Annotated in this window: 116 protein-coding genes, 1 tRNA gene and 3 pseudogenes (1 of these 120 only partly in view); 57 read left to right on the forward strand and 63 right to left on the reverse strand. The window is 62.9% G+C overall.

Going from position 1 to position 108,915, the window contains the following annotated elements; genetic code table 11:
- Nucleotides 1-218, forward strand: a 218-nt coding sequence (locus NKJ80_RS24585; RefSeq protein ID WP_023690563.1) for an IS256 family transposase, incomplete at its 5' end; no start/stop codon positions are given.
- Between the two features lie 104 nt (nt 219-322).
- On the opposite strand, the gene NKJ80_RS24590 is transcribed toward NKJ80_RS24585, so the two are convergent.
- The 3 genes from NKJ80_RS24590 to NKJ80_RS24600 all read right to left on the reverse strand — a co-directional run bounded on the left by NKJ80_RS24590 (nt 323) and on the right by NKJ80_RS24600 (nt 3,971).
- The gene (locus tag NKJ80_RS24590; RefSeq protein ID WP_352498458.1) at nt 323-2,104 is read right to left on the reverse strand and encodes a tyrosine-type recombinase/integrase; all 1,782 of its coding nucleotides are present in this window, start codon (nt 2,102-2,104) and stop codon (nt 323-325) included.
- A gap of 97 nt (nt 2,105-2,201) precedes the next feature.
- Nucleotides 2,202-2,278: transfer RNA gene (locus tag NKJ80_RS24595), tRNA-Arg, on the reverse strand.
- A gap of 160 nt (nt 2,279-2,438) precedes the next feature.
- Complete coding sequence (locus tag NKJ80_RS24600) at nt 2,439-3,971, reverse strand: ATP-binding protein (protein ID WP_352498459.1); 1,533 nt, start codon at nt 3,969-3,971, stop codon at nt 2,439-2,441.
- Nucleotides 3,972-4,316: 345 nt separating this feature from the next.
- On the opposite strand from NKJ80_RS24600, the gene rpmH reads away from it, so the two are divergent.
- The 6 genes from rpmH to yihA all read left to right on the forward strand — a co-directional run bounded on the left by rpmH (nt 4,317) and on the right by yihA (nt 9,188).
- Nucleotides 4,317-4,451, forward strand: a complete 135-nt coding sequence (gene rpmH, locus NKJ80_RS24605) for a 50S ribosomal protein L34 (protein ID WP_008833937.1) — start codon at nt 4,317-4,319, stop codon at nt 4,449-4,451.
- 16 nt (nt 4,452-4,467) lie between these two features.
- Complete coding sequence (rnpA, locus tag NKJ80_RS24610; RefSeq protein ID WP_023672264.1) at nt 4,468-4,821, forward strand: ribonuclease P protein component; 354 nt, start codon at nt 4,468-4,470, stop codon at nt 4,819-4,821.
- A 14-nt stretch (nt 4,822-4,835) separates the two neighbouring features.
- Complete coding sequence (gene yidC, locus NKJ80_RS24615; RefSeq protein WP_352498460.1) at nt 4,836-6,662, forward strand: membrane protein insertase YidC; 1,827 nt, start codon at nt 4,836-4,838, stop codon at nt 6,660-6,662.
- Between the two features lie 345 nt (nt 6,663-7,007).
- Complete coding sequence (locus tag NKJ80_RS24620) at nt 7,008-7,574, forward strand: fasciclin domain-containing protein (protein WP_023825799.1); 567 nt, start codon at nt 7,008-7,010, stop codon at nt 7,572-7,574.
- A gap of 319 nt (nt 7,575-7,893) precedes the next feature.
- On the forward strand, nt 7,894-8,532 hold the full coding sequence (locus NKJ80_RS24625) for a CatB-related O-acetyltransferase (RefSeq protein WP_352498461.1): 639 nt from the start codon (nt 7,894-7,896) through the stop codon (nt 8,530-8,532).
- Nucleotides 8,529-9,188, forward strand: coding sequence for a ribosome biogenesis GTP-binding protein YihA/YsxC (yihA, locus tag NKJ80_RS24630; RefSeq protein WP_352498462.1), 660 nt, complete (start codon nt 8,529-8,531; stop codon nt 9,186-9,188). The genes NKJ80_RS24625 and yihA overlap by 4 nt, the downstream gene beginning before the upstream one ends.
- Before the next feature lie 65 nt (nt 9,189-9,253).
- On the opposite strand, the gene NKJ80_RS24635 is transcribed toward yihA, so the two are convergent.
- A complete protein-coding gene (locus NKJ80_RS24635) occupies nt 9,254-9,997 on the reverse strand; it encodes a TetR/AcrR family transcriptional regulator (protein ID WP_352498463.1) in 744 nt (247 codons plus the stop codon).
- 147 nt (nt 9,998-10,144) lie between these two features.
- Between NKJ80_RS24635 and NKJ80_RS24640 the strand changes: the two genes are divergently transcribed.
- On the forward strand, nt 10,145-11,326 hold the full coding sequence (locus tag NKJ80_RS24640) for an HlyD family secretion protein (RefSeq protein ID WP_352498464.1): 1,182 nt from the start codon (nt 10,145-10,147) through the stop codon (nt 11,324-11,326).
- A 21-nt stretch (nt 11,327-11,347) separates the two neighbouring features.
- Nucleotides 11,348-12,949, forward strand: coding sequence for a DHA2 family efflux MFS transporter permease subunit (locus tag NKJ80_RS24645; RefSeq protein WP_352498465.1), 1,602 nt, complete (start codon nt 11,348-11,350; stop codon nt 12,947-12,949).
- Between the two features lie 71 nt (nt 12,950-13,020).
- Here NKJ80_RS24645 and NKJ80_RS24650 read toward each other — a convergent pair whose 3' ends face one another.
- The 6 genes from NKJ80_RS24650 to NKJ80_RS24675 form a co-directional block, all read right to left on the reverse strand.
- Nucleotides 13,021-14,589: an FAD-dependent monooxygenase gene (locus NKJ80_RS24650; protein ID WP_352498466.1), complete on the reverse strand. Its 1,569-nt coding sequence runs from the start codon at nt 14,587-14,589 to the stop codon at nt 13,021-13,023.
- Nucleotides 14,590-14,742: 153 nt separating this feature from the next.
- A complete protein-coding gene (gene msrB / locus NKJ80_RS24655; RefSeq protein WP_023736961.1) occupies nt 14,743-15,243 on the reverse strand; it encodes a peptide-methionine (R)-S-oxide reductase MsrB in 501 nt (166 codons plus the stop codon).
- A gap of 211 nt (nt 15,244-15,454) precedes the next feature.
- Nucleotides 15,455-16,012 (reverse strand): fasciclin domain-containing protein, encoded by a 558-nt coding sequence (locus NKJ80_RS24660; protein ID WP_023752344.1) that lies wholly within the window; start codon nt 16,010-16,012, stop codon nt 15,455-15,457.
- 220 nt (nt 16,013-16,232) lie between these two features.
- Nucleotides 16,233-16,955, reverse strand: coding sequence for an anti-sigma factor (locus NKJ80_RS24665; RefSeq protein ID WP_023736962.1), 723 nt, complete (start codon nt 16,953-16,955; stop codon nt 16,233-16,235).
- Nucleotides 16,952-17,491 carry a sigma-70 family RNA polymerase sigma factor gene (locus NKJ80_RS24670; protein ID WP_023673234.1) on the reverse strand — a complete coding sequence of 180 codons (540 nt, stop codon included), beginning with the start codon at nt 17,489-17,491 and terminating at the stop codon, nt 16,952-16,954. The genes NKJ80_RS24665 and NKJ80_RS24670 overlap by 4 nt, the downstream gene beginning before the upstream one ends.
- 120 nt (nt 17,492-17,611) lie before the next feature.
- Nucleotides 17,612-17,848, reverse strand: coding sequence for a hypothetical protein (locus NKJ80_RS24675; protein WP_023696029.1), 237 nt, complete (start codon nt 17,846-17,848; stop codon nt 17,612-17,614).
- A 56-nt stretch (nt 17,849-17,904) separates the two neighbouring features.
- On the opposite strand from NKJ80_RS24675, the gene NKJ80_RS24680 reads away from it, so the two are divergent.
- Together NKJ80_RS24680 and argB are read left to right on the forward strand one after the other, a co-directional pair.
- Nucleotides 17,905-18,135, forward strand: a complete 231-nt coding sequence (locus NKJ80_RS24680) for an amidase family protein (RefSeq protein WP_023696030.1) — start codon at nt 17,905-17,907, stop codon at nt 18,133-18,135.
- 77 nt (nt 18,136-18,212) lie between these two features.
- Nucleotides 18,213-19,106, forward strand: coding sequence for an acetylglutamate kinase (gene argB, locus NKJ80_RS24685; RefSeq protein WP_013528489.1), 894 nt, complete (start codon nt 18,213-18,215; stop codon nt 19,104-19,106).
- A 42-nt stretch (nt 19,107-19,148) separates the two neighbouring features.
- On the opposite strand, the gene NKJ80_RS24690 is transcribed toward argB, so the two are convergent.
- From NKJ80_RS24690 to NKJ80_RS24700, 3 genes are all read right to left on the reverse strand, one after another.
- The gene (locus NKJ80_RS24690; RefSeq protein ID WP_352498467.1) at nt 19,149-19,547 is read right to left on the reverse strand and encodes a RidA family protein; all 399 of its coding nucleotides are present in this window, start codon (nt 19,545-19,547) and stop codon (nt 19,149-19,151) included.
- A 112-nt stretch (nt 19,548-19,659) separates the two neighbouring features.
- The gene (gene bchE / locus NKJ80_RS24695) at nt 19,660-21,207 is read right to left on the reverse strand and encodes a magnesium-protoporphyrin IX monomethyl ester anaerobic oxidative cyclase (RefSeq protein WP_023703792.1); all 1,548 of its coding nucleotides are present in this window, start codon (nt 21,205-21,207) and stop codon (nt 19,660-19,662) included.
- A 111-nt stretch (nt 21,208-21,318) separates the two neighbouring features.
- The gene (locus NKJ80_RS24700) at nt 21,319-21,795 is read right to left on the reverse strand and encodes an Lrp/AsnC family transcriptional regulator (RefSeq protein ID WP_023687465.1); all 477 of its coding nucleotides are present in this window, start codon (nt 21,793-21,795) and stop codon (nt 21,319-21,321) included.
- Between the two features lie 139 nt (nt 21,796-21,934).
- On the opposite strand from NKJ80_RS24700, the gene phhA reads away from it, so the two are divergent.
- Entirely contained in the window at nt 21,935-22,771 is an 837-nt protein-coding gene (gene phhA, locus NKJ80_RS24705; protein WP_023687466.1) for a phenylalanine 4-monooxygenase, read from the forward strand.
- 193 nt (nt 22,772-22,964) lie between these two features.
- Here the strand turns inward: phhA and NKJ80_RS24710 are convergent, their stop codons facing one another.
- The 3 genes from NKJ80_RS24710 to NKJ80_RS24720 all read right to left on the reverse strand — a co-directional run bounded on the left by NKJ80_RS24710 (nt 22,965) and on the right by NKJ80_RS24720 (nt 25,511).
- On the reverse strand, nt 22,965-24,404 hold the full coding sequence (locus NKJ80_RS24710; protein WP_023703794.1) for a GMC oxidoreductase: 1,440 nt from the start codon (nt 24,402-24,404) through the stop codon (nt 22,965-22,967).
- Nucleotides 24,401-24,571 (reverse strand): hypothetical protein, encoded by a 171-nt coding sequence (locus NKJ80_RS24715; protein WP_023687468.1) that lies wholly within the window; start codon nt 24,569-24,571, stop codon nt 24,401-24,403. The genes NKJ80_RS24710 and NKJ80_RS24715 overlap by 4 nt, the downstream gene beginning before the upstream one ends.
- Before the next feature lie 178 nt (nt 24,572-24,749).
- Nucleotides 24,750-25,511, reverse strand: a complete 762-nt coding sequence (locus NKJ80_RS24720) for a GGDEF domain-containing protein (protein ID WP_023681345.1) — start codon at nt 25,509-25,511, stop codon at nt 24,750-24,752.
- Between the two features lie 176 nt (nt 25,512-25,687).
- On the opposite strand from NKJ80_RS24720, the gene NKJ80_RS24725 reads away from it, so the two are divergent.
- On the forward strand, nt 25,688-26,407 hold the full coding sequence (locus tag NKJ80_RS24725; protein WP_352498468.1) for a pyrimidine 5'-nucleotidase: 720 nt from the start codon (nt 25,688-25,690) through the stop codon (nt 26,405-26,407).
- Between the two features lie 80 nt (nt 26,408-26,487).
- Here the strand turns inward: NKJ80_RS24725 and NKJ80_RS24730 are convergent, their stop codons facing one another.
- Complete coding sequence (locus tag NKJ80_RS24730; RefSeq protein WP_023681343.1) at nt 26,488-27,333, reverse strand: LOG family protein; 846 nt, start codon at nt 27,331-27,333, stop codon at nt 26,488-26,490.
- Between the two features lie 148 nt (nt 27,334-27,481).
- Here NKJ80_RS24730 and dapD point away from each other — a divergent pair, with 148 nt between their 5' ends.
- Genes dapD through NKJ80_RS24745 form a run of 3 tightly spaced genes read left to right on the forward strand, consistent with a single transcriptional unit; the run spans nt 27,482 to nt 29,529 of the window.
- A complete protein-coding gene (dapD, locus tag NKJ80_RS24735) occupies nt 27,482-28,336 on the forward strand; it encodes a 2,3,4,5-tetrahydropyridine-2,6-dicarboxylate N-succinyltransferase (RefSeq protein ID WP_023673222.1) in 855 nt (284 codons plus the stop codon).
- A complete protein-coding gene (locus tag NKJ80_RS24740) occupies nt 28,333-28,737 on the forward strand; it encodes a DUF805 domain-containing protein (protein ID WP_084013651.1) in 405 nt (134 codons plus the stop codon). Before dapD ends, NKJ80_RS24740 begins: the two co-directional genes overlap by 4 nt.
- Nucleotides 28,738-28,758: 21 nt before the next feature.
- On the forward strand, nt 28,759-29,529 hold the full coding sequence (locus NKJ80_RS24745; protein WP_023703796.1) for a hypothetical protein: 771 nt from the start codon (nt 28,759-28,761) through the stop codon (nt 29,527-29,529).
- Between the two features lie 66 nt (nt 29,530-29,595).
- Here NKJ80_RS24745 and NKJ80_RS24750 read toward each other — a convergent pair whose 3' ends face one another.
- Nucleotides 29,596-30,609: a 2-dehydropantoate 2-reductase gene (locus NKJ80_RS24750; RefSeq protein WP_023703797.1), complete on the reverse strand. Its 1,014-nt coding sequence runs from the start codon at nt 30,607-30,609 to the stop codon at nt 29,596-29,598.
- 115 nt (nt 30,610-30,724) lie between these two features.
- Between NKJ80_RS24750 and dapE the strand changes: the two genes are divergently transcribed.
- Together dapE and NKJ80_RS24760 are read left to right on the forward strand one after the other, a co-directional pair.
- Nucleotides 30,725-31,915 (forward strand): succinyl-diaminopimelate desuccinylase, encoded by a 1,191-nt coding sequence (gene dapE, locus NKJ80_RS24755; protein WP_352498469.1) that lies wholly within the window; start codon nt 30,725-30,727, stop codon nt 31,913-31,915.
- Between the two features lie 2 nt (nt 31,916-31,917).
- On the forward strand, nt 31,918-32,523 hold the full coding sequence (locus NKJ80_RS24760) for a transporter (RefSeq protein ID WP_352498470.1): 606 nt from the start codon (nt 31,918-31,920) through the stop codon (nt 32,521-32,523).
- Here the strand turns inward: NKJ80_RS24760 and truA are convergent.
- From truA to def, 6 genes are all read right to left on the reverse strand, one after another.
- Nucleotides 32,520-33,275 (reverse strand): tRNA pseudouridine(38-40) synthase TruA, encoded by a 756-nt coding sequence (gene truA, locus NKJ80_RS24765; RefSeq protein ID WP_352498471.1) that lies wholly within the window; start codon nt 33,273-33,275, stop codon nt 32,520-32,522. The genes NKJ80_RS24760 and truA overlap by 4 nt on opposite strands.
- A gap of 11 nt (nt 33,276-33,286) precedes the next feature.
- Entirely contained in the window at nt 33,287-33,793 is a 507-nt protein-coding gene (locus NKJ80_RS24770) for a GNAT family N-acetyltransferase (protein ID WP_352498472.1), read from the reverse strand.
- Nucleotides 33,790-34,740, reverse strand: a complete 951-nt coding sequence (gene fmt / locus NKJ80_RS24775) for a methionyl-tRNA formyltransferase (protein ID WP_023703799.1) — start codon at nt 34,738-34,740, stop codon at nt 33,790-33,792. The genes NKJ80_RS24770 and fmt overlap by 4 nt, the downstream gene beginning before the upstream one ends.
- Nucleotides 34,741-34,778: 38 nt before the next feature.
- Nucleotides 34,779-35,204: a type II toxin-antitoxin system VapC family toxin gene (locus NKJ80_RS24780; protein WP_352498473.1), complete on the reverse strand. Its 426-nt coding sequence runs from the start codon at nt 35,202-35,204 to the stop codon at nt 34,779-34,781.
- Nucleotides 35,201-35,488: a plasmid stabilization protein gene (locus NKJ80_RS24785; protein WP_352498474.1), complete on the reverse strand. Its 288-nt coding sequence runs from the start codon at nt 35,486-35,488 to the stop codon at nt 35,201-35,203. The genes NKJ80_RS24780 and NKJ80_RS24785 overlap by 4 nt, the downstream gene beginning before the upstream one ends.
- 99 nt (nt 35,489-35,587) lie before the next feature.
- On the reverse strand, nt 35,588-36,118 hold the full coding sequence (def, locus tag NKJ80_RS24790) for a peptide deformylase (RefSeq protein ID WP_352498475.1): 531 nt from the start codon (nt 36,116-36,118) through the stop codon (nt 35,588-35,590).
- Between the two features lie 101 nt (nt 36,119-36,219).
- Between def and NKJ80_RS24795 the strand changes: the two genes are divergently transcribed.
- Nucleotides 36,220-37,473, forward strand: coding sequence for a DNA recombination protein RmuC (locus NKJ80_RS24795; protein ID WP_023692996.1), 1,254 nt, complete (start codon nt 36,220-36,222; stop codon nt 37,471-37,473).
- A 61-nt stretch (nt 37,474-37,534) separates the two neighbouring features.
- On the opposite strand, the gene NKJ80_RS24800 is transcribed toward NKJ80_RS24795, so the two are convergent.
- The 4 genes from NKJ80_RS24800 to NKJ80_RS24815 all read right to left on the reverse strand — a co-directional run bounded on the left by NKJ80_RS24800 (nt 37,535) and on the right by NKJ80_RS24815 (nt 40,778).
- Entirely contained in the window at nt 37,535-38,341 is an 807-nt protein-coding gene (locus tag NKJ80_RS24800) for a class I SAM-dependent methyltransferase (protein ID WP_352498476.1), read from the reverse strand.
- A gap of 81 nt (nt 38,342-38,422) precedes the next feature.
- Nucleotides 38,423-38,827 (reverse strand): GFA family protein, encoded by a 405-nt coding sequence (locus NKJ80_RS24805; RefSeq protein ID WP_352498477.1) that lies wholly within the window; start codon nt 38,825-38,827, stop codon nt 38,423-38,425.
- A gap of 77 nt (nt 38,828-38,904) precedes the next feature.
- Nucleotides 38,905-39,858, reverse strand: a complete 954-nt coding sequence (locus tag NKJ80_RS24810; RefSeq protein WP_352498478.1) for a cation diffusion facilitator family transporter — start codon at nt 39,856-39,858, stop codon at nt 38,905-38,907.
- A 110-nt stretch (nt 39,859-39,968) separates the two neighbouring features.
- The gene (locus NKJ80_RS24815; protein WP_023687480.1) at nt 39,969-40,778 is read right to left on the reverse strand and encodes a transglutaminase-like domain-containing protein; all 810 of its coding nucleotides are present in this window, start codon (nt 40,776-40,778) and stop codon (nt 39,969-39,971) included.
- Nucleotides 40,779-40,991: 213 nt separating this feature from the next.
- Between NKJ80_RS24815 and NKJ80_RS24820 the strand changes: the two genes are divergently transcribed.
- Nucleotides 40,992-41,117 carry a hypothetical protein gene (locus NKJ80_RS24820; RefSeq protein ID WP_006200611.1) on the forward strand — a complete coding sequence of 42 codons (126 nt, stop codon included), beginning with the start codon at nt 40,992-40,994 and terminating at the stop codon, nt 41,115-41,117.
- Between the two features lie 206 nt (nt 41,118-41,323).
- A complete protein-coding gene (sugE, locus tag NKJ80_RS24825) occupies nt 41,324-41,638 on the forward strand; it encodes a quaternary ammonium compound efflux SMR transporter SugE (protein ID WP_352498479.1) in 315 nt (104 codons plus the stop codon).
- Between the two features lie 88 nt (nt 41,639-41,726).
- On the opposite strand, the gene NKJ80_RS24830 is transcribed toward sugE, so the two are convergent.
- Nucleotides 41,727-42,155, reverse strand: coding sequence for a DUF6481 family protein (locus tag NKJ80_RS24830; protein WP_023673205.1), 429 nt, complete (start codon nt 42,153-42,155; stop codon nt 41,727-41,729).
- Nucleotides 42,156-42,389: 234 nt separating this feature from the next.
- On the opposite strand from NKJ80_RS24830, the gene NKJ80_RS24835 reads away from it, so the two are divergent.
- The 7 genes from NKJ80_RS24835 to pmtA all read left to right on the forward strand — a co-directional run bounded on the left by NKJ80_RS24835 (nt 42,390) and on the right by pmtA (nt 50,399).
- Entirely contained in the window at nt 42,390-43,451 is a 1,062-nt protein-coding gene (locus NKJ80_RS24835) for an LLM class flavin-dependent oxidoreductase (protein WP_352498480.1), read from the forward strand.
- Between the two features lie 110 nt (nt 43,452-43,561).
- Complete coding sequence (locus tag NKJ80_RS24840; protein WP_023681324.1) at nt 43,562-44,731, forward strand: AI-2E family transporter; 1,170 nt, start codon at nt 43,562-43,564, stop codon at nt 44,729-44,731.
- A gap of 82 nt (nt 44,732-44,813) precedes the next feature.
- Nucleotides 44,814-45,017 (forward strand): arylamine N-acetyltransferase, encoded by a 204-nt coding sequence (locus tag NKJ80_RS24845; protein ID WP_023681323.1) that lies wholly within the window; start codon nt 44,814-44,816, stop codon nt 45,015-45,017.
- A 22-nt stretch (nt 45,018-45,039) separates the two neighbouring features.
- Nucleotides 45,040-46,038 (forward strand): LLM class flavin-dependent oxidoreductase, encoded by a 999-nt coding sequence (locus NKJ80_RS24850; RefSeq protein WP_023673201.1) that lies wholly within the window; start codon nt 45,040-45,042, stop codon nt 46,036-46,038.
- A 371-nt stretch (nt 46,039-46,409) separates the two neighbouring features.
- A complete protein-coding gene (dnaK, locus tag NKJ80_RS24855) occupies nt 46,410-48,326 on the forward strand; it encodes a molecular chaperone DnaK (RefSeq protein WP_023673200.1) in 1,917 nt (638 codons plus the stop codon).
- A 219-nt stretch (nt 48,327-48,545) separates the two neighbouring features.
- Entirely contained in the window at nt 48,546-49,676 is a 1,131-nt protein-coding gene (gene dnaJ, locus NKJ80_RS24860; RefSeq protein ID WP_023681322.1) for a molecular chaperone DnaJ, read from the forward strand.
- Nucleotides 49,677-49,793: 117 nt separating this feature from the next.
- Nucleotides 49,794-50,399 carry a phospholipid N-methyltransferase PmtA gene (gene pmtA, locus NKJ80_RS24865; RefSeq protein ID WP_023681321.1) on the forward strand — a complete coding sequence of 202 codons (606 nt, stop codon included), beginning with the start codon at nt 49,794-49,796 and terminating at the stop codon, nt 50,397-50,399.
- A 95-nt stretch (nt 50,400-50,494) separates the two neighbouring features.
- Here the strand turns inward: pmtA and NKJ80_RS24870 are convergent, their stop codons facing one another.
- Complete coding sequence (locus NKJ80_RS24870; RefSeq protein WP_023752354.1) at nt 50,495-51,403, reverse strand: LysR family transcriptional regulator; 909 nt, start codon at nt 51,401-51,403, stop codon at nt 50,495-50,497.
- 123 nt (nt 51,404-51,526) lie between these two features.
- Here NKJ80_RS24870 and NKJ80_RS24875 point away from each other — a divergent pair, with 123 nt between their 5' ends.
- From NKJ80_RS24875 to NKJ80_RS24890, 4 genes are all read left to right on the forward strand, one after another.
- Nucleotides 51,527-52,138 carry a LysE family translocator gene (locus NKJ80_RS24875; RefSeq protein ID WP_023828846.1) on the forward strand — a complete coding sequence of 204 codons (612 nt, stop codon included), beginning with the start codon at nt 51,527-51,529 and terminating at the stop codon, nt 52,136-52,138.
- Nucleotides 52,139-52,258: 120 nt separating this feature from the next.
- A complete protein-coding gene (locus tag NKJ80_RS24880; RefSeq protein ID WP_023701964.1) occupies nt 52,259-52,855 on the forward strand; it encodes an NADPH-dependent FMN reductase in 597 nt (198 codons plus the stop codon).
- Entirely contained in the window at nt 52,852-53,565 is a 714-nt protein-coding gene (gene pyrF / locus NKJ80_RS24885; protein WP_023725308.1) for an orotidine-5'-phosphate decarboxylase, read from the forward strand. Before NKJ80_RS24880 ends, pyrF begins: the two co-directional genes overlap by 4 nt.
- Nucleotides 53,566-53,578: 13 nt before the next feature.
- Nucleotides 53,579-53,866 (forward strand): DUF1330 domain-containing protein, encoded by a 288-nt coding sequence (locus NKJ80_RS24890; RefSeq protein ID WP_023681317.1) that lies wholly within the window; start codon nt 53,579-53,581, stop codon nt 53,864-53,866.
- 18 nt (nt 53,867-53,884) lie between these two features.
- Here the strand turns inward: NKJ80_RS24890 and NKJ80_RS24895 are convergent, their stop codons facing one another.
- The 8 genes from NKJ80_RS24895 to NKJ80_RS24930 form a co-directional block, all read right to left on the reverse strand.
- Nucleotides 53,885-55,138 carry a low temperature requirement protein A gene (locus NKJ80_RS24895; RefSeq protein ID WP_352498481.1) on the reverse strand — a complete coding sequence of 418 codons (1,254 nt, stop codon included), beginning with the start codon at nt 55,136-55,138 and terminating at the stop codon, nt 53,885-53,887.
- 90 nt (nt 55,139-55,228) lie between these two features.
- A complete protein-coding gene (locus NKJ80_RS24900; protein ID WP_023703813.1) occupies nt 55,229-56,290 on the reverse strand; it encodes a D-alanine--D-alanine ligase family protein in 1,062 nt (353 codons plus the stop codon).
- A gap of 103 nt (nt 56,291-56,393) precedes the next feature.
- Nucleotides 56,394-57,269 carry an SMP-30/gluconolactonase/LRE family protein gene (locus NKJ80_RS24905; protein ID WP_023703814.1) on the reverse strand — a complete coding sequence of 292 codons (876 nt, stop codon included), beginning with the start codon at nt 57,267-57,269 and terminating at the stop codon, nt 56,394-56,396.
- Nucleotides 57,269-57,910 carry a 2-dehydro-3-deoxy-6-phosphogalactonate aldolase gene (locus NKJ80_RS24910; protein ID WP_352498482.1) on the reverse strand — a complete coding sequence of 214 codons (642 nt, stop codon included), beginning with the start codon at nt 57,908-57,910 and terminating at the stop codon, nt 57,269-57,271. Before NKJ80_RS24910 ends, NKJ80_RS24905 begins: the two co-directional genes overlap by 1 nt.
- A 22-nt stretch (nt 57,911-57,932) precedes the next feature.
- Entirely contained in the window at nt 57,933-58,877 is a 945-nt protein-coding gene (locus tag NKJ80_RS24915; RefSeq protein WP_023707745.1) for a 2-dehydro-3-deoxygalactonokinase, read from the reverse strand.
- Nucleotides 58,878-58,882: 5 nt separating this feature from the next.
- A complete protein-coding gene (locus tag NKJ80_RS24920) occupies nt 58,883-59,650 on the reverse strand; it encodes an SDR family NAD(P)-dependent oxidoreductase (RefSeq protein WP_023703817.1) in 768 nt (255 codons plus the stop codon).
- A gap of 169 nt (nt 59,651-59,819) precedes the next feature.
- Nucleotides 59,820-61,169 (reverse strand): putative bifunctional diguanylate cyclase/phosphodiesterase, encoded by a 1,350-nt coding sequence (locus tag NKJ80_RS24925; RefSeq protein WP_023681311.1) that lies wholly within the window; start codon nt 61,167-61,169, stop codon nt 59,820-59,822.
- A 100-nt stretch (nt 61,170-61,269) separates the two neighbouring features.
- A complete protein-coding gene (locus NKJ80_RS24930) occupies nt 61,270-63,069 on the reverse strand; it encodes a GtrA family protein (protein WP_352498483.1) in 1,800 nt (599 codons plus the stop codon).
- A gap of 124 nt (nt 63,070-63,193) precedes the next feature.
- On the opposite strand from NKJ80_RS24930, the gene NKJ80_RS24935 reads away from it, so the two are divergent.
- The 3 genes from NKJ80_RS24935 (at nt 63,194) to gshB (ending at nt 65,610) form a co-directional block, all read left to right on the forward strand.
- Nucleotides 63,194-64,198, forward strand: coding sequence for a glycosyltransferase (locus NKJ80_RS24935; RefSeq protein WP_352498484.1), 1,005 nt, complete (start codon nt 63,194-63,196; stop codon nt 64,196-64,198).
- A 3-nt stretch (nt 64,199-64,201) separates the two neighbouring features.
- A complete protein-coding gene (locus NKJ80_RS24940; protein ID WP_023710381.1) occupies nt 64,202-64,576 on the forward strand; it encodes a GtrA family protein in 375 nt (124 codons plus the stop codon).
- 80 nt (nt 64,577-64,656) lie between these two features.
- Nucleotides 64,657-65,610 (forward strand): glutathione synthase, encoded by a 954-nt coding sequence (gene gshB / locus NKJ80_RS24945; protein ID WP_352498485.1) that lies wholly within the window; start codon nt 64,657-64,659, stop codon nt 65,608-65,610.
- Nucleotides 65,611-65,702: 92 nt separating this feature from the next.
- Here gshB and NKJ80_RS24950 read toward each other — a convergent pair whose 3' ends face one another.
- Nucleotides 65,703-66,776 carry a glycosyltransferase family 2 protein gene (locus tag NKJ80_RS24950; RefSeq protein ID WP_023673180.1) on the reverse strand — a complete coding sequence of 358 codons (1,074 nt, stop codon included), beginning with the start codon at nt 66,774-66,776 and terminating at the stop codon, nt 65,703-65,705.
- Between the two features lie 184 nt (nt 66,777-66,960).
- On the opposite strand from NKJ80_RS24950, the gene NKJ80_RS24955 reads away from it, so the two are divergent.
- On the forward strand, nt 66,961-68,025 hold the full coding sequence (locus NKJ80_RS24955) for a glycosyltransferase (RefSeq protein WP_352498486.1): 1,065 nt from the start codon (nt 66,961-66,963) through the stop codon (nt 68,023-68,025).
- Nucleotides 68,026-68,273: 248 nt separating this feature from the next.
- Nucleotides 68,274-68,921, forward strand: a pseudogene (locus NKJ80_RS24960) (magnesium chelatase domain-containing protein); the annotation flags it as partial.
- 101 nt (nt 68,922-69,022) lie between these two features.
- On the opposite strand, the gene NKJ80_RS24965 reads toward NKJ80_RS24960, so the two are convergent.
- A complete protein-coding gene (locus tag NKJ80_RS24965) occupies nt 69,023-69,973 on the reverse strand; it encodes a ParB N-terminal domain-containing protein (protein ID WP_352498487.1) in 951 nt (316 codons plus the stop codon).
- Between the two features lie 1,011 nt (nt 69,974-70,984).
- Here NKJ80_RS24965 and NKJ80_RS24970 point away from each other — a divergent pair.
- The gene (locus NKJ80_RS24970; RefSeq protein WP_352498488.1) at nt 70,985-72,049 is read left to right on the forward strand and encodes a hypothetical protein; all 1,065 of its coding nucleotides are present in this window, start codon (nt 70,985-70,987) and stop codon (nt 72,047-72,049) included.
- Between the two features lie 55 nt (nt 72,050-72,104).
- On the opposite strand, the gene NKJ80_RS24975 is transcribed toward NKJ80_RS24970, so the two are convergent.
- Together NKJ80_RS24975 and NKJ80_RS24980 are read right to left on the reverse strand one after the other, a co-directional pair.
- Nucleotides 72,105-72,422, reverse strand: coding sequence for a Rap1a family protein (locus tag NKJ80_RS24975; protein ID WP_352498489.1), 318 nt, complete (start codon nt 72,420-72,422; stop codon nt 72,105-72,107).
- 212 nt (nt 72,423-72,634) lie between these two features.
- Nucleotides 72,635-73,267, reverse strand: coding sequence for a recombinase family protein (locus NKJ80_RS24980; protein ID WP_352498490.1), 633 nt, complete (start codon nt 73,265-73,267; stop codon nt 72,635-72,637).
- A 381-nt stretch (nt 73,268-73,648) separates the two neighbouring features.
- On the opposite strand from NKJ80_RS24980, the gene NKJ80_RS24985 reads away from it, so the two are divergent.
- The 8 genes from NKJ80_RS24985 (at nt 73,649) to NKJ80_RS25020 (ending at nt 79,666) form a co-directional block, all read left to right on the forward strand.
- Nucleotides 73,649-73,813 carry a hypothetical protein gene (locus NKJ80_RS24985; protein ID WP_352498552.1) on the forward strand — a complete coding sequence of 55 codons (165 nt, stop codon included), beginning with the start codon at nt 73,649-73,651 and terminating at the stop codon, nt 73,811-73,813.
- Between the two features lie 873 nt (nt 73,814-74,686).
- A complete protein-coding gene (locus tag NKJ80_RS24990; protein WP_352498491.1) occupies nt 74,687-75,070 on the forward strand; it encodes a response regulator in 384 nt (127 codons plus the stop codon).
- An 82-nt stretch (nt 75,071-75,152) separates the two neighbouring features.
- Nucleotides 75,153-75,485, forward strand: a complete 333-nt coding sequence (locus NKJ80_RS24995; protein WP_352498492.1) for an ArsR/SmtB family transcription factor — start codon at nt 75,153-75,155, stop codon at nt 75,483-75,485.
- A 30-nt stretch (nt 75,486-75,515) separates the two neighbouring features.
- Nucleotides 75,516-76,205, forward strand: a complete 690-nt coding sequence (locus tag NKJ80_RS25000; RefSeq protein ID WP_352498493.1) for an aquaporin — start codon at nt 75,516-75,518, stop codon at nt 76,203-76,205.
- The gene (gene arsC / locus NKJ80_RS25005) at nt 76,202-76,624 is read left to right on the forward strand and encodes an arsenate reductase (glutaredoxin) (protein ID WP_352498494.1); all 423 of its coding nucleotides are present in this window, start codon (nt 76,202-76,204) and stop codon (nt 76,622-76,624) included. The genes NKJ80_RS25000 and arsC overlap by 4 nt, the downstream gene beginning before the upstream one ends.
- Before the next feature lie 64 nt (nt 76,625-76,688).
- A complete protein-coding gene (locus NKJ80_RS25010) occupies nt 76,689-77,009 on the forward strand; it encodes an ArsR/SmtB family transcription factor (RefSeq protein WP_023804550.1) in 321 nt (106 codons plus the stop codon).
- A 45-nt stretch (nt 77,010-77,054) separates the two neighbouring features.
- The gene (locus NKJ80_RS25015) at nt 77,055-78,449 is read left to right on the forward strand and encodes an NAD(P)-binding protein (protein WP_352498495.1); all 1,395 of its coding nucleotides are present in this window, start codon (nt 77,055-77,057) and stop codon (nt 78,447-78,449) included.
- Nucleotides 78,446-79,666, forward strand: coding sequence for an MFS transporter (locus NKJ80_RS25020; RefSeq protein WP_352498496.1), 1,221 nt, complete (start codon nt 78,446-78,448; stop codon nt 79,664-79,666). Before NKJ80_RS25015 ends, NKJ80_RS25020 begins: the two co-directional genes overlap by 4 nt.
- Before the next feature lie 13 nt (nt 79,667-79,679).
- Here the strand turns inward: NKJ80_RS25020 and NKJ80_RS25025 are convergent, their stop codons facing one another.
- The 3 genes and pseudogenes from NKJ80_RS25025 to NKJ80_RS25035 form a co-directional block, all read right to left on the reverse strand.
- Nucleotides 79,680-79,904: a site-specific integrase gene (locus tag NKJ80_RS25025; RefSeq protein WP_352498553.1), complete on the reverse strand. Its 225-nt coding sequence runs from the start codon at nt 79,902-79,904 to the stop codon at nt 79,680-79,682.
- A 92-nt stretch (nt 79,905-79,996) separates the two neighbouring features.
- Nucleotides 79,997-80,454 (reverse strand): annotated as a pseudogene (locus NKJ80_RS25030) (TSUP family transporter); the annotation flags it as partial.
- 116 nt (nt 80,455-80,570) lie between these two features.
- On the reverse strand, nt 80,571-82,190 hold the full coding sequence (locus tag NKJ80_RS25035; RefSeq protein WP_352498497.1) for a recombinase family protein: 1,620 nt from the start codon (nt 82,188-82,190) through the stop codon (nt 80,571-80,573).
- Between the two features lie 34 nt (nt 82,191-82,224).
- On the opposite strand from NKJ80_RS25035, the pseudogene NKJ80_RS25040 reads away from it, so the two are divergent.
- Nucleotides 82,225-83,127: pseudogene (locus NKJ80_RS25040) on the forward strand (YifB family Mg chelatase-like AAA ATPase); the annotation flags it as partial.
- 205 nt (nt 83,128-83,332) lie between these two features.
- On the opposite strand, the gene NKJ80_RS25045 reads toward NKJ80_RS25040, so the two are convergent.
- Nucleotides 83,333-85,504 (reverse strand): malate synthase G, encoded by a 2,172-nt coding sequence (locus NKJ80_RS25045; protein ID WP_352498498.1) that lies wholly within the window; start codon nt 85,502-85,504, stop codon nt 83,333-83,335.
- Nucleotides 85,505-85,627: 123 nt separating this feature from the next.
- Entirely contained in the window at nt 85,628-87,649 is a 2,022-nt protein-coding gene (locus NKJ80_RS25050) for a hydantoinase/oxoprolinase N-terminal domain-containing protein (RefSeq protein WP_352498499.1), read from the reverse strand.
- Between the two features lie 197 nt (nt 87,650-87,846).
- On the opposite strand from NKJ80_RS25050, the gene NKJ80_RS25055 reads away from it, so the two are divergent.
- Genes NKJ80_RS25055 through NKJ80_RS25065 form a run of 3 tightly spaced genes read left to right on the forward strand, consistent with a single transcriptional unit; the run spans nt 87,847 to nt 89,830 of the window.
- Nucleotides 87,847-88,824 carry a threonine ammonia-lyase gene (locus NKJ80_RS25055; protein ID WP_023673293.1) on the forward strand — a complete coding sequence of 326 codons (978 nt, stop codon included), beginning with the start codon at nt 87,847-87,849 and terminating at the stop codon, nt 88,822-88,824.
- 8 nt (nt 88,825-88,832) lie between these two features.
- On the forward strand, nt 88,833-89,213 hold the full coding sequence (locus tag NKJ80_RS25060; RefSeq protein ID WP_023681284.1) for a nuclear transport factor 2 family protein: 381 nt from the start codon (nt 88,833-88,835) through the stop codon (nt 89,211-89,213).
- Nucleotides 89,214-89,230: 17 nt separating this feature from the next.
- Nucleotides 89,231-89,830 carry a DNA-3-methyladenine glycosylase gene (locus tag NKJ80_RS25065; protein ID WP_023692979.1) on the forward strand — a complete coding sequence of 200 codons (600 nt, stop codon included), beginning with the start codon at nt 89,231-89,233 and terminating at the stop codon, nt 89,828-89,830.
- A 4-nt stretch (nt 89,831-89,834) separates the two neighbouring features.
- Here the strand turns inward: NKJ80_RS25065 and NKJ80_RS25070 are convergent, their stop codons facing one another.
- The 4 genes from NKJ80_RS25070 to NKJ80_RS25085 are packed head-to-tail and all read right to left on the reverse strand — an operon-like array spanning nt 89,835 to nt 93,536.
- Entirely contained in the window at nt 89,835-90,971 is a 1,137-nt protein-coding gene (locus tag NKJ80_RS25070; RefSeq protein WP_023681282.1) for an ABC transporter permease, read from the reverse strand.
- Nucleotides 90,968-91,888 carry an ABC transporter ATP-binding protein gene (locus NKJ80_RS25075; RefSeq protein ID WP_023673289.1) on the reverse strand — a complete coding sequence of 307 codons (921 nt, stop codon included), beginning with the start codon at nt 91,886-91,888 and terminating at the stop codon, nt 90,968-90,970. The genes NKJ80_RS25070 and NKJ80_RS25075 overlap by 4 nt, the downstream gene beginning before the upstream one ends.
- Nucleotides 91,885-92,835, reverse strand: a complete 951-nt coding sequence (locus tag NKJ80_RS25080) for an HlyD family secretion protein (protein ID WP_023828853.1) — start codon at nt 92,833-92,835, stop codon at nt 91,885-91,887. The genes NKJ80_RS25075 and NKJ80_RS25080 overlap by 4 nt, the downstream gene beginning before the upstream one ends.
- Nucleotides 92,832-93,536 (reverse strand): CerR family C-terminal domain-containing protein, encoded by a 705-nt coding sequence (locus NKJ80_RS25085; RefSeq protein ID WP_023728788.1) that lies wholly within the window; start codon nt 93,534-93,536, stop codon nt 92,832-92,834. Before NKJ80_RS25085 ends, NKJ80_RS25080 begins: the two co-directional genes overlap by 4 nt.
- 91 nt (nt 93,537-93,627) lie before the next feature.
- Here NKJ80_RS25085 and NKJ80_RS25090 point away from each other — a divergent pair, with 91 nt between their 5' ends.
- The 3 genes from NKJ80_RS25090 to NKJ80_RS25100 all read left to right on the forward strand — a co-directional run bounded on the left by NKJ80_RS25090 (nt 93,628) and on the right by NKJ80_RS25100 (nt 96,019).
- Nucleotides 93,628-94,125 carry a CYTH domain-containing protein gene (locus NKJ80_RS25090; RefSeq protein ID WP_023728787.1) on the forward strand — a complete coding sequence of 166 codons (498 nt, stop codon included), beginning with the start codon at nt 93,628-93,630 and terminating at the stop codon, nt 94,123-94,125.
- Nucleotides 94,126-94,211: 86 nt separating this feature from the next.
- On the forward strand, nt 94,212-95,150 hold the full coding sequence (locus NKJ80_RS25095; RefSeq protein WP_352498500.1) for a CHAD domain-containing protein: 939 nt from the start codon (nt 94,212-94,214) through the stop codon (nt 95,148-95,150).
- A gap of 41 nt (nt 95,151-95,191) precedes the next feature.
- Nucleotides 95,192-96,019 carry a C40 family peptidase gene (locus NKJ80_RS25100; RefSeq protein ID WP_023687509.1) on the forward strand — a complete coding sequence of 276 codons (828 nt, stop codon included), beginning with the start codon at nt 95,192-95,194 and terminating at the stop codon, nt 96,017-96,019.
- A 50-nt stretch (nt 96,020-96,069) separates the two neighbouring features.
- Here NKJ80_RS25100 and NKJ80_RS25105 read toward each other — a convergent pair whose 3' ends face one another.
- The 3 genes from NKJ80_RS25105 to NKJ80_RS25115 all read right to left on the reverse strand — a co-directional run bounded on the left by NKJ80_RS25105 (nt 96,070) and on the right by NKJ80_RS25115 (nt 98,362).
- The gene (locus NKJ80_RS25105) at nt 96,070-96,438 is read right to left on the reverse strand and encodes an adenylate/guanylate cyclase domain-containing protein (RefSeq protein WP_352498501.1); all 369 of its coding nucleotides are present in this window, start codon (nt 96,436-96,438) and stop codon (nt 96,070-96,072) included.
- Nucleotides 96,435-97,445 carry an adenylate/guanylate cyclase domain-containing protein gene (locus NKJ80_RS25110; RefSeq protein ID WP_352498502.1) on the reverse strand — a complete coding sequence of 337 codons (1,011 nt, stop codon included), beginning with the start codon at nt 97,443-97,445 and terminating at the stop codon, nt 96,435-96,437. Before NKJ80_RS25110 ends, NKJ80_RS25105 begins: the two co-directional genes overlap by 4 nt.
- A gap of 116 nt (nt 97,446-97,561) precedes the next feature.
- A complete protein-coding gene (locus tag NKJ80_RS25115) occupies nt 97,562-98,362 on the reverse strand; it encodes a helix-turn-helix domain-containing protein (protein ID WP_023739823.1) in 801 nt (266 codons plus the stop codon).
- Nucleotides 98,363-98,477: 115 nt separating this feature from the next.
- Here NKJ80_RS25115 and NKJ80_RS25120 point away from each other — a divergent pair, with 115 nt between their 5' ends.
- A complete protein-coding gene (locus NKJ80_RS25120; protein ID WP_352498503.1) occupies nt 98,478-99,332 on the forward strand; it encodes an NHL repeat-containing protein in 855 nt (284 codons plus the stop codon).
- 18 nt (nt 99,333-99,350) lie between these two features.
- On the opposite strand, the gene NKJ80_RS25125 is transcribed toward NKJ80_RS25120, so the two are convergent.
- Together NKJ80_RS25125 and NKJ80_RS25130 are read right to left on the reverse strand one after the other, a co-directional pair.
- Nucleotides 99,351-101,072 (reverse strand): SulP family inorganic anion transporter, encoded by a 1,722-nt coding sequence (locus tag NKJ80_RS25125; protein WP_352498504.1) that lies wholly within the window; start codon nt 101,070-101,072, stop codon nt 99,351-99,353.
- 79 nt (nt 101,073-101,151) lie between these two features.
- Nucleotides 101,152-101,421, reverse strand: coding sequence for a helix-turn-helix domain-containing protein (locus tag NKJ80_RS25130; protein ID WP_023673276.1), 270 nt, complete (start codon nt 101,419-101,421; stop codon nt 101,152-101,154).
- 79 nt (nt 101,422-101,500) lie between these two features.
- Here NKJ80_RS25130 and NKJ80_RS25135 point away from each other — a divergent pair, with 79 nt between their 5' ends.
- Nucleotides 101,501-101,692, forward strand: coding sequence for a hypothetical protein (locus NKJ80_RS25135; protein WP_155923589.1), 192 nt, complete (start codon nt 101,501-101,503; stop codon nt 101,690-101,692).
- Between the two features lie 16 nt (nt 101,693-101,708).
- On the opposite strand, the gene NKJ80_RS25140 is transcribed toward NKJ80_RS25135, so the two are convergent.
- Complete coding sequence (locus NKJ80_RS25140; RefSeq protein WP_023692974.1) at nt 101,709-102,419, reverse strand: phosphatase PAP2 family protein; 711 nt, start codon at nt 102,417-102,419, stop codon at nt 101,709-101,711.
- Between the two features lie 4 nt (nt 102,420-102,423).
- Nucleotides 102,424-102,765 carry a hypothetical protein gene (locus NKJ80_RS25145; RefSeq protein ID WP_023681268.1) on the reverse strand — a complete coding sequence of 114 codons (342 nt, stop codon included), beginning with the start codon at nt 102,763-102,765 and terminating at the stop codon, nt 102,424-102,426.
- Nucleotides 102,766-103,005: 240 nt separating this feature from the next.
- On the opposite strand from NKJ80_RS25145, the gene NKJ80_RS25150 reads away from it, so the two are divergent.
- Nucleotides 103,006-103,230, forward strand: a complete 225-nt coding sequence (locus NKJ80_RS25150; RefSeq protein ID WP_023687518.1) for a hypothetical protein — start codon at nt 103,006-103,008, stop codon at nt 103,228-103,230.
- 79 nt (nt 103,231-103,309) lie between these two features.
- On the opposite strand, the gene NKJ80_RS25155 is transcribed toward NKJ80_RS25150, so the two are convergent.
- The 3 genes from NKJ80_RS25155 to NKJ80_RS25165 all read right to left on the reverse strand — a co-directional run bounded on the left by NKJ80_RS25155 (nt 103,310) and on the right by NKJ80_RS25165 (nt 106,016).
- Nucleotides 103,310-103,990 carry a GNAT family N-acetyltransferase gene (locus NKJ80_RS25155; protein ID WP_352498505.1) on the reverse strand — a complete coding sequence of 227 codons (681 nt, stop codon included), beginning with the start codon at nt 103,988-103,990 and terminating at the stop codon, nt 103,310-103,312.
- The gene (locus tag NKJ80_RS25160) at nt 103,987-104,472 is read right to left on the reverse strand and encodes a MarR family winged helix-turn-helix transcriptional regulator (protein ID WP_023687520.1); all 486 of its coding nucleotides are present in this window, start codon (nt 104,470-104,472) and stop codon (nt 103,987-103,989) included. The genes NKJ80_RS25155 and NKJ80_RS25160 overlap by 4 nt, the downstream gene beginning before the upstream one ends.
- A 395-nt stretch (nt 104,473-104,867) precedes the next feature.
- Nucleotides 104,868-106,016, reverse strand: a complete 1,149-nt coding sequence (locus NKJ80_RS25165; protein WP_352498506.1) for a flavin-containing monooxygenase — start codon at nt 106,014-106,016, stop codon at nt 104,868-104,870.
- A gap of 187 nt (nt 106,017-106,203) precedes the next feature.
- On the opposite strand from NKJ80_RS25165, the gene NKJ80_RS25170 reads away from it, so the two are divergent.
- Nucleotides 106,204-107,235 carry a phosphatidylglycerol lysyltransferase domain-containing protein gene (locus NKJ80_RS25170; protein WP_352498507.1) on the forward strand — a complete coding sequence of 344 codons (1,032 nt, stop codon included), beginning with the start codon at nt 106,204-106,206 and terminating at the stop codon, nt 107,233-107,235.
- Nucleotides 107,236-107,423: 188 nt separating this feature from the next.
- On the opposite strand, the gene NKJ80_RS25175 is transcribed toward NKJ80_RS25170, so the two are convergent.
- Nucleotides 107,424-108,185, reverse strand: a complete 762-nt coding sequence (locus NKJ80_RS25175; protein ID WP_023681263.1) for an ABC transporter permease — start codon at nt 108,183-108,185, stop codon at nt 107,424-107,426.
- On the reverse strand, nt 108,182-108,915 hold the 3' portion of the coding sequence (locus NKJ80_RS25180; RefSeq protein ID WP_352498550.1) for an ABC transporter ATP-binding protein. 193 nt of this gene lie beyond the right edge of the window; 734 of the gene's 927 nt are visible here — the last part of the coding sequence; its start codon lies beyond the right edge, outside the window; its stop codon occupies nt 108,182-108,184. Before NKJ80_RS25180 ends, NKJ80_RS25175 begins: the two co-directional genes overlap by 4 nt.

The raw sequence follows: 108,915 nt of genomic DNA on the forward strand, positions 1-108,915 counted from the left end.
ACAAGCATCTCAAATCCACCAACATGCTGGAGCGGCTCAACGAGGAAATCCGCCGGCGCACCTATGTCGTGCGCATCTTCCCCAATACCGAAAGCTGCCTGCGCCTGGTCAGGGCGTTGGCCGTCGAGACCAATGAAAACTGGATGGAGGCCAACCGATACATCAACATGGACGACCTGCGCGAGCACAAGAAGCTCGCTCTGCGCCAAGCCGCATGACCAGCATCATGGCCGCCCCATTTTGCAGAACTTGACGCACACAACCACCGGCCCCATTGCTGCCAGCCCGTAGAGCAGGCATCTGTGGCCAATTGGTACATTCGTCACGAGTGGCTTTTCCACGGCGGCAACACCAGTCCATCATAGGTAACCCGATCGACCTCAGCATGCAGCCGCTCAAGCGAAATGCCACGATCCATAACTCCATCGCTCCGGCGCATTCGTCCATAGCTGCGGCCGACGCCACCACCAGCATGGCCAGTGAAAGCATGATGAACTTCCTCGGAAATTCCGGCCTCCCGGCAAGCTCGTTTGAAGGTATGCCGGAACGAGTGAAATGTTTTCGACGGGCTGTCGACGGCGTACTCACCCAAGTAGCGGCCAAACCACTTCGACCACAACTTTGCTTTTGGTCCAATTGGCGAACTGAATTCGGGCCAAAGTGGATCGTCTGCCTTTGCCTTCTTTGCTCGCTCAGCGACATAGTCGAGTAAACCAGCGGCGATGAGGTCGCGATGGATCGGCACTGACCGAGCCGAGCTCGTAGTCTTCAGGTTCTGGTCATCGCCGTCGTCATTGAAGTCGATGAAAGCAATGCCGGCGCCACCAGTACGAATGTCACCGAGCCTGAGCTGCGCAATCTCAGATCGCCGCGCGCCAGCGTAAAGGGCAATGACCGGGAACCAAAAGGCGGCTTCGCCTTTGCCGCCGAGTTGACGCTTCCCTTCGACGAAGACCGGTGAAGCAAATAGCTTGTTCAACTCGTCGACGCTGAATGGCTCGTAATGGCCCTTTTCCATCGCTGATACATCGAAGGTTACATAGAACGGATTGGACCACCCCGAGGCTGCATCGAAGTGTCCGTCCTTCTCAGCCTTGGTCAGAACGCCGGCGAGGAGATTCAGGCTCTTGTTGATGGTCTGAGCGTCCCTTGGCTCGTAGGCGCTGAGATCATTCTTCAGCAATTCGGGCAACAGCATCTTCGCCAGCTTGTGTGGCAGTCGCTTCGGCACGCGAGCGAGCGCGTCGCGAAATTCACGAGTGTGCGTTTTGGTGATCTTGCCGACGTCGATGTCACCATGCAGCTCGACGAACCTCTGCACGGCCCGCGTCGCTTCGTTGATCGACTCCTGACGTGGCTTCCGAGCCGACCGACTGTTCGACTGTGACCAGTTCGCTAAAGCGGTCGTTAGTGGCAGAGCTTTCGTCGTGGGGAGGTCAGGGGATGCGATCTCCTCTCCGTTTAGCCGTGCCGTAATAGCTTGCACGGCCTTCCTCTGGGCCTTGATGAACGCTAGCTCAAGCTGCCGCCAGGCGGGGTCATCCGGGTGGAGGACGATCCCGGCATCCTCGACCGACTTGTTGATGATCCCGTGGATCGCTTCACTGCCGCGCATTTTTGCAACTTCATCACGCGACAACTTGTCGAGCGAGGATACGATTGCCCGATACGCAGCAATGTCACCGTCAGTCATCCCGCCTCCATCTGGCGAAAAGGTACCGGTGTCGAGGTCGAGTCCAAGACCCGTCCTGCGCAATGCCTCGTCGTTTCTCATCAGCCTAGCGGTGTGAGCAGCTGCAAGCGTATCGATCGTAGCTGGCGCGATCTCTGTCGGCGGCCCGTCTGTAAGTGATTTCCTGGCAAGATCGACCAGACGGTGGGCTTCTTCGATCAAAGGAAGGGCGGCCCGTTCGGCAGTTCGCTGATCGTTGGTTCGCAACGATTTGACCAGCTCATTCTTAAACTGACCAGATTTGCGGTTCACGCACCATTCGATCGCTTCCGGCCAAGGTATCGGAAACGGCTGGCCGGCTATGTCGTCAGGCAGAGCGAACCGAAATTCGAACCGGTTCGCGCGACGTTGGATGTATTTCATGCGCGCCATTTTACACCCCGAATGTAGCACGCGAAAGTAGCACGCGTGCGGATCAGATAGCAGTAAAATCAACGCCTTAAGCGATTTCAAGCACTTGCTTGAAGAGTGGCGCGCCCGAAGAGATTCGAACTCCTGACCCCCAGATTCGTAGTCTGGTGCTCTATCCAGCTGAGCTACGGGCGCGCAACAGGCCATGACTTGCATAGCCCCGCGATCCGGTCCTGGCGACCGGCCGCGACGAGACGTGTTCCCTAACGACTGAATTTCCGAAAAGCAAGCCGATCCGGCAAAAGTTTTGTCGCAGGCGCTTTTGCCAGCAGATCGAGGTGTGTCGAGATTCAGCTCAGGCCGGGCGGCGCAGGCCGTTGCGGGCCTGGTCGAGGCGGACCGGCTGGTCGGGGATGGTGACGGCGAAGGTGGTGCGTCCGCCGATCGATTCGACCAGCTCCACCGTGCCGCCATGGGCGCGGATCAGTTCGTGCGCGATGGCCAGGCCAAGGCCGGTGCCGCCGCTGCGGGCCGAGCCTCGAAACGCCGCGAACAGGTTTTCTCGCGCCTTCGCCGGCAGGCCGGGACCGGTGTCGGTGACAATGATGCGGCTTACGCTGCCTATGCGCTCGGCCGATACGGCGAGCCGGCGCACCAGCGCGCTCTCGGCGTCGGCCGCCATCGCCTGCACCGCGTTTCGGCACAGATTGGTGAGCACGCGAAACAGCTGGTCGGAATCGGCATCGACCTCGAAGGCGAGCTCGACGGCATTGACGAATTCGATGCCGTCCTCGATGTCGAGCAGGCCGTGGACGTCGTCGACCAGCTGGCGCAACCGCAAGCGGCGGCGTGAGGGCGCCGGCTCCTGTGTGCGGCCATAGTGGAGCACGCCTTCGGAATAGGAGACGGCTCGGTCGAGCGCGCGCAACAGCTTTGGCGCGAAGGCCTGCACCGTCGGGTCCTTGACCAGGCGCAAGCGGTCCGACATCAGCTGCGCCGAGGCCAGGATGTTGCGCATGTCGTGGTTGATCTTGGAGACGGCGAGGCCAAGGTCGGCAAGGTGCTTCTGCTCCGACAGCATCTTTTGCAGCCGTTCCTGCATCTGCGACAGTTCGCGCTCGGCAACGCCGATCTCGTCGGCGCGGGCGGCCGGGTGGATGATGCGCCCTGGATCGTCGGGCGCCTCGGAGAAGGACAGCATCGACCGCGTCATGGTGCGGATCGGGCCGATCATGATCAGGTCGATCGCGGCATAGACCAGCATGGCGGTGAACAGCGAGATCAGCAGCGAGACGAAGGCGACGTTGCGCGAATAGCGCAGCATGGCGTTGCGCAGGGAATAGTCGGGCATGATCAGCTCGAATTCCTTGTCGCTGTCGCCGACCGGGCCGAACACCCTGAGCATGCGCTTGCCGCCGAAGAACAGCGTATCCAGCGCCCCGGTCATGCCCTTGATCATGCCGACATTGGCGATGTCGATATGCTCGTCGACCTGCGGCGGCATCTCGGCCACCACCAGCAGGCGCGAGACGCCCCCGTCGCGCACCGCGATCGCCTTGGCGCCGATTGCCATCAGCACGTCGTTCTGGGCGGCGCGGGAGAGCGAATTCGGCTCGCCCTGCACCAGCACGATCGACACCGCGGCAGCGGTGCTTAGCCGCTCCTTCAGCCAGGCCAGGCGGTAGCTGGCGATCCAGGGCAGGAAAATGAGGACTTCGGCCAGGAGCACGAAGACAATGGTGAGCAAGAGCAGCTTGGTCGACAGGCCGCGCGCCAAGGGCACTGAACGATTGGGCACCGAACGGCTCGCAACCGCGCGAACGGTCGCCGGGCTGGCATCGGCTGTCGCCGGGCCGCTCCCTTCATCCGATGATGCAACTTCGCTCATTAAGGCCTGTCTTCACAAACGCTTGATCGGTTGAGATTAGGTGATTGCGGCTTTTTTGCCAATTTCATCCTTCGTTGGACGATGGTGCCAGCAATAAAAGACCGCCTCGAACTGGGTGTTCGCGCTGCGACGAACTGACGTTCGCGCTGCGACGAACTGACGTTCGCGCTGCGACGAACTCATAGTTCGCGCTGGATTGACTCCCAAAACCCTTCTTTCTATAAGCCGCTCACGCTCGGGCCATTCGTCCCGGCGCGGTTTCGATCGCGCCAATGCCGGCCCGGCAAAGCTCCTGTTACACAGTGACAGAATCAAGAAGGGCCGCACCCCGCGGTATTAAAACAAATGAAGCGTACCTACCAACCGTCCAAACTCGTCCGCAAACGCCGGCACGGTTTCCGTGCTCGCATGGCCACCAAGGGTGGTCGCGGCGTCGTCGCAGCTCGCCGCAACCGCGGCCGCAAGCGGCTCAGCGCCTGAACGGAAGACGAGATCGTTGCCCGCAACCGGCAAGCCAGTGGGACCAAACCCCAAGCGGCTTCTGAAACGTGCGGAATTCCTGGCCGTCCGCCGCGGTGAAAAGCGGCGCGGGCGGCTTTTTCTCGTTGAAGTTCTCGACCGCAACGACGGTCTGCCGCCGCGCGTCGGCTTCACCGTCACCAAGAAGGTCGGCAATGCGGTTGTGCGCAACCGCGTCAGGCGGCGGCTGAAAGAAGCCGTGCGCACCCATGCCGCAAGTGACATGGCGCCCGGCAATGACTATGTCATCGTCGGGCGTGAAGACGTGCTCACCATTCCGTTCGGCCAGTTGAAGGCCGAACTCTCCCGCCGTCTCAGCGGAACACGATAGGCCAAGGGCTTTCGATGGAAAACAACCGGAACTTCTACATCACCATCGTCTTGTCGGTGCTGATCCTCGGGCTATGGCAATATTTCTATGTGCTGCCGCGCAGCGAACAGCAGCGCGAGGCGGCCCGCATCGAAGAGCAGCGGGCGGCGGAGCAGAAGAAGGCGGCCGAGGCCAACCCCGGCGGCACGCCGGCGCCCGCAGCGCCCGGCGCCATTCCAAACGCGCCCGGCGGCGTGGTGACGGCGGCCAGCCGTGAACAGGCGCTTGCGGCGACAGCCCGCGTCAAGATCGACACGCCGAGCCTTTCGGGCTCGATCAACCTGACCGGCGCGCGTCTCGATGACCTGAAGCTCAAGCACTATACCGAGACCGTCGACAAGGACTCGCCTGAGATCAGCCTGCTCAACCCGTCGGCCTTGTCCAACGGCTACTTTGCCGAAATCGGCTACAGCGCCGCCAATGTCGACCAGACCGGCACCGTGCCGGGAGCAGACACCATCTGGACCGCGACAGGTAATCCGACGCTGACACCGGCAACCCCGGTGACGCTGACCTATGTCAACGACAAGGGCCTGACCTTCGAGCGCACCTTCTCGGTCGACAATGACTATTTGTTCACCGTCTCCGATACCGTGAAGAACTCCGGGGCAGCGTCGGTATCGCTCTATAATTATGGCCGCGTCACCCGCTTCGACAAGCCAGCCGTTGCCAGCACCTATGTGCTGCATGAGGGCCTGATCGGCTTCACCGGCACGGAAGGCCTGCAGGAACACAAATACGCGGCGATCGAGAAGGACAGGCAGATCAGGCCAGGCAAGTCGACTGACGGTTGGCTCGGCATTACCGACAAATACTGGGCTGTGACCCTGGTTCCGACCGAAAAGCAGCCATTCCAGCCCAACTACTCCTATTTCGAATTCCCTAGTGGGCCTCATGCGCACAGCTACCAGGCGGATTTCCTGTCCGACGCGATCACCGTTGCACCCGGACAATCCACGACGATTGAATCGGAAATCTTCGCCGGCGCCAAGGAAGTCGGCAAGATCAACGCCTATGCCGAGGATCGCCATATCAAGCGGTTCGACCTGCTGATCGACTGGGGCTGGTTCCACTTCATCACCAAGCCGATGTTCTGGCTGATCGACACGCTCTACAAATTCTTCGGCAATTTCGGCCTGGCCATCCTGGCCACCACCGTCGTGGTCAAAGGGCTGTTCTTCCCGCTCGCCAACAAGTCCTACTCATCGATGGCGAACATGAAGAAGGTGCAGCCCAAGATGCTCGAGATCCGCGAGAAATACGCGGACGACAAGATGAAGCAGCAACAGGCGATGATGGAGCTGTACAAGACCGAGAAGATCAATCCGCTCGCCGGCTGCTGGCCGGTGGCGCTACAGATCCCGGTGTTCTTCTCGCTCTACAAGGTGCTCTACATCACCATCGAGATGCGGCACGCGCCGTTCTTCGGCTGGATCCAGGATCTGGCCGCGCCCGATCCGACCTCGGTCTTCAACCTGTTCGGCCTGCTGCCCTTCGCGCCGCCGGCATTCCTGCCGCATATGGGCGCCTGGGCGGTGGTCATGGGCATCACCATGTTCCTCCAGATGCGCATGAACCCGACGCCGCCGGATCCGACGCAGGCGCAGATCTTTACCTGGATGCCGGTGATCTTCACCTTCATGATGGGCAGCTTCCCGGCCGGCCTCGTCATCTACTGGGCCTGGAACAACACGCTGTCGATCCTGCAGCAGGGCGTGATCATGAAGCGCCAGGGCGCCAAGATCGAATTGTGGGACAATCTGACGGCATTGTTCCGAAAGAAACCCTCGCCGGCTGAATAGAAGGCGCTATTCCGGCAATCAAAGCCCCGGCTCGTCCGGGGTTTTTGTGGACGAGGCGCGCATCACGTTCCCGTGAGGCGCGAAACTTGCGGCGTGCAACCGGCGTGGCTGCTGCTTGTACCGCCAAGGCCGATCAACACCGATCAGCCCTAATCCGAAGACCGCTGTTTTTGATCCGTGACCCCGTCATGTCCATCGCGGGGATGCGGCTCGTGGGATGGGCATTCGCCTTTAAGCATCTGTTATTATTATTGTTTTTTACTCTGCATCGAAACTTTCCCGCAATCGCCGCGTAACTCTTCCCGACAATCGAATCAACAATTGTCGCACCAGAAGGGTTCTCCAATGGCAAAGTCCATCCTCAAGGCATTCTGCTTTTCCGCCGGCCTGGCTCTATCGGGCCTCGCAGCGACGACGGCCTATACGCTCGCCAATCCCGCCGTTGGCGGCGCTGCGATGCTGACCTCCAAGAACATCGTCGAGAACGCCCTCAACTCGCCGATCCACAAGACGCTGGTTGCCGCCGTCAAGGCCGCCGGCCTGGTCGACACGCTGGAAAGCGCGGGACCCTTCACGGTGTTTGCGCCGACCGATTCCGCCTTCAAGAAACTGCCGGCCGGCACCGTCGCCACGCTGGTGAAGCCCGAAAACAAGGACAAGCTGACCAAGATCCTGACGGCCCATGTCGTGGCCGGAAAGATCTCGGCCAAGGAGATGATGACCAAGGCCAAGGCGATGGGCGGCAAGTATGAGATGAAGACCGTTAGCGGCGACACGCTGATCGCCGAGGTCAAGGGCGGCTCGCTCTACATCGTCGACGAGTCCGGCGGCGCCGCCAAGGTGACGGTCGCCGACGTCAACCAGTCGAACGGCGTCATCCACGTCGTCAACAAGGTGCTGTTGCCGAAGTAACGGCTTTAGGCAACGGGGCATGACGGCGGGCTGCGACGGGCTTTCTCGGTCTGCCTTCCCCACCTCACGAGGAGGTGCCATTCTTTTGAAGCCGTCTTCGACACCACCGGGGTCCTGCTTGTCCTTCGCAGGGCCCCGTTTTTTTGGGTTTCAGGGCGCCTTAGCCGACGGCGGCGGTCGACCTGATCGTGATCTGCCGCGGCACGAACTGAACATCGAAGCCCAGCAGGGCTCGCTCATCGGGCGATTGGTGCTATAGGGCGGATCACGCCATCTTGAATGGCGGCTTTAATTTGCGCCACTCTCGACGGATCTCGCCATGGACGGACCCAACCCAGACATCAAGCACCCGATCCCGATGCACACCCGCGTCGGCTTCCTCAAGCCCCTGGTCACCGCGCCGAATATCGAGATCGGCGACTTCACCTATTATGACGATCCGGACGGACCGGACAAATTCGCCGAGCGATGCGTGCTGCATCATTATCCCTTCATCGGCGACAAGCTGATCATCGGCAAGTTCTGCGCCATCGCGGAGGGCGCGCGCTTCATCATGAACGGCGCCAACCATGCCATGTCCGGCTTTTCCACCTATCCGTTCAACATTTTCGGCCATGGCTGGGAGCAAGGCTTCGACCCGAAGACGTGGTCACAGGAAGTGCGCGGCGACACGGTGGTCGGCAATGATGTATGGATCGGCATGGATGCGGTGATCATGCCCGGCGTGTCGGTCGGCAATGGCGCCATCGTGGCGGCGAAATCGGTGGTGACGCATGACGTGCCGGCCTATGCGATCGTCGCCGGCAATGCGGCAAAGGTGGTGAAGATGCGTTTCGACGACAGGACGGTGCGGCGGTTGCTGGCTGTGGCGTGGTGGAATTGGCCGGTGGACAAGATCGGCCGCAACCTCAACGCCATCCGGGGCGCCGATATTTCGAGGCTGGAGGCAGCAATTTGAACGCGCTGGGCAAAACCGTCATCGGCACCGACCTGTTCACCAAGGGGTGGATCTTCATCCGCGGCGTGCCGGCGATGAAGTTCCTGCCGCCGGAGGGGCCGCCGGAGATCGCCTTTGCCGGCCGCTCCAATGTCGGCAAGTCGTCGCTGATCAATGCGCTGGTCGGCCATAACGGGCTGGCGCGCACCTCCAACACGCCGGGGCGCACGCAGGAGCTCAACTATTTCGTGCCGGGCGGGTTTTCCGGCGAAGGCACCGACCTGCCGCCAATGGCGCTGGTCGACATGCCGGGCTACGGCTATGCCAGCGCGCCGAAGGAAAAGGTGGACGATTGGACCAAGCTGGTCTTCGACTATCTCAAGGGCCGCGTGACGCTGAAGCGGGTCTATGTGCTGATCGATTCCCGCCATGGCATCAAAGCCAAGGACGACGAAGTGCTGTCGCTGCTCGACAAGGCGGCGGTGTCCTACCAGATGGTGCTGACCAAGACCGACAAGATCAAGGCCGCCGGCGTGCCGCGGCTGATCGAAGAGACATTACTGAAGATCAAGAAGCGACCGGCGGCGTTTCCGTTCGTGCTCGCCACGTCGTCGGAAAAGGGCGAGGGTCTGGACGAACTGCGCGCGGCGATCGTGCTGGCGGCCAATGGCGGTTAAAAGCAACTCCAGGAAAAGTGTGAAGCGGTTTTCCGTCCGAAGTTGCAAAAAAGACCTTTGGCTAACTAGGCCTTTGCCTTTGGCTTCGCCTCCCCGGCGATCATCTGGTGGCTTTCTTCCTCGGCAAGCTTTTCGGTGCCGTAGGACTTCAGGAACAGGCTGACGCCCGACCGCACGATGTGGTCGATTTCATCCTGGCTCGGCGCCTTGGTGCGGTAGGCGAAGATGCACTGGCGAAACAGGCCGGCGAGGCACAGTTCGGTGAATTGATAGGCGGCAAGATCGACATCATCGATCTTGAGCAGGCCGCGTTCGATGGCTGCATTGAGGAACTTGACCACCTTGTCGTGGCCGCGTTTGGGGCCGCGTTCGTAAAACCGCGCGCCCATGTCGGGTATCCTGTCGGAAGCGCCGATCACGGTGCGTTGCGCCTGGATGACCTTGGCCGAGGTGATCTTCATCGACAGCACCTTGCCGAATTTCACCAGCGTCTGGCGCAGATCGTCAGCTCGGTCGAGCATGTCGTACATGTTCTTGAAGATGGTGCCGCGCTCTTCCTCGATCAGCGCCTCGAACAGCTCTTCCTTGTTGGCGAAGTAGACATAGATCGTGCCCTTGGAGACGCCGGCCTCGCGGGTAATGTCGTTCATCGACGCCGCTTCGAAGCCCTTGTCGATGAACACGCGCCGCGCGCCCTCGATAATCTGGCTGCGCTTGACCGGATCCTGGCCCGCCGCCGGGCGGCCGCGACGCGCACTATCCAGCACATCGCACCGATCATTTTCGACGTCGGGTAACGTGTCGGCCATTAAAGTCACACCTCGCGAAAATAATTCGAACCGAGCGGTTCGATTGCTCTTGATATGGGCCTGCTTTAGCGCTATGTCAACGTTCACATCGAACCGAACGGTTCAGTATAACACATTTCCCTTATATAGCTACGGTAGCGAGATATCATGTCCTCGAACACGCCAACCACCGCCGAAGTCCGCCCCTTTCCCAACGCCAAGGTCTCGCCGGTTATCGAAGCGCCGGAAGCGCCCATCAAGCCTGCCGCCGAAGTTTTGGCCGAGGTGCCGGCCAAGAAGAAGCGGTCGGCTCGCTCGTTGATGCTGCCGATCATCGGCCTCGCTCTGCTCAGCGCCGGCGCCTGGTATGGCTATAATTACTGGACCGACGGCCGGTTCCTGATTTCGACCGACGATGCCTATGTCCAGGCCGACATGTCGTTCGTCTCGCCGAAGATTTCCGGCTATGTCGATCAAGTCAAGGTCTCGGAGAACCAGCAGGTCAAGGCCGGCGATCCGCTGCTGACGATCGACGACGGCGACTACAGAATAGCCGTTGCCCAGGCGGAGGCGCAGATCGCCACGCTGGCCAAGACGCTCGACCGTATCGACGCGCAGACCAAGGCGGCGCAAGCTTCGCTGCAACAGGCGCAGGCGCAGAAGGTCGCCGACCAGGCGGCAGCCGACAACGCCGCTCGCGCCCAGCAGCGCGCCGCGCAACTGGTCAAGACGCATGTCGGCACACAGGCGCAACTGGACGATGCCCAGACCGCTCTCGACCAGGCCAATGCAGCCCTCGTCGGCGCCGACGCGCAGATTGCAGCCGCACAGGCCAATATCGGCGTGTTCGAAGCGCAGCGCGCCGAATCGGCCAGCACGCTGGCTTCGCTGCGGCTGAACCGCGACAAGGCCGCGCGCGATCTGTCCTTCACCGTGCTCAAGGCGCCTTATGACGGCGTCGTCGGCAACCGCTCGGTCGAGCAGGGCGACCTCGTCAGCCCCGGCCAGAGGCTCGCCGTCGTGGTGCCGCTGGACAAGCTCTACATCGTTGCCAACTTCAAGGAGACGCAGCTGGCCAAGCTGGTGCCCGGCGAGAAGGTGCGGGTCTCGGTCGACGCCACGGACGGCCATGATTTCGAAGGCACGGTGTCGTCGCTGGCGCCGGCTTCGGGTGCGGTGTTCTCGCTGCTGCCGCCGGAAAATGCCACCGGCAACTTCACCAAGGTGGTGCAGCGCATCCCGGTTCGCATCGACGTGCCGGCCGATGTGTTGAAGGCAGGCAGGCTGCGCGCCGGCCTGAGCGTCGTTGTCGCCGTCGACAGCCGCACGGCTCCGGCCGCGGCGAACTGAGCGAAAGCCGGGAGCAATGCCATGGCAACCGCAACCATAACAGCAGGAGCGGCGCCGGTGCCTGCCATGCCGGCGGTACCGACGACCATCTCGACGCGCCGCCTCATCGCCTTCCTGGCGATGGTGTTCGGCATGTTCATGGCGATCCTCGACATCCAGATCGTCTCAGCCTCGCTGGCCGAGATCCAGGCCGGCCTCAGCGCCAGTTCCGATGAAATCCCATGGGTGCAGACCGCCTATCTGATCGCCGAAGTGGTGATGATCCCGCTGTCGGGCTTCCTCAGCCGGATGCTGTCGACGCGCGTGCTGTTTGCAGGCGCCGCGGCCGGCTTCACGGCGGCCAGCGCGCTGGCCGCGACCGCCACCAACATCGACCAGATGATCGTCTACCGCGCCATCCAGGGCTTTATCGGCGGCGGCATGATCCCGAGCGTTTTCGCCGCCGCCTTCACCATCTTCCCGCCGTCGCGCCGCGGCATGGTGTCGCCGATGATCGGCCTGGTGGCGACGCTGGCGCCGACCATCGGCCCGACCGTCGGCGGCTATATCAGCCATGCCATGTCGTGGCACTGGCTGTTCCTCATCAATGTCATTCCAGGCATTCTGGTGACGGTCACGACCTGGACCCTGATCGATTTCGACAAGCCCAATCTCGGCCTGTTCAGCAAGTTCGACTGGTGGGGCCTTGCCGGCATGGCGGCGTTTCTCGGCTGCATGGAATATGTGCTCGAGGAAGGTCCGAACCATGACTGGCTGCAGGAACAGGCCGTGTTCATCTGCGCCATCATCATGGTTGCCGGTGCGGCGCTGTTCTTCTGGCGTGCCTTCACCGCCGAGGAGCCTATCGTCGATCTCAGGGCCTTCACCAACGTCAATTTCGCCTTCGGTTCGCTGTTCTCCTTCGTCATCGGCATCGGCCTGTACGGTCTGACCTATCTCTACCCAGTGTTCCTCGGACGCATCCGCGGCTACGATTCCTTGATGATCGGCGAAGCCCTGTTCGTCAGCGGCCTGGCGATGTTCGTCACCGCGCCGATTTCCGGCATCCTGTCGAGCAAGATGGACTTGCGCATCATGATGATGATCGGGCTGTTCGGTTTCGCTGCCGGCACATGGTGGATGACGCATCTGACCGCCGACTGGGATTTCTGGGAATTGCTGATCCCGCAGATTCTGCGCGGCAGCTCGATGATGCTGTGCATGGTGCCGATCAACAACATTGCGCTCGGCACCTTGCCGCCGGACCGGCTGAAGAACGCGTCGGGCCTGTTCAACCTGACCCGCAACCTCGGCGGTGCGGTCGGCCTTGCCGTCATCAACACAGTGCTGATCGATCGCAGCGCCTTCCACTACGCCAGGCTGGCCGAGCATGTGGAATGGGGCAGTGCGGCGGCGCAGACCAAGCTGCAGAACATGACGCTCGACTTCCAGCAGACTCCCGGCCTCGACGCCACCAAGGCGGCGATCTCCAAACTGTCGGGCATGGTCCAGCAGCAGGCGTCGCTGCTGTCGTTCATGGATGTGTTCACCATGCTGACCGTGCTGTTCGCGACCATGGCGGTCTTCACCCTGGTCATCGCCAAGCCGGCGCCGCCCGCGGGCAGCGGTGGCGGAGGCCATTGAGCGCGCCGGATCCCCCGCCTGGCGCCCTCATGTGTGACCCCGGAAATCACCCCCGATTTCCGGGGTCACGCTTAAGCATCGATCGTTGTCAAGCTCCTTGGTCGAGGCGGCCCAAACCATTTGGTCAGCGAGTCGGTTAGCCCGGCTGCTTCAGGGCCGCCGACCCAGGCCACATAACCGTCAGGCCGGACCAGCACTGCGCGTGGGGCTTCGACTGCCCCCAGCACCGGAAGCTCCCACGCGCCATCGTAGCTGGCGTCGACCAGCTGAATCCGCTCCACCCACTGGCCGATACCAAAAGCGCCGGGCTCACCAAGATTAAGCAGCAGCGGCCGAGCGTCGTGCAGCAGGGCGAAAACCGGCAGCGGACCGGCAGCGGTGACGAGGTCGAGATCCGGCATGCGACGCCCCAGCAGCGGATGCCCCTCGCCAAGATCGTAGTGGATGTCCAGGCCGGACAACATGCCGGCAAAACGCTTGCGCGGCTCTTCCATGCCGAGAAGTTCCGACACTGTATCGCGCAGCGCCTTGGTGCGCTCGTCTTCGCGACGGAGCACGACCGACGCCATGGTGTTTTTCATCACACGCGCGGCAATCGGGTGGCGCTCTGCCTGGTAGCTGTCGAGCAGGCTTTCGGGCGCAGTTTTCCTGACCACTTGGGCGAGCTTCCAGCCCAGATTGACCGCGTCCTGCACGCCGGTCTGCAGCCCCTGTCCACCGTCCGGTGGATGCACGTGCGCGGCGTCGCCTGCCAGCAGCACCCGCCCCTTGCGGTATGAGGCTGCCTGCCGGGTCATGTCGGTGAAGCGGGCCAGCGATGTTGGATTGTGGACGCCGTAATCGGTGCCGTAGACGGCAATGAGCGCCTCGCTGAGCTCATGCAATGTGGGCACGCCGCCGGCCCCGACCTCGCGTTCGGTCACCAGCACCCGCACCGTACCGTCTTCCAGTCTGCTGAGGCCGTGAATTCCGATGGCATCGCGGTGGATACCCCATTGCGGCTCTTCCGTTACCTCGATCTCGGCGATCAAATTGCTGGTTGTCGGCTCGGAACCGGGGAACTCGATGCCCGCCGCCTTGCGCACGAGGCTTCTGCCGCCGTCGCAGCCGACGAGATAATCGGCACGAAGCGACCCGCCATCGCTCAGCGCGACATCGACGCCGCCGCCATCCTGCACCAAGCCTGTCACCTCGCGGCCACGGTAGAACGTGACGCCAAGCTCATCGACCCAGCAGGCAAGGATGCGCTCTATGTGCTTTTGCCACAGCGCCAGCCCGTAATTGTGGCGGGTGGGGAAGTCGCTGATATCAAGCGAAACGCCGGCGAAGCCTGCGACCTGTGCGGTCTGGCCTTGCGACAGGAACCGATCGGCAATGCCGCGCTGGTCGAAGATCTCGATGGTGCGCGAATGCAGGCCGCCCGAGCGCGCGCCCGCGAGGTCCTGGTTCTCGCGCCGCTCGACGATGGCGACATCGATGCCAGCCAGGGAAAGCTCGCCGGCCAGCATCAACCCGGTCGGGCCGCCGCCGGCGATCACCACGGAATGGGATATTCGCGGCCGGTCCGCATCAACACCGTCGGTCGATTTGGAGGTCGATTTGGGCTCGCCGTCGCGAGCCCGTGCTTCAGTTCGTTGCATAGGTTCTGGCCCTCTCGTTAAGGGCTGCGGAATCTACGCATAAAAAGCCGTCTGCCAATTCTTGAAGTTGACTGTTTTCGCCCCATTTCAATAGATAGGGGGCGGTCGTCACACCGGCGCCAAATCTCCACCCCGCTAAAAGACGCCGAACGGTCAGGCAGTGGCCGGCTTGAAGCTGAGCGCAACGCCGTTGATGCAATGGCGCAGGCCGGTCGGCGCCGGGCCATCGTCGAAGACATGGCCGAGATGGCCGCCACAGCGGCGGCAGTGGACCTCGGTACGGGTCATGCCCAGAGAACGATCCGTGGTCTTGCCGACGCTGTTGGCGATCTCCTGCCAGAAGCTCGGCCATCCGGTACCGGAATCGAACTTGGTCTCCCAGGAATAGACCGGCAGGTCGCAGCCGGCGCAGGCGAAAATGCCTTTGCGGTGCTCGTTGAGCAGCGGGCTGGTGCCGGGATATTCGGTGCCTTCCTTGCGCAGCACATTGAAGGCTTCATCCGACAGGATGGCGTGCCACTCGGCGTCGGTCTTGGTGACCTCGAAGGTTTCGGCAGCTCTGGCGGACTGGGTTCCGCCCAAGCGTAGCGTTGCCAAGGCGCCGGCGACGGCCGCAAAGGCGACGCCACTCAAAAGCAAGTCGCGACGGTTCATGACGGAAATCCTCCTGCGGATCATTTTGCCAGATTTGGCCGCCACTGGAAAATCAAAAGCCGGTGACGGTTGCCCTGCAAACCGAACGCTCCAAGCCGGCTCCGCGTTTTGTGGCGGACGGCGTGGAGCGCTCGGAAGATTGCGCGGCCCGCGAAGGGGGAGCCGCGCAATCAGAGAGCTTACCGCCTGTTCGTCGGCGGCAGGGGCTTTGTTACATCTTCGGCAGCAGGACCTTGTCGATGACGTGGATGACGCCGTTCGACTGCTCGACATCGGCGATCGTGACATTGGCGACATTGCCGTTCTCGTCGGCTACGGTGACCTTGCCGCCATCGGCCTTGAGCGACAGCTCGCAGCCGCCGACCGTCTTGACCTTGTGGGTGCCGCCATCGGCCTTGGCCATCGAGGCGACATCGGCGCCCATCGCCTTGGCGCCGATGACATGGCAGGTCAGGATCTTGGTGAGCTTGTCCTTGTTCTCGGGCTTGAGCAGCGACTCGACCGTGCCAGCCGGAAGCGCGGCGAAGGCCTCATTGGTCGGCGCGAAGACGGTGAACGGGCCGGCGCCCTGCAGCGTCTCGATCAGGCCGGCAGCCTTGACGGCGGCGACCAGTGTCGTGTGATCCTTCGAATTGACGGCGTTCTCGACGATGTTCTTGTTGGCGTACATGGCGGCGCCGCCAACCATCGGATTCTCGGCATAGGCGATTGTGGCGAGGGCGGAGACGGCAATGGTACCGGCGAGCAAAAGGGTGGCGATTCTACGCATAGTGTTCGAACTCCTCGGGGTTATTGTTTCCTCTTTCGGAACAGAGGAGATACGAAATAGAACTGCCTGAGTTTCCGCGCGCCGGGAAAAATTTCCTTTATTTTGTCGGCGAATTAATCTCCCAGATCGAACCTCTAATCTCCAGCAGCGTATCCAAAACGAAAACAGCGGAAGATGTACTTCCGCTGTCTTCATTGTCACGTCATGGTTTTACGATCTATCAGATGCCCTTCAGGTCGCCCGCGGCAACGACCGGTCCGGTCGGCTGTCCCGTCGTCGAACCGCCCGTCGGCTCGACGCTGACAGCAAGCACGGCGCCTTGCGCCAGCTTCTGCTGCACGGCCGGGGTAACCGGGATATGGGCGACCTGGCCGGCGGGGATGACGCCCATCGAGACCGGCGCATTCTTGCCTTCGATCATCCACAGTTCGAAGTCCTTGCCGGCGGCGCGTTCGCCCGAAACCAGCGACAGGCCGACATCGCGGCGGGAAGCGTCGTAGACGACAAGGTATTTGACATCGCTGCCTTCGGCAGCCAGCGAGGCGACGAGGCGCTCCTGCGGCACGACGACCGGCGACCTGACGTAAGGCACGGCTACATAGAGCACCAGGGCCGCGAGAGCCGCTGCGGTGAGGCCGCGCCAGAAGCTAAGGCTGGACCACAGGCTGCCGCTCGGGGCCGTCGTCGACGCCGCGGTGGAGGAGAACAGCCGGCGATCGATAGCCGGCTTGATGGTGGCCGGCGGCTCTACCTCAGCATAAGCGGCAGCCATCGGCGAGAGGTTTACTTCCCAGGAATCGACGAGACGGGCAAAGCCGGTCTCCGCGTCGATGCGTCCGGAGGCTATCTGGCGCTCATCCGCCGGCAGCACGCCGAGAACGTATTCGGCTGCGAGCAGGTCGTCGCCTCCACGTTCCGGTCCATTTTCTTCTGCCAGGGTCATCTTTCCAGACATTCTCTAAGTTTCAACAGGCTGCGGCGCAGCCATGTCCGCATCGTGTTGAGCGGAACCTTGTGACGTTCCGCGAGCTCGGCGTAACTTTCGCCGTTCAAATAAGCACCCCGAACGGCTTGCGCCCGGTCTTGTTCCAACTCTTCAAGGCACTGATAGATGCGCTCGGATTCACCGCCCGCAACAACCATAGCCTCTGGCCCCGGACCGGGGTCAGCCACGTCGAGCGCGGCATCGATATCGGCAGCGGGCTTGCGTCGCGACCGGATGCGATCAATCGCATGATTGCGTGCTATGGCCACCAGCCAGGAGATTGGGCTTAGATCGGAAACAGCGAAGCGGTCCGCCTTCGTCCACACTTTGACGAAGACCTCTTGCAGCGCTTCTTCCGCATCTCCGCGATCCTTCAATACACGAAGGCACACGCCGAAAAGTTTCGCACTGGTTTGCCGGTAAAGCAGATCGAACGCAGTCCGATCCTTCATCGAGGTCCGGACAATCAGGGTGGAGATATCCTGCGGCGTCATACGGACAAGCTAAGCGATCACGATTTATTTGCAAAGGCAGAAATCTTGTTGTCCACGCAATCGATGTCCGCGCCCGATCGCCAGTAATCGCCGGTCGGTTGCCAAGGAAATCGGCTGTCGTTAGCCTCCCGCAGATAGGGGAACAGCAATGTCGGCCGAACGGATGCTGTGGGAGAACGATGCGACCGGCTTGGCAGAGCTGTTGCACAGAGGCGAGATCTCGCCGCCAGACCTTGTCGATGCTGCGATCGCGCGCGCCGAGGCAACCCGATCATTGCGCATCCGCCGCTTGCCTGAGGCGCCATGGACCCGAAGGGGGCCGACGAGCTCATCGAAAACCTGCTCGACAAATTGCATTTGACCCGTCTCTTGGAGATCAGATCCTTGTTTGGGCAATTGATGGACAAGAGCCTGTGGTTCACCACTGGCCGGCGATCCAGAATGTCAGCGGCCAGCCGTCGATCGCGCTGCCGGTCCATGTCACCGATGCCGGCCTGCCGCTCGGCATCCAGGCCGTCGGCCGCCCCGGCGACGAGCAGGACGCTTTTGTCGCTTGCTGCGCAGATGGAGAAGGTTTCCGGGTGGCTGACGCGGCGGGCGCCGCTCAAGGTGCCGGCCTGATCCGGCAGATTTCATCATCGTGATAGCAAAGCTGTTTGCGGCCTGGGCCAATTCCCGCTAAGACGCCGCCGTCCTTACCCACATCCAGGGAACCATGCCGATGACGGAGATCACCGCCACCGCCGAAATGCAGGCCGCCCTGCTCTCGCGGGCCCTGCCCTATATGCAGCGCTACGAGCACAAGACGGTGGTGGTGAAATATGGCGGTCATGCCATGGGCGATATCGAGCTCGGCAAGGCTTTCGCCCGTGACATCGCGCTGCTGAAGCAGTCCGGCGTCAACCCGATCGTCGTCCATGGCGGCGGGCCGCAGATCGGCGCCATGCTGGCCAAGATGGGCATCGAATCCAAGTTCGAAGGCGGACTGCGCGTCACGGATCAGAAGACGGTCGAAATCGTCGAGATGGTGCTGGCCGGTTCGATCAACAAGGAGATCGTCGCGCTGATCAACGCCGAGGGCGAATGGGCGATCGGCCTGTGCGGCAAGGACGGCAACATGGTGTTCGCCGAAAAGGCGCGCAAGACCATGATCGACCCGGATTCCAACATCGAGCGTGTGCTCGATCTCGGTTTCGTCGGCGAACCGGTCGAAGTCGACCGCACCCTGCTCGACCTGCTGGCGCGCTCCGAAATGATCCCGGTGCTGGCGCCGGTGGCGCCCGGCCGCGATGGCCATACCTACAACATCAATGCCGACACCTTCGCCGGCGCCATCGCCGGCGCCTGCCAGGCGACGCGCCTTTTGTTCCTGACCGACGTGCCCGGCGTGCTCGACAAGAACAAGAAGCTGATCGACGAGCTGACGGTGGCCGAAGCCAAGGCGCTGATCAAGGACGGCACGGTGTCGGGCGGCATGATCCCCAAAGTCGAGACCTGCATCGAGGCGATCGAGCGCGGCGTCGAAGGCGTCGTCATCCTCAACGGCAAGACGCCGCATGCGGTGCTTCTGGAACTGTTCACCGAACACGGCGCCGGCACGCTAATCGTGCCCTGATCGGCAACTGGCTTGGCGGCCAGTTGGTCGGCTGGCCAGCCCTTAGGCAGGCTGGGGCAGGCGCGCGATGACCTTTATCTCGAAGTCGAAGCCGGCTAACCAGTCGACGCCGACCGCCGTCCAATTGGTGTAGGGCGGTTCACCGAACACCTTCAGCCGAACGGCATCGATCACGGGCCATTGCGTTGCCGGATCGGTGTGGAAGGTGGTCACGTCGACTATATCGTCGAACGTGGCGCCCGCTGCTTTCAGCACTGCCGCGAGATTGTCGAAGGCAAGCTGGACCTGCTTTTCGAAGACAGGTTCGGGCGACCCGTCCTCGCGGCTGCCGACCTGGCCCGAGACAAACAAAAGATCGCCCGATCGGATTGCAGCAGAATAGCGATTGATCTCGTAGAGAGCCTGCCTGCCGGCAGGAAAGATCGCGTCACGTTTGGTCATTTTCACTCCATTGTCCGGGGCACTCACATACGTCCCGTATGCATGAGGTGGGTACATACGCCGCGTATGTCAATACGCATACGGTACGTATCTATGAATGGCAGCGAGCCGGTCAGGTGCCGGCCGAGATCGCGACAGCCGCTTCGGCCGGCTTGAGCGGCGGGCGCATGACGACCATGGATTCCTCATCGGCATCCTGCGGCGCGCCCCAGAACTCAGCCAGCGTCGGACCATCCTTGAGGCGGCGGTCGCGGGCCAGGAAACCCCAGACCTCGCGGAACCACACGCGGCGGCCCATTTGGGTGTACCAGCGCATCGAATGGCGCTGTTCGGGATCGGGGTGGAAGAGAATGCGCGCCAGCGCCTTCGGCCGCGACTGCACCGCGACCTCGATCAGCTTGACCGAGAAGAACAGCATCCACGGTTTCAGCCGGGTCATCTGCAGCACCTGGTGCTTGTAGTCCCACAGCCGGGCATCCGTCTGGATCACCTTGCGGTCCTTGGCGATGCGGAAGAACGGCGTCCAGCGGTGCGGCGTGACATAGAGCGCCTGGATCTGGTCGGGGTCGTAGGCAAGCAGCTGGCGAAAGCCGCGCCACAGATCGCGAAAGGTCTCATCCTCGAACCCCGCCACCCAGGTCGCCATGGACAGTATGCCATGCTGGCGGAGCAGCCGGATCGCCTCGCGGTCGGATGAGGTGCTGCCGCCCTTGCGGATCAGTTGAAGCGTCTGCTGGTCGGTGTTTTCCATGCCGAGCAGCCAGCGGATGACGCCGGCCTTGCGATAGAGGTGCAGGATGTCGGCATCGCGCACGATGTCGTCGGCCCGGGTCGAGCCGACGATCAGCACCGGCACGTTCTCGGCGATCAGCGCATCGAGAAAGGCGCGCCAAACCTTCTTCGATACGGTCGGGTTTTCGTCGGCGAGGTTGATCAGTTCGACGCCGTGCTGGCGGTGCAGCCAGGCAATCTCCTGCGCAAATTTTTTGGGGTCGCGGTGCCGCCAGCGGGTCCAGAAACCGCGCTGGCCGCAATAGTTGCACAGATGCGGACAGCCCCGCGAAAACTGCATGACCACGGCGCGCTTGCCGCCCCAATAGCTGTAGCGGCGGTGATCGATCAGCTCCCAGCCGACGCGGTACTCGTCCAGATTGGCAGTGGTCCCGGCCGGCCGCGTCGCGAAGGGGCGGCCGAGATCGTCGCGATAGGCGATACCCGCGACATCGCCCAGCGGCCGGCGATTGTCCAGTGCCACGACCAGGGCAAGGATGGTTGCCTCGCCCTCGCCGCGCACGATGAAGTCGAAGACATCGCTCGCCGCCAATATGTCGCGCCAGTGATAGGTCGGGAACACGCCGCCATAGATCACCAGCGTCGCCGGCTCGAGCGCCTTGACCATGCGGGCGATCGCGAGCGCGGTGGGATGCGCCGAGGTCGAGCCGGAGTGGCCGATCAGGATGCAATCGGGCTGGCCGCTGAGCGCATCGCGCACCAGAGTTTCCAACGGCATCGGCCCGAATTCGGCATCGACCAGCCGGACTTTATGGCCGGCGTCGATAAGCGGGCCGCCCAGTGCCAGCAGGCCGAGCGGTGGCAGATGGTCATCGGGCACGCGGCTGCCGATGGCGGTGTGCGGCGGATTGATCAGCACGATGTTCATGACGGACCTTTGAGCGACGGTCCGCATGGCGTAGCCGGCGTTTCAGTTTCGCATTTGGGCTCCGTTCAGCAGTTTGCGTGCAGCTTTTCCGCAGAAATGGCGGTGCGTGTCCTACCGCCTGAGGTGGGCGAGCGGCACGTGGCCCGGGCCCTTGATGTTCTGCAGCACCAGCTGGGTGTGAACGTCGCGCACGCCGGCAAGGCGCATCAGGCGGTGCATGACGAAGGCGTTGAGTTCGTCGACCGACGGCACCATGACGTGCAGCAGGAAATCGTGGTCGCCGGTCATCGTCCAGCATGACGACACTTCGTCCATGCGTTGCACGGCGGCGATGAAGGTTTCGGGCGAACCGTCGCTGTGGCTGGTGAGCCGCACCTGGATGAACACCTCGACCATCAGGCCGACGGCGCGGCGGTTGAGCACGGCGGCAAAGCCCTTGATGATGCCGGCCTCCTGCAGCGCCTCGAAGCGGCGGGCGCAAGGCGTCGTCGACAGGCCGATCTCCTGCGCCAGTTCGGACACGGGCTTGCGTCCATCGCGCTGAAGCACATCCAGCATCTTGATCTCGAAATCGTCGAACTGAGGCATTTTCACTCTCTTTCAGCTTCTGCTTGGTGATTTTTACCTCAAATCATGGACCCAAGCCATCATCAAAGCTGAATTGCCTCGCCGGCCGCCGCTAGACTCTGCGGACAGATTCAAGTGTCACGATCAGGGGAGAAGAACCATGACGACGATGAGCGTTGCCGAATATGCCCGTGATTGCGCGGCGCAAGGCCTGCGTGGCGACTATTCAGTGTGCCGTTCCGATTTCACCGTGGCGCAGGGCTATGATTACAGCGCCGACGAACAGGCGGTGTGGCGCACGCTGTGCGACCGGCAGACCAAGCTGACGCAGAAGCTGGCGCACCATTCCTATCTCGATGGCGTCGCCGCACTCGGCCTGCTCGACAAGATCCCGGATTTCGGCGCGGTCTCAGACAGGCTGCGCAAGCTGACCGGCTGGGAAATCGTCGCCGTGCCTGGCCTCATCCCGGCCGCGCCCTTCTTCGACCATCTCGCCAACCGGCGCTTTCCGGTGACCAACTGGCTGCGCACCAAGGACGAGCTCGACTACATCGTCGAACCCGACATGTTCCACGACTTCTTCGGCCATGTGCCCATCCTGACACAGCCGGTGTTTGCCGACTTCATGCAGATGTATGGCGAAAAGGCTGAGAGCGTGATTGCGCTGGGCGGTGACGAGATGATCACCCGGCTCTACTGGTACACCGCCGAATACGGGCTGATACAGGAGGAGGGCCAGAAGCTGAAAGCTTTCGGCGCCGGGCTGATGTCGTCGTTCACCGAATTGCAGTTCGCCGTCGCGAGCCCGGACGCGCACCACGTGCCCTTCGACCTCGAAACGGTAATGCGCACCGGTTACGAGATCGACAAGTTCCAGCGCGCTTATTTCGTGCTGCCGTCCTTCGACGTGCTGCGCGATGCGTTCCGGACCGCCGATTTCAAGGCGATCGTTGCCCGCCGCAAGGGGCAGCCGACCCTGGATCCAGCGACGGTTTAGCAAATCCTGAAGGGTTTGCGCGGCACCTATCCCCACCCTTAATCCTCCCCACAAGGGGGAGGGAGATCTCGTTGGCGCTGATTTCCGAGGGTTTCGACACCAAGGCATGGGTAGCGCCGGCAGCAATCCTGTCGCGCCGTTCGCTTTTTTGACATCAGACGGTAATGACTTCGTCACACCGTGGATGACTTCGTCACACCGTGATTACTTTGGTCAGATGGTCGCCTAGCCGGCAGGCAAGTGCGGTGATTGTCGTCGTCGGGTTGCATTCGCCCGACGTGCAGAACACCGACGAGCCGCCGACATAGAGATTGTCCATGCCGTGCACCTTGCAGTTGGCGTCGACCACGCTCTTGGTGATATCGGTGCCCATGCGCGTGCCGCCCATGTGGTGGTGGCCGGCCAGTTCCTCATCCGTCGGGTAGTCCTCGCCATTGGTCAGCCAGTCCATGATGCGGACGCGGCCGAGGTCCTTCTCGATCAGCGTCGTTCCGAACAGCTTGAGCCCCTCGAGGATGGTGCGGCGCTCCAACGGCGACTTCTTCCAGTGCAGCTCGATGCGCGGCACGCCGGCACGGTCGACATCGGTCTTCGACAATTCGATATGGTTCGAGGCCAGCGGCGCCTGTTCCCAGGCGACGTAGAGCTGGGCGGCGCAGCGCAGGTTCTGGCTGAGCTGGTAGGCGATCCATTCGGCGGCCTCGGGCGCGGTGCAGGCGAGGTCGGCAATCAGGCTCTTGACGCCGGCATAGGGCGTCTCGATCAGGCGTATGCCGAAATTCATGATCTGCAGCCGCTCCATGGCGGCGAGCGTCGGCGAGAAGAACGCCTCGTTGACGGCATCAACCTCGAACTCCCTGTAATCGGCCAGGATGGCATTGCCGCCCTCGAAGGTCGGGTGCTCCATCCAGTAGCGGCCAAGTGCCGTGGCGTTCGGCACCACGCCGCCATTCGAGCGCTGGTTCGACCATAGAAGCAGCCGCGAATTCTCCAGCCCGCCGGCGCAGACGATGAAACAATCGGCGCTGAAGGCGCCGGCATCCTTGCCGTTCGACCACAGCCTGGCGCCGGTCACTCGTTTGCCGTCCCCGGCAAGTTCGGTGGCATAGGTGTTGAGCACGAGCGCTATGTTCTTGCTCTTGTCGAGCTCGTCGGAGAATTTCTCGCCAAAGCGCACGGCCGGGCTCTTGATCAGCTGCACCCAGCGTATGTCGTCTGAAATCGGCACATCGGGCTTGAAGTCGGGAAGCTCGAGTATGTCGTGCACCTCGGACAGATAGGGCTCGATGTCGGTCCGGGCGATTGGCCAGCCGGTGTCCGGCGCCCATGCCTTGGGCTCAAAGTCCTGCTTGTCGAGCACGCGGCACCAGCCGGCCCAGTGGTTCGACGACCCGCCCATGAAGCGCAGCCGGGTGATGTCGAGATCGAAATATTGATCGCCGACCGTGGAGCCGCGGTAGAAATCCTGCGACTCGTCGCTGAATTCGCGTGCGCCGGCCTCCAGCACCACGACCGGAATGCCGGCGGCGCCGAGCTTTCTGGCAATGGTGGTGCCGGCCGGCCCGGAGCCGAGAATGCAGACCTTGGGCTTGAAATCCGAGGCTCGAAACGCCTCATAGCTGTCGAAGATCATGCCAGGTCGCTCCGCTTCAGGATCCAGCCATTGACCACGACGATCTCGTCGGGATCGGACGGGGGGCGGTCGCTGTCAGGCTGCTTGCGAAAAAGCTGTAGCGCCGGCATCGCAATCAGCGCCTGCACGATGGTGCGGCGCGATATTTTCCTGATGAAGAAACTCATGGCACGTCTCTGGATGGGGGCTTCGATCCACGCATGGCGTTCCCTGAACGGCACACGTACCGGCCAGACATGCCATTCCCGTGCCAAGCCTTGCCTATAAACGAGTTACAACCCGGTAAACGGCGCAGTTGCGTGGAAACAATGTTGGCGATCCGTTAACAGCCCCACCACCAACACCTCAGGCAGCTTCGGAAATATCCCGGTCTAGGATCGACAAATTGCGGCCGCGGTGCTTCGCCTCGTAGAGCCGGCGGTCGGCGGCGCGCATCAGGTCCGAGACATCGGCATCTTGCGCACAGGTGATGCCGCCGATCGAGACGGTCAGCGGCACCGTGCGCTCGTCGACCGGACGAAAGCGGACCAGCTCGACTTCACGGCGGATGCGCTCGGCCACGCGCCGGGCTTCGGCTTCCGTAGCGCCGACCAGGAAGGCGCCGAACTCCTCACCGCCAATGCGGCCGAGCACGTCGCCGCTGCGGACGCCGCGCTCGATGGCGCTGGCGATCAACACCAGTGCGTCATCGCCGGTCAGATGGCCGAAACTGTCGTTGATCGCCTTGAAATGGTCGGCGTCGATGATCAGCAGCGCGCCGCGATCGGATTTGCGCCGCGAGCCGTCCAACGCGGCAAAGAAGCTCTCGCGGTTGAGCATGCCGGTCATGTCGTCGCGGCTCGCCTTCGCCGACAGGCGCCGATGCGCGGCGGCGAGCTGGGCATGCGCGCGGGCGAGATCGCGATGCGCGTTTTTCAGTCGGTCGCTCTGCCAGAAGGTGCTGGCGCAGGCGATCCAGGCGAGCGCCAGCGGGCACACCGTCGATGTCAGCCAGACAGTGCGGTCGACCGGAAAACCCATGGCGGGAACGATGATCAGCGTCAGCAAAAGCGAGATGGCTACCGAGCCGAATGCGACCGCGGCGGACTTTAAGACTATGCGACTCATCGCTGGCTCCCACTGAACCGTCTCTGTGCCAGCAAGCCCTGAAGGCCACCTTTCCGTGATGGCTAAAATTTGAATGGTGAGCCCATTTTTTACAACTCTAGATGCACATAGGTTGTGGATAAGCTCTACATCAGAAAGGGGTTCGAACGGCAGATATTTCATGCCATAAGGACGCCATGACCACGCTGCCCGATCCCGCCCGCTTCGCCCATGTCACCGACTGGGTGTTCGACCTCGACAACACGCTTTATCCGCACCATTCGAATCTGTTTTCGCAGATCGACGTCAAGATGACGGCCTATGTCGGAGAACTGCTCACGCTACCGCGCGAGGAAGCGCGCAAGCTGCAGAAGGAACTCTATCTCGAATATGGCACGACGCTGAACGGGCTGATGACGCGCCACGGCATCGACCCCGACGATTTTCTCGAAAAGGTGCACGACATCGACTATTCGTGGCTGGTGCCGGATCCGGTGCTGGGCACCGCCATCCGCCAGCTGCCCGGCCGCAAGTTCATCTTCACCAATGGCGACCGCAGGCACGCCGAGCGCACCGCGCGCCAGCTCGGCATACTCGACCATTTCGACGACATTTTCGATATCGTCGCCGCCGGGCTGACGCCGAAGCCGTCGCGGCAGACCTATGAGAAGTTTGCCGAACTGCACGCCGTCACCGGACACAATGCGGTGATGTTCGAGGATCTCGCCCGCAACCTGGAGGTGCCGAAATCACTGGGCATGACCACGGTGCTGGTGGTGCCGCGCAATTTCGAGCCGACCTTTGCCGAGATCTGGGAACGCGATCCGGCCAATGAGGACGACGTCGATTTCATCACCGACGATCTCGCGACGTTTCTGACGGGGATAGTGGAGGGGGTAGAGGAATTGAGGAGCTGAAGAATTGAAGAACTGGTGAAAGGGAGACCGATCCGGACCTCCTTTTCCTCAATTCTTCAGTTCTTCAATTCCCGGTTCCCCTACTCCCCCAACTTGTAGAAGCGGCTGATGATCCCCCAGGCCTCGTCGGCGGTGTCGACAAAGTCGATGATATCCTGGTCGCCGGGCGTGATGGTGCCTTGTTCGGCCAGGAAATCGAGGTCGATCGCGCGCTGCCAGAACGCCTTGCCGAACAGGATCACCGGCACGCGTTCCATGCGGCCGGTCTGGATCAGCGTCAGCGTCTCGAAGAACTCGTCCATGGTGCCGAAGCCGCCCGGAAACACCGCGACGGCCTTGGCGCGCATCACGAAATGCATCTTGCGGATGGCGAAATAGTGGAAGTTGAAGCACAGCTCCGGGGTCACATAGGCGTTCGGCGCCTGCTCGTGCGGCAGGACGATGTTGAGGCCGATCGACGGCGCGCCGACATCGTCGGCGCCGCGATTTCCCGCCTCCATCACGCCTGGGCCGCCACCGGTGACGACGACGAATTCGCGGTAGTAGGACGTGGCCGATTGCTGTGAGCAGAGGCGGGCGAATTTGCGCGCCTCCTCGTAGTATTTGCTGTTTTCCTCGAGGTTTTTCTTCTGCGTCTCGTTCTTGGCGGCCCAGGCCTCGCCGCCGGGCTCGGGAATACGCGCGCCGCCGAACAGGATGACCGTCGAGCGGATGCCGCGCTCGGCAAGGATCATTTCGGGTTTCAAGAGCTCAAGCTGCAAGCGCACAGCGCGCAACTCCCGGCGCGTCATGAAGTCGGGATCGTTCCAGGCCAGCCGGTAGGTTTCGGCGCGAGTCTGCGGCGTGTCGGGAACGCTTTTCGAGCGCTCCAGATCCTCGTCCGAATGCGGCAGCGGCGTCCATCCCGCCTTTTCCATAGGAGTCATATGCTTTCTACCCGTCCCAACAGTTCACTTGCGCCGTCCCATGGCGCACGCGCGATTGACCCCCAATACGCCTTAACATAGGGTCCGCGCGACTTTCAAAACAAGGTTAAGGCCGACGGCCTTAACAGCGTGGTAACGGAGCGAATTCATGTCGAAGCCTGATCTGGCCAGCCTCGAAAAGACGATCGAGAAGGCCTTCGAGGAGCGCGACACGATTTCGACCGCGACCCGGGGCGAAACGCGCGACGCCATCCAGTCCTCACTCGACCTGCTCGACCGTGGCACCGTGCGCGTTGCCGAGCGCCAGGCCGATGGCAAATGGCATGTCAACCAATGGCTGAAGAAGGCGGTGCTGCTCTCGTTCCGGCTCTATCCGATGGAGATCATCAAGGGCGGCCCCGGCCAGGCGGTCTGGTGGGACAAGGTGGCGTCGAAGTTCGATGGCTGGAGCGCGGTCGATTTCGAGAAGGCAGGCTTCCGCGCCGTGCCGTCTTCGATCGTGCGCCGCTCGGCCTATGTCGCGCCGGGCGCGGTGCTGATGCCGTCCTTCGTTAATGTCGGCGCCTATGTCGATAGCGGCACCATGGTCGACACCTGGGCCTCGGTCGGCTCCTGCGCCCAGATCGGCAAGAATGTGCACCTCTCGGGCGGCGTAGGCATCGGCGGGGTGCTGGAGCCGATGCAGGCCGGCCCGACCATCATCGAGGACAATTGCTTCATCGGCGCGCGCTCCGAAGTGGTCGAGGGCTGCATCGTGCGCGAAGGCTCGGTGCTCGGAATGGGTGTGTTCATCGGCCAGTCGACCAAGATCGTCGACCGCGCCACCGGCGAAGTGTTTTATGGCGAGGTGCCGCCGAATTCGGTCGTCGTCGCCGGCTCGATGCCGGGCAAGGCCTTTCCGAACAACGAGCCGGGCCCTGGCCTCTACTGCGCCGTCATCGTCAAGCGCGTCGATGCCAAGACCCGGTCGAAAACCTCGATCAACGAACTGCTGCGTGATTGATCCTGTCCGAGCAACCAGAGCGCTCCAGATTGCCCAACACACCACCACTTCCCTGGCTTTTCTTCAGCCTCTCAGGGCGCGTCAGCCCAAGTGCCTACGTGCTCGCCGGGCTGCTGCTGGTGCTTGCACAGTTTTTCCCGCTCTACCAGTTGTCGAGACTGGAACCCGGCACCGCAACCAGCCAGAACTGGGCACTTGTGTTCTGGGTCGTTTTGCTCATCTCGACATGGTCGAGCTTTGCGGTAACCGCAAAGCGGTTTCATGATTTCGGCAAGCCGACTTATTACGCGTTGATCTCTCTTGTCATCGGCCCCATTCTTCTCATCGTTCTAGCGTGTTTCCGGGGTGACCCCGGTCCGAACCGCTACGGCAAACGCAGCAACGCGCCGGCTGAACCATGAGCGCCGACCGGATATCTCGCCATGCGCTACCGCACGCTTGATCCGAAACTGATCATCGACACCGCCGAGCGGCTGGAAGAGCGCGTCGCCGAGCGTTTTCCCGATGCCGGCCTGCGCGGCGTCGCCGCCGAACTGGTGTCGCTGTCGCGCGACCTGGCCAAGGCGGCGCAGGCGCTGGAAGCGCCGATCTGGTGGCTGCGCGGCGCCATCGTCGCCGCTGTTGCCGCCGGCGCGCTGACCTTCCTATTCGTCGGCACCATCCTGCCGCTCATCCATATCTCGCAGGCCGACGATGCGGTGCAGTCGGTGCAAGGCATCGAAGCCACGATCAACATGATGATCCTTGCCGTGCTCGGCCTGCTGGCGCTGATCCGCACCGAGGAGCGCATCAAGCGCAAGCGGGTGTTTCGCCAGCTGCATGGGTTGAGATCGCTGATCCATGTCATCGACATGCACCAGCTGACCAAGGATCCGGCAGCATTGTCCGCCAATTTCAGGCCGACCGCGCATTCGCCGGCTCGCATCACCAATGCCGCCGACCTGGCGCGCTACCTCGACTATTGCTCGGAAATGCTGTCGATCACCGGCAAGATCGCGGCGCTGTTTGCGCAGTCCGTCAATGACGATGTGGTCATCGACGGCGTCAACGACGTCGAGAACCTGGCGTCCAACCTGTCGCGCAAGATCTGGCAGAAGATCACGCTGATCGAGAACCACCCGGCGGCGCAGCCCGTGCCGGCGCCAGGCCCGGCGAGCAAAGCGCCGGCTCCGAGGCGCGCACCAAAGCTGTGACGCGGCGGGCCCACGCGCCTGTTTTCGGGCTATGCGGGCCAAGGCCCGAGGCTCGCGGCAAGTAGACTATCCAGTGACGGCTTCCGGCGTCAGCCCGGGTGAGCCGCGCGTTTCCCGCTCGGCCTGCCGCACCAGCGCGGTGACCCGCTTCAGCAGAGGCGCCGGCGTGCCGGCCTTTTCGGCGAGGCTCAGGACGGCCCCCTGCAGGTCACCGATCTCGGTCGGCCGACCGCGCTGGAGGTCGTCCCACATCGACGAGCGCGCCTGCGGGTCGATGGCGAGCATGCGGCGGGCGACCAGCCGGAACAGCCAGTCCGGCAGCCGGAGCAGCTTCGGCAGCAGGCCGGGACGCAAGCCGCCGATCCGCGCCGGCGCGATATGTAACGCCTTCATCGCCGCCAAGGCCTCGTCGATCTGACCGGCCAGGATCCGCCGCCAGCGGCGGTCGGCAAGTTCGCTCGCCAGCGGCAGGCCGGACAAGGCGACAAGCGCGTTGTTGAGGTTGATCAGCAGCTTGCCCCACTGAACGGCTTTCATGTCGGGATGGGTTTCCACGCCAAGCCCTTCGACATCGAGAAGGCCGGCAAGGCCGGTCACGCCATCTTCGATCATGACCTTGCCGTTGCTGGCGCGATGCACGTGAAGCGGCAAATTGCCTATGGCCGACTGGACGACATTGAACGGCACCATGCCGGCGAGCACAGTCCGTCCACCGAGCCCGGCGCGTAACCGGTCGGCATTGCCGACGCCGTTCTGGAGGCTGACCACCACGACTTCGCCGCGCGCATGTCCGGCAACAAGCGACGCCATCTCCTCGGTAGCGCCGTTCTTGACCGTCACCAGCACCACGTCGGCACTGGCCAGGGCAGCGGCGGGATCGGTGGTGACGGACTCCGGCCGGATGGATCGGTCGCGATTATCGAGATCGGTGATGCGCAGGCCGCCGTCCAGCAAGACCGTCGCGATGCTTGGCCGCGCCAAAAACACCACCTTGCGTCCGGCCAGCGCCAGGCAGCCGCCGACATAGCAGCCTATGCTGCCGGCGCCGGCAATGACGATGGTCTTTTCGGCGTTGGCCATGCGATTATCTCGTGTTGGCCTGCACTATACGACAGGAAAACCATAATGTCGGCGGCAGGACCGGTCATCATCTCTGGCCGTGACAGGCCTTTCGCTTTCGACTATCGCTTTGCCCATGAAACTGCCGACCGATCCCGCCGCCAACCTCGCGACCCTCATACGCTGCGCCTCCGTAACGCCCGCCGAGGGCGGCGCGCTGGCTGCCCTGGAAGGCATGCTGAAGCCGCTCGGCTTTTCCGTCGAACGCCCGGTGTTTTCCGAAGACGGCACCCCCGACATCGAGAACCTCTACGCGCGTCGCTCCGGCAATGGGCCGCATCTGATGTTTGCCGGCCATACCGACGTGGTGCCGGCGGGCGACGAGGCGTCGTGGACGCATCCGCCCTTCGCCGCCGAGATCGCCAAGGGCGAGATGTATGGCCGCGGCGCCGTCGACATGAAGGGCGGCATCGCCTGTTTCATCGCCGCCGTGGCGCGCCATGTCGAGAAAAAGGGTGGTCCGAAAGGCTCGGTCTCGCTGCTGATTACCGGCGACGAGGAGGGGCCGGCGATCAACGGGACGACAAAACTGCTCGACTGGGCGGCGGCCAGGGGCGAGAGATGGGACGCCGCGATCGTTGGCGAGCCGACCAATCCGGACACGCTCGGCGACATGATCAAGATCGGCCGGCGTGGCTCGATGTCGGGCAGTGTCACGGTCAACGGCCGCCAGGGCCATGTCGCCTATCCATTGCTCGCCGACAATCCGGTGCGCGGCCTGATCAGCATGGTCGACGCCTTGCTGTCGCCCGTCTTCGACAAGGGCACGAAGGATTTTCAGCCGACCAATCTGGAAGTGACCTCGATCGATGTCGGCAACCCGGCGACCAATGTCATTCCGGCCAAGGCGACAGCCACCTTCAACATCCGCTTCAACGACACATGGACTGCCGAGACGGTGCAGGCCGAGATCCATAACCGCCTCGACCAGGCGGCGAAGCGCAAGAAATACCGGACCGGCAAGACGCCGGTCGACTACGAACTGATCTGGCGCGACCGGCCGAGCCATGTCTTCCTGACGCGCGACGACAAGCTGATCGGGACGCTGCGCGGGTCGATCAAGGCGACAGTCGGCAAGGAGCCGGCGCTGTCCACCTCGGGCGGAACCTCGGATGCGCGTTTCATCAAGGACTATTGCCCGGTGGTCGAGTTCGGCCTCGTCGGCAAGACCATGCACATGGTCGACGAGCGCGTCGCACTGGCCGACCTCGAGACGCTGACCCAAATCTACCAGCGCTTCATCGATGACTGGTTCGAGCAGGGCTGATCATGCTTTCGGTTGACGAGACCTCTTCATCGCTTAACGGCGCCTGGCGGCTGATGCTCGGAAAGGCCGACGGCTTGCGGCTGCTCGACCTTTCGGCGGACGGCTTCTGGAATTCCTTCTTCGCCATCGTCGTCGCCGCGCCGGCGATGATCGTCGGCTGGGTCGGCACGGCCAACGAGATCGGCGATCCCAATGCGTTCGCCGGCCGGCTGGGCATATTGATTCGCCTGGCGACCGTCGACCTCGGCTCGTGGCTGCTGCCTCTGTTTGTGCTTGCCCTGGTCGCATCGCGCGCCGGCATCGGCGACCGCTTCGTCCACTATGTCGTCGCCAGCAACTGGGCGTCGGCGATCACCGCCTGGATGCTGCTGCCTTCAGCGCTGATCAGGCTTTTCCTGCCGTCCGGCAACCCGGTTGCCGAATTGGTGTGGCTGGTTCTGGTGGTGCTGTCGCTGGTACTCACCTGGCGGATGACCAACGCCTCGATCGGAAAGGGCGCGGCTGTCGGCAGTGCCGTGTTCGCAGGCATGTTGGTGGTGTCTCTGGCCGTCTTGTTCGCCCTGGTGGCGCTGCTCGGCATCACGGTGCCGACCGCCGCTCCGGCTTAGAACTTTTCCGCATAGTCTACACCGACGAGAAAAAGCCCGTCGGGCGGCGCCACCTGGCCGCAGGCGGCGCGGTTTTTCGCAGCGAGCGCGGCCTTGAGGTCCGCGGCGGTCCAGCCGCCGTCGCCGACGCGTTTCAGCGAACCGACCATGGAGCGCACCTGGTTGTGCAGGAAAGAGCGCGCCGAGGCACTGACTTCGATCAGGTCGCCCTGGCGGCTTACATCGAGCCGCTCCAGCGTCCGCACCGGACTGTTGGCCTGGCATTGCGTCGAGCGGAAGGTGGTAAAGTCATGTCGGCCGAGCAGGACTTTCGCCGCTTCGTGCATGGCGTCCGCATCGAGCCGCTTCGGCACCCACCAGACCTTGCCCTTTTCCATCGCTGCAGGCGCGCGCCGGTTGAGGATGCGGTAGAGATAGTGGCGTCCGGTGGCCGAGAAACGGGCGTCGAACTCATTGGGGACAACCGTCGCCTGCAGGATGGCGATGCGCGCGCCTGCCGCCTGCAGGTGCGCGTTGACGGCGTCGCGCACCTTGTCGTTTGGCCATGCCTTGGCGAGGTCGACATGCGCCACCTGGGCGGTCGCATGCACGCCGGCGTCGGTGCGGCCGGCGGCGCGTATCCGCACCGCCTCACCGCAGAATTTCTCGATCGCCTGCTCTATCGCCTGCTGCACCGAAGGCTGATCCGCCTGGTGTTGCCAGCCGGCGAAGAGGCTGCCGTCATATTCGATATCGAGACGAAAACGCGGCATACACCCTTCGTTCAGGCGGCGAGTGCGGCAAAGGCCTGGGCGTAGACCAGTTTGCCTTTTTCGGGTGCGTCACCCCAGGCCAGCGCCTGCAGCGCTTCGCCCTGATATTCGCTCTCGAACATTTCGGCGCGCGCATGATTGTAGCCGAAGCGGCCGTAATAGGCCGGATCGCCCAACACAACGGCGAGCGTCTCGCCGCCATCCCTGAGGCGGATATGCGCCTCGCGGATCAGCGCACCGCCAATGCCCGAGCCGTGGAACGAAGGTTCCACCGCCAACGGCGCCAGCGCCACGGCTGCGAACTGCTTGCCGCCGTTCTGGACGAACAGCCTGGAAAACAGGATGTGGCCGACCACCTGGCCGTCTTCTTCCGCCACCAGTTCGACAACGGCGTCGCCGCCGGTGACCAGAGCGTCGACCAGCCCGGCCTCCGCCTGCTGGCCGAATGCGTGTTCCTCGACCAGGCGTATGGCCTCGCGGTCCCGCGGCGTCGCGCCGCGTATCGACATCATGCTCATGAGAACTTCATTCCTTTTTCGATCTTGGCCCCGCGCAGAAACTCCTGTGCGGCAGCGGGCTTTCCGCCCGCCCGTTGAACTTCGACCAGCCTGACCGCGCCCGACCCGCAGGCGACCGTCAGCCGGTCATCGAGAATTCCTCCCGACTCGCCCATGCTTTCAGAAAGCGTGCCTTCCAAAAGCGTCGAGCGAAGCAGTTTCAGCCGTTCCGTGCGGCCGCCGATGTCGGCCTCGCACCAGGCGCCGGGAAATGGCGACAGGCCGCGAATGTGATTGTGGACCTCCGCAGCCGGGCGCGTCCAGTCCACACGCGTCTCCGACTTATCGATTTTCCTGGCGTAGGTCACCCCGTCAGCCGCCTGCAAAGTCGATGCCAGGGTATTTGTCTCCAATCGGGACAGCGCTTCCACCATCAGCGTGGCAGCAATATTCATCAAGCGGTCGTGCAGATCGCCGGCCGTCATGTCGGGCTCTATGGCGCATTTTTCAACCAGTGCCACCGGACCGGTGTCCAGGCCCTCTTCCATGCGCATCACCATCATGCCGGTTTCGACGTCGCCGGCCATAATGGCTCGCTGGATGGGAGCTGCACCACGCCAACGCGGCAAAAGCGAGGCGTGGCCGTTGAGGCAGCCGAGGCGCGGAGCCTCCAGAATAGCCTTCGGCAACAGCAAACCATACGCGACGACGACTGCGACATCGGCACGCAACGCATGGAAAGCAGCTTGCTCGCCCTCGCCCTTCAGCGACAGCGGCGTGCGCACTTCGATGCCCAGCCGCTCAGCCTCGCGCTGCACCGGCGACGGTGTCAGCTCCAGACCGCGGCGGCCGGCGGCGCGCGGCGGCTGGGTGTAGACGGCTGCTATCTCGTGCTCGGCCTCGGCAATCGCGCGCAGCACCGGCACCGAAAACTCCGGCGTGCCCATGAAGATGACGCGAAGCGGCATTTTTCGTCCAGTATCCTGTTCTGCGCGCGGCAGTCCGCTCAAGCGTCTGCTTCAAACGGGTTTGCGATCTTGAGGTCAAGCTCTTCGAAGTCCTTAATATTGCGCGTCGCCAGCATAGCGTCGTGCGACAGGCAGATGGCAGCGATCATGGCATCGGAAAGGCTGATCGGCCGGCCGATAGTTTCCCGCATTGCCCGGAGCTTGCCCGCCAGACGGGGAATGGGACCGGCAAATTCGACGACACGTCCCGAAAACTGCTTCGAAACCAGGTGGTCAAGTGCACGGACGTGGCGGTCCGAGCCGGTCTTGTTCAGAAACCTTTCGGCTCCAAAGGACTGCTCCATGACAACAGGACCGCAGAGATAGAGGTCGAGCAGGTCCTGTCTGCGAAACCACTTAGCGACGTTTGGATCGGGCGCGGGCCGGCTCGCTTCCGAGACGACATTGGTATCGAGGATTATCACTCGAGATTCTCAATGGTGCGGCCAAAGTCGCGTTTCCGTTCCGCTTCGATCTCATCCATCATCTGCGCAAATTCGTCGCTGATTGCATTTTCCGAGGCGAAGGCAGCGCGAATCGCATCCCAAGCCGTGAGTCCAGGCTCGGCCTTGCCTTCTTTTTCCGCAACGATGCCTTTTCGCAATAAATCGATCGCCTTGATCGAGAGGCTTTGGCCGCCCTTGCGTGCCGCATGCTCGATTTCACGCTTCAACGGCTCGGGAATATCTCTGATCAACATATCGCCCATCGGAGTCTCCAGTCTGATATCAATGATATCACGCAAGGAAGCGTCTCTCAATAGGGGCGGGTCGAGACGGGATTTTGTGCGAGTCGCCGAAAGCAGGGCCTATCCCACCAGCTTGCCCGGCGCCTTGTCCTTGGCGAGTTTCTTGAACTTCTTGACCACCATGTCGCGCTTCAGCTTCGAGATGTGGTCGATGAACAGCACACCGTTGAGATGGTCGATCTCGTGCTGGAGGCAAGTCGCCATCAGGCCTTCGGCCTCGATCTCCTGCAGCTTGTCGTCGCGGTCGAGATATTTCACGCGCACCGAGGCGGGACGCTCGACCTCGGCGTAATAGTCCGGGATCGACAGGCAGCCTTCCTCGTAGACCGAGCGAGCGTCGGCGCTTTCGAGGATTTCGGGATTGATGAAGACATGCGGCGCCGGCGGCTCGTCTTCCTTGGCGAGGTCGATGACCAGCATGCGCAGCGGCTCGCCGATCTGGATTGCGGCCAAGCCGATGCCCGGCGCATCATACATCGTCGCCAGCATGTCGTCGGCCAGTTTGCGCAAAGGCGCGTCGACGCGTTCGACCGGTTTGGAAACCTGGCGCAGGATAGGATCGGGAAGGATGATGAGCGGCTTGATCGACATGGCGCCTCACCTAAAACGTCGCAGGAGAAGCGTCAACCGGTGCGAATCGGTCTCGTTCACGTTGATCTGTGCCAGGTCTGCGAATCGGCTATGCTGGCGGGATGAACGACCTGAGCACCATCCTTTCCGAACCCGTTGCCCGGCTTGGCGCCACGACGATCACGCTCGGCCATGCACTGGCCCTCGGCGCGCTGGTGTTTCTCGGCCTGTTCCTGGCGCTTGTCGTGGCGCTGTGGCGATCGGCCAAGGCGCGCACCATCGCCGCGGCGGAAGCCGCCGACCACGCCCGCGACGCCGAGGCACGGATGGCCGGCATTTTGCAAAGCCAGGCCGAGATGCAGGGCCGCATGGGCGCCATCGCCGACGTGTTCGGCGCAAGGCAGGCCGAACTCAACCAGTCGATCGGCCAGCGCCTCGACGCCATGACCGGCAGGCTCGGCCAGACCATGACCGAACAGACCAAATCGACGCATGAGAGCCTCGCCAAACTGCAGGAACGGCTGGCGGTCATCGACACCGCGCAAGGCAACATCCAGTCGCTGGCCGGCCAGGTCGTGCAATTGCAGGCGATCCTGTCCAACAAGCAGACGCGCGGCGCCTTCGGCCAGTCGCGCATGGAGGCGATCGTCGCCGACGGCCTTCCGATGGGCGCCTACGAGTTCCAGGCAACGCTGTCAAACGGCAGCCGTCCCGACTGCCTGGTCAGGATGCCGAACGGTGCGCCGCAGCTTGCCATCGACGCCAAGTTTCCGCTGGAAGCCTGGAACGCCATCCGTGCCGCCGATGGCGCCGAACAACAGAAGATCGCGGCCCAGGCTTTCCGCCGCGACATCGAAATTCACGTCCGCGATATCTCGGAAAAATACCTGATCCAGGGCGAGACGCAGGACACCGCCTTCATGTTCGTGCCGTCGGAATCGGTGTTCGCCGAAATCCACGAGAATTTCGACGCCGTGGTCCAGAAGGCGCACCGGGCGCGTGTCATCATCGTCTCACCGTCGCTTTTGATGCTGTCGATCCAGGTCATCCAGGCCATCCTCAAGGACGCCCGCATGCGCGAACAGGCGCATCTGATCCAGGGCGAGGTGATCCGGCTGATGGAGGACGTCGCGCGTGTCGACGAACGCGTGCGCCGGCTGCAGACGCATTTTGGCCAGTCGGCCAAGGATATCGACGAGATACTGGTGTCGACCTCGAAGGTGACCAAGCGCGGCCAAAAGATCGAAGCGCTGGAGTTTGGCGAAAGCGAAGCCGAAGTGCGCGGTGGCGGACCCGCCAAGGCCGAAGCCGGGGTGCGGGTGGCGGATTCCAAGACGGGGCAGCTCAGGCTACGTGTCGTCGAAGGCGACGATTAAAGTCTTTGTTTTGATGCATGTCGTTGTCCCAGAACCGCGGCACACTTCTGGGCGACATGCATTAGACCGTAGCCACGATCACGTGCGCCTGGATCTTGGCCGCAACCTCGCCGCTGCCGTGTCTGGCTGCAATCACGGACGCGGCGTGATCGGTTGCGGCTTCCAGTTTTCCTCTGGCCTCGATTTCGTTGCGAAGCGGAGTTCCCTGGCAATAGGCAACCGCCGGAAGGCGCGGCGAGGAGGCACGGCTTTGTTCGGCCCTCGTCTCGATCACCACACGGGAGAAACCTGCGGCTTCCAACTCGCCGCGGATCAATGCAGTGTCATTGTAGCCGTGCGGCGTGCGGGCGAGAAAGCGGGGCGGATCGTTCGGAAAAATCTCCGCAAGAGCATTCGTCACATCATTGGCGAATACATTCTCTTCGATGCGATCCCACACGTTGAACAGGAAATGGCCGCCGGTCTTCAGGACCCGCTTTGCTTCGCGATAGCCGGCGGCTCGGTCGGGAAAGAACATCGCGCCGAACTGACAGCAAACGAGATCGAAAGCCGCATCTTCGAACGGCAGCGCCAGAGCATCCGCCTGACGCCATTGTATGCGACTGTCGGGAGCTTGTCGCGAGGCCGCGTAGTCGAGCATAGGCTGGTTGAGGTCGGTCACGACATAGCTTGCGCCAAGGGACAGTTTTGGCGCCAATGCGCGGGTAACAACGCCGGTGCCGGCGGCGACTTCCAGGACGGCGCCGGGCGACAAGGACGCTGCCCGTCGTGCCAAATCCGCGGCAAACGGCTCGAAGATCAACGGCACCATGTAGCGGTCGTAGTTTTCCGGAATCGAGCCGGCAAACACCTTGTCCGTTTCCGACATTGCTATCCCCCGCCATCCGTTTGATGGCGAGCCTAGCACATTATTGGCTGGTTTGGGCCGCGTTTAACCGGGAGGCAGGTGCTACTGCGCCTCTACGATGCTTACGCCCTCGAATTCCGGAAGCCAGTGCAGGGCCGATCGGTGCCATTTCTGCTGGGTCGGAACGAGATCCTCGCGTTGCCGCGCGGTCCCCGCCCTGATCCCATAGACCTTCGGCCCGTCGCCAACCGACGTTGCGTAAAGATGCGAACCGCAGTCGCCACAGAACGCCTGGGCACGCTTGGCGCCGCTCGATCCCGTCTTGATATAGACCTTCGGCGTGCCCTTGGTGATCCTATAATGATCCTCAGGCGCGGGAACGGTGACACGAAAGGCGGTGCCGGTCAGTTGCTGGCAGTCGGTGCAATGACAGATAGAGGTCTTTTCCGGGTCGACCTCTGCTTCATCAGTTATGGCGCCGCAATGGCACCCTCCATCGATTTTCATGGTTGATTCTCCGAAATCCGTCGAGTGATCTTAGCGGGACCAGGCGATGGGGCCAACGGTGGACTGCTGGTCCAGAACTAGTCCGACGCCGCCTCGACCTGCTTGCGCCGGTGCTCCCAGGTTCCGGTCGTCTGCGGCTTGACGAACAGCCTGGTGATCTCCGGCATTTCTTTTTTCAAGAGCGCCTCGATGCGCTCGACACAGGCTTCGATCTCAGGCGCCGTCAGATGGTCTTCGAATTCGATGCTCAGCCCAGCGACGATCTGTCGAGGGCCGAGATGGACGGTGAGAACGCCGTTGGCCCGCTGCACTGCCGGATCCTGCTGGGCGATGGCCACCACCTTGGCCTGCACTTCCGGCGAGGCCGGCTCACCGATGAGCAATCCCTTGCTTTCGCGCGCCAGAAAGATGGCGGTGGCGCCGAGGATCATTGCGATGCCGATCGAGGCGACGCCGTCGAGTTCGGGCATGTCGAGGAGTTCGGCCGCCAATATGCCGGCGAAGGCGACGAACAGACCGAGCAGGGCGGCGCTGTCCTCGAACAGGATCGTGTAGACGCTCGGATCCTTGCTCGATTGCACGGCCTGCAGCCAGCCTTGCTTGCCCTTCTGCTGGCGGAACTCCTTCAGCGCCACGTACCAGGAGCTGCCCTCGAACAGCATTGAGAGGCCCAGCACAATGTAGTTGATTTTGGAATTGGCGACCGGCTCAGGCGCCATGATGTGGACGACGCCTTCATAGAAGGACACGCCAGCGCCGAGCGCAAAGACGAGCAGGGCGACAATGAAGCTCCAGAAATACAGCTCGCGGCCATGGCCGAGCGGGTGCGTGCGGTCCGGCGGACGGGCGGCGCGGTGCATGCCGTAGAGCAGCAGCCCGCCATTGCCGGTATCCACCAGCGAGTGCACGCCTTCCGACAGCATCGCCGAGCTGCCGGTGAAGAAGGCGGCGACGAATTTGGTAACAGCAATAGCTAGATTACCGGCGAGCGCCGCGTAGATGACCGTCTTCGACCCGCCATGTGCTGCCATGCTGTCCCTCCAAGGAACCTGATGTAACGCCCCTGAGCTCCACAGGCATCACAACGCACGAATCGCCCGGTCGTTCAGGGTCTTGTAGGCCAGCTTGCGGAAACACGCCCCTATTCGATGATCTCGTCCGTCCACACCTTGAAACCAGCCAGCGTGCCCGGTCCGAAGATGTGGGTCAGCGGCACGTCGGCGGCGTCGCGACCCGACGCGATCAGGATGCGGCCGATGCGTGGCGAATTGTTCCGCGGATCGAAGACATGCCAGCGGCCACCGAGATAGACCTCCATCCAGGCTGCGAAATCCATGCTCGCCCAAGGTTTGGGCAGGCCGATGTCGCTGATGTAGCCGGTGCAGTAGCGGGTCGGGATGTTGAGCGCACGGCAGAAGGTGACGGCGAGGTGGGCAAAGTCACGGCAGACGCCGCTTTGCTCGCGATAGGCTTCCGCCGCGGTGCGGGTCGGCCGCGCATTGCCGTAGCTGAAGACGATGTGGTTGTGGACGAAATCACAGACCGCCTGGACGCGCGCAATGCCAAGCGGCGTATGCCCGAACAGCCGCCAGGCTTCGCTGGCCAGCAGATCGCTCTCGCAAAAGCGGCTCGGCAACAGGAAGAGCAATGTGTCCGACGGCAGATCGCGCACCTCGTGCTGCCAGGCCATCAGGTCGCCCATCTCGAACGTGCCGGGGTCGCGGATTACCGAATCGGTGCCGAAGGTGAAGCGACCGGGCGGGGCGACGAAACGGTTGCACCAATTGCCGAAACTGTCGCGGTAGCTCTGGATCGGCACCGGCGGGTTGGAGGTCAGGAAATCCGGGCGCTCGAGATCGGAGGCCCTGGAGTAGTGGACATTGAGCATCGCGATCAGCGGCGTTTCCTGCGGAAAATCGAAACTCATCTCGCTGCCGATGCGGATTCGCATTGTCGTCCTGACCGCACTTCCTGATCATCGCCGGGCGAAGGCATGGCCGATGCTGCAGTGCGAAGGCAACCATGGCACGGACCGGAATGGTTTACGAGCAAATTAGAAACCGGTTGAAAGCGGCCCGCCGGCGCCGGCGACGGACGCCCGCCCCCTTGCAGTCCGGCGTTTCTCTTGTTTCACTTGGCCTCCCAGCAACTGGAGGAACGAATCATGGCTAAAGGTGCGATGAAGGCGGGCAAGGAAGCTCGGAAGCCGAAAAAAGACGCCAAGAAGCCCGCAGCGGCTCCGGCACTCAAGGCGCCGCCCGTCAAGGCGATGAGGCTCAAGGAAAAGTAAGCCCGCCTCGGAAGATCTTGGACGGTTGAAATCCGGACAAACCGTTTCGGCGCAGATTTTGACACCGGCGGCATGAACGATGCGGCCGGTGTTTTTGTTGATCGCACCGGCGCAGCCGCTTGTGTCGAAGCGGCGAGGACGACCTCGCGCCTTCCCATAAATCGGCCGGGACGGCCCGCCATGCTCATGGAATGGAGTGCATCCCGATGTCGTGGATTTTTCTGTTTTTCGCCGGCCTGTTCGAAATCGGCTGGGCGATCGGCCTCAAATACACCGACGGCTTCTCGAAGCCGCTGCCGACGGTGCTCACCGTCGCCTCGGTGATCATCAGCCTGGGCCTGCTTGGCCTGGCGCTGAAGACGCTGCCCGTCGGCACGGCCTATGCGGTGTGGACCGGCATCGGCACGGTCGGCACGGCGCTGCTTGGCATCTGGCTGCTGGGCGAGCCTGCGACGGCCATCCGGCTCGCCTGCATTGCGCTCATCGTCTGCGGCATTATGGGGCTGAAGGTCGCCGCCTGAGCTCCGAGGCATCAAACCCTTAAATTAGGCAAACGCCTTCAGGGCCGCTGGAAGGCGACCCTGATGTCCGATCGTTTCGATCGAAGCGTTAGCGGGCGGAGAAGCCCGGAGGCGTCCTGCCGGTACGCTGCTTGCGCGCCGCATAGCGTGCGTCGCGCTTGGCCTTGCGTTCGGCTTCGTCGGCCAGCAAACGGGCGATGCGCTCGTTTTCTTCGGCTTCCTTGATCTTCGCTTCAGCCTGCGCTGCCTCTTCGGCCGCAATACGCGCCGCTTCGGCTGCTGCCTCGCGCTCGGCCTTCTCGACCGCCTCGCGTGCCAGCTTTTCCTGCTTCAGCCTGGCCTTTTCGGCCTCGCGTATCTCGCGAGCCTCAAGAATCGCCTTGCGTTCGGCCTGTTTGGCCAGAACCGCAGGATCATCAGCCGCCGGCTTTGACTTGAAGCGCTCCAGAAGCGCCTTCTTTGCCTCGTTCGCGGCATTGCGCCGCTCGAAAATGTCTTTTTCCCTGTAGATAGCCAAGTCCACTTCCCTGAAGTCAATTCGCGACGCTTACATACGCGCGAAAACCGAGAGTTCAAGCGCCAAAACGGTATGCCAGCCATGAAAGTTTATGCTGTTGCAGCCGGGAGACGCGTTTCCCCTGAAACAAAGCCGGCCGAAACCGACATGCACTGTTCACCATCCGCCCCTCTGGCGGCCGGGGCGGCTCGCCGCTACCTCTAGCGGCAAATCAGAACATTTGGATGACATGCCATGGAACTCGGTCTCTACACTTTCGCCGACGTCAGCCCGGAGCCCGGCCCCGGCGCGATCGGCCCGCATCAGCGACTACGCAATCTGATCGAGGAGGTCGAGCTGGCCGACCAGGTCGGCCTCGACGTCTTTGGTCTGGGCGAACATCACCGCCCCGACTATGCCGCGTCCGCGCCGGTGGTGGCGCTGGCCGCTGCCGCCGAACGCACCAAGCGCATCAAGCTGACCAGCGCGGTCACCGTGCTGTCCTCCGATGATCCGGTGCGTGTCTTCCAGCAGTTCGCAACGCTCGACCTTTTGTCGGGCGGCCGGGCCGAGATCATGGCCGGGCGCGGCTCGTTCATCGAATCCTTCCCGCTGTTCGGCTACAATCTCGAGGACTATGACGAGCTGTTCGCCGAAAAGCTCGACCTGCTGCTGGCCATACGCGACAGCGTCAAGGTCACCTGGTCCGGCAATCTGCGCGCGCCCATCAACGACCGCGGCGTCTATCCGCGGCCGCTGCAGGACAAATTGCCGATCTGGATCGCAATAGGTGGAACGCCGCAGTCTGCGGCCCGCGCGGGGGTGCTCGGCCTGCCGCTGGCGCTGGCCATCATCGGCGGCGAGCCGGCGCGGTTTGCACCGCTGTTCGACATTTATCGCGATGCCGCCAGGCGGGCCGGTACCGACCCCTCGGGCCTTGCCACCAGCATCAATGTGCACGGCTTCATCGCCGGGACCACTGAACAGGCGGCCGACGATTTCTACGGCCCGCAGGCCGAAGTGATGAACCGCATCGGCCGCGAGCGCGGCTGGGGCCCGACCTCGCGGGCGCATTTCGATCAGTCGCGTGGTCCGAACGGCGCGCTGTTTGTCGGTAATCCGGAGCAGGTGGCGGAAAAGATCGTCGCCCAGCACAAGATCTTCAACAATGACCGCTTCCTGCTGCAGATGGCGATCGGCGCCATGCCGCACGCCAAGATCATGAAGGCGATCGAACTGTACGGCACCAAGGTGGCGCCGATCGTGCGCAAGGAGACCGCCAAGCCCGGCGTCGCCCTCGCAGCGCCAGCCGCCTGAGCGACGGGCGGCCCGGATTGAGGGCCTTGCCGGCTAACGGAACCTTGGGCTTGCAGAGGCGTTTCCGTCAGGGGAATGCACCAATTGCGGTGCGCCGCTGAGGGAAAATCATGAAAGCCGAACCCGCCGCTTTGGGTGCTGGCCTTGCCGAGACCGAAGAGGCGAGAGTTGTGGCGCGTGCCGACACGCATCTGATGCGTTCGCTGCTCATCGGGATCTTCCTGTTCATGGCCATCTACGCGCTGTATTTCGCGCGTGCTTTCTTCATGCCGGTCATCCTCGCCTTCCTGCTGACGCTGACGCTGACACCAATCGTCCGCTTCCTGCGCAAGCGCGGCATTCCGGAAGTGGTTTCGGCGACAATGTTGGTCGTGCTGTCGATCTGCGTCTTCGGCGTTGCCGGCTATCTGCTCAGCGGCCCGGTCATCGACCTTCTCAACAACACCTCGTCGATCGGCCAACAACTTACCGAACGGCTGGCGCAATTACGGCGTCCGCTCGAGAGGATCATGCAGATCTCGCATCAGATCGAACAGATGACGGAGACCTCGCAGGAGCCGGGCATCCAGAAGGTGGCGATGGCGCAGTCCGGCGTCCTGTCGGCCGCCGCCAGCAACGTCCTGTCGGCGGGGACAAGCCTGACCATCATCTTCGTGCTGTCGCTGTTCCTGCTGGCGTCAGGCACGATGTTCTATGAGAAGATCATCCAGTCCTTCGCCAGCCTCAGTGAGAAGAAGCGGGCCTTGCGCGTCGTCTATGACGTCGAGCGCGAAATCTCGCATTATCTGCTCACCGTCACCGTCATCAATGCCGGTCTCGGCGCGGTTATCGGCCTTGGCCTGTGGGCGCTCGGCATGCCCAACCCGCTCGTCTGGGGAACGATGGCGGCGCTGCTCAACTTCCTGCCCTATGTCGGCGCGCTGATCACCATCGTGCTGGTCAGCGTCATTGCGATGATCAGCTTCGACTCGATCACCTACGCGCTTTTGGCGCCGGGCTTCGTGCTTTTGTGCGACATCGTCGAAGGCCAGTTCGTTACGCCGATGGTTGTCGGCCGACGCCTCGAGATCAACGCCGTGGCGATCTTCATCGCCATCGCCTTCTGGTCTTGGCTTTGGGGCTTTGTCGGCGCGCTGATGGCGGTGCCGCTGCTGGTCGTCGTCAAAGTGTTCTGCGATCATTTCGATGGCCTCAGCCATGTCGGCAATTTTCTCGCCGCACAGCAGACGGCCGTGGTGGAGGAGGAAGCGGCCGAAGAGAACGGAAAGGCCGCGCCATAAGCTTGCCGCGCCTGTCCGTCATCCCGCATTTGTTGTCTTCAGGCGGAGTGCCTATATCGAGCCGGTCAAGCCGGACCCTGCGATGAACGATGCCTCCTTCGACCTCGATTCCTATTTCGACCGCATCGGCTATCGCGGTCCGATCGATGCGTCGCTCGACACGCTGAGCGCGCTGCATCGCCAGCATCCGCAGGCGATCCCGTTCGAGAATCTGGACCCGTTGCTTGGTGCCAGCTCGACATCGTCATTCCCGACCGCGCCTTCGAAACCAGGGTCAGGCAGTTGAACATCGTAAAGGCTTGAGGCCCATGACCGCACTTTCCGTTCTCGACCTGTCGCCGATCGTCGAAGGCAGCGACGCCTCGCAATCGCTGGCAAATTCGCTCGACCTGGCCCGCCATGCCGAGCGGCTCGGCTACAGGCGCTACTGGCTGGCCGAGCACCACAACATGCCGGGCATCGCCAGCGCGGCGACCGCCGTGGTCATCGCCCATGTCGCCGGCGGCACCAAGACCATCCGCGTTGGCGCCGGTGGCATCATGCTGCCCAACCATGCGCCGCTGGTGATTGCCGAGCAGTTCGGCACGCTGGCGGCACTGCACCCCGGCCGCATCGACCTCGGCCTCGGCCGCGCGCCCGGCACCGATATGGGAACAGCGCGCGCGCTGCGCCGCAATCTCGAGGCGTCAGACAATTTCCCCCAGGATGTCGTCGAGCTGATGGGCTATTTCCAGCCGGCCGCGGAAGGCCAGCGTATCCACGCCGTGCCCGGCGAAGGCCAGAAGGTGCCGGTCTGGATCCTCGGTTCCAGCCTCTATGGCGCGCAGCTCGCCGCCATGCTCGGCCTGCCCTATGCGTTTGCCTCGCATTTCGCGCCGGCCGAACTCGACCATGCGCTGGAGATCTACCGTTCGCGCTTCCAGCCTTCGGAACAGCTGGACAAGCCCTATGTCATGCTCGGCCTCAACGTTTTCGCCGCACCGACCGATGGAGAGGCCAAACTGCTGTTCACCTCGTTGCAGCAGGCCTTCGTCAATCTGCGCACGGGGCGGGCCGGCCGCCTGCCGCCGCCGGTCGAGGGCTATGACCAGACGCTCGAGCCGATGGCAAAAACCATGATTTCGCAGGCGCTGTCCTGCGCCGTCGTCGGCTCCCCCGAAACCGTCCGGCAAGGCATAGACGCGTTCGTGCGCCGCACCGGCGCAGACGAGCTGATGGTGACCGCGCAGATCTTCGACCATGCGGCACGCGTGCGCTCGTTCGAAATCCTGGCCGAGGCGCATAAATCGCTGTCGCAGGCCGCGTGACGCTTTTGCCTGTGTCTGCTGTGGGCAGGCGCCTTCCTCAGCCAGGAGCCGCCTCTCTCACGCATAGGTGACGTTTTCTTGTGGTTTCGAAGCCCTGACTGGGCGCTTCGCCGGGGGATCGCGCAGATCCTGGGGTTTTGAGCGCGGTTTGAGCACATCCGGGCCGCCGGGCGGCTGTTCAAAGGCGCCAAGCGCGGCGCGGTGGATGCCATGCGCAGAATGCTTGCGCCCGATGCCGCCTGTTCTTATATACGCGCCAAGCCGCCCAGTGCCGGAATGCCGGTTGCCGGAGCGGAATTTCTTGTGAACAGGGGCTTTCGTCGGAACGCCTTACGGGTCCTGAGAGCCTGCTTAGCGGAGAGACTAGAAAAATGGCAAAAGTAATCGGTATCGATCTCGGCACCACCAACTCCTGCATCGCCATCATGGATGGCAAGGAGCCCAAGGTCATTGAAAATGCGGAAGGCGCGCGCACGACGCCTTCCATCGTCGCCATCTCGGGCGACGGCGAACGTCTCGTCGGCCAGCCGGCCAAGCGCCAGGCGGTCACCAATCCTGAAAACACCATCTTCGCGGTCAAGCGCCTGATCGGCCGCCGCTATGACGACCCGGTGACGGAGAAGGACAAGAAGCTTGTCCCCTACAAGATCGTCAAGGGCGACAATGGCGATGCCTGGGTCGAGGCCGGCGGCAAGAAGCAGTCGCCCAGCCAGATCTCGGCCATGATCCTGCAGAAGATGAAGGAAACGGCGGAGGCCTATCTCGGCGAGAAGGTCGAGAAGGCGGTCATCACCGTTCCGGCCTATTTCAATGACGCCCAGCGCCAGGCCACCAAGGACGCCGGCAAGATCGCCGGCCTTGAGGTGCTGCGCATCATCAACGAGCCGACGGCTGCAGCACTTGCCTACGGCCTCGACAAGAAGGATGGCAAGACCATTGCCGTCTATGACCTTGGCGGCGGCACGTTCGACATTTCGGTGCTCGAAATCGGCGACGGCGTGTTCGAAGTGAAGTCGACCAATGGCGACACCTTCCTCGGCGGCGAGGATTTCGACATGCGTCTCGTCGAATACCTGGCGGCCGAGTTCAAGAAGGAACAGGGCATCGACCTGAAGAACGACAAGCTTGCGCTGCAGCGCCTCAAGGAGGCGGCTGAAAAGGCCAAAATCGAGCTGTCGTCGACGACGCAGACCGAAATCAACCTGCCCTTCATCACCGCCGACGCGACCGGCCCCAAGCACCTGACACTGAAGCTGACCCGTGCCAAGTTCGAGCAGCTGGTCGACGATCTCGTCCAGCGCACCATCGAGCCCTGCAAGGCAGCGCTCAAGGATGCCGGGCTGAAGGCTGGCGAGATCGACGAAGTGGTCCTGGTCGGCGGCATGACCCGCATGCCCAAGATCCAGGAGATCGTGAAGCAGTTCTTCGGCAAGGAGCCGCACAAGGGCGTCAACCCGGATGAGGTCGTCGCACTCGGCGCCGCAATCCAGGCCGGCGTGCTGCAGGGCGACGTGAAGGACGTGCTGCTGCTCGACGTGACGCCGCTGTCGCTCGGCATCGAGACGCTGGGTGGCGTGTTTACCCGCCTGATCGAACGCAACACGACCATCCCGACCAAGAAGAGCCAGGTGTTCTCGACCGCTGAAGACAGTCAGTCGGCCGTGACCATCCGCGTCTTCCAGGGCGAGCGTGAAATGGCTGCCGACAACAAGGCGCTCGGCCAGTTCGACCTGGTCGGCATTCCGCCGGCGCCGCGCGGCGTGCCGCAGATCGAGGTCACTTTCGACATCGACGCCAACGGCATCGTCAACGTTTCGGCCAAGGACAAGGGCACCGGCAAGGAGCACCAGATCCGCATCCAGGCCTCTGGTGGCCTTTCGGACGCCGACATCGAGAAGATGGTCAAGGACGCCGAAGCCAATGCCGAGACCGACAAGCAGCGGCGCGCCTTGGTCGAGGCCCGCAACCAGGCCGAGGCGCTGGTGCACTCCTCCGAGAAGTCGCTGAAAGAATATGGCGACAAGGTTTCGGAAACCGAGCGCACGGCGATATCGGAGGCTATCACGGCGCTGAAGGCTGCTGCCGAAGGCGACGATGCCGCCGACATCGAGGCCAAGTCGCAGACGCTTGCCGAAGCATCCATGAAGCTCGGCCAGGCCATGTACGAAGCTTCGCAGAAGGAAGCGGCGGAAGCCGACGCCAAGGCGGACGCGGCCAAGGATAGCGATGTGGTCGACGCCGATTTCGAGGAAATCGACGAAAACGACGAGAAGAAGAAGTCGGCCTGACCGGTTGACGGCAAATAAAGCGGAAAGCCCGGCGCAAAGCCGGGCTTTTTTGCAACCCTCGCTGAAAAAGTGCGGGCCTTGCCGAAAAAGTCACTGAAAAACACAGGCACAAGCGCGCCGGCCCTAGCATCCGGGCAGCACCGCTCCTAAATCGAGACAACGTGCCGGCAAACGACGCAACATGCATCAAGACGTTGAGCATCCGGACTGCGGGAAAAGATGAAAGCTGATTTCTACGAGACGCTGGGCGTGCAAAAGGGCGCCGACGAGAAGGAGCTCAAGAGCGCTTTCCGCAAGCTGGCCATGCAGTTCCATCCCGACCGCAATCCCGGCGATCACTCATGCGAGCATAAGTTCAAGGAAATCAACGAAGCCTACGAAACGCTGAAGGACCCGCAGAAGCGCGCGGCCTATGACCGTTTCGGTCACGCCGCCTTCGAGCAGGGCGGCATGAATGGCGGCGCGCAAGGTTTTGGCGCCGGCGGCTTCGCCGACATTTTCGAAGACATTTTCGGCGACATGATGGGCGGGCGCCAGCGCCGCTCGTCGGGCGGCCGCGAACGCGGCGCCGATTTGCGCTACAATATGGAAATCACGCTGGAAGAAGCGTTTGCCGGCAAGACCGCGCAAATCCGCGTGCCGGCCTCGATCTCATGCACGGAATGCTCCGGGACCGGCGCCAAGCCCGGCACCCAGCCGGTGACCTGCTCGATGTGCCATGGCCACGGCAAGGTACGAGCGACGCAAGGCTTCTTCTCGATCGAGCGTACCTGCCCGCAATGCCAAGGCCGCGGCCAGACGATCAAGGACCCGTGCCCGAAATGCGCCGGCCAGGGCCGCGTCACCGAGGAACGCTCGCTGTCGGTCAATATCCCGGCCGGCATCGAGGACGGCACCCGCATCCGGCTTGCCAATGAGGGCGAGGCGGGCCTGCGCGGCGGCCCATCGGGCGACCTCTATATTTTCCTGGCGGTGAAGCCGCATGAATTCTTCCAGCGCGACGGCGCCGATCTCTACTGCAAGGTGCCGATATCGATGACGACGGCCGCCCTTGGCGGCTCGTTCGAGGTGACGACGCTGGACGGCAGTCAGACCAAGGTGAAAGTGACCGAAGGCACGCAGAACGGCCGCCAGTTCCGCCTCAAGGGCAAGGGCATGCCGGTGCTGCGCCAGCCCAATGTCGGCGACCTCTATATCCAGACCGCGGTCGAAACGCCGCAAAACCTGTCGCGCCGCCAGCGCGAGTTGCTGGAAGAGTTCGAGCAGCTGTCGTCGAAGGACAATTCGCCCCAGTCGAGCGGCTTTTTCGCCCGCATGAAGGACTTTTTCGAATCCTTCGGCGAGCACTGAACCCAAGCCAAGGCCGCCACGCTTCCCAAACGTCATCAACATCTTATGCCAGATCGCGCCTTGCCTTGGACCTGTTAGCTGCTAAGTAGCGTTCGGGGAGTGTTGAGGAGAACTTGCATGGCACGTGGTCCGGGATTGCGGAAGGCGCTGGCGGAAAAGTTCGACGACGAACTCAAATTCTTCAAAGGCTGGATCGACAAGCCGAAGTCGGTCGGTTCGATCGTGCCGACAAGCTCCGTCACCGCCCGCAAGATGGCTTCCATCGTCAATCCGAAGTCCGGCCTGCCGGTGCTTGAAGTCGGCCCCGGCACAGGCGTCATCACGCGTGCAATCCTCGCCCAGGGCGTTAAGCCCGAAAACCTCTACGCGGTCGAATATTCCACCGATTTCGTGCGCCATCTGCGCCAGCTCTATCCCGGCGTCAACGTCATCGAGGGCGATGCCTTCAATCTCAACGCCACGCTTGGCGAGAAGAGCGGTATGGTTTTCGATTCCGTCGTCTCCGGCGTGCCGCTGCTCAATTTCCCGGTCGCACAGCGGATCGCCTATATTGAAAGCCTGCTAGACCGCATCCCGGTTGGACGGCCGATCGTGCAGCTGACCTATGGGCCGTTGTCGCCGATCCCGCCCGGCCGCGGCAATTACACGGTCAAGCATTTCGACTTCATCTTCCGCAACATCCCGCCGACGCAGCTGTGGATCTACCGGCGCGAAGCGCATTAGCTGGTATTGGGGGCGGGAGAAGTCTCTGGCGCCTTGTAGAGGATCGCCGTCTCCCGAAGGAAGCTCGATTGAGGGTCGATCCACATCCTTGACTGTTATCCGCCTCGCAAACTCGTGGCGACCTCTCTGATCGCCGCGCACATGGCCCGCACGGCCGTTGCTTCGGCGCTGCTGGAGAACAGAAGCAGCAGAGGCCGACGCGCACGCGGCTCAAGAGGACGCCTCGCAACGATTCGCTGCCAATCGGCCGGAAACGCCAGGCCTGGCGCAATCGACAAACCGCGCCCGGCCCCAACCAGAGCAAGCAGCGCCGCCATATCGCTCGCCGACAGGATGACAACTGGCGCAACGCCAAAATCCTGGAACAATTCGGCAAGCATTGGTCCGCAGCCGCCGCTCGACATAATGAATGGCTGGCCGTCGAGAGCGCGGATCGGAAATGACCCGCCTTGGACTGAGTTCTTTTGCGATGACGCCACAAAGAGTTCGTCGTCGACAAGTTCCTCGGCTTGGCAATTGCCGGCGATGTAGGACAGTCCAATATCGGCGGCACCGCGATCGACCCACTCCGCCACCTCGGTATCCGTGCCCAAGAGCAGTTCGACAGCAAGCTCCGGGTGCCGGACGGAAGTAATGTTCAACGCATATGGAGCAATCTTTACCGAGGCGCTGCTGACCAGCGCGAGCCGTACTCTGCCTTTGATGGAGTGTTCCCGTAGGCCGACAAGACGGCCTAAAGCATGCAAAGCGGCGCGCGCCGCGTCCAAAGCCGCCTCGCCGGTTGCGGTGAAAGCGACACCGCGCCGATCACGTATGACGAGGGGCGCGCCAACGATCTCCTCCAGCGCCTTCATTGCATGGCTTATGGCCGATTGAGAAAGACAGAGCCGCTCGGCGGTTTTGGTGAAGCTGCGCGTCTCGCTGAGCGATGTCAGGACGCGCACCATCGTGATGTTGATATTAGCTTTGTTCATGGCTGCCGAAATATCTTTCATTTCGCTCATATTAAAGAGCGCTGTAGGTTTTGTGAAGGTGAGGGAAACGACCCTCGAAATCGGCGAGCGGCTTTCCTGGCCTCTCCGGCATGCAGGCGTGCGGTACGACGAGACTGAAAACTGGAGTATCGCATGAGCTACCTTCCGCAATTCCTGACCCTTGCTTCGGTCTTCCTGCTCGGCGCCATGAGCCCAGGACCCGATTTTGTAGCCGTGACTTCCCATGCGCTGATCAGCCGTCGCGCGGGGTTCCATGTGGCGCTTGGCATTGCCGCAGCGATCTTGGTGTGGGCGGCTCTCGCGATGTGTGGCCTGGGCCTCGTACTGACGCAGATTGCATGGGCTCACCTTGCCGTCCGGATCGCCGGTGCCGTGTATCTCGGTTACCTGGGCAGCAAGATCCTTTTGTCGGCTTGGCAGGCGCGGCCACCGCTGGCCGTCGGTGGCGCAGAGACCACGGCTCCTTGGCGAAGCGGATTCGTTGTCGGAATTACAAATCCGAAGACGGCCGCGTTCTTCGCGAGCCTGTTCATATCGGTATTGCCGATGCAGGCTCCGATCTGGGTCCAGGCAGTGTCGCTGGCCATAATCGGGCTGGTCGCGATGGCGTGGTTTGGGCTTGTCGCGCTAATGTTCTCCACAAGAAGGGTTCGGTCGGTATATGGCAGCGTCCGCAGGCCGATAGATGCCTTGCTCGGAGTTGCACTCATCGCGCTGAGTGCAAGAATTGCGGTCACCCACTAGCAATAGCCCAGCTGCTCGGCACACCTTCGCGCGCTTGCCCCCCGATCGTTTCCGTTTTTTGACCCAGTGCGTTGATTTGCGCAGCCTCTGGCTGTACCTGTCCGGGAACAAGAGTGGCCAATGGCTGTGATCGCGAAAATCCTCGTCTTTGCCGGCTCGGTGCGCAGCGGCGCCTTCAGCGGCAGGACCGCCGATGTGGCGCAGAAGGAGCTGGCCATGCAAGGCGCCGAGGTGACGCGCATTTCGCTGGCCGACTATCCGCTGCCGATCATCGACGAGGACCTCGAAAAAGAAAAAGGCGTTCCCGACAACGCCGTGAAGCTCGGCCGGCTGATCGCCGCCCATGACGGGCTACTGATCGCGACGCCGGAATATAATGGCTCGATCCCGCCACTGCTCAAGAACACGATCGACTGGGTAAGCCGGGTGCGCCTCGATGGCGGCTGGCCGGTGAGGCCATTTGTCGGCAAGGTCGCCGGCCTGTGCTCGTCTTCGAACGGACATTTCGCCGGGATCCGCTGCATCAACCATCTGCGCGCCGTGCTGGTGCGCTGCCAGCTGGAGATGGTGACGCCGGAATGCTCGGTATCCGATGGCGGCAGTGCCTTCGACGGCGACGGCAATTTCAGGGATGATAGACTGACCAAATCGATGGAGCACCTATGCCGCACGCTGATCGAAACCTCGCGCATGCTATCGACCCGGACCGGGGCATGATTTCCACAGCCATGCAGGCCCATACCATGAGAGACAGGCTGATCGTCGGCCTCGACGTGCCGACGGTGAAAGAGGCCGAACAGGCGGTGCAGGAGCTCGACGGCGTCGTCTCCTTCTACAAGATCGGCTATCAGCTGGCCTTCGCCGGCGGGCTCGACTTCGCCAGGGAGTTGGCCAGCGGCGGCACGAAAATCTTCCTCGACATGAAGCTGCTCGACATCGACCACACCGTGGCGAAGGGTGTCGAGAACATCGTGCGCATGGGCATGACCATGCTGACCATCCACGCCTATCCCAAGGCGATGCGAGCCGCGGTGGAGGCCGCCAGGGGCAGCGACCTCTGCCTGCTGGCGGTCAGCGTGCTGACCTCGATGGACGAGCAGGACGTGATCGACGCCGGCTATGAATACGACCCGCACACGCTGGTGCTGAGACGCGCCGAACAGGCGCTGCATGCCGGCATGGGCGGCGTCGTCTGCTCGGCCGAGGAGGCGGAAGCGGTGCGCCGCATCGTCGGACCCGACCTGGCGGTGGTGACACCGGGGATACGGCCCAAGGGCAGCGACCATGGCGACCAGAAACGCGTGGTGACGCCCGGCCAGGCGATCCGCAACGGCTCCAGCCATCTTGTTGTGGGCCGGCCAATCGTGGCGGCAAGCGACAGGCGCGCGGCTGCCGAGGCCATACTGGAAGAGATGCGCGCGGCGTAACGAGGAGAAGAAAATGCCCAAGGGATACTGGATAGCCCGCGTCGATGTGCGCGACGCTGAAGGCTACAAGGACTATGTCGCTGCCGCCAAGCTCGCTTTCGACCGTTTCGACGTGAAGTTCCTTGCCCGTGGCGGTGAGCATGAAAAGGCCGAGGGGCCTGGCCGCGCCCGCAATGTCATTATCGAGTTCGAATCGCTCAGCGCTGCGCACGATTGCTACCACTCGCCGGAGTACCAGCGCGCCGTCGCCATCCGTCAGAAAGTAGCCGATGGCGAGATCGTGCTGGTCGAGGGTATCTGACGCGCGAAGCTGCTCTGCTCAGTGCGGCGCTTCCTCCTGCGCCAGCACCTCCAGTTGATGGCGGTGCCCCGACAGCTCATAGCCGACAACGGTGACGGCCGGCGCTAGCGTCAGTAAGATGAGGCAGACCGCCATGTCGACGCCGGCAAGGGCGGCGATGATGGCAAGTGCGACGACCGCAGCCGTTCCCGCCAGCAGCCAGACGTGGAGGGGATCGAAGCGCTGGACGAGATAATAATACAGCGCATAGATCGCCCCCAGGAACACGCCTAGCGGAATGGCGACTGACAGCAGGGTCGCTACCGGGCCGTTATGGGTCTTGTGCTCGATGAAATAGGCCGCGACATGCAGCCCGGCGCCGGTGGCGACGATGGCAGCGACGATCACCATCTGGCCATAGCCCCAGACGAAGGAACGGCTGCGGTGCTGGTGCAGCACCGTCCCCGAGGGCAGCATGTAATAGACCCACCACATGCCGAAGGTGAGACCCATTCCGGCAATGCCGATCAAGGCGGCATCGAGGTTCCAGCCCTGCTCCTCGACCGCGGCCGACAGCGTCGCCAGCGTGCCGACCACCCCTTCGCCCAGCGCGATGATGGCGAACAGGCTGTAGCGCTCGGTGACGTGGTGCGCGTGCCAGGGCGTGCCGCCATCCCGGCGTTCGGCGATGACCGGTCCGGCAAGCTCGATGAGAAGCAGGACCGTGCCGAAAGCCAGGCTGGTCTCCAGCGAGAAATCGACCAGGATCTGCACCACCCAGCCGATCTGGGCGATCGCGATGGCGATGGCATAGGTGAGACAGGCACGCCGCCGCCCAGGGTCCTGCCGCGCCGCGCGCAGCCATTGGAAGATCATGGCGACGCGCATGATGACGTAACCCAGCACCATGACCGAATTGTTGAGGTGTTCGCCATGCTCGATCGAGGCGAACATGCGCGGCAGGCCGATGGCCAGCACCAGCACGCCGATCATCTGCACCATGGTGACGAGGCGGAAGATCCAATCGTCGGTGTCATAGGCGGAGGAAAACCAGGAGAAATTGATCCACGCCCAGCAGATCGCGAAGCTGGCAAAGCCGAAGCCGATCAGCGCCGCCGCGTAGTGGCCCTCGGCCAAGGCATGCGCCAGTTGCGACGAGGCAAGGCTGAAGGCGGTGACGAAGGTCAGATCGAACAGCAGCTCGAGCGGCGTGGCGACGCGATGCGCCTCATGCGGATCGCGCCCGGCCATGCGCCTTATGTGATGATGGAGGGAGCTTGCTGGTGTGCTCATAGCGCGGCCTTGCCTGAGGACTGTCCCGCGACACTAAAGGTGGAGCAAAAGCCGTCAAGGCGCGGTAGGTCGCGCTGGTCCCTCGACCGTTCAGATCGCCTGTCGGTTCAGTCGGTTCGCCGCCGTCTCGGCAACCGCATCGGCCAGCGTCATGCCCCATTGCATCAGGCAATAGGCGCGGAAATCGAAGCAGGGCAGGCCGGGACAGACCTCGAACTCGATGAGGTGGACATGGTCGTTAGCCTCGACCCTGAAATCGAGGGAAAACACGTCTCGCAGGCCGAGCCCGCTGACCAGCCGCTCGGCGATGCGGCGGATGGTTGCCGCGGCTGCCGGCTGGGTGTCGGCAACCGCCTCCAGCACCGGCTCGCTGTATAGTCCAGCCGCCTTGGCGGCCTCGCCGGTGTCGCCGTAAAGCGCCATCGAGTCCGCCATGGTCTGGAAATCGCCGCCGGAGTCGACGAATGCAACGCCGAGCGCTTCCGCCCCGGCATCCGTTTGCAGCCCAAGGAAGCTGGCGCGGACATTGCGACCGCCGACATAGGGCTGGACGACGACATCGTCGCGATAAGCGGCATAGACCCGCCGGCTAAGCTCCAGCGCATGGGCCAGGTCGTTGCAGCGTGAATCCGGCCAGATGCCTACCTTGGAGCCGAGCCGGTTCGGCTTGACGAACCAGCCGGCTTCCGAAGCTGGCGGGTCGGCCAGCCAGCGGCCGTCGCGGGCCAGGCCTGCCTGCGGCGCCGGCAGGCCGAGCGCGCAAAGCACGGCGCCGGAACGGAACTTGTCCTGGCAAAGCGCGAACAGCGCATCGTCGGCTCCGATGGTTCTAAGCCCATTCAGCCTGGCAAGTGCGGGCGCTGCAGCACCGCGGAAATAGGCAATGCCGTCGGTCAGCGTCCAGACCAGCGTGGTTGCGGGATCGGCCTTCGCCAGCGCGCTTGCCGCATCGTCGAGTGCAACCGGCATAAAGGCGAGGCCGCGCTTTTCACAAGCGGTCGCCAGTTGATCGAACTCAGGAGCGAGATCGGTCGACTGCGCCAGATAAGACGAGATTTCCAGGGCGCGCTCGGCGGGAAAGCCGTCGGCGACCAGCCTGTCGAAACAGGCCTTTTCCGGCTCGTGGACGAGGATCAAGGTCGGGCGCGGCATGGGTCAAAGCTTCTCGGTGATGCAGCCACACCATCGCACGGCCAATGCGATCGGCTTGCGCGAAATCGACCCGCGCCCGCCGCCTGCACGACAACCGGTACGCTCAGGCGATGACCACGCGCGGCTCGAAGCGGCCGTTGACGGGGATGTCGAGCAGGAAGGTCATGCCGGCCTGTGGGTCGAGCTTGCGCTGCTTGTCGTCCTTGCCTTTCCAGGCCGAGGTCACCGCCAGCCGATCGGCCTTGGCCCCGACAAAGGCCGGGCACGAGGACTGCCCCGCCGGCACGGCAATTTCGCGCAACAATGTGCCATCTGGCGAATAGGCCTTGACCGCCTTGCCGCCCCAGACGGCGTTCCACAGCACGCCGTCGCGATCAACGACCGAGCCGTCGACAAAGCCCTTGGACGAGCGATGGTCGACGAACACTTTGGACTCGCCGATCGGCAGACCCGTTGCCGGATCGCAGGCGACGCGCATCAACAGGCCGGTCGAGGTATCGGTGTAGTAGGCGATCGTTCCATCCTGCGAGAAACAGATCGAGTTCGACACGGTGATGCCGGTGTAAAGCGTGCGCAATTCTCCCTTGAAGAACCAGTAGATGGCACCCGCGCCCTTCTCCTCACCCTTGCCCATCGTGCCGACCCAGAAGGCGCCACAAGGGTGGACGCGCGAATCGTTGGAGCGGGTCAGCGCATTGTCGGCCTCGATAGGCGTATGCAGCGTCAGCTTGCCGGTCGAGACGTCGCGGACATGCAGGCCGGTCTCGGTGGCGATGAGCTGGCGATTGTCATCGATAATGGCGATGGCGCTGGCCATCTGGGCGAGCTCATGGACCTTCCGCGCGCCGGACGTGACACCCTGCTCCAGCAAAAGCCCGTTGACGATGTCGAACCAGAACAGCGTATCGGTGGCGGGATCGTAGCTCGGCCCCTCGCCGAGTTCGCAGACATGGTCCGAAAAAACCGAAACGTTTCCCATCATGCCGCTCCGCCGAAGGCCGCGTCCCAGGCCGTCACCGCCGCCCGGGCGCGCGTGGCCACTTCATCGACGCTCATGCCGGGTTTGAACAGGCTGGAGCCAAGACCAAAAGCAGTTACCCCAGCGGCTTTGTAGCCGGCAAAGTCTTTGTCGGAAACGCCGCCTACGGCGCCGACCACGGTATCGGCCGGCAGCACGGCCCGCATCGCCGAAATGCCGCTGGGCCCGAGCACGCTTGCCGGGAAGAATTTGAGCGCCGAAGCCCCAAGCCTAATCGCCTGAAAAGCTTCGGTGGGGGTGAACACGCCTGGCATCGTCACCATGCCATGGTGCATGGCGCGGGCCACGACGTCGGCATCGATGTTGGGGCTGACCAGCAGCCGCCCGCCGGCCTTGGCGAGGGCGTCGACATCGGCTGAAGTCAACACCGTGCCGGCGCCGACCAGCGCTGTCTTGGGCAAAGCGGTGACAATGCTGGCGATCGATGAAAACGGCTCCGGCGAATTGAGCGGCACCTCGATGGCTTCGATGCCGGCGTCAAACAGCGCCTGGCCGATGGCAACCGCCTCGCTGGGTTTGAGGCCGCGCAGAATGGCGACAAGACCACGCTTGAGCTTCGGGAAGGGGGCGGTCTGGGTCACGCTGTCACTCCACTCTGGTGAGTCATTTGGCGATCATGCCATTTTCCCGCGCTGCCTCGATAAGGCCGGCACGCACCGCCTCGTCGGCGTCGACCGTCCTGACGGCAAGCCCTGCAAGGTCTAGCGCCTGGCGGTAGAGGGCTGCTAGCGAGCCGGACGCAACCAGCACGATTGCGGTGGTGCTTTCGCCATAGCGGCGGCCCGCCGAGGCGATCTCGCCGCCGATCAGCAGGCCGGACAGGCAAGCGGCGGCATCGTCGGCCTTGAGGTTCTGCAGCAGGCCGGCGGCGCGGATCGAGAACAGCCGCGAGGTGACATCGCCGCCCTCCGCCAAAGCCTTGCGGCACCATTCCTGGAAGAACGGATTGTCCGGAGTGACCGGCTTCGGGCTCTCGCCCAGCGAATGGCGCAGGATAGAGTGAGTGGCCAGCACCGAAAACAGCTCGCCGGTCGGCCAGGTGCAGAAGCCGTCGACCGCGCCGTCTGCGACCAGAACCCATTTCGAATGGGTGCCGGGCATGCAGACGAGATGGCGACCTTTTGCCGGCAAACCGGCGCCGGCAAGCTGGGTTTCCTCGCCGCGCATTACGTCCGGCGCATCTTCCAGGCGCTGCGCCAGGCCAGGCACGATGCGGATGTCGCGGCGCTGGCCGGGAATGCGGGCGGCCCCCGCGAGAATGGCACTGAGCGGCGCCGGCACGGTGACGTAAGGCGCTTCCAGCCAACCCTGGCGCGAGCCGGCCATGCCGCAGATGATGACCGGCAGTGTGTCAGGTGCGCCGAGCGCCGCCAGATGGCCCTCGAGGATGGTCGAAAAGCCTTTTTGCTGCGCGGTGATCAACCCATCATCGCCGCGACGCTCGGCAAGCACCCCGCCCGCCCCGTCGACCAGCCAGACCCGCATGCGGGTCGTGCCCCAGTCGACGGCGGCGACTGCCGGCGTGCCTTTTGCCGGATTTTGATTCACCGGACTCACAGGAAACCCCCGTCGACGATCAACATCTGCGCCGTCAGCATACGCGCGGCGTCGGAGGCCAGGAACAGCACTGTGCCGACGATGTCGTCGGGCTGCATGACCTGCTTGATGCATTGCTTGGCGACATGGGCGGCGAGCTTCTCCTCGGTGACCCAGAGTTCCCGCTGCCGCTCGGTGATCACCCAGCCCGGCGCAATCGCATTGACGCGGATGCCGTCGACCCCAAGCTTGCCCGCGAGACCTTTGGTGAGGCCGAGTATGCCGGCCTTGGCGGCGGTGTAGGCCGGCATATCGGGGTGGTTGATGAGATAGGAGGTTGAGGTGAAGTTGATGATCGAACCGCCGCCGGCCCGCTTCATGCCCGGCGCGACCGCCTGTGCGGTGAAGAAATGCGGGCGCAGATTGACGGCGAGATTGTTGTCCCAGAACTCGACGGTAACGTCAGCGACGTCGTGGCGTTCGTCCCAGGCGGCATTGTTGACCAGCACGGTGACGTCGCCATGTGCCTCAGCCGCTTTGGCGGCCGAAGCGCGCAACGCCTCGACGTCGCGCAAATCGGTCTTGAGGTAGAGCGGTCGCCGGCCAAGTTCTTTTTCGACGCGGTCGGCAAGCAGCGTGCTTGGGCCATCGGCGATGTCGATGAAGGCGACATGGGCGCCCTGGCGAACGAAGCCCTCGGTCAGTGCCGCACCAATTCCGGAACCGCCGCCGGTGATCAGCACCGAGGCTCCCCTGAGGTCGGCAAAATCGGCCGATGGCATCATATCTTCATCTCCCGGTCCGGTCGGCGCGCATCCTATCCAGCCAAGTCCGGGGAGCAAGGGCGAAAACGGCGATTTGATTGGCTTATGTCAGACAAAAGGCCGCAAGATGGCGGCCACAGTCGATCTTGGCTCGCGCCGCTGACTTGCTCGACGCAGGCCAGACCGCCGGTCAGACTGCCTTGGCGTAGAGGGCGCCGCGATAGGAATCGCGGAGGTAGCCGAGCGTGGCGTCGGCGTCGACCGGTTTGCCGAAGAGATAGCCCTGGCCGCCGGCGCAGCCGAACTGGACGAGGCGGTCGGCCTGCGCCTCCTCCTCGATGCCTTCGGCGACGACATCCATGCCGAGCCCTTCACACATGGCCAGAATGGCGCGGATGATGTGTTCCGACGGTCGGTCGTCGAGGATCGAGGAGACGAAGGCGCGGTCGATCTTGAGCTTGTCGAAATGGAATTCGCGCAAGCGGCCGAGCGAGGACTGGCCGGTGCCGAAATCGTCGAGCGAGACGCGGATGCCGACGCGACGCAGGTCCTCGACGATCTTCTCGGCCGAGGCCGGATCGTTCATCAGGCCGGTTTCGGTGATCTCGATCTCCAGCCGTCGCGGATCGAAGCCGGTGCGGTCGAGGATCGACAATATGTGCAGGCCAGTGTTCTGGTCGACGAGCTGCGAGGGCGACAGGTTGAAGGACAGGAACAGGTCCTTCGGCCAGCTGCGCGCCGCTTCGGTCGCCTTGCGCAGCACCAGCTGCGATAGCGGGCCGATGATGCCGCGCTCTTCGGCGATGGGGATGAACACGGTCGGCGGGACGACGCCGAGGTCGCGATCGGTCCAGCGCGCCAGCGTCTCGAAGCCGATGGTGCGGCGGGTGGTCAGATCGACGATGGGCTGGAAATGCGGCTCGACCTCACCGGCCGAGACGGCGCGGCGCAGCGCCTGTTCGATGCGGGTGACGCGCTTGGCCGCCTCTTCCATTTCGCGGGTGTAGACGACGACGCGGCCACGGCCCGAACGCTTGGCGTGGTAGAGCGCCGTTTCGGCCTTGTTGACGAGGATTTCCGTGGTTTCGTCGCCGGAATAAAAGAGCGAGCAGCCGACCGAGGCCGAAAGCCTGGCGGTGCGTTCGCCGACATCGTAGGGCGCCGACAGGATTTCGATCATCATGCGCGACTTCTCGGCCGCCGCCTCCTCCGAGAACACCATCGGGTAGAGGAAGGCGAATTCGTCGGCGCCGATGCGGCAGACAGTAGAGTGGCTGTCCATCGAGGCGCGCAGCCGCATCGCCACCTGGATCAATATGTCGTCGCCGGCCTTGTGGCCGAACAGATCGTTGATCGGCTTGAAGCCGTCGAGGTCGAGAATGCCGACCGTGAACGGCGCGGGATCGTCTGCACGGTCGCTGATCAGGCGATCGACCTTGTCGAAGAAGCGGCGATGGTTGCCGAGCCCGGTCAGCGCATCGGTGAACGCCAGATCCGAGTTTTCCCTGCTTGCCTGCCCGGTGCCAAACGTCGTTTGCATCGGTATCCCTGTTTGTGACGCCCGAAATTTAGGCTGAGACTGGCAGCAAAGCGTTTAGGAAGCGTATCGCGAAATCGATTTTTCGCTGGCGAATGATGCTTTAGCGGACGCGGTAGAGTTCGACCGGGGTTCCGCGCGTTTCGGCCACCGGTTCGAGCCAATCGGGGACGCTTCCCTGCATCAGCCTGGCCAGGAAGCCTTGCGGCGCCTTGGCGGCAAGCATCTTGCTTTCGGCGCTGCCGCGGCAGAGCGCCATCAGGCCGACGTGGTGAGCCGCCGCGATCGTCCTCGCCTGGTCCGCCGATCCGAGGAAGGCATCGAGCGCAAGCAGGTCGCCGGCGATGTTGCGATGATAGGGGCCGGCAAAGACGCGGTGCCCGGAATAGGCCAGGATGGGCGAGCCGAGATTGGAGATGGCAAGCACCGTGGTGTGCGGCAGCCGGGCCAACGCCGCGAAGGAGGCCTTGCGCTCGCAGGACGGATCGCTGTCGGTGTCCTGTGCCTCGACCGAGACCTTGTTGGCCTCGAATACGCTCGACGTCGCGGCGGCAGCACCGGCCCAGACGGCATTCACCGACACCACCCAGACCGCCGCCATGCGCAGCGATACGCTGCGCGCAGGGCTGATCCTCGCCCGTTCGCGCCAGCTTGCGATCCAGGCCGACAGCGGGATGACGGCAAAGGCGATCGAGAATGTCGAGCCGCGGACCTGCCAGGCGCTGACGATGAAGGCGCCGACCAGCAAGGCGCCGACGAGGCTGTCCTGGCGGCGCCATGGCCCACGCAGGCGAAGCGCCATCAGCGCGATCGCCACCAGCGGCGTGACATAGCGCGCCGCCAGCGACGCCGGCTCGCTGGCGGCAATACTGAACAGCGACTGCGCCTCGTCGATGTGATCGAGCCACAATTCCTTGAGGCGCGGATCGAGAGTTGCGTAGGGAGCCGCAAGGCATTGCGGAAACAGCGCCGCGACAACGGCGCCCAGCACAAGCGCGAGCAGGCCGAGCGAAATCAGGCGGCGTCCGGCCGTGCCGTTGGACACCTTGAGCGACGTCACGGCGGCAAGGCCCAGTCCGGCGATTGCCGCGACGACGAATTGTACGGCCGAGAAGGCATCGCACTGCGCCTGGCCCCAGGCCGATGGCGGGATGGTGCTGACGAAGACCAGGGCTGAAACGCCGGCAAAGCCGAGACCGAAATCCCTGGCGATCCGGCGTTCGCCGCCGGGATCGACGACGAACAGCAAAGCGATGCAGGCGCCGATGGTGGCGACATAGGGCGCGGTTTCCATGCCGACGGCCAGCGTCAGGGCCGCACACAGCCCGGAAATCAGCGCCGCCCAGCGACGCGCCGGCGCCTCGAGCAGCAGGCTGAGGCTGGCCATGGTCAGCGTCAGCTGGACATTGTGATGATCGAGCGCACCCGGCAAGAAAATGCCGATGAAATGCAGCGCCGCCGCGCCGATAACGACCGCCGGCAGCACCGCGCCGACGCCGGCGAAGCTGCGCGCCGCACGGGCGAGGAAGAACACCGCCAGGCAAAACAGCAGCGCCGGCCACAGCACCTGCGCGATCGCTTCGGCCATGGCCATGCTGCCGGTCAGCGCCGAGGCGGCGAGGATGATGGCGGCGAGCGGTGCGTCGACCAGCCGCGACCAGTGCATGACGAAACCGCCTTCCGGCCCCATCCTGTACTGATGCAGGTCGAACCAGCCCTGGCCGGCCAGCATGTCGCGAACCTCGACCAGCCGCAGCAGGCTGTCATTGTCGCCGCCGGCATTGCTCAATTCGCGAAAGCCCGTGGCGGCGTTGACAGCCAGCACCACCAGCATGGCAAGCAGCGCCAGCGTCATATCGGACTTCCAGGAGGAAGCACCCGCCTTGGCTGCGTTCATCATCATGACCTTCGTCGGAAAGACTGCGGCCTTAAACCTAGCCTTAACAGCTTCAATAAATAGTAAAGTCGCCTGAGCGAGGCCGCATATGAGCGCGGCCGGAGGCTCCGCCGGGCGTCGGGAGACGGAAATGCCGCACGAAGTCCGCCATGAGCCGGCCATTGCCGTGCTCCTGCCTTGTTACAATGAGGAACTGACCATCGCCGAGGTGGTGCGGCGCTTTCGCGAGACGCTGCCGTCGGCCGAGATCTATGTCTATGACAACAATTCCAGGGATTTGACCGCGCTCAAGGCGCGCGCAGCGGGCGCCATCGTCGTCCGCGAGCCGCGCCAGGGCAAGGGCAATGTCGTGCGGCGCATGTTCGCCGACATCGATGCGGACATCTATCTGATGGCCGATGGCGACGGCACCTATGCGCCGGAAGATGCCTCGCTGCTGATCAACATCCTGCAGACCGAGCGCTGCGACATGGTGGTAGGCACCAGGCGCGGCGTCACCGACGATGCCGGCCGTTCCGGCCATGCCTTCGGCAACCGCATCTTCAATAGCCTCTACAAGCGGCTGTTCGGCGCCGACTTCACCGACATCTTCTCCGGCTACCGCGTCTTCTCGAGGCGTTTCGTCAAGAGCTTTCCCGCGGTTTCCGGCGGCTTCGAGATCGAGACCGAAATGTCGGTGCATGCCTCGCAGCTCAAACTGCCGGTGAGCGAGATCGCGCTCGATTATGGCCGCCGGCCTGAGGGATCGTCGTCGAAGCTGTCGACCTATCGCGACGGCGCCAGGATCCTGTGGATGTTCGCCATGCTGATGAAGGAAACGCAGCCGCTGCGCTTCTTCGGCGCCTTCGCGATTTTCTTCCTGGCGTCGAGCCTTGCCCTGATGACGCCGGTGCTGATCGAATTCGCCCAGACCGGCCTCGTGCCGCGCATGCCGACCTGGGTGCTGTCGGTCAGCCTGCTGCTGCTCTCGATGCTTGCGATGGTGACCGGATTGATCCTCGATTCGGTATCGCGCGGACGCGCCGAGCAGAAGCGCATTTTTTATCTCTCGGTGCCGTCAGGCCGGGTCGAACGGCGCGAACGCACTGGTGAAATCCCGAAGGCCGAACCGGGCAAGACGCCCCGGGCCGCCTGAGCCGTGAGCCGGCTCGCCCGCTTCGTCCTGGCAGGCGGCGTTGGTTTCGTCGCCGATGCCGCGGCGCTCTGGCTGCTCTTGGCGCTGACGCCGCTCGGTCCCTTCGTCGCCCGTGTCCTGTCGATCGGCTTTGCGCTGTGCGTCACCTGGCAGATCAACCGGCACCTGACCTTTTCGCCGTCGAGCCGCGGCGTGGCGCAGGAGGGCGCGCGCTATGGCGGCGTCGGCATCGCCACCAGCATCGTCAACTATCTCGTCTACTGCGCCATCCTGTTTGCGCTGCCGGCGCTGCCGCCGCTGGCCGCACTTGCCGTCGCCTCGCCGGTCGCCATGGCGCTGTCGTTCCTCGGTTACTCCCGGCTGGTCTTCGACCGTTAAAGGTCTGGGCCAAGCAAGCGCGATTGGCAGAAGCCGCCAAGTTCCGTATATCGGCGACAGAGCCCGCTGGAGACCCGAAGATGCCCCTGAAGATCGCCGTCCAGATGGACCATGTCTCCACCGTCTCGATCGCCGGCGACACGTCCTTTGCGCTGTCGCTGGAGGCGCAGCGGCGCGGCCACCAACTGTTCCACTACACGCCCGACCGGCTGTCGATGCTGGGCGGCAAGGTGTTTGCCCGCATCGAAGAGATGAAGCTCCGCGACGAGAAGGGCAATCATTATACGCTGGGCGACAAGGTGCGCACCGACCTGTCGGAGATGGATGTGATCCTGCTGCGCCAGGATCCGCCCTTCGACATGAATTACATCACCACCACGCATATTCTGGAGCGCATTCACCCGAAGACACTGGTCGTCAACGACCCGGCCTGGGTGCGCAACAGCCCGGAAAAGATCTTCGTCACCGAATTCCCCGATCTGATGCCCGAAACGCTGATCACCAAGGATCCCCAGGAGGTCGCGGCCTTCCGCAAGGAATTCGGCGACATCATCGTCAAGCCGCTCTATGGCAATGGCGGCGCCGGCATCTTCCATCTCAAGGAAGACGATCGCAACCTCGCCTCACTGCTCGAAATGTTCGCCCAGCTGTCACGCGAGCCCTATATCGTTCAGCGTTATCTCAAGGACGTGCGCAAGGGCGACAAGCGCATCATCCTGATCGACGGCGAAGCGGTCGGCGCCATCAACCGCGTGCCGGCCGACCACGACTCGCGCTCCAACATGCATGTCGGCGGCCGCGCCGAAAAGACCGAGCTGACGGAACGCGAACGCGAAATCTGCGCCCGCATCGGCCCATCGCTGAAAGAACGCGGCTTCATCCTGGTCGGCATCGACGTGATCGGCGACTACATGACCGAGATCAACGTGACCTCGCCAACCGGCGTGCGCGAAGTGCAGCGTTTTGGCGGCGCCGATATCGCCAGCCTGTTCTGGGACGCGGTGGAGGAAAAGCGGCGGAATTCGACCGCGTAGTGTGCGTTGCTACGGAGGACTTTGGTGGGTCCAGAGAAGCATCGAAAGATGCTCTTTATCGGGTAAGACTGCCGAGCAAGCGGCTCATCAGATCAAACTATGTCCCGGAAGCGCCGAGGCCTCAGTTTCGGAGGAAGGAGACCGATAAGTCTGGTCTGCAATTTTCGCTGTGGTGTTGCCCAGTCTTTCAGCAGAAAACCCGCATCGGAGTTCTTTTCCAGCAATGCAAAAGCCGCAGACAGTCCGATCAGGTCGACCAAGGTCCTGCGCATTGAGTGGCGGGAGATTAAATGCGCCAGTCCCGGCGCCACTTCGCACCAACGATTGGCCAGTGCCCGCCGTATCGCTATTTCAGTATCAGGCGACATCCTGCCGAGGCCAACTCCGGTACCCAGGATGCGCCCGTCCGCCCAGCCATTGCCGCCGTGAAGCCGATAACTGCCAAGAGCCCGCCCAATCCTCACGGTTCCGCCGATCATATGGGCGGCACGAGCCATATAACCATCGGCACATATCTTTATTTCGTCCGGATCGGATGGACGCATGATTTCAAGCGGAGCTCGACGAAACATCATCCCCGATGTGGTTGACCAAAACCAACCCACGGTACCCCGATCAATAAATAATAATGTCGGGTCAGCTTCGGTGTCGACATGCAGGTAGCCGCTCATTTTCGGCATCGATCGCGGGTCGTTCAGGTGGAATACGGGATGACCGCCCGCAAGCAGGTTGCCGGCCGTATCTATCACCACCTCATCGGAGCTCGACATTGCCGCGATACGGGTTTGGCTGAGATGCGCTCTCACATGGCATTCTATGAAGTCAGGATGCCAAGCATCGTCACCGTCAAGAAAGGAGATCAGGGGCCCGGCTGTCGCGTCAAGCCCGGTCATCATTGCTGTCAACTGCCCGCCATTTTGCAGTCGGGGCAGAAAGCGGAAACGACTGTCGCCAAGCTGGGACAGACACTCTTCAATCCTTCGGCGGGAACCGTCGGTCGAAAAATCATCGACCACCACGCATTCGAACGCAGTGTATGTCTGCGCCGCTACGGATCGGATCGCAGTGTCGATGAATGCCTCTTGATTGAAACAGCCTACGCAAACGGATACGGTTGGTAGCGCGATGTGAGAACCAGCTCCGCTTGGGACGATGTTTTCTTTCAAGAGGCGCTTCTCCGTACACCAGATTTGATCGCCTGAGATATTCCGTCGATCAAATGGCGGTGTTTCTTTGCCAAATTTCTCTCTATCGAAGCGAGTTTTTCTCCGCACTCAAGATCGCAATTGCCGCATGTTGACCCTACAGCACGGGTATCGCCCTCCTATCAAGTTCGAGATTGTCAGAGCCATGCTGCGTCATGGCCACAACCTCAGAAAAGGGCACCCTTCCGCGAAGTCGCAACCTGCTCTTCAGGCCAGTTTGCTGTCGGACGATCCGTTCATATCCTATTCGGGAATGTCCGGTACGCCGCTCGGATTAGCAAGTCATATGCCTTTCCGTCCACGCAGCCACCGCGCCTGGTTTCTCATCTCGCCAACCTGGTCCATCGAAAACAGTGCTAGCGTCAAAACCATCCGGACCTATGCCGTTCTGCATAGACTCAAGAACCCCCGTCACTCGCTAATCTTCCTATCCAACACTCAGGCAGAGGCTGATCTGTTGAACCAGTCCGGCGAGGCCGCCGTCCTGCACAACAAGACGTCAACAACCTCCGAACACATATTCAGGCCTCTCGATGACGTCCCTGTAGAATTTGATGCAATCTACAATGCGCAACTGGCTCCGTGGAAGCGCCATGACTTGTCGCTTGGCATCCAGCGTTGCGCATTTGTCTTCTATCGAGATTCAAGCGGGTCCTCCACGACGGAGTCGGAAAGAGCGCGAATAAATCGGCATAGGGAGCTCGCGCCGCATCACGTCTTTATCAACGAGTTTGACGGCACCGGCAAGCCGGTCCGATTGGCACCGGCTCAGGTGAACACGCATCTAAATCGTGCAGCCGTGGGAATCTGTCTCTCTCACCTGGAAGGACCAATGTTCGCCAGCACGGAATATCTTCTCGCGGGCCTTCCAGTGGTCACGACGCCGAACCATGGCGGCCGAGACCTTTATCTGGATGACGACTATTCGCTCACAGTTCCACCCGATCCTCGATCCATCGCGGAGGCTGTCTTAGCGCTGAAGGAGCGACGAATTCCCCGGGATTACATTCGTTCGCAAACTTTGAAACGAATCGAACGAGACCGCGGGCGGTTCATAGACCTTGTAAACGAGATTTTTCTGGAGAGCGGCTCTTCGCGCCGGATCGCCCTGCCTTGGCCTTTCAGATATCCTGTCATGGAGTGGCTTCCACCGCAGGTCGCGATCGATCGATCGCTTTCAGGTTCGGTCGATGCCTTCATCACCGTTTAGAAGCAACACCCTCAGATTGCCGAAGGGCCTAGTCGCCTTGTTAACGCGGTCGAGGAGGCGGAGCAGCCGTTCCATTTTGCTCAACCATCTTCCGTTTTTGCAACCGGCACAGCGCGCTGCAACCACCACGAATGCATGTTCCTGTAATGTTCTTGTCTTGGCCTGAAATCTATGGTTGTCTTGTCCTGACGTCGCTCGCGGTCTGAACCACAAGGCCGAGGCGAGCTGATATCCGGGGGCAGAGCAAGATGGTGGCGCGGGTTCGCACGGTTGCTTTCCAGGGCATCGAGGCCGTACCGGTCGATGTCCAGGTGATGATCGCGCCGGGCAAGGTCGGCATGCAGATTGTCGGCCTGGCCGACAAGGCGGTGGCCGAAAGCCGCGAGCGGGTGCAGGCGGCCCTCCATGCGTCGGGCCTGTCGATGCCGTCGAAGAAGGTGACGGTCAACCTCGCTCCGGCCGATCTGCCCAAGGAAGGCAGCCATTACGATCTGCCGATCGCGCTCGGCCTGATGGCCGCCCTTGGCGCCATTCCGGGCGACATGCTGGCCTCCTATGTCGTGCTCGGAGAATTGTCGCTCGACGGCACCATTGCCACGGTCGCCGGTGCGCTGCCGGCGGCGATCGGCGCCAATGCCGAGGGAAAAGGCCTGATCTGCCCGTTCGGCTGCGGGCCGGAAGCGGCCTGGGCGGGCAAGGATTTCGACATATTGGCGCCGCGCAGCCTGATTGCCATCGCCAATCATTTTCGCGGCACGCAGGTGCTGTCGCGGCCCGAGCCCGGCATCCATGTCTCGGCCCGCGACCTGCCCGACCTTTCAGACATCAAGGGCCAGGAAAGCGCCAAGCGGGCGCTGGAAGTGGCGGCGGCCGGCGGCCACAATCTGTTCGTGTTGTGGACGAAAGACCCCCACTTCGGACCGTGGTCTCGCTTACCGTTCAGTTGACAGGCGAGGGGTGCAAAATGCATCCCATAAGGATTGCATCCCTATCATGGTCAAAACTCATCAAGGTGGCTGGCGTCGCCGGGACGAGGGCTCGTAGGGATTTCTGTCGCTGCCTTTGTGGCCATGAAATTGGTGATGCGGGCTTCTTCAGCTTCCACTGCTGACGTCTCCTCAGCTTCCTTAAGCTCAAGCTCGTGGACGTCCACAAAGTCTCTCAGCTCCATCCACACTTCCGAAAGCCGCCTGCCAAAGTACTTCTCAAGGGCCAAGGCAGCGACTTGGGGGTTATCTGCCATCTTGGTTGAGAACATCTTCGCCATGCCATCAGCATATCGTTGAGCTAATTCCTCCTGCCACACAGAGGCCCTATCCTCATCCATAACATCATACCCACCCTTCGACGCCTTACTGGCACCGAACCAAGACTTGCTGTAGGCAAGGGCTTCATCACCAAGCTGCTTCATGACCGACCGCATGTTGGCGACCTGTCGTTCCGATACTCCCGCCGCTCTGGCGATCTGCGGCTTGGTATACAGCCCTACGAGAACGAGCTTCCAAGCCCGGTTTTGACGCTCTCGGCTGTCCATAGGGAGCTTAGCTGCTGAGTTGGCCGCGCTCGCTGCCAGAACGGCCTCGCTAGGCGACCCCTCAAAGTAGCTTATCGGCACCTCTCGGTCTGGCCTAAGGCGCCCGTAGGCTTCTACGCGGTGATGGCCGTCGATAAGAATGGTCCGCTTCCCGACTACGATCACGGTCAACGGATCAAGGTCCCCCACGCTCTTGATGGCCTTAGTCAGGTCGCCGATATGCTTCTCGCTGACGCCATCTCGGGGCTGGAACAACTCAGGCATGAGCGTGATCGCACTGACGTCCAGCGTCTCGGGCCGCTCCAGGTCAAACTTGACCCCATCATCACGCCATCGCTGCAGGATAGCCTCCTGCTGCTTCCACTCGGTTTCCAGCTCCTCGATCATCCGGTGCGTGGGGTCCGTCTGCGGCAATGGCCGCCCTCCGGCTGTCATCTCTGTGTCCTTTCGGGATTTCTTCAGTGGCGGATAACTTGAAGCCCAGATATTGGGCCGGTAGGAGTCGCGCCTTCTTACCTTGGCTGTTCTGGCAGATCGTGTCCCCGATGTTCGACCAGCAACTCGCAGGCTTGCCCTAGCGCCTCACCAACGTGCCTTAGGACACGGCCACGGGACCTTGGGTAGACGTGGAGTTCCTTGGCGTTCGCCCCCTCGCCCCACCTCTTATGCGTCCCTGAGGCCATCTTGTGGATCAGCTTCGCCGCCTGCACCTGCTTGAACTCGGCCTTGCGCTCGGCCTGCGGATCATCGCGAATGATCATCTCGATTGCGAGCCATGCCGCCACCACCCGGCGAGGGTCCACTGCAGCCTTCCGCAGCCTCGCCCAGGCAGCCTTTGCTCGATCATGGGGCGACAGCCCGCGAAGCCTGAACGCCTCCACATGCGGTCCTGAGGTCTGCAGCAAGGTGGCCACACGGTCGACCGCATTACCGACATAAGTGTCACCCTCTCGAGCCTCCAGCCATGCCAGAGCAACGTCCCTGTATGGGGCGACCTCTCGTGCCCTGTAGGAGCGCCTGTAGGGGCTCCCGTGGCGGGCGTAGTGATCTGCGTGGGCTCGACAGAACCGTGTGTCTAACCCGTCCTCCGTGCCCGCTCTCGCAGGCCTGCTGCATCCGACCACGCGACAGCGACTGAACATATGGCTCGGCTCCTGAGCCCGGCCCTTCACCTCCGCCTTGCGTTCGCGCCTCGCCGTCCAATTCGTCAAATGCCCATCTTCCCCGAAGTAGCCACCCCGCATCCCGGGGGAGGCAACCATCTATCAGCGGCCTGAGATGAGCGACAGAGCCAAATGCGCACACCCTAAACTACGAAGGGAGGAAGGGTCGGTCGGTCCGATGTCCGCTCCCGTGCCTCAAGGCTGCTGATGCACGGCAGTGATGTATGGTAGAGGCGTAGTCGTGGGTATCTGGGGGCGGGGTATGCAGGGTTACAAAATTAGCAAGGGCGGCACGATAACTGGCCGCGACGGAAGCGTCATATTCTTTGACTACGATCGCTTCTCCAAGGACATCTATCATTCAGGACATTGTTTCGTTTGCGGCAAATCACCAAAAAACGGGTTCAACCGGGAGCACGTATTTCCTGACTGGCTCCTCAGGCATTGCGGTCTATATGACCAAGAAATAACGCTACCAAACTTAGTTAAGACACGGTACAGCACATATCGAATACGATGCTGCACACAGTGCAATTCTCGATTAGGTGTCGAGTTCGAGGAGCCAGTTCGAGACATTATTGCGGGAGGCTTTGACCGGGTTCTCGAATATGTTCATGCGGAAGGGCCGCAACTTCTACAACTATGGATGGCGCTGATTTTCCTCAAGGTCCACCTTAAGGACCGGAGTATGATAATTAACAAAGACGCAAGGTCGGATCGGACAACAATCGGAGAAATGTACGATTTAGACGCGCTGCATCATGTCCACGCACTTGCTCGCGCTCGGCTATTCGGAATTGAAATCGACCCCCACGTCTTCGGGACATTTATCTTGGCGCAAGCCAGCCGGTTACACTGCCCAACGACCTTCAATTATGCGGATAATTACCTTGGTCGTTCTATAATGATCCGTGTCAAGGATGTTGTCATGTATAACGTCATTGACGATTGCGGGATCGCGCAGTCAATGCTGGTAAATCAACTGGACAATCTTCCTCAAAGCATGAATGATATTCAGATGTTAGAGCTGTTGGTGCGCTTGACATCCGCAAGTATGCACATTTCATCTCAGCCTCTCTTCCGAACGGCTATTGATATTGCAACTGGAAAGGCGGCTATCCAAGTGGAGCGCCCGGAGCCCGTGGTGCAGGAACTCGATAGAGAACTCCTCGGCAGTCTCATGGAGGGCACGATGTCTCAGTTTGAGCCCGAGCTGATGCGCGAAGGGAAAGTTGCCGAATTGCAAAGCGGGCTCGCAACCACACTGTGGGATGCAGACTTCAAGCCGATAACGCAACCCACATCCAGTGTTCCTCCCCGATGGTAAGGCCCCAGGTGGGGCGAAGGCAGGATGAACGGACGGCGCGCCCGGCGCTCCGCAACTATGCCCCGCACATTTCGTCAAGCAACTTGTAGACCGCGCCGAACGCAGGGAACGTCAAGTCCTTCGGGTTCCTCCTCAGCCATTCGACCGTGGCTTCGTAGAGTGTGTCCGAGGCCACGTGGGCGTTCAGAACGCAAGTTCGGATCTGCATGAATTTTGGATCATCTTTGTCGAGAACCCCTGTGCGAACCTCGACAACGCCCAAGACGTAGCCTTCCCCAAAGGAGCGAGTTTGCTGGAGCAGTTCTGCCCCGCTCATTGCATGTGCCGGAAGAGCGGCGATGATAAGCGCGGCGGTTGCGATTGCGATACGCATCAGGTTCCCCCTTGAGCTGGCGATCCAGCGTAACCTCGGTTCTGCGCGTTGGCGACCTGCAAAGAGCGGGTGCGCTTAACGCGGCCCTGTGAAGTCTTCCGCGAGCCGCTCATCAACCCGCGCTCCAGCGTCCGCTCCGCCCTGGATGGCGGTCCACTTCCCGCCACTGGGGGTAGGGCTGACGCGTCGTGGGCAGCAGCGTCACACCCGGATCACCCAACCGGCTGCCGTTCGGCCTCCTTGACCCGCTTGGCGAGCTTGGCGACAGTGGCGCGGGAGCAATCCATGTCGTCAACGATCTGGTTCCAACTCTGCCCAGCGCGTAGCATGGTCATGATTGTCCTGTTCCGCTTCTCATCCTCAGGACGCCCCTTGAACCGACCCAGCGCCTTTCCCTTGGCGACGCCTTGCGCCTGTCGTCTCCTGCGGTCCTCGTAGTCCTTCCGAGAGATGGCAGCGAGCATCTCCAGCATCATTCCGTTGATCGCATCAGCCATCCGTCGCGTGAACTCGTCCCCGTCTCTGACAAACTGCCACGACGTCGGAAGATCGAGCGCCACCACTCGCACCTGCTTCGCCTTCAAGTCCGTCTGGAGCTTTGCCCAATCTTCTTCGTTGAGGCGGCTGAGCCGGTCCACTTGCTCGACAAGGATAACGTCCTTTGGATGGCAGTCCCGGACCAGCCGCTCCAGTTCGGGCCGCTTCAGCTTCGCACCGCTCTCGTTCTCGACATAGAACGATGCAATGACGAGCCCGCGCTCAGTCGCAAACCGCTCCAGCTCCGCCCGTGCCCGTTCCGCGTCCTGTTCCTTGGTCGATGCCCGAAGATATGCGCGGATGAACATGGTCGAAACCTTCCTTGGTTCACTTTGGTTGGTTTCGTCTAACAGGTACAGTTTGGTTGGTCAACTATCTTGTTTCGGAGGCCGCACAGCTGGTATCGCTACAGCACACCTGAGCGAACTACCCAGCGCTAACTCTAAGGCTTGCCTTTCCGATCCGGGGTGAGCGGCGACCGGCACAACAAAGCAATGGTGATTTAGCCCGCGAAGCGGCAGCCGCATGGATAGACGGCGACCGGGCACGGGGGAACTCCGCGCGAGCCAGTTATCCAATCCCCCCGCTCGCATTTTTGTACCGTATATTCCCAACCCCTAATGGTCGGCCTATATGATCCCCTCATGGCAACTCTGCGGTACGACGTAAGGCGGGAACAGGATGGGACCTTGACGGTGTTCGACGTGTTCACCGGGCAGCCGGCTGTTGTTGCGGGCCACCCATCTGTCGACCTTCCTGATACGGAGTACGCCAAGGAGCTGGCGGACATCCTGAATGCCAACGACCTGAAGCAGAGGCTGTCCCACGGGAGGTTCCCAGGAGGGTTCGCCTGATAGCACTCAGGTGCCGCGCTGGGCCCTCAAATCATCGCTGGCTCTCAGCGAAAAAAGCTCTTGACAATGCATCTAAGTGGACGTTGTTAACCTATTCGTCGCCGGCTGAGGTATAGGCGCTGGCGAGTGGGAAGGGTCTTCAACCTCCTGCCCCTCACGAGGGTTATGACGATGGGCAGCCAATCGGTGTTGTCGGTTGTCGTTCTGGAAGACGAGCCGCTAATTGCGCTCGCCGTTGAAGACACATTGTGTGGTGCCGGCTTCAATGTCTTGGCAGTCCTGCCATCTTGCTCGGGGGCTCTTCGGTGGCTGCAATCGAACTCCCCCGATGTAGCCGTCCTTGATATCGAGCTGAATGATGGAAGCTGCGAGGCCGTGGCTAGGCTCCTTCATGAGCGAAACATCCCGTTTGTTGTCCATTCGGGAAGCACGTTCGATCCTCGCTACTGCGACCCGATCTTTCAAAAGGGAACGTGGGTGTCGAAGCCTGCTGGGGACGATGATGTGGCTAATGCAGTGGCCGCTTGTGTCGGAAGACGGTCCGCCGCATGACGTTTATGGCGCTTCATTGGTTCACCCCAGCAGTCCCCATTAGGGAACCCCTAGGTCTCCGCTACAACGTCTCCTCGGTCGAGGCAGCCGGCGCGCAGCTCCTAAGGTTCACCAAGAGGGGCGCTCATTGGCGACGTGCGGTCCAGGTTTGCGTGGCCTTCAGGAAGCATAGGGCGTCAGCTCAAGAGGTCCAAAGGCTCTTCTGGCTGGCTGCCAAGGAGGAGGGGGTCCTACTCCCCGATTAACAAATGTTAAGTCAACGGGAACAATTCGCCGCCTTGTGCATTGCTGGCCGTCAGTGTTCGACAAACAGGTCGGCCCATGTCATCCATCGTCGTCCTGCTTGTTGAGGATGAGAGTATGATCCTCATAGATGTTGAGCACTCCCTGACTGACGCTGGTTTCGAGGTGGTCTCAGCGACGAAAGGGGCAGATGCAATACGGGCCTTCAACGACGACCCTGAGCGCATTGAGGCCCTAGTCACAGACATAAGACTGGGCGCGGGACCTACTGGTTGGGACGTCGCCCGGCACACTCGGAGCGTCAATCCCGACCTACCTATCATCTACGTGAGCGGCGATGGCGCGGACGATTGGCCCTCGCTCGGGGTGCCCAACAGCATCATGATCACCAAGCCGTTCGTAATGCCACAGATCATTACGGGGCTGGCAACACTGCTCAATCAGGGTGGTCCTGGGATGTAGCCCTCTGGTCGGTCATACGAGTCCCGTCATCCAACTGTCACGCACTGGTCCTATGCATCCACAAATCTGGATGGGTGGATAGATGGACAAAACAGAAGCTCTGCTCGCGCTTGCGGCCCTTAGCCAAGATACACGGTTAGAGGCCTTCCGGCTGCTCGTGCAAGCAGGACCCCAAGGTGTTCCAGCCGGCGAGATCGCTTCGCAACTCGGGACGGTGCAGAACACCATGTCAGCACATCTGAAGGTCCTCGACCGCGCCGGGTTGGTTCGTGCCGAACGCGACGGGCGGATCATCCGGTATCTCGTCGACATGAACGCCTTTCGCGATCTGCTGGCTTACCTGATGGAAGACTGCTGCAGGGGCGGCCCCGAGCTTTGCCAGCCAGTCATCCAAGCGGCGACATGCAAATGCTGACGACCTCAATCTCACCGGAGCCTTGCCACCATGTCCGCTGACCTTCCGCGACGGCTCGCTGCCGAAGCACTCGGAACTGCCATGCTGGTCGCGGCTGTGATCGGGTCCGGCATCATGGCTGAACGGCTCACCCATGACGTGGCGCTTGCCCTACTCTGCAACACCCTGCCGACCGGCTCGATACTGGTCGTGTTGATCACCACACTCGGCCCGATTTCCGGGGCGCACTTCAACCCAGCGGTCACGCTCGTGTTCGGCTTGCGGCACCAGATCAGCCGCGACGTCGCTCTTACCTACGTGGCAGCCCAGCTCACTGGAGGCATTCTCGGCACGCTGGTGGCTCATGCCATGTTCGACATGCCGCTCTTCAGCCTCTCGGCCACGGTGCGCTCGGGGTCTGGCCTGTGGATCGCCGAGGCCGTCGCGACCTTCGGGCTCGTCTTCACCATCCTCGCGGGCCTCCGCTTCCGAGCGGATGCCATCCCGTGGCTGGTTGGGCTCTACATCGTCGCCGCCTACTGGTTCACGGCCTCGACATCGTTCGCGAACCCAGCAGTGGCCGTGGCCCGTGCCCTCTCAAATACCTTCGCGGGCATTCGACCGCTCGACGTCCCCGCCTTCATCGCAGCTCAGCTCGCCGGCGCTCTGGTCGCTATCGCGCTCGCTGGCTGGCTACTCGCGGAACCCCAAGCCCTCACGAAAGTGGAACCTGCCGAATGACAATCACGATCTATCACAACCCCGAGTGCGGCACCTCGCGGAATACGCTGGCCATGATCAGGCAGAGCGGCGAAGAGCCCGAGATCATCGAATACCTCAAGACGCCCCCCTCGCGTGCCAAGCTGGTTGAACTGATCGCAGCCATGGGTATCACTCCGCGTGCCCTGCTTCGGGAGAAGGGAACGCCCTATTGGGAGCTTGGGCTCGCTGACCCGAAGTGGTCGGACGACGATCTGATCGACGCCATGCTCATGCATCCGATCCTGATCAACCGCCCAATCGTAGTGACGCCGCTGGGCGTGGTATTGGCCCGACCCTCCGAGGCAGTACTGCCGATCCTGCCCAATCCCGACATCGGCCCCTTCACCAAGGAGGATGGCGAGGTGGTGATTGACGCGAGCGGCAAGCTGGTCGTTTGACCATATTTCGATCATTGTCGAAATAGGTGTTGACCTGCGGGAAAAATGGGTGCACCCTATTTCCATGAACCTCGAACAAGCCGCAAAACAACTCGAAGCCATCGGCAACCCGACACGGCTCAAGCTCTATCGGACACTGGTCAGAGCCGGCGAAGCAGGCAGGCCAGTTGGGCACTTGCAGGACAGTCTTGGCATCGCGGCCTCGACGCTGTCCCATCACCTCCATCGCCTCATTCTTACTGGCCTCGTGACACAGGAAAGGCAGGCAACGACACTGATCTGTCGGGCCAACTATCCCATCATGAGGGACCTGATCGGCTTCCTGGCTGACGAGTGCTGCGCCGACGCCGCCTGCATCGGTGTCGAGACAGAGGCGGCGGCATAGCTTCTTTTTTGTCTCATATTTCGATGATCCCGGAAGGATAGAACAATGTCGAAGAATGATCCGAACACTCTCCCCGTCGCCGTTATCGGGGCAGGGCCGGTCGGCTTGGCGGCTGCAGTCCAGCTCATTCAAAGGGGGGTCCCTGTGAAGGTCTACGAGGCTGGCGCTGGCATCGCCACCAATCTCAGGGACTGGGGCCATGTCCGGGTGTTCACCCCTTGGCGCTACTGTGTCGACCAGACGGCCCGAAGGCTTCTTGAGCGCGCTGGCTGGACGATGCCGGAGCCGGAAACATTCCCTACCGCTGATGAACTGGTTGGGCTCTACCTCGAGCCGCTCGCAAAGCTTCCTGAACTCTCGTCGTCCATCGAAACTGGCGCGAGGGTGGTTGGGGTCTCCCGCTGGGGTGCAGATAAGGTCGTAAGCAAGGATCGACAGGTGCGGCCCTTCATGCTGGTGGTTGAGACAGCCGGCGGGGTGAGGCGTGACAGAGCGCGGGCCGTTATTGATGCGTCAGGTACTTGGCAGACGCCAAATCCACTCGGGGCCGGTGGGATCGCGGCGGAGGGTGAGACGGAGTTTGCCGACAGGATCGCCTACGGTATTCCCGACATTCTCGGCCACGACCGCAGCCTCTATGCCGGCCGCACCACGCTTGTTGCCGGTTCAGGCCATTCGGCGGCCAACGCCTTACTCGACCTCGACAGGCTGGCTTCGGTGGAGCCCGGAACCACTTTCCTCTGGACGACACGCGGCACTGATCTGGTTCGTATCTTCGGCGGCGGGGATGCTGACCAACTGCCCGCCCGTGGCGAGCTAGGCGCTGACGTTCGTGAGCTGGTGGAAAGTGGCCGTGCAAGGTTGGTGCCGGGCTTCGCGGCGGTAGCCATCCGCTCCTCTGATGGCATCCTGACGGTGGAGGGCCACACGAAAGATGGATTGCATGAGATCGGTCCTGTCGACCGGATCATCGCAGCGACAGGACAACGCCCCGATCTCTCAATGACCCGCGAGCTTAGGCTGGACCTCGACCCATGGCTTGAGAGCGTCAAGGCGTTAGGGCCTCTAATCGATCCCAACGAGCATTCTTGCGGTGACGTCCCGCCCCACGGGCATCGCGAACTCAGCCACCCGGAACCAGACTTCTACACGGTCGGAATCAAGAGCTATGGTCGCGCTCCGACCTTCCTGCTGCTGACCGGCTATGAACAGGTTCGCTCGGTTGCAGCAGCGCTCGCCGGGGACGTCGCAGCAGCCGACGCCGTACAACTCGTGCTGCCTGAGACCGGCGTCTGTACCGTTCCGGCATCAGCGGCAGGCTCGGCCTCCAAGGGGTGTTGTGGTGGCCCAGCCGCTGTCGCGGTGGATGCCTGCTGCGTCGCCGACGCCGTAGCGAAAGCCGCTGGCAAGGGCGGTTGCGGTTGCAAAGTAGCCGCATGATCGTGTCGCCAACCATGACTGAGCGCGGTCGCCGAACCGTAATCACTGTGCTTGGACTGACCCAAATCATGGCGTGGGGGTCCTCATACTATCTGCCGGCGGTCATTGCGCCTGCGGTCGCCGCCGATACCGGCTGGCCTCTGCCATGGGTCGTCGGTGGCTTGTCGCTCGGATTGCTCATTGCTGGGGTGATTTCGCCGCACGTCGGCGCCTCCATCGAACGGCATGGGGGCCGTAACGTGCTGGCGTTCAGCGCGGCTTGCATCGGCCTCGGACAGATCGGCCTCGCCGTCGCCCCGAACCTTGCCCTGTATATCGCGGCATGGCTGGTGATCGGGCTTGGGATGGGAGCCGGGCTATACGACGCTGCCTTTGCGACGCTTGGGCGGCTGTATGGCCATAGCGCACGCTCCGCCATCACCACACTTTCGTTGTTCGGCGGCTTCGCCAGCACGGTCTGCTGGCCTCTTTCGGCCTTCCTGATGGGCGAGATTGGTTGGCGGGGCACCTGCTTGGTCTACGCCGCTGTGCAGCTCCTGATCGCGCTGCCGCTCTACATCTTCATGCTGCCGCGTGGGATACCGCTTGAGAGCCATCAAGGTCAGCCTGCGGCCGCTCAGGGGTCGATGCCCCTGCAACCGCCGTCAACACCGGTCATGATCGTCCTGGCTGCTACACTGACGCTGGCAGCGGTCATCTCCTCGACAGTGTCGGTTCATCTTCTGACCATCCTGCAGGCCAGTGGTCTGACGCTTGCGGCTGCGGTCGGATTTGGGGCAATGGTCGGTCCCTCACAGGTGTCAGCGCGCACCGTCGAGATGATGATCGCTCGTTTCCATCATCCGATCTGGACGAAACTGGCATCGGTGACCTTCGTCGCGGTCGGCATTGCAGCGCTTTGGGTCGGGATGCCGGTTGTTGCCGTCGCACTGGCCTTCTATGGAGGCGGCATCGGCCTTGAGACCATTGCGCGAGGCACGCTGCCCCTCGCCCTGTTCGGCCCCACCGGCTACGCAAAGCTAATGGGGCGTCTGGCCATGCCGAGCTTGATCGCCCAAGCAGCCGCTCCATCAATCGGGGCATTGCTGCTGGAACGCGGAGGCGCCCACGGAACGCTTGCCGTTCTCTTGATTTTGGCGCTGCTGAACGTCGCGCTGGCCGGCGGTTTGGGCTGGATGATCTTCCGCCACCGAGCCCTGCAGCTTCGATTGCAGTAGCTCGGGGTCTGCCTCAGGCTTCCTCCCTCAAGATCGCCATTCGCATCGCCCGCGTTGCCTCCTCGAGCCTCCCCTCGGGTCCCCCATAGGTTTCCCCGTCGCCACCCAGCGTGTGACCCAGAATGAGGTTTTGCTTGTCCCTGTCGACATCGCCCCGGCGCAGCGTGTCCTTCATGTTATGCCGCAGCGAATGCACCACCTTCTTGCGGTCATCAGTCACGATGCGCACATGCTTCATTAGAGCCGCCGACGCGCTTGTGTTGCCACCCGCCCGTCCGTATCGGGGGAATAGCATCGGCCCGTCACTAAGCCCCACGGCTGCCTTATACCGAACCCGGCAGCGACCCCCGCGATGACCTGTGCTGCACCTGTCAAGAGGGCACCCTCGGCGTGGGCATTGTGGCCGAGCAGCAAGACCCCGGCGATCACGAGAAGCATGATTGCGATGATCTTGTACAGGGTCTCAGACCGAAGCCGGGTCGCCCATCCAGCCCCAAGCCACGCGCCTATCAAGCTACCAGCGAGCAAGTTAGCGATGACGGGCCAATGCGACGCCAATTCTCCGAACGGCACCGTTTGAGCCCTGAAGGGCAACGCCGTCGCCACCACGATTAGGCTCATCGCCTGTTGAGGATCACGGCCTCCAATGCCCCGAAGTTGAACAGGCCAATCAGCAGTGGCAGGCGGAACTCAGCGCCACCAAGACCTACGAGCCCGCCCAGCGCCCCGATGACCAAACCCCCGCCGAACGCGAGGGGCTTGCTGGGTGAAGTCTGGGCGACAGCCATGGGCTCTTCGGTCAAGGCGTTGTACTCCGTGGGAAACAACGCTGTAGGCCATCTTTGCCGGAGCCGCTAGGTCAGCCATGTCGTGCACGTCGTCGCCAACGAAGAGTGTCGTCGGTTCAGTGATCGTCCTTCGGCCACGCATACATGATACTCGACACTTCGCCGGGCGCGTGTTTCCAGTGGAACAACAGGAACCCTGTCGACCAGTCCACTTCGACCTTGGTGAACAACTGCCGCAGGGTCGCATTTATCGCCGCAACGTCTCGCGAACCCTCCCCCTCAGCGGCATCCACAAGCTCACTGATCGTCGCTTGCACGCGGTTTGTCAGCGTGTCCGCTATCCGCCGCTCAAGGTCAGCCTTGTTGCGCCTTATGTCTTCCCGCGCTGCCTCGTTCTGCCAGAGTCGGTCGAGTAGTGCCGAGGAGTGTCCACCCCGCTCGATGGCCTTAACCACGTTCTCGATCTCGTCGCTCACTGCCATCTCAGCAGTGTTCGCCCGATCCCATTCCCCCTGCAGCGCCTCGTCGGTCGAGGGGAGAAGCTCGTACAGGACCGCCGCCTTCTCCATTATGGCCTCCTCGACATCGTTAAGGCGGACTTGTCGATACTCACAACCTGTCCCAGCAGCACGCCGCGCCTTCGCTTTCGCCACGGTGCAGACCAGATAGGGCCGGCCTCCCTTGGGTCCGCTGCCCTTGTTAACTCGGGTCATCGTCGCCCCACACTTCGGGCACTTGGCGAGCCCCGCAAGGATGTTTGCCATCCCCGCCTTGCTGCTTCCCCTCACAGCCCGCCTGTTGGTCATGGCGTCAACCCTGTCGAACATCTCGCGGTCGATGACGGCTGGGAAATACCCCTCGACAGTGTCCGTCGGAATACGCCGCCTCTTTCCCCCCGTCACCTCGATGCGATGTGGTGTAAAGGTTCCAACTACGGACGGGTCTGCCAGCATCTTCGCGATGTAGGTGCGGTGCCACATGTCGGCGGGCTTCGGCTTCAATCCGGCCTTTCGTTCTGCCGGGGTCCGCCGCTTGGTCCCAAACGGGGCAACACCTTCACGGTTCAGGGTCTCGGCAATCGTGTGCTGCCCCTTCCCCGCCAACGTCATGTCGAACACTCGGCTGACCACAGCGGCTCGCTCGGGAATCTCGTCGAACCCCGTGCGGTCGTCCCTGAGGCGTAGCCAGCCAGGGCACAATGCCGACAGTGGTTTCGCTGCCGCGTTCTTGCGCTTGTTCCCCCATGCTTCCCGCAGTCGCCGTGCCTTCGTGGCGCTCTCCTCGTTCGCCCGCGCGAAGTACATGATCGAGGCGAACAGCATCATCGTATCTTGGTTGAGAGTTTCCTTGGTGTACGTCCTGTTGTCGGAGAGCGTTACGACATTGACCCCGGCGTCTACGATGTCTTCAAGCGTCCGCAGCGCCTTGCGGGGCGTCTCCCGAGACACGCGGTCGAGGTTCTCTACAAGAAGATACGACCCCTGCTCTACATCCCCGGATTTGACGTACGAGAGAAACTCACCAAGCATGCCATCTGCCATGTTGCCGCCCCGGAAGGCCGACTTTCCGAGGTCGTGGAAGGTGAACTTGGTGTCCATGTCCAAGCCGTGCAGTGCCGCGTATTTCTCAGCCGCCTCAGTCTGGCGTCGGAAGCTGTCGCCCTTGGCTTGTTCTGGCGTGGAGAAGCGAACATAGGAGTACGCTTTTGTCAGGTTGGTAGGGGTGTGTTTCGTCATGATCTGGGCCTTACATGGGTGAGGGTCTTCTGTCCATATCATGTTGATGGTCGGGCCTCCCGGCTCGGGAAAATCGATGCTGGCGCAGAGGCTGCCTTCAATTCTGCCGCCACTGGCGCCCAAGGAACTTCTTGAAGTCTCGATGATCGCCTCGGTGGCCGGCGAGCTCGGCGAAGGCAAGCTCACCGACCGGCGGCCGTTCCGCGCCCCGCACCATTCGGCTTCGATGGCGGCAATGGTCGGCGGCGGCATCAGGGCGCGGCCGGGCGAAGTATCGCTTGCCCATAACGGCGTCCTGTTCCTCGACGAGTTTCCCGAATTCACGCCGCAGACCTTGGATGCGCTGCGCCAGCCACTGGAGACCGGCGACTGCATGATCGCGCGCGCCAACCACCGCGTCACCTATCCAGCGCGCATCCAGCTGGTGGCGGCGATGAACCCGTGCCGTTGCGGCATGGCCGGCGAGCCCGGCTATCGCTGCCTGCGCGGTGAGCGCTGCCGCACCGACTACCAGGCGCGCATTTCCGGCCCGCTGCTCGACCGCATCGATCTCAGGATCGAGGTACCGGCGGTCTCGGCCGCCGACCTGATCCGGCCCGACCGAGCGGAGAAAAGTGCAGCCGTCGCCCAGCGCGTGGCGCGCGCCCGCACCATCCAGCGCGAACGTTTCGAGCGGCTGGGCGTTACCAGCGCCACCACCAACGCCCATTGCTCGCCTTCTGTTATCGAGGACATCGCGATGCCGGATGCCGCCGGCCTGTCGCTGCTGAAAGACGCCAGCGAGAAACTCGGCTTTTCCGCGCGCGCCTATCACCGCGTGCTCAAAGTGGCGCGCACACTGGCTGACCTCGACGCCAGCGAAACCGTCGGCCGAATTCACCTGGCCGAGGCGATTTCCTACCGCATGATGTCGGAGCGGGTAGCGCAGGCGGCGTAACGCTCCTCCTTGAGGGGAAGGTGGCCCCGAAGCGGCAGGGTGGGGGTCGCCGAAGAATGGTCGATCTTTTTGGAGCCGAGCCGAGAAGGGGCCTCTGCAATGACATTGCTTGTAGTGTCGTCCGAAGGGAGTCGCCGCACTTCACGCAGGACCCCACCCGGCCCTTCGGGCCACCCTCCCCTCGAGGGGGAGGGAAACGCAGGCGCTAATTCGCCCGCTCTTTCGCCTTCAGCTCCAGCCTCCGCGCGTGCAGCACCGGCTCCGTATAGCCGTTCGGCTGTTCGCGGCCTCTAAACACCAGGTCGCAGGCGGCCTGGAAGGCGATGGAATTGTCGAAATCGGTGGCCATCGGGCGGTAGAGCGGGTCGCCGACATTTTGGAGGTCGACGATCGCTGCCATGCGCCGCAGCGAATCCATCACCTGGATCTGCGAGCACACCTTGTGGTGCAGCCAGTTGGCGATGTGCTGCGAGGAGATGCGCAGCGTGGCGCGGTCTTCCATCAGGCCGACATCGTTGATGTCGGGCACTTTCGAGCAGCCGACGCCCTGGTCGATCCAGCGCACGACATAGCCCAGAATGCCTTGCGCATTGTTGTCGAGCTCGCGCTGGATCTCGTCGGGGGTCCAGTTCGGCCGCACCGCCACCGGCACCGACAATATATCATCGAGCTTCGCCTTCGGCCGGCTCTTGAGCGCCGCCTGGACGGCATGGACATCGACCTTGTGATAGTGCGTGGCGTGCAACGTCGCCGCCGTCGGCGACGGCACCCAGGCGGTGCTGGCGCCGGCCTTGGGATGCGCGATCTTCTGTTCCAGCATCGCCGCCATCAGATCGGGCATCGCCCACATGCCCTTGCCGATCTGGGCATGGCCGGCCAGCCCGCATTCGAGCCCGGCGTCGACATTCCACGCCTCATAGGCGGAAATCCAGGCGGCCTGCTTCATGTCGCCCTTGCGGATCATCGGGCCGGCTTCCATCGAGGTGTGGATCTCGTCGCCGGTGCGGTCGAGGAAGCCGGTGTTGATGAACACGACGCGTTCCCTGGCGGCGCGGATCGCCTCCTTGAGGTTGACGGTGGTGCGCCGCTCCTCGTCCATGATGCCCATCTTGATAGTGTTTTTGGCCATACCGAGCAGCGCTTCGACGCGGTCGAAAATCTCGACTGCGAAGGCGACTTCCTCCGGCCCATGCATCTTCGGCTTCACCACATACATCGAGCCCGCGCGGGAATTCATCCGGCGCCCGTTGGCGCCGACATCGTGCAGCGCGATCAGCGCCGTCATCGCCGCATCCAAGATGCCTTCCGGCACCTCGTTGCCATCGCGGTCGAGGATGGCCGGATTGGTCATGAGGTGACCGACGTTTCGCACCAGCATCAGCGAGCGGCCAGGCAAGCTCAGCGCGCCACCACTGGGCGCGGTCCAGGCGCGGTCCGGATTGAGTTTGCGCGTGAAGGTTTTGCCGCCCTTGCTGATTTCCTCCGCCAGATCGCCCTTCATCAAGCCGAGCCAGTTGCGGTAGACGATAACCTTGTCCTCGGCATCCACCGCCGCGACCGAATCCTCGCAGTCCTGGATGGTGGTCAGCGCCGATTCCAGGATCACGTCGGCAATGCCGGCCGGGTCGGTGCGGCCGATCTGGTTGGTGCGGTCGATGAGGATCTCGATGTGCAGGCCGTTCTGGACCAGCAGGATGGCTTCCGGGTTGGCGCCGTCGCCGCGATAGCCGGCAAATTGTTTCGGGTTGGCCAGCGTGGTGCCGCCGGCGCCGGCGCCGAGCCGCAAGGTGCCACCCGAAGCCGTCAGCCCGTTCACGCCGGCCCATTTGCCCGAGGTGAGCGGCACGGACTCGTCCAGAAAACTCTTCGCCCAGGCAACCACCTTGGCGCCGCGCACGGGGTTGAAGCTTTTACCCTTCTCGGCGCCACCGGTCTCGGCAATGGCGTCGGTGCCGTAGAGCGCATCGTAGAGCGAACCCCAGCGGGCATTGGCGGCGTTGATCGCATAACGCGCATTCATCACCGGCACCACCAGCTGCGGCCCGGCAACGGTGGCGATCTCGGGGTCGACATTGTCGGTCGACACGGAAAAGGCCGGCCCTTCAGGCACGAGATAGCCGATCTCACGCAAGAAGCTTTTGTAGGCCTCCATATCGATGGGCGCGCCATTGGCGCGGTGCCAGGCGTCGATCTGTTCCTGCATGGCGTCGCGTTTGGCCAACAACGCCCGGTTCTTCGGCGCGAGATCATGGACGATGGCCGAAAAGCCGTTCCAGAAGGCGTCGGCGGCAATGCCGGTACCCGGCAGCGCTTCGCCGACAAAGTCATGCAGTTCGCGGGCAATCCGCAATCCGGCGATCTCGACGCGATCGGTCATCAGGGCTTCTCCAGATGAAAGGCTTTGCGGCCTTTGGCATGTCGGGGGTGAGGGGTCAATTCAGCTTAGGGTGAAGGCGGGGATTTTGAAGCTGCTGATCTCCCCCCTCGTGGGGAGATTACCCTAAACCGCGATCCTCGGCCGACCCGATGCAACCGCCACCACATGCGCTTCGATAAACATCCGTTGGGCCTCAACTGTAGACACCTTGAACTCGGTCGAAACGTCGATCTCAGCATTATCCGTGCCGGCATCCTTCGCGCGCGCGGCTACGATCGCCCGCACATCAGCCTCCGCTGCCGCGATCGCCTCGGCCTCGTCCGTGAAGTCGCGCACCGTTTGCCCCGACGCCAAACGAAACAAACCTTCCTTAGGCTGGCTGACGCGGGCTTCGGCGGAGACGCGGACCTGGCCGACGACGGCGCCGAGTGCGTTGGCGACGTCGGTATCCTCCGGCACCACGCACTCATTACCGACCAGCTCGGCCAAGCCGGCATAGTGCAGCGGCGCCGAGGCGCCGAGGCCGATGACCGGACGATCGAGCGCGACGCTGAGCCTTGCGATGCCGGGATGGGAATCGACGGCGCGCTGCACCAGCGCATGTGCGACGGTGGCGGCGCCATCCAGCCCGTCTTCGGCAAAGGCTGTCTCCAGAATGTATTCGGCCGACCAGCGCGTGAGCGTCAGCAGCACGCGTTCGGAAATCACCTCCGGAGACGGCGCGATGTACTGGCCTCGCCCATCACGCTTGCGGGCAAACAGTTCGGCGCCGAGCCGGGCCGCAAGCGGGTCCCAGTTGGCCTGCTTACCGAGCACATGGGCGGCGTCCGAGGGGGTGAAGCCCGAGATATGCACAAGACCGCGCGAGACCAGCCGGTTCAGCGTGGCGTTCTGGGCGTTCGAGGTGAGCAGCCTGTCGATGGCGAGCGGCACGGCACCAATCATTTCATACAGTTTCGCCTCGGGCGCGGTCAGGCCGGCGGCGAGCCTGTCCGGCACGCCGGTGCGCAGCGCGAAGCGGCCATCCATGCGGCCGGGGTTTGGCGCCCGCAGCTGCCGCTCGAGTTCCGAGGTCACGGCCTCGCGATGCATAAGGCCGGCCAGCGCCAGCGGCACCAGGCGACGCGGCCCGAGCAGGATCTTCGGGTTGAGCGCGCCATCTTCCAGCGCCACTTCGGAATCGCCGCCGAGGCCGAAGGTGCGCATGGCGACCGCCTCGACCATGGTGCGGAAGCCGCCGACAGTGGCGCCTTCGGGATCGAGCCGAGGACGGCCGCCGTCGAGCACGGCGACATCGGTGGTGGTGCCGCCAATGTCGGACACCATGGCGTTGTCCAGGCCCGTCATGTGGCGGGCGCCGACCAGGCTGGCGGCCGGGCCGGAGAGGATGGTCTCGATTGGCCGCTGGCGGGCAAACGCCGCCGAAACCAGCGCGCCATCGCCGCGCACCACCATCAGGGGGGCTACGATGTTGCGGGCTTCCAAAAATCCTTCGGTTGCCGCCACCAGCCGGTCGATCATCGAGATCAGCCTGGCGTTGAGCAAGGTGGTGAGTGCGCGGCGCGGACCGCCGAGCTTGGCCGACAATTCATGGCTGGCGGTCACCGGCAGGCCGGTCTTTTCGCGGATGAGGTCGCGCGCGGCGAGTTCATGCGCCGGGTTGCGGGTGGCGAAATAGGCGCACACGGCAAAGCCCGACACCGAGGCGCCGAGTTCAGGGATCGCCGCTTCCAGACCCGACAGATCGAGCTTGGCCGCATTGCCGTGCACGTCGTGGCCGCCCGGACAAAACACCACCGGATCGGTGCCGAGCGCGGTCTTCAGCCCGTCGCGGGCAAGGTCGCCTTCGGAAAAGCCGATCATGATGAGCGCCACACGCCCACCCTGGCCCTCGACCAGCGCATTGGTGGCGAGCGTCGTCGACATCGACACGAGTTTGATGGCGGCCGGATCAGTGGCCGATTTTTCCAGCACCGCATCGACCGCGCCGGAAATGCCTACGGCAAGATCGTGCCGCGTCGTCAGCGCCTTGGCCTTGGCCAGCACCTTGCCTTTTGGCCCGCCTTGTTCCGACCACAGCACGGCATCGGTATAGGTGCCACCGGTGTCGATACCGAGGAACAGGGGTTTTGGCTTGGCGGTCATTTCTGGCGGTCCGGAATTCTGCTTCCCCCCGCCCTTAGCCGATACGGCCCGGCGGATAAAGGCGGGAGGGGTGGGCCAGTTTGACCCTCGTCGCCGCTCATGCCCCCCAAACTTTGTAACGGTCACATTTTTTCATTGGTGCGTGGCCTGCCTTTGCGTGCACCATGCGCCGATCTCATCCCTTTCAGGACTTCGCCATGACCACGCTTCCCGGCATCGCCGACATCCATGCCGCCGCCGCGCGGCTCTCCGGCCTGATCGCCGAAACGACCCTGATCGAATCGCTGGAACTCAACAAACGCTTCGGCGGCCGCATCCTGTTCAAGCCGGAGACGCTGCAGCGCACCGGCTCGTTCAAATTCCGCGGCGCCTACAACAAACTGTCTTCGCTGAGCGAAGAAGAGCGCAGCCGCGGCGTCGTCGCCTTCTCCTCAGGCAACCATGCTCAGGGCGTCGCCGCGGCGGCTGCCATGTTCGGCGTCAAGGCGGTCATTGCCATGCCGGCCGACGCGCCGGCGATGAAGATCGCCAATGTTCGCAAGATGGGCGCAGAAGTGGTGCCGTTCGACCGCTTTCGCGACGACCGCATGACGGTGGTGCGACCCTACATGGACAAGGGCATGGTGCTGGTGCCTCCTTTCGACGATCCGGCCATCATCGCCGGCCAGGGCACGATCGGTCTCGAACTGATGCGCCAGGCAAAAGCGCTCGGCGTCAGCCTCGATGCGGTCGTCATTCCCTGTGGAGGCGGCGGCCTGACGAGCGGCATTTCGATCGCCGTCAAGGATGCCTCGCCGGCCACAGCAGTCTGGGCCGTTGAGCCCGAGCATTTCGACGACACCCGCCGCTCGCTGATCGAAGGAAAAAGGGTTTCCAACGAGCCCGGCCACAGTTCGATCTGCGATGCCATCCTCACCGCAGAGCCCGGTGCCATCACCTTCGAGATCAACCGCAAGAACCTCGCCGGCGCCATCGCCGTCTCCGACAAGGCGGCCGCACAGGCGGTGCGCGACGCCATGGCCCATCTCAAGCTGGTGGTCGAACCCGGCGGCTGCGTGGCGCTGGCGGCGCTCTCGTCAGGCGAGATCGAACTGTCGGGCAAATGCGTCGCCGTCGTGCTGTCAGGCGGCAATGTCGATTTCACCACCTATGCCGAGATCATGGCCGCGGCCTGAGAACCGATATGGCAGACGCTGAGATAAGGGCGGCTCTCGATCGCCATTGGGCTGCCTCCGATGCCAATGATCTCGAGACGGAGCATCAGATCTATCGCGAGGACGCGGTGCTCGATTATCCGCAATCAGGCGAGCGCATCAGCGGACGGCACAACATCCAGTCGTCGCGCGCCACGCAGCCCAACCGGAAGCGCTTTGCCGTGCGGCGGATCACCGGGTCAGGCGACCTCTGGATCACCGAATATGTCCTGACCTATGACGGGATTCCGTCCTATACGGTGAGCATCATGGAGTTCGTCGATGGCAAAGTGGTTCGCGAGACCCAGTATTTCGGCGATCCGTTCGAGCCGGGGCAGTCGCGCGCGCAATGGGTCGAACGGATACCTTGAAACACGGCGGCGGTAGCATGACCGGCCACCATCCGCTCGATCGTGCCGAACTGCCTGATGATACGGCCGATCTCGCCCGCTATCTCATCGGCAAGCTCGTGGTGCGGGAGCTGCCGGAAGGCATCGTCGGCGGCCGTATCGTCGAGACCGAGGCCTATGTCACCGGCGACGCCGCCGGTCACGGCTATCGCGGGATGACGCCGCGCAACCGTTCGATGTTTCTTGAGGCCGGGCACGCCTATGTCTATCTCGCCTATGGCGTCTCCTGGATGCTCAATGTTTCGAGCGAGGGGCCAGGGACCGGCACCGGTGTGCTGATCCGGGCGCTGGAGCCGCTCGAAGGCATTGCCATCATGCGGCAGAACCGGGGCGTCGAACGCCTGCGCGACGTGGCGCGCGGGCCGGGACGGCTCGCACAGGCATTGCGGATCGACCGTTCGCTGGACGGCCTCGATCTGTGCCGCCAAGGCCCGCTATGGCTGGCAGCCGATGAGCACGAGCCCGGCGACATCGGCCAAGGCATCCGCATCGGCATCACGAAGGATGCGGATCGCCCGCTGCGGTTCTATGTCAGGGGCAGTCCGTTCGTCAGCGGTCCGCGATCGCTCAATTCCTGAACGCTCAGTCGAGCGTGCGCCTGAACCGCACCAATGCGACGCCGGCAAACAAGGCCACGAACCCGACCAGCCAGGCGATCTCGCCCGCAACCGCCGGCAGTTCGGCGCCCTTCAGCATCACCGCGCGGGTGATGCGCAGAAAATGCGTCAGCGGAAAAATCTCGCCGAAGGTCTGCGCCCAGCCCGGCATGCCGCGATAGGGGAACATGAAGCCGGACAGCAGGATCGACGGCAGGAAAAAGAAGAAGGTCAGCTGCAGCGCCTGCATCTGCGTGCGGGCGATGGTCGAGATGGTGTAGCCAAGCAGCACCAGCGCCAGCACGAACACCAATACGGCTGTAAGCAGCAGCGACATGGAACCGGTGAAGGGGATGGCGAACAAGAGCTTCGACGCCGCCAGCACCACCACCACCTGGACGCCACCGACCACAAGATAGGGCAGCACCTTGCCCAGCATGATCTCGAACGGGCTGGACGGCATGGCGAGCAGGTTTTCCATCGTGCCGCGCTCGGTCTCGCGGGTCAGCGCGATCGAGGTCATCATCACCAGGGTCATCTGCAGGATGACGCCGAGCAGGCCGGGCACGATGTTGTATTGCGAGATGCCTTCCGGATTGTAGCGCTGGTGCACCACCACATCGAGCTGGCCCCTGGCGGCCTCACTCGCCGCCTCCTGCATGCCTTGCGCCCGAAGCAGCGCCTGGCTGGCCACTTTGCTTAGCGTCGAGATGGCGCCGCTGGCGGCGGCCGGGTCGGTGGCGTCGGCCTCGATGAGTATCTGCGGATTGTCGCCGCGCTCCACCCGGCGGCCGAAATCGGCCGGGATGGTGACGACGAAGGCGACATCGCCGCGCGCCATCAGGAATTCGGCAGCCTCGGCACTTTGCGCAACATGGTCGAAGCGGTAGTAGCCGGTCGTCTGCAGGGCCGCGACAATGGCGCGGGTGTAGGGGTCATTGCTGGTCGCCACCAGTGCGGCAGGCAGGCTTTTGGGATCGTTGTTGATGGCGTAGCCGAACAGCACCAGCTGCAAAAGCGGCACGCCCAGCATCATGGCGAAGGTGATGCGGTCGCGCCGCATCTGGATGAATTCCTTGATCAGCAGCGCACCGAGCCTGGCGAAGGAGAAGACGCTGTTCATGCCATATTGTCCTTCGAGCCGGACATGAACTGGATGAAGACGTCCTCGAGGCTGGTCTCGCCGGGTTTTACGCTGACGCCCTTGTGCTCCTTCTCGACATCGGCGAGCGCCTTTTCGAGCTTTGCCTTGTCGGAGCCGACGACATGCAGCGTCGCGCCGAACGGCGCCACCTGGTCGACGCCGGGCCGGTCCCTGAGTGCATCGGCGACCTGGTCGAGGCGCGGTCCCTGCAGCACGAAGGTGGTCAGACCGGCATTCGTCACCACCTCGTCCACCGTGCCGGTGGCCAGCATCTTGCCGTAGGAGATGTAGCTGATGCGGTGGCAGCGCTCGGCTTCGTCCATGTAGTGGGTGGACACCAGCACGGTCAGACCGCCGCTCGCCAGCCGGTGGATCTCGTCCCAGAATTCGCGCCGCGCCTTCGGATCGACGCCGGCGGTCGGCTCGTCGAGCAGCAGCAGCTTCGGCTTGTGCATGATGCAGGCGGCCAGTGCCAGCCGCTGCTTCCAGCCGCCCGACAACGTGCCGGCGAGCTGGTTGCGGCGGCTCGTCAGGCCAAGCTCTTCCAGCGTTTTCGACACATGCTCCTCGACCGGTTTCAGCCGGTAGAGCCGCGCCACGAATTCGAGATTCTCGCCGATCGTCAAATCCTCGTAGAACGAGAATTTCTGCGTCATGTAGCCGACTTCGCGCTTGATGCGGAGCGACTCGGTGCGGATGTTGAAACCCAGCACCGTACCTTCGCCCTCGTCGGGCGTCAGCAGGCCGCACATGATGCGGATGGTCGTCGTCTTGCCGGACCCGTTGGGCCCGAGAAAGCCGACGATCTCGCCCTCGGCGACCGTCATCGTCACATGGTCGACGACAGTCTTGTCGCCGAAACGCTTGACCAGGCCATGAACGTCGATGGCGTTCATTTTGAGGCCGCCAGCTCGACATCGACGATCTGTCCCGGCTGCAGCGCTTGCGCCTTGCCCTCAGGCCGCGCCTCGACGAGGTAGACCAGCTTCTGCCGGTTCTCGAGCGAGTAGATCACCGGCGGGGTGAATTCCGGGTCGGGCGAGACATAGCTGACGCGCGCCTTCACCTCCGGCCCGCAGCCGTCGCAATGCACGACAAGCAGCGTGCCGACCTTGATCGACGAGAACGCACTTTCCGGGACATAGACGCTGAGCTTCACCGCACCGTCCGGCAACATCGAAATGACAGGCGCGGTCGGACCAGCGGTGTCGCCGGGATTGCGGATGACGTCATTGATGCGGCCGGGCGAGGGTGCCGCCAGCACGCGCTTCGATAGCCGCCACTCAGCCTGTTCCAACGCCGACTGCGCCTGTTTGACCTGATTGTCTGCCGCCTTGATCGTTTCGGGACGCGCAGGCAGACCGCCGACGGCGAGGTTGGCCTGCGCCTGGCCGACCTGCGCATTGGCGGTCTCCAGCGTCGCGGCGGCGGTGTCGTAGTCGGCCTGCGTGCCGGCACCGCGCTTGAACAGGTCGGCGGCGCGGTCGTATTTGCGCTTGGCATCCGTGGCCTGGGCCTTGGCCATGTCGACCTCGGCCTTCAGCACCGCGATCTCCTCCGGCCGCTTGCCGATCTGCAGGTCGGCCAGCTGCGCCTGCGCCTGGGCGAGCGCGGCCCCTGCCTGGGCGACGGCGATTTTTGCGTCGGCGCTTTCGAGAGTCACCACCGGCGTGCCTGATACAACACGGTCGCCGCGCTTGACCGCGACGGTCTCGACCTGCGCCACCTCGATCGGAGCCAGCAAGACATAGTCGCCCTCGACATAGCCGACGGCAAGCGGCGCTGCCGGCGCGCAGGCGCCGAACAGCTTGGCCGCGAGAGGCAGGGAACAGAGAAAACTCATCGCTTGCCCTCCTTGCGGGCGACCGGATTGCGGGCCGCCAGTATGGCGCCAAGATTGCCTGTCACCGCCGCCACCACCTTGGCGGCCTCGGTGTTGCCGATCTCGCGCCAGCCCATACGACGCATCACTGCTTCGCGACCGATGCGGAAATAGATGACCTGGCCGATCAGCGTGAAGACCACGAGCTTGGTGGCCTCGCTTTCGGCCGGCTCGCCCGTCGCCTGTTCCCAGATCTGGCAGAGGCGGCGATGGGTCGGTTCGAACACCCCGTCATAGATGCGGTCGAGTGCGGCGGTCGGATGCGTCAATTCCCTAAGTACAAATTGTACGATATCGCCAGCTTCCGGTCTGGCTACGATAAACGCCACCATCGCTTCCAGCGCGGCGAACAATTGTGCCCTCGCCGCCTCCGGGCCGGCTTGACCCGGCAATTGCGTGCCGCCGAGCGCCTGGCCGGCAACCGACTGGATGGTTTCGACGATGTGGTCGGCGGCGGCCGCGCGCAACCCTTCCTTGCCGCCGAAGTGATAGGCGATCGAGCCGATGTTGGCCTTGGCCTCGGCGGCGATCTCACGCGTCGACGTGCCGTCGAACCCTTGCCGTCCGAACAGCTTGAGCGCCGAAAGCACGAGTGCGGCGCGCGTCTGCTCTGCGGGGGATGTCTCCTGGCGGGGCGTTTTATCGGCTACGGTTTTGATCATGCTGGGCACTTAATCAATCGATTGATTAAAGTCAAATTGATTATCCGCGGCGGCTTGCCATGTCGGGCCGCAGACGCTTTAGTGGGCGGCCATGGGCAAGGAAGTCGAACGCAAGTTCCTGGTCTCCAGCGCCGAATGGCTGGAAATGGCCGAGGCGAATATACGCATTCGCCAGTTCTATCTTGCCGCAACACCCGGCCGCACCGTGCGCGTGCGCATCAGCGACGGCAGTTCGGCGAAGCTGACGCTTAAATTCGGCAGCAAGATCCGCGAGCGTGACGAATACGAATATGAAATTCCACTGGCGGACGCAGAGGAGATGCTGGCCTTCGCCATCGGACATGTCATCGAGAAGACACGCCACCATGTTAGGCATCGCGGCTATCTCTACGAAGTCGATGTTTTCGGCGGGATTCTAGCCGGCCTTGTGGTGGCCGAACTGGAGACGCCGGAGGATGTACCTGACGAAATGCTGCCTGATTGGCTCGGCCGCGAAGTGACCGGCGAGCAGAGATTTTACAACGCGTCGCTCGCCCTAGAGCCGGATGATTTTAGGTCGGGTCGACCTAAAATCGGAATCCGGCTCTAAATCAAAAGAGATGGAGCATGATGTCGTCCGAAAACCGCTTCACACTTTTCGGCATCATGCTCTAGGGGGATTCCGGAGATCGCCGCATGAGCTTTCGCATCGATCCGCGCCTGCCGCTGACCGGCGAGGTCAGGCGTATCCTTGGCGAGGAGATCGGCAAGGCGCTTGCCCATCTGGCCGTCGCGCGCGACCAGCCGGAGCAGGCATTGCACAAATGCCGCAAGCGGCTGAAGAGCGCGCGCGCCTTGCTGCGGCTGGTCCGTTCCGGAAATGAAACATTCTGTCGGACTGAGAACCAATGCTACCGTCAGGTGGCGGCGCTGCTTGCCGGGCCGCGCGAGGCGACCGCGCTGGTCGAGACCGTCGACCGGCTGGCAGCCGCCTTTCCCGAGCAGGTTGCCGGCGGCGGCCTCGACAGCGTGCGCGACCGGCTTATCGCCCGCCAGCATGAAATCCATGCCGGGGCTGGTCTCGACGCCGCCATAGGCGCGGCCACGGCCGCCTGCGAGGAAGGCCTGATCCGGATCGAGCGGCTGCTGCTCCCCGATCTGCCTGAGCATGCAGCCGATGTGCTTGCGGAAGGCGCTCGCAAGACCTTGCGCCGGGCCAGGAAGGCGCTGGACAAGGCCGGATCCCACGGAGGAGCCGAGGATTTCCACGATCTGCGTAAGGCGGCCAAGACCCACTCGATGCATCTTTCGCTGCTCGGCCGGCTGTGGCCGACGCCGATCAAGGTGCGGCGCAAGGCGGTCGACGAACTGGGTGAAAAGCTCGGCGAACTGCACGATGTCTTCGTCATGCGCGCCCTGCTCGAAGCCGACGGCGAGCCGGCCGGCGATGCGCAGGACACAAGGCTTCTTGGCAAGCTTTTGAAGCGCTCGGAAAAAAGCCTGAAGAAGAGCTGCCTCGCCGGAGCGGCCGAGCTGTTCGGCGACAGCCCCAAGCGCTCGACAAAGAAACTCGCGCGCAATGCGCGCGACGACCTCGCCGGCCCGGTATTGTCGAAAGAGGTCCCGGTCGGTTGATCATGGCCGAGGACGTCACCTCGTGCTAGTCACACTTTACCATGACCGCGCCGCGCGACACGCTTCTCGACCGACTTGGCCGCTGGCTTGCCGGCCGGCTGCAGGACGAATCCTCGGGCTATGAGCCCTACACGCCGTCCGACGCCGAGACGTTGCGGCGCACGCTCGAACCCGGCGACATCCTGCTCATCGAAGGCAACCAGAAGATCTCCGCGGCCATCAAATACCTGACACAGTCGACCTGGTCGCATGCGGCCTTCTATATCGGCGATGCGTTGTCCGAACCGGAGGACGGATCGGAACGGCGTCGGCTGATCGAAGTCACGCTCGGCGAAGGCTGTGTCGCCGTGCCGCTGTCGCGCTACCGCACCTACAACACCCGTATCTGCCGGGCGAGCGGGCTGGCGCCGGAAGACCGCGACCATGTCGTCGCCTTCATGATCGGCAAGCTCGGCCTGAAATACGATCTCAAGAACATCTTCGACATGCTGCGCTTTTTCCTGCCGACGCCACCGGTGCCGGTGCGCTGGCGCCGCCGCATGCTGGCTTTCGGTTCCGGCGATCCGACGCGCGCCATTTGCTCGACGCTGATCGCCGAAGCCTATGGTGAGATCCGCTACCCGATCCTGCCCGAGATCACCCGCGCGCCCGGCCGCGCCTCGGCGCAGTCGAACTATTCGCGCCGCGAAATCCTGCACATCCGCCACCACTCGCTCTACACGCCGCGCGACTTCGACCTGTCGCCCTTCTTCCGCATCGTGAAACCGACGCTGGAATTTGGGTTCGACTACCGGGCGGTGACCTGGGAGGACAAGGCAGGCACCGACGCCGCAGCCGCGAAGGCTGGCGCAATCGCCTCAGACACGTGATGGCTTCGGCCTGAGTCATGAGGTTCAGGCGTCTCACATGGCGGCCTGCATCACGCCGAAACCGCAATAGCGCCCTGGTTTTCGGCCCTGTGTTCGACCCAGACATGGACCGGTTCGTCCCGGCCGCGGATGCTAACCGGTCCATGATCGCGCGCATTCAACCGTGTCGTTGGCGATTCCGCCTTCGCGGCCTCAATCAGTCGTGACCCAAAGCAAATATTCGCCTGAAGTTCCCGGCAGAGCGCCTGCAAACGGCTGGCGACGTTGACGGTGTCGCCCACCACCGCGAAGGACAGGTTGCGCTCGCTGCCGACCGCGCCGAGGACGACGGCGCCATATTGTGCACCGATCCGAACGTCCAGCGGCGGATATCCCCTGGACACACGCTGGACATTCCAGTCTTCGATAGCGGCGATCATCGCTTCAGCGCACCGGATGGCCCGGTTGCGTCGTCATGGCTGGCTTGCGGAACCCCGAAGGTCGCCATGATGCAATCGCCGATATAGTTGTCGACGGTGCCATGGTGGTCGAAAACGACCTGCTCCATGCGACGGTGGAACTGACGCAGTAGTTCGAACACTGCTTCGGCCGGATGATCCTCGGAATAGTGTGTGAAGCCGACGATGTCGGCGAACAGCACCGCGATATCCTGCCGGCGGACCGGACCGAAGGGCTCGTCATCCGAGGCGAGCTGGTCGACGACATTGGGCGAAAAATGCCGGGCGAGATTGGCGCGGGCGCGCTCCGCCTTGACATAGTCTTCCGACAGATGCCGGGAACGGGAGACGACCAGCGCCATGATCGCGCCGATAATCAGGACAACCAACACATTGGTCGCCTGCGCGAACGTATCGACGAAATTGGGGTTGAGATAGAGATTCAGTCGCTCTGTCATCGGCAGCGAATAGAGGTTCGTTGCCGGAATGACGGTTCCCGCATGAAAAACCACCCATCCCACCCCGATCGTCCACGTCAAGGCCGCGAGCGCGCCGAGATAGAGCGCCAATCGCGTCGAAAGGGTCAGCGCGCCAAGGCATACGAAAATCAGCAGGAATTTGAAGCTGCCCTCGCGCAGTTGCATCGCAGCCGGCGCGACCTCGCGGGAAAACGGGTTGGGCGTTACCAGCAGAACGGTCAACAGAATGATGTCCAGCGTACCGACGAGGTAACCGATCCACCATGGCGCGTTGCGACGGCGCGCAAAGCGAAACTGGATCAGGCCGACCAGCTGGAACAGCGCTAGGCCCGCCAGCACGAAGAGCAGCGAGGCATCCCAGCGGCTGATCAAGGAAAAGAAGCAGGAGATCACGGCGAGCGATGCCGTGCGCGCCCAGAACTGCAATGCAGCACCCTGGCGTTCTGCGCGCTCCCGCAAATTTTTCAGGCGCGAATAGCGGCGAAGTTCAAGTGTTGGCGCGGTCGGCATAGGATCACTTCGATTTTGCGGGGACGGTCACGCATTCGGCAAACCCGCCCCGTACAGTCTGGCAAATCAGCGCGCGAACTCTATCATGGTTTCGTTTTTGAAACGCGGCTGGCGCGTCAAGCCGGCAACGGGCGGCGTCCCTTTGCCGGAGCGGTGGGCCGGTCGGACGCACCGGCATCCCTGGGGTGCGGGCCGATCGGCATGATCGCCGGAAACGGGGTTGCGCCAAAAGCAAATGTCCATTTGTAGCCGGTCAGCCCGTCTTCCGGCGTCGTGTGCTGGTCGTGATGGGCGAGCAGTTTGGCGCGCTCGGCCAGTTCCTCCGCCTCGCGCTTCACCATCTCCGCCGTCTCCGGCCGCATCCGCCTGGAGAAAGAGACGAAGGTCGCTTCCCGCTCCAGATGGGTGATCGCCCAGCCGATGAAATTCTTGTTTGTCATCTCGAATAGCGGCCTGAGCGGCCCTTCGAAATTCCACTGGATCGGTGTGTCGACCAGCAGCCGTGCCGACAACCCGCTGCCCAGCGCAATGAGGCCGAGCGCTTCGAGATCGCGCAGATAGAGGAACATCGACGCTTCGCTTAAGCCTTGCGAGCGCATGACGCCCTCGGGCGTGAATTTCTCCGACAGCATGACGAAGATGAACAGCAACGCCGGCCGGCCGGCAAGCTTGCGCTCGACCTCTGGCGCGATGCGGTTGACCGGTCCCGGCCCCCGGTTCATCGACCCCAGCACGTTTTCCAGCTCGACGCCGGCGGCAGCGCAGATCCCGACGAGACGGTCGAGCTTGCAGTTGCGCTCGTGGAAGATGCGCTTCACCGTCGGCTCGGAAACGCCCATCCGCCCGGCTAGCTCACGATAGGTGACGCCCTTGGCCTTCAGCGTCCGCTTTAGCGCCTCGAAGATCAGGCCGTTCATGGGATGCACCTCTTTTGCGCCATTTCGTATCGGTTTCCGATACTAGCTCGAATCGCCCTTCCGGAAAAGTATCGAAACTCCTAGCTCTCCGCCATCCACCACAGGAGACCTGGCCATGAAAACCCTCATCCCCTCCATTTGTCTCGCCGCCTTCATCGCGCTTGTGCCTGCGGCCGAGGCCGCCGAACTCTGGCGCGCCTCGGGCTTCGAGCAACCCGAATCGGCGCTGTTCGATGCCGCCAACAATCGCATCATCGTCTCCAACATCGTCGGCAATCCCGGGGAGGCCGACGGCAACGGCTATCTCTCGGTGCTGTCGCTGGACGGCAAGGTCGTTAGCCGGCACTGGACCGCCGGCATGGATGCACCGAAGGGCTCGGCGATCTCTGGCGGCAAGCTCTACGTCGCCGACATCACCAAGGTGCGCATCGTCGATCTCGCCAGCGGCAAGCTGGTCTCGACCATCGATGTGCCCGGTGCCGTCTTCCTCAACGACGTCACATCGGACTCATCGGGCAAGGTCTATGTCACCGACATGCTGGCCGATGCGATCTACCGCATCGACGGCAACAAGCCGGACCTGTTCGTGAAGGATGCGAAGCTCGCCGCGCCCAACGGCATCTTTGCCGATGGCGACCGGCTGATCGTGGCCTCGTGGGGCAAGGGTATCAAGCCGGACTTCAGCACTGCCGCGCCCGGAGGCCTGCTGTCGGTCGATCTCGCGACGAAAGCCGTGACGCCGCTGCCTGGCGCACAAAACTTTGCCGACCTTGATGGCGTCGTCGCCATCGGCGACAGGATCTACGCCACCGCCTTCATGACCGGCACGCTCTATCGGTACAAAGTCGGCGAGGCGCCGGAGGCTGTAGAGCAGTTCAAGCCGGGCAGCGCCGACATCGGCACAGATGGCACGCGGATTTTCGTGCCGCTGATGAACGAAGGTGAGATCGCGGTGCTGAGCCTGGACTGACGGCGCACACTTGCCGGCTCAGCCAGCGGGCGCGGCTTTGAGTTGCGCCCGCGCATCCTTGATCGAAGCGGCAAAGGTCACCAGCGGCCGCTTGACGCCGTGGTTGATCAGCATGCGCCGCGTCTGCGGCGAGGCGCCGGCGATGATGAAACGCACGCCGGCACGTTTCGCCTTGTACGCCGCGCCCTCGATGACATTGGCCGCGGTGGAATCGAAGAACGGCACCGCCGAACAATCGAGGATGAAGTTCTTGCGCTGGTCGGCGATGCGGTCGAGCACCGTGCCGACAGTCGAGGCGGCGCCGAAGAAGAAGGCGCCGGAGATGCGATAGACGACGGTGTCGGCGTCGCTTGCCTCGCTTGCATCGTAGGCGCGGCCGCTGCTGTCGGCGACATCGTCCTGCACCAGCGGCAAATCCGCCTCCACGGCGATCGACTTGGCCATACGATCAATGAACAGGATCGAGCCTAGTGCGAAGCCGACGACGATGCCTTCGGTGAGGTCGCGGAAGACGACGATCAGGAAGGTTGCCATCAGCACCAGGGCGTCGCCGCGCGAAGCGCGCAGCAATGTGGCGAAGGCCTGCTTCTCGAACATGTTCCAGCAGACAACCGCCAGCACCCCGGCAAGGGCGGCAAGCGGGATGTAGCTCGCCATTGGTGCGGCCACCAGCATGAAGACCAGCAGAAAAAGCGAATGCAGCATGCCGGAAACCGGCCCATGCGCGCCGGCCCGCACATTGGTGGCGGTGCGGGCGATGGTGCCGGTGGTGCAGATGCCGCCGAACAGGGCAGACGCGATGTTGGCAAAGCCTTGCGCCACCAGTTCGCAATTGGAACGGTGACGCCGCCCGGTCATGCCATCGGCGACCACGGCCGAGAGCAGCGATTCGATGGCACCGAGCAGCGCAAAAGCCACCGAATCCGGCAGCACCGCAATCGCCTTGTCGAGGTTGAGTCCCGGCAGTGCCGGCAACGGCAGGCTGCGCGGAATGCCGCCATAGCGCGTGCCGATCGTTTCCGCCGGCAGCGAAAGCAGCGCCACGACAAGGGAGGCCAGTCCGACGGCGATCAGCATGCCCGGCCAGCCGGGCCGCCAGCGCTTCACCCCCACGATGGTGGCGATGGTCAGCGCCGCCACCAGCGTTGCCGAGATATTGAGCGTGCCGGCCGCGTGGCCGATCGCCATCAGCTTCGGCAGCAGCGGCCCGGGCTCCGGCCCGGCAAGCCTCAGCCCGAACAGTTCGACGATCTGGCCGGAGAAGATGATGACTGCGATGCCGGCGGTGAAGCCGACCGTCACCGGGTAAGGGATGAATTTGATATAGGTTCCGAGCCGGAGATAGCCGATGGCGAGCAGGAAGATGCCGGCCATCATCGTCGCCAGCAGCAGTCCGTCGACGCCTTCGCGCTGCACCGTCGCCGCTACCAGCACGATGAAGGCGCCGGCCGGGCCGCCGATCTGGAAGCGGCTGCCGCCGAGCGCCGAGACGATGAAGCCGCCGACAATGGCCGTGAACAGGCCGCGCTCCGGCGTCACGCCCGAAGCAATCGCAATCGCCATCGACAGCGGCAACGCGACAATAGCGACGGTCAGCCCGGCCATGAAGTCGGCCTTGAACTGCGGCAGGCGGTAACCTTCGCGCCAGACCGTCACCAGCTTGGGCGTGAACAGCTCTGAAAATGTCGGCTTTGCCGACTTCTGGGCCGGTTGATGCACTGCCCGCCGGATCTGATCCATGGACTGCCTTCCGCTTGCGTGAAGGCGGCGGGATCGTCGGCAGGACTGTCGGCGGTCGCCGTCGCGACTATATGCCGGCTCAGCCTTGCGGGTTCGGCGGCGCGACCGGCTTGAGGCGCACGCCCCGGCCGCCGCGCTCGCTGGTCTGGTTCTCGCCGATGAGCTCCACCCCGGCCTCGTCGAGAGCCTGGATAACCTTCATCAGCGTATCGACCACACCCCTGACCACGCCGTCACTCGCTTCCATGCGCTGGATTGTCGGAAGCGAAACGCCGGCACGCTCGGCGAGCGTCTTCTGATCGATGCCGGCCAGCGCCCTCGCGGCGCGCATCTGCGCGGCAGTGATCATCGGTCGGAACCCCCGTCTGAGTCTGCGGAGACGACGTGTAATACAATCATAGTGATGTTTCAACCATCATAAAGCATACATGAAACATGATCTCTCCACAAAGCCGGATGGCGGGATACGGGATGAGCATGCTACGCTACCGCCTTGGCTCTTACTGGCGGGGAAATATCAGTTGAAGATTTTCAGGACCTTGACGACTTCGGCAGCCTTGCTGTCGGCGGTTTTTCTGCTGGCAGGCTGCGGACACGGGCTGATCAACCGGCTGATTTGAATGTCGCTCCGGATCGTCAGTCTTCGGGCTCGTTGCCATCGGCCACCGCCTTGTTCCGCTGCAGCATTCGCGCCGCCAGCCAGCACAGCGTCGCCCAGGTGAAGCCGGCGCACCATCCCGCCAGCACGTCGGAAGGCCAGTGGACGCCGAGATAGACGCGGCTGACGCCGACCAGCAGCGTTATCAGCACCGCCAGGCTGAGGACATAGATTTTCGTCGTTCGTCCCGGCAGGAAGCGCGCTGCCAGCGAGCCCAGCGTGAGATAGGTCACCGCCGACAGCATGGCGTGGCCGCTGGGAAACGACAGCGACGTCTCGTTGGCCAGGTGCGAGACAAGATCGGGGCGCGGCCGGTCGATGCCGGCCTTGAGCAAGGTCGACAGCAGCTGCCCGCCGGCCACCGCGACAAAGATCAGCAGCGCCGTCCTCGGCCTGCGGATCAGCAGGAGGTAGACGATCACCGCCGTTACGATCAGCACCAGCACGCTGGAGCTGCCGAGGCTGGTGATGTCGCGCATCGCGCCTTCCAGCCATGCCGGGCCGACGGGAACATCCGGCTGACCCACTTTTCGGAAAGCGAGCAGGATCTCAGTATCGAAAGCGTGCGGCGTGGTGGCCCGCGCCACCTCCATCAGTTCCTCGAAGCCCCACAGCCCGGCGGCTATCACCAGCCCGGCCAGCAGCACCGGAAATTCAAGCCAGTTGGTGAACGCACGCGGGGTCTTCATCGGATTACAGTCGCCCCTGCAGGTAAGGCCCGAGCGAGATCAGCACCACCGCCGCGATGGCCAGCACGATGCCGGTCGCCTGCAAGGCATTGACGCGTTCGCCGAAGAACACCAGCGCCACCACATTGACCGCCACCAGTTGGATCACCGCCGACAGGCTGAACGAGACCGACATGCCGAACTCACGAACCAGCCGCAGCATCATCAGATTGCCCGCCGTATAGAGCGCCAGTGTCAGCACGATCTTGCCAAGGCTTGGCGCCAGCCCCCATTGCTTGGCCGCGATGGCCGCCAGCAGGAAGATCACCGTCGAAATGACGAGCTGCGCCAGTCCCCAGAAACTCACTTTTGTGCCTCGCTGTCCTTTGTGGCAGCTCTTGTTTCGCAAGCGTGGCGGCACGTCAAGCAGACTGCGGCGGAACAGGCCCGACGATGACGAGAGGTGGCTGAATGAATGGCAGCACGATCGCGGTCTGATTGCAACGCTCGGGCCGGATTAACGCAAACCCAGGCAGCTGCCCACCCAAGCCCCGGAAAAGAATGGACATTTAAACATGGCGCCCTACCTCTTCTGGAGGAGAGTGCCATGCCAAAGTCCGTCTATGACCGTGGCCTGCTGAAACCCGACGACATCGCCAGGCTGCAACGCGTGTTCGACGAAGCCTGCCGCAGGCGCGACGTGCATCCCGATTCCGCGGATGCGCGGGAGATCGCGCTGAACCTGCTTGCGCTGCACAATGCCGGCATGGTCGAGGAAGATATGCTTATGGAAACCGTGGGTTTTCGCCGGTTGGAGCCGAAATCAGCCTGAGGCCTGCAAGGCGGCCTGGAGCAATTCCAGAAAAGTGTGAAGCGGTTTCCGTCCGAAATTGCGTAAAAAACAAAGGCCTCTAGCCGGCGCGCTGCACGACGGCCACATTCATCTCTGCCCGCAGCCTGAAGCCGATGGATTCGTACAACCCAACCGCGTTGGCATTGCTGGCATAGGAATGCAGGTAGGGAACTTCGCCGCGCGCAAAAATTCGGTTGGCCACGAACACCGACAGCAGCCGGCCGAGGCCGCTGCCGCGAAATTCGGGATGCGAGCAGACGCCGCTGAGTTCGCTGTAGCCGGGCTGCTTCATGCGCTCGCCGGCCATTGCCGCCAGCCGGCCGTCGATCTTCACGCCCCAGAACTCGCCGAGGCTCAGCGCCTTGAGCGTGAACGGGCCGGGCTTGGTCAGTGACGCCAAAGCAAGCATCTCGGCCGCGTCGTCCTGCGTCAGCTGCTGTACACGCTCGTCCGACACGGAAGGCAATGGCGCCTCGGCAACCATCTGAACGCCGAAGGCGGTCACGGTCGCGGTCAGTTCCGGCGGCAAGGCAATGGGGTCCGCCTGGAGCATGAACACGCTCTCACCTGCAGGAATGAGGCTTGCGAGCGCCTGCAGGCTCTCAGCGTCGTCTGCCCCGGAAGCCGCGAAGGGGACGATCGAGGAGGGATAGCGCCTGGCGAGCCTGTCGCCATACGCAAAGATCCGATGCCGCGTGTCGAGCGCGCTCCAGACCGGACGATCGAGGACATGGCTCATGGCGCGACATCCTGTTTCACACGACGGTCGAGCGGGGCCGCCGCCAGGCCGTCCTCCATTGCCGAGAGTTGTTCGAGAAGCGGCCCTGCAAGGCCTTTGCACAAGTCGGCAACGGCGTTCTCGATGCGCGGCCAAACGTCTCGCTTCGCCTTATCGACCAGGCGCTGGCCGTTCGCGGTCAGCGAGATCATCCTGCGGCGCTGGTCGTCGTTCGATGGCGCGGCCTCGACCAGCCCCAACTCGGCCAGCAGCGCCACGCTGCGCGTCACCCCCGGCTGGGTGATCCCCAGTGACTGCGCCAGCTCGCCGACAGGCAGCGGCCCGAGCCGGTCGAGCGCGGCCAGCAGAGGATACTGGCTGGACTGCACCGGCACCTCCAGCCCATCGAGCATGCGCTGCGTATCGGCCTGCAACTGCTCGCCGATACGCTTCAGCCTGCTGCCGAGGGTGAGGTAGCCAAGGGATCGAATGATGTCTTCCATGGGTGATCCGCATGCTGGATAAGTATAACATGTTATATAATGATGCAATGAACGAGTTCAAGCGCCTGCTTTGGAGGTTGGTCGCAAGCATCTCAACTTCGTCGTCCTTGGGCGAAGCAGGAGCGAAGCTCCGTCGCGGAAACCCAGGGATCATGCCTTGGCCGTGGAAGCAGCGGAGCAGAACCTGCAACGCAGCGTAGCTCAGAAGTCACGGCATGGATCCTCGGGTCTGCGCCGCGTCGCTACGCTCCTTGCTTCGCCCGTGGATGACGACGGGATGGCGTTTCGCCCAATCGCCAGGATATTCGATCCCGTCTTGCAGATGCGTTGAACCACCTAGTCCGCGCCACAGCAGCAGCCCGAAGTGCGGTGGTTCTCCGTCCAGAGGCGCTCGTCTACAACCCCTTGGCGATCTGACCGGCAATCGCTTCGGCCTGCAGGCCGGCGCTGTGAAAATAGCTGGTCAGGCTTGGCCGCATGCCGATGAACCACAGGCCGGGCTGGCCGCTCGGGGTGCCGCCATTGGCCTTCGGCACGCCCTTGGCGTCGAGCACGCCGAGATCGCCCAGCATGGCCTCCAGGCCGGTGCGATAGCCGGTTGCCGCGATCACCACATCCGGCTCGAGCACCGTGCCGTCGTTCAGCCGCACGCCGGCGCCTTCGAAAGCCGCCACCGGCGCCACCACCGAAATCCGTCCGGCCTTCAGCGCGGCGACGGCGCCGTCGTCAACGGCAATAGCGATCTGCTCGACGCCGAGCCGGCTGGCGCCGCCCTTCGGCGCTGGCGGCAGGCCGAAGCGGGTGAGGTCGCCGAACACCAGCCGCTGCGTCGCGGCAATCGCGGCATCGGCAATCCACGTCGGCAGCATCGCCATGAAACCGCCGAAGCGCGCCACGGCGACCTTGCCGATCCGCTTGGGCATCAGCGATGGACCTTGCCTGGCCGACAGCCACACGGCTTTCGCGTCGGCGCGGGCGAGGTGGTTGAGGACGTCGAAGCCGGAATTTCCGGCCCCGACTATCAGCACTTTTTTGCCCGCATAGTCGTCCGCCGTGCCGAAGTCGGCGGCGTGGATCAGTTTGCCCGAAAAGGAGGCCTTGCCCGGCCAGTCCGGCGTCCATGGCAAGCGGTCGCGGCCGGTAGCGATGATGACATTGCGGGTGCTCAGCACTCCTTGGCCGGTATGAACAAGCCAGCCATTGCCGCTGCGCTCGATCCGATCGACGGCGGTGCCGAATTCGATGACGATGCCGCGGGTGCGGGCAAAGTCCTGGAGATAGCCGACGATGGCATCCTTCTTCGGAAAGGCGGCGGTGCGTGGCGGATAGGCAAGGCCGGGCAGGGTCGATAGCGCGCGATGCGTGTTGAGGGTCAGCTTCTCGTGCCGCCGTCGCCACGGTTCGGCGATCCGCGGCTCCTTTTCAAGCACGACGACCCACACGCCGCGCCGGCCAAGCGCGTCGGCGGCCGCCAGCCCCGCCGATCCGGCGCCGATGACGATAACCGTATCGTCGAGTCCTTTCGGCCCCGGGACGATAGGCATCGTTTCGCTTGTCGTAGCCACCATTCGGTCGAGATTCCCTTTCAGGTGCGCCATGGGGACCCGTCCTATATGGCACGTCCCATATGGCACAGGGGCGATATGATCGATAATGAGGTCGCGTCAATGCGACTGATTCGAGGCCTTGGGGGCAAGCCTCTGTTTATCATCGGCACGCGGAAGCTCGACCATGCCCTCCTTGCGCATCTTTCTCGACAGACTGCTGGAGGGCGCCGCAGCCAAGGTGCCGCGCCAGGATTTTTCGCATGTCGAGCGGCTGGCGCTTGTCCGCCGCCACGGCGACTTCTCGCTGGCCTATTCGACCGCCGTGCAGCAAAAACTGTCCTATTTCGGCGACGCCGACGGCTACATCGCCTTCGGCACCAAGATGAAGCACCATTTCGCGCTCGGTGACCCGGTGGCCCACCCGGCCGATCGGCCCGACTATATCAGGCGCTTTGTCGAAGCCGCCGACAGCCCGTGGTTCGTGCAGATCGGCGAACCGACGGCGCGCGTTCTGGCCGGGCTCGGCTACCAGGTCAACCGTCTCGGCGTCGACACGCGGCTGGAACTGCCGGCTCACGATTTTTCCGGCAAGCGCAACGAAACCGTGCGGTATTCCGAACGCTGGCTGTTGAAGAAGGGGTTTTCCTTTGGCGAAGGAGCGGTCTATCTCGACGAGGTCCAGCGCCTGTCACAGAACTGGCGGGCCGACCGCATCGTCAAGCGCTGGGAGATGGCGTTCCTCAACCGCCCCTTTGCCGATCATCTCGGCATCGATATGCGCCGTTTCGTGCTCTACAGCCCGGAAGGCGAGCTCGTCGCCCTGCTCGATTTCGATCCGATGTTCCGGGATGGCAAGGTGATCGGCTACACCACCTCGTTCAAGCGCAAGCATATCGATGCCTCGCCGCATGCCGAGATCGGGCTGACCAAATTCGCCGTCGACCGGTTTCGCAATGAGGGCGTTTCGGTCGTCACGCTCGGCCTGTCGCCGATGCTCGATGTCGGAGCCAACGGCTTTGCCGAATCAAGCTTCTGGCGCAACGCCTTCGAGCGGGCCTATGAGTCGCCCTGGGTCAACCGCAGCAAGTTCAACCTCAAGGGCCAGGCGGCGTTCAAGCGCCGCTTCCACGGCGTCGAGGAACCGACCTACATCGCCTTCCGCGAGGGCAAGCTGATCGAGATGCTGGGGTTGCTGCGCCTCATCAAGGCGATCTAGCAAGATCCGTGGCGGCCAACGTGGCCAATTTGCCCTCAGCAAAACTGTTGATTTGACCGGCGCACGGGCGATCGCCTATTTGCATGTCGCTCAAAAGTGGTCCCGGTTTTGAGACAACATGCATAAAAACAAAGACCTAAAGCGCGTCGCCTGAGTCCGTTCAAACGCGACGCGCTTTAGGCGCCAGGTCAATTCCTTAGCCGGTAGCCGGTGCGGAAGATCCAGGCGACGATTGCGATGCAGATGGCGAGGAACACCATCGTCATGCCCAGGCTGACGGCGACCGAGACATCGGACTTGCCGTAAAAGCTCCAGCGGAAACCGCTGATCAGGTAGACGACCGGGTTGAACAGCGTCACCGTGCGCCAGGTCTCGGGCAGCATGTTGATCGAATAGAAGCTGCCGCCGAGGAAGGTCAGCGGCGTGATGATCAACAGCGGCACCAGCTGCAATTGCTCGAAGCTTTTCGCCCATATGCCGATGATGAAGCCGAACAGGCTGAAGGTCACCGCCGTCAGGACAAGGAAGGCCAGCATCCAGAACGGATGCTGGATGGTGAGCGGCACGAACAGCGAGGCCGTCGCCAGGATGATCAGGCCGAGGATGATCGACTTGGTCGCGGCGCCGCCGACATAGGCGATGACGATCTCCAGATACGACACCGGCGCCGACAAGAGCTCGTAGATGGAGCCGACGAATTTCGGGAAATAGATGGCAAAGGAAGCGTTGGAGATCGACTGCGTCAACAGTGAGAGCATGATCAGGCCGGGCACGATGAAGGCGCCGTAGCTGATGCCGTCGATCTCGGTGATGCGCGAGCCGATGGCCGAGCCGAAGACGACGAAATAAAGCGATGTCGAGATCACCGGCGAGACGATGCTCTGCAGCACGGTGCGGAACGCACGCGCCATCTCGACCCGGTAGATCGCCCATACTGCTCGCCAATTCATGGCTCTTGCCTCAACAGATTGACGAAGATCTCCTCGAGCGAGCTGTTTTGCGTGTCCATGTCGCGGAACTGGATGCCGGCCGTCTCGAGTTCGCGCAGCAGCGATGCGACGCCGGGGCGTTCGCTCTGATTGTCATAGGTGTAGGTCAGCTGTGTGCCATCGCCCGACAGCTCCAACGCGTAGTGCGAAAATGCATCGGGAATGGCGGGGAGCGGGTTGCGCAATTCCACGATCAGGCGCTTGCGGCCGAGCTTGCGCATCAGTTCGGCCTTGCCCTCGACCAGGATGATCTCGCCGCGGTTGATGACGCCGACACGGTCGGCCATCGCCTCGGCCTCTTCGATATAGTGCGTGGTGAGGATGATGGTGACGCCATCGTCGCGCAGCCGCCGCACCATCGCCCACATGTCCTGGCGCAGTTCGACGTCGACGCCGGCCGTGGGTTCGTCGAGGAACAGGATGCGCGGCTCATGTGACAGCGCCTTTGCAATCATCAGCCGCCGCTTCATGCCGCCCGACAGCGTGATCGCCTTGGCCTCCTTCTTGTCCCACAACGACAGGTCGCGCAGCACCTTTTCGACGAAGCCCGGATTGGGCGCCTTGCCAAACAGGCCGCGGCTGTAGGTGACGGTTGCCCAGACGCTCTCGAACGCGTCGATGGTCAGCTCCTGCGGCACCAGCCCGATCAGGCTGCGCGCGGCGCGGTAGTCTCGGTTGATGTCGTGGCCGT

Source organism: Mesorhizobium sp. M0030, from assembly GCF_040323695.1.
Lineage (GTDB): Bacteria > Pseudomonadota > Alphaproteobacteria > Rhizobiales > Rhizobiaceae > Mesorhizobium.

Excerpts from the sequence above, each read along its gene's own strand:
- NKJ80_RS24590 (WP_352498458.1), bottom strand. The coding sequence starts at position 2,104 with ATGGCGCGCATGAAATACATCCAACGTCGCGCGAACCGGTTCGAATTT.
- NKJ80_RS24600 (WP_352498459.1), bottom strand. The coding sequence starts at position 3,971 with ATGAGCGAAGTTGCATCATCGGATGAAGGGAGCGGCCCGGCGACAGCC.
- rpmH (WP_008833937.1), top strand. The coding sequence starts at position 4,317 with ATGAAGCGTACCTACCAACCGTCCAAACTCGTCCGCAAACGCCGGCAC.
- yidC (WP_352498460.1), top strand. The coding sequence starts at position 4,836 with ATGGAAAACAACCGGAACTTCTACATCACCATCGTCTTGTCGGTGCTG.
- NKJ80_RS24620 (WP_023825799.1), top strand. The coding sequence starts at position 7,008 with ATGGCAAAGTCCATCCTCAAGGCATTCTGCTTTTCCGCCGGCCTGGCT.
- NKJ80_RS24625 (WP_352498461.1), top strand. The coding sequence starts at position 7,894 with ATGGACGGACCCAACCCAGACATCAAGCACCCGATCCCGATGCACACC.
- NKJ80_RS24635 (WP_352498463.1), bottom strand. The coding sequence starts at position 9,997 with ATGGCCGACACGTTACCCGACGTCGAAAATGATCGGTGCGATGTGCTG.
- NKJ80_RS24640 (WP_352498464.1), top strand. The coding sequence starts at position 10,145 with ATGTCCTCGAACACGCCAACCACCGCCGAAGTCCGCCCCTTTCCCAAC.
- NKJ80_RS24645 (WP_352498465.1), top strand. The coding sequence starts at position 11,348 with ATGGCAACCGCAACCATAACAGCAGGAGCGGCGCCGGTGCCTGCCATG.
- NKJ80_RS24650 (WP_352498466.1), bottom strand. The coding sequence starts at position 14,589 with ATGCAACGAACTGAAGCACGGGCTCGCGACGGCGAGCCCAAATCGACC.
- msrB (WP_023736961.1), bottom strand. The coding sequence starts at position 15,243 with ATGAACCGTCGCGACTTGCTTTTGAGTGGCGTCGCCTTTGCGGCCGTC.
- NKJ80_RS24660 (WP_023752344.1), bottom strand. The coding sequence starts at position 16,012 with ATGCGTAGAATCGCCACCCTTTTGCTCGCCGGTACCATTGCCGTCTCC.
- NKJ80_RS24665 (WP_023736962.1), bottom strand. The coding sequence starts at position 16,955 with ATGACCCTGGCAGAAGAAAATGGACCGGAACGTGGAGGCGACGACCTG.
- NKJ80_RS24670 (WP_023673234.1), bottom strand. The coding sequence starts at position 17,491 with ATGACGCCGCAGGATATCTCCACCCTGATTGTCCGGACCTCGATGAAG.
- NKJ80_RS24675 (WP_023696029.1), bottom strand. The coding sequence starts at position 17,848 with ATGCAATTTGTCGAGCAGGTTTTCGATGAGCTCGTCGGCCCCCTTCGG.
- argB (WP_013528489.1), top strand. The coding sequence starts at position 18,213 with ATGACGGAGATCACCGCCACCGCCGAAATGCAGGCCGCCCTGCTCTCG.
- NKJ80_RS24690 (WP_352498467.1), bottom strand. The coding sequence starts at position 19,547 with ATGACCAAACGTGACGCGATCTTTCCTGCCGGCAGGCAGGCTCTCTAC.
- bchE (WP_023703792.1), bottom strand. The coding sequence starts at position 21,207 with ATGAACATCGTGCTGATCAATCCGCCGCACACCGCCATCGGCAGCCGC.
- NKJ80_RS24700 (WP_023687465.1), bottom strand. The coding sequence starts at position 21,795 with ATGCCTCAGTTCGACGATTTCGAGATCAAGATGCTGGATGTGCTTCAG.
- phhA (WP_023687466.1), top strand. The coding sequence starts at position 21,935 with ATGACGACGATGAGCGTTGCCGAATATGCCCGTGATTGCGCGGCGCAA.
- NKJ80_RS24710 (WP_023703794.1), bottom strand. The coding sequence starts at position 24,404 with ATGATCTTCGACAGCTATGAGGCGTTTCGAGCCTCGGATTTCAAGCCC.
- NKJ80_RS24715 (WP_023687468.1), bottom strand. The coding sequence starts at position 24,571 with ATGAGTTTCTTCATCAGGAAAATATCGCGCCGCACCATCGTGCAGGCG.
- NKJ80_RS24720 (WP_023681345.1), bottom strand. The coding sequence starts at position 25,511 with ATGAGTCGCATAGTCTTAAAGTCCGCCGCGGTCGCATTCGGCTCGGTA.
- NKJ80_RS24725 (WP_352498468.1), top strand. The coding sequence starts at position 25,688 with ATGACCACGCTGCCCGATCCCGCCCGCTTCGCCCATGTCACCGACTGG.
- NKJ80_RS24730 (WP_023681343.1), bottom strand. The coding sequence starts at position 27,333 with ATGACTCCTATGGAAAAGGCGGGATGGACGCCGCTGCCGCATTCGGAC.
- dapD (WP_023673222.1), top strand. The coding sequence starts at position 27,482 with ATGTCGAAGCCTGATCTGGCCAGCCTCGAAAAGACGATCGAGAAGGCC.
- NKJ80_RS24745 (WP_023703796.1), top strand. The coding sequence starts at position 28,759 with ATGCGCTACCGCACGCTTGATCCGAAACTGATCATCGACACCGCCGAG.
- NKJ80_RS24750 (WP_023703797.1), bottom strand. The coding sequence starts at position 30,609 with ATGGCCAACGCCGAAAAGACCATCGTCATTGCCGGCGCCGGCAGCATA.
- dapE (WP_352498469.1), top strand. The coding sequence starts at position 30,725 with ATGAAACTGCCGACCGATCCCGCCGCCAACCTCGCGACCCTCATACGC.
- NKJ80_RS24760 (WP_352498470.1), top strand. The coding sequence starts at position 31,918 with ATGCTTTCGGTTGACGAGACCTCTTCATCGCTTAACGGCGCCTGGCGG.
- truA (WP_352498471.1), bottom strand. The coding sequence starts at position 33,275 with ATGCCGCGTTTTCGTCTCGATATCGAATATGACGGCAGCCTCTTCGCC.
- NKJ80_RS24770 (WP_352498472.1), bottom strand. The coding sequence starts at position 33,793 with ATGAGCATGATGTCGATACGCGGCGCGACGCCGCGGGACCGCGAGGCC.
- fmt (WP_023703799.1), bottom strand. The coding sequence starts at position 34,740 with ATGCCGCTTCGCGTCATCTTCATGGGCACGCCGGAGTTTTCGGTGCCG.
- NKJ80_RS24785 (WP_352498474.1), bottom strand. The coding sequence starts at position 35,488 with ATGGGCGATATGTTGATCAGAGATATTCCCGAGCCGTTGAAGCGTGAA.
- def (WP_352498475.1), bottom strand. The coding sequence starts at position 36,118 with ATGTCGATCAAGCCGCTCATCATCCTTCCCGATCCTATCCTGCGCCAG.
- NKJ80_RS24795 (WP_023692996.1), top strand. The coding sequence starts at position 36,220 with ATGAACGACCTGAGCACCATCCTTTCCGAACCCGTTGCCCGGCTTGGC.
- NKJ80_RS24800 (WP_352498476.1), bottom strand. The coding sequence starts at position 38,341 with ATGTCGGAAACGGACAAGGTGTTTGCCGGCTCGATTCCGGAAAACTAC.
- NKJ80_RS24805 (WP_352498477.1), bottom strand. The coding sequence starts at position 38,827 with ATGAAAATCGATGGAGGGTGCCATTGCGGCGCCATAACTGATGAAGCA.
- NKJ80_RS24810 (WP_352498478.1), bottom strand. The coding sequence starts at position 39,858 with ATGGCAGCACATGGCGGGTCGAAGACGGTCATCTACGCGGCGCTCGCC.
- NKJ80_RS24815 (WP_023687480.1), bottom strand. The coding sequence starts at position 40,778 with ATGCGAATCCGCATCGGCAGCGAGATGAGTTTCGATTTTCCGCAGGAA.
- NKJ80_RS24820 (WP_006200611.1), top strand. The coding sequence starts at position 40,992 with ATGGCTAAAGGTGCGATGAAGGCGGGCAAGGAAGCTCGGAAGCCGAAA.
- sugE (WP_352498479.1), top strand. The coding sequence starts at position 41,324 with ATGTCGTGGATTTTTCTGTTTTTCGCCGGCCTGTTCGAAATCGGCTGG.
- NKJ80_RS24835 (WP_352498480.1), top strand. The coding sequence starts at position 42,390 with ATGGAACTCGGTCTCTACACTTTCGCCGACGTCAGCCCGGAGCCCGGC.
- NKJ80_RS24840 (WP_023681324.1), top strand. The coding sequence starts at position 43,562 with ATGAAAGCCGAACCCGCCGCTTTGGGTGCTGGCCTTGCCGAGACCGAA.
- NKJ80_RS24845 (WP_023681323.1), top strand. The coding sequence starts at position 44,814 with ATGAACGATGCCTCCTTCGACCTCGATTCCTATTTCGACCGCATCGGC.
- NKJ80_RS24850 (WP_023673201.1), top strand. The coding sequence starts at position 45,040 with ATGACCGCACTTTCCGTTCTCGACCTGTCGCCGATCGTCGAAGGCAGC.
- dnaK (WP_023673200.1), top strand. The coding sequence starts at position 46,410 with ATGGCAAAAGTAATCGGTATCGATCTCGGCACCACCAACTCCTGCATC.
- dnaJ (WP_023681322.1), top strand. The coding sequence starts at position 48,546 with ATGAAAGCTGATTTCTACGAGACGCTGGGCGTGCAAAAGGGCGCCGAC.
- pmtA (WP_023681321.1), top strand. The coding sequence starts at position 49,794 with ATGGCACGTGGTCCGGGATTGCGGAAGGCGCTGGCGGAAAAGTTCGAC.
- NKJ80_RS24870 (WP_023752354.1), bottom strand. The coding sequence starts at position 51,403 with ATGAGCGAAATGAAAGATATTTCGGCAGCCATGAACAAAGCTAATATC.
- NKJ80_RS24875 (WP_023828846.1), top strand. The coding sequence starts at position 51,527 with ATGAGCTACCTTCCGCAATTCCTGACCCTTGCTTCGGTCTTCCTGCTC.
- NKJ80_RS24880 (WP_023701964.1), top strand. The coding sequence starts at position 52,259 with ATGGCTGTGATCGCGAAAATCCTCGTCTTTGCCGGCTCGGTGCGCAGC.
- pyrF (WP_023725308.1), top strand. The coding sequence starts at position 52,852 with ATGATTTCCACAGCCATGCAGGCCCATACCATGAGAGACAGGCTGATC.
- NKJ80_RS24890 (WP_023681317.1), top strand. The coding sequence starts at position 53,579 with ATGCCCAAGGGATACTGGATAGCCCGCGTCGATGTGCGCGACGCTGAA.
- NKJ80_RS24895 (WP_352498481.1), bottom strand. The coding sequence starts at position 55,138 with ATGAGCACACCAGCAAGCTCCCTCCATCATCACATAAGGCGCATGGCC.
- NKJ80_RS24900 (WP_023703813.1), bottom strand. The coding sequence starts at position 56,290 with ATGCCGCGCCCGACCTTGATCCTCGTCCACGAGCCGGAAAAGGCCTGT.
- NKJ80_RS24905 (WP_023703814.1), bottom strand. The coding sequence starts at position 57,269 with ATGGGAAACGTTTCGGTTTTTTCGGACCATGTCTGCGAACTCGGCGAG.
- NKJ80_RS24920 (WP_023703817.1), bottom strand. The coding sequence starts at position 59,650 with ATGATGCCATCGGCCGATTTTGCCGACCTCAGGGGAGCCTCGGTGCTG.
- NKJ80_RS24925 (WP_023681311.1), bottom strand. The coding sequence starts at position 61,169 with ATGCAAACGACGTTTGGCACCGGGCAGGCAAGCAGGGAAAACTCGGAT.
- NKJ80_RS24930 (WP_352498483.1), bottom strand. The coding sequence starts at position 63,069 with ATGATGATGAACGCAGCCAAGGCGGGTGCTTCCTCCTGGAAGTCCGAT.
- NKJ80_RS24935 (WP_352498484.1), top strand. The coding sequence starts at position 63,194 with ATGCCGCACGAAGTCCGCCATGAGCCGGCCATTGCCGTGCTCCTGCCT.
- gshB (WP_352498485.1), top strand. The coding sequence starts at position 64,657 with ATGCCCCTGAAGATCGCCGTCCAGATGGACCATGTCTCCACCGTCTCG.
- NKJ80_RS24955 (WP_352498486.1), top strand. The coding sequence starts at position 66,961 with ATGCTGCGTCATGGCCACAACCTCAGAAAAGGGCACCCTTCCGCGAAG.
- NKJ80_RS24970 (WP_352498488.1), top strand. The coding sequence starts at position 70,985 with ATGCAGGGTTACAAAATTAGCAAGGGCGGCACGATAACTGGCCGCGAC.
- NKJ80_RS24975 (WP_352498489.1), bottom strand. The coding sequence starts at position 72,422 with ATGCGTATCGCAATCGCAACCGCCGCGCTTATCATCGCCGCTCTTCCG.
- NKJ80_RS24980 (WP_352498490.1), bottom strand. The coding sequence starts at position 73,267 with ATGTTCATCCGCGCATATCTTCGGGCATCGACCAAGGAACAGGACGCG.
- NKJ80_RS24990 (WP_352498491.1), top strand. The coding sequence starts at position 74,687 with ATGTCATCCATCGTCGTCCTGCTTGTTGAGGATGAGAGTATGATCCTC.
- NKJ80_RS24995 (WP_352498492.1), top strand. The coding sequence starts at position 75,153 with ATGGACAAAACAGAAGCTCTGCTCGCGCTTGCGGCCCTTAGCCAAGAT.
- NKJ80_RS25000 (WP_352498493.1), top strand. The coding sequence starts at position 75,516 with ATGTCCGCTGACCTTCCGCGACGGCTCGCTGCCGAAGCACTCGGAACT.
- arsC (WP_352498494.1), top strand. The coding sequence starts at position 76,202 with ATGACAATCACGATCTATCACAACCCCGAGTGCGGCACCTCGCGGAAT.
- NKJ80_RS25010 (WP_023804550.1), top strand. The coding sequence starts at position 76,689 with ATGAACCTCGAACAAGCCGCAAAACAACTCGAAGCCATCGGCAACCCG.
- NKJ80_RS25015 (WP_352498495.1), top strand. The coding sequence starts at position 77,055 with ATGTCGAAGAATGATCCGAACACTCTCCCCGTCGCCGTTATCGGGGCA.
- NKJ80_RS25020 (WP_352498496.1), top strand. The coding sequence starts at position 78,446 with ATGATCGTGTCGCCAACCATGACTGAGCGCGGTCGCCGAACCGTAATC.
- NKJ80_RS25025 (WP_352498553.1), bottom strand. The coding sequence starts at position 79,904 with ATGAAGCATGTGCGCATCGTGACTGATGACCGCAAGAAGGTGGTGCAT.
- NKJ80_RS25035 (WP_352498497.1), bottom strand. The coding sequence starts at position 82,190 with ATGACGAAACACACCCCTACCAACCTGACAAAAGCGTACTCCTATGTT.
- NKJ80_RS25045 (WP_352498498.1), bottom strand. The coding sequence starts at position 85,504 with ATGACCGATCGCGTCGAGATCGCCGGATTGCGGATTGCCCGCGAACTG.
- NKJ80_RS25050 (WP_352498499.1), bottom strand. The coding sequence starts at position 87,649 with ATGACCGCCAAGCCAAAACCCCTGTTCCTCGGTATCGACACCGGTGGC.
- NKJ80_RS25055 (WP_023673293.1), top strand. The coding sequence starts at position 87,847 with ATGACCACGCTTCCCGGCATCGCCGACATCCATGCCGCCGCCGCGCGG.
- NKJ80_RS25060 (WP_023681284.1), top strand. The coding sequence starts at position 88,833 with ATGGCAGACGCTGAGATAAGGGCGGCTCTCGATCGCCATTGGGCTGCC.
- NKJ80_RS25065 (WP_023692979.1), top strand. The coding sequence starts at position 89,231 with ATGACCGGCCACCATCCGCTCGATCGTGCCGAACTGCCTGATGATACG.
- NKJ80_RS25070 (WP_023681282.1), bottom strand. The coding sequence starts at position 90,971 with ATGAACAGCGTCTTCTCCTTCGCCAGGCTCGGTGCGCTGCTGATCAAG.
- NKJ80_RS25075 (WP_023673289.1), bottom strand. The coding sequence starts at position 91,888 with ATGAACGCCATCGACGTTCATGGCCTGGTCAAGCGTTTCGGCGACAAG.
- NKJ80_RS25080 (WP_023828853.1), bottom strand. The coding sequence starts at position 92,835 with ATGAGTTTTCTCTGTTCCCTGCCTCTCGCGGCCAAGCTGTTCGGCGCC.
- NKJ80_RS25085 (WP_023728788.1), bottom strand. The coding sequence starts at position 93,536 with ATGATCAAAACCGTAGCCGATAAAACGCCCCGCCAGGAGACATCCCCC.
- NKJ80_RS25090 (WP_023728787.1), top strand. The coding sequence starts at position 93,628 with ATGGGCAAGGAAGTCGAACGCAAGTTCCTGGTCTCCAGCGCCGAATGG.
- NKJ80_RS25095 (WP_352498500.1), top strand. The coding sequence starts at position 94,212 with ATGAGCTTTCGCATCGATCCGCGCCTGCCGCTGACCGGCGAGGTCAGG.
- NKJ80_RS25100 (WP_023687509.1), top strand. The coding sequence starts at position 95,192 with ATGACCGCGCCGCGCGACACGCTTCTCGACCGACTTGGCCGCTGGCTT.
- NKJ80_RS25105 (WP_352498501.1), bottom strand. The coding sequence starts at position 96,438 with ATGATCGCCGCTATCGAAGACTGGAATGTCCAGCGTGTGTCCAGGGGA.
- NKJ80_RS25110 (WP_352498502.1), bottom strand. The coding sequence starts at position 97,445 with ATGCCGACCGCGCCAACACTTGAACTTCGCCGCTATTCGCGCCTGAAA.
- NKJ80_RS25115 (WP_023739823.1), bottom strand. The coding sequence starts at position 98,362 with ATGAACGGCCTGATCTTCGAGGCGCTAAAGCGGACGCTGAAGGCCAAG.
- NKJ80_RS25120 (WP_352498503.1), top strand. The coding sequence starts at position 98,478 with ATGAAAACCCTCATCCCCTCCATTTGTCTCGCCGCCTTCATCGCGCTT.
- NKJ80_RS25125 (WP_352498504.1), bottom strand. The coding sequence starts at position 101,072 with ATGGATCAGATCCGGCGGGCAGTGCATCAACCGGCCCAGAAGTCGGCA.
- NKJ80_RS25130 (WP_023673276.1), bottom strand. The coding sequence starts at position 101,421 with ATGATCACTGCCGCGCAGATGCGCGCCGCGAGGGCGCTGGCCGGCATC.
- NKJ80_RS25135 (WP_155923589.1), top strand. The coding sequence starts at position 101,501 with ATGAAACATGATCTCTCCACAAAGCCGGATGGCGGGATACGGGATGAG.
- NKJ80_RS25140 (WP_023692974.1), bottom strand. The coding sequence starts at position 102,419 with ATGAAGACCCCGCGTGCGTTCACCAACTGGCTTGAATTTCCGGTGCTG.
- NKJ80_RS25150 (WP_023687518.1), top strand. The coding sequence starts at position 103,006 with ATGCCAAAGTCCGTCTATGACCGTGGCCTGCTGAAACCCGACGACATC.
- NKJ80_RS25155 (WP_352498505.1), bottom strand. The coding sequence starts at position 103,990 with ATGAGCCATGTCCTCGATCGTCCGGTCTGGAGCGCGCTCGACACGCGG.
- NKJ80_RS25160 (WP_023687520.1), bottom strand. The coding sequence starts at position 104,472 with ATGGAAGACATCATTCGATCCCTTGGCTACCTCACCCTCGGCAGCAGG.
- NKJ80_RS25165 (WP_352498506.1), bottom strand. The coding sequence starts at position 106,016 with ATGCCTATCGTCCCGGGGCCGAAAGGACTCGACGATACGGTTATCGTC.
- NKJ80_RS25170 (WP_352498507.1), top strand. The coding sequence starts at position 106,204 with ATGCCCTCCTTGCGCATCTTTCTCGACAGACTGCTGGAGGGCGCCGCA.
- NKJ80_RS25175 (WP_023681263.1), bottom strand. The coding sequence starts at position 108,185 with ATGAATTGGCGAGCAGTATGGGCGATCTACCGGGTCGAGATGGCGCGT.